The 115343-nt window shown below is 47.1% G+C and carries 99 protein-coding genes and 1 pseudogene (2 of these 100 running past the window's edge); 38 read left to right on the forward strand and 62 right to left on the reverse strand.

Translation table 11 applies throughout. From position 1 onward, the window contains the following. Positions 1–956 carry the 3' portion of a carbohydrate-binding domain-containing protein gene (locus PPA03S_RS11645; RefSeq protein ID WP_062322959.1) on the forward strand. Its footprint begins 1384 nt before the window's first position, so only the last 956 of its 2340 coding nucleotides appear in the window; its start codon lies beyond the left edge, outside the window; it ends in the stop codon at positions 954–956. Positions 957–1090: 134 nt separating this feature from the next. Here PPA03S_RS11645 and PPA03S_RS11650 read toward each other — a convergent pair whose 3' ends face one another. Further along, positions 1091–1669 carry a class I SAM-dependent methyltransferase gene (locus tag PPA03S_RS11650; RefSeq protein ID WP_062322961.1) on the reverse strand — a complete coding sequence of 193 codons (579 nt, stop codon included), beginning with the start codon at positions 1667–1669 and terminating at the stop codon, positions 1091–1093. Positions 1670–1791: 122 nt separating this feature from the next. Continuing rightward, positions 1792–2463 (reverse strand): FHA domain-containing protein, encoded by a 672-nt coding sequence (locus tag PPA03S_RS11655; protein WP_062322963.1) that lies wholly within the window; start codon positions 2461–2463, stop codon positions 1792–1794. A gap of 224 nt (positions 2464–2687) precedes the next feature. Here PPA03S_RS11655 and PPA03S_RS32810 point away from each other — a divergent pair, with 224 nt between their 5' ends. After that, positions 2688–2843, forward strand: coding sequence for a hypothetical protein (locus tag PPA03S_RS32810; RefSeq protein ID WP_157284102.1), 156 nt, complete (start codon positions 2688–2690; stop codon positions 2841–2843). Between the two features lie 184 nt (positions 2844–3027). Here PPA03S_RS32810 and PPA03S_RS33665 read toward each other — a convergent pair whose 3' ends face one another. The 3 genes from PPA03S_RS33665 to PPA03S_RS11665 all read right to left on the reverse strand — a co-directional run bounded on the left by PPA03S_RS33665 (position 3028) and on the right by PPA03S_RS11665 (position 7113). Beyond that, the gene (locus tag PPA03S_RS33665; protein WP_217998934.1) at positions 3028–3165 is read right to left on the reverse strand and encodes a hypothetical protein; all 138 of its coding nucleotides are present in this window, start codon (positions 3163–3165) and stop codon (positions 3028–3030) included. 74 nt (positions 3166–3239) lie between these two features. Further along, entirely contained in the window at positions 3240–5834 is a 2595-nt protein-coding gene (locus tag PPA03S_RS11660; protein WP_062322965.1) for a DUF2339 domain-containing protein, read from the reverse strand. A 244-nt stretch (positions 5835–6078) separates the two neighbouring features. Continuing rightward, positions 6079–7113 carry an LCP family protein gene (locus tag PPA03S_RS11665; protein WP_326099486.1) on the reverse strand — a complete coding sequence of 345 codons (1035 nt, stop codon included), beginning with the start codon at positions 7111–7113 and terminating at the stop codon, positions 6079–6081. 110 nt (positions 7114–7223) lie between these two features. Here PPA03S_RS11665 and PPA03S_RS11670 point away from each other — a divergent pair, with 110 nt between their 5' ends. After that, on the forward strand, positions 7224–8198 hold the full coding sequence (locus PPA03S_RS11670; RefSeq protein WP_062322969.1) for an aldo/keto reductase: 975 nt from the start codon (positions 7224–7226) through the stop codon (positions 8196–8198). A 190-nt stretch (positions 8199–8388) separates the two neighbouring features. Here the strand turns inward: PPA03S_RS11670 and PPA03S_RS11675 are convergent, their stop codons facing one another. The 3 genes from PPA03S_RS11675 to PPA03S_RS11685 all read right to left on the reverse strand — a co-directional run bounded on the left by PPA03S_RS11675 (position 8389) and on the right by PPA03S_RS11685 (position 10012). After that, positions 8389–8850: a MarR family winged helix-turn-helix transcriptional regulator gene (locus PPA03S_RS11675; RefSeq protein ID WP_062322971.1), complete on the reverse strand. Its 462-nt coding sequence runs from the start codon at positions 8848–8850 to the stop codon at positions 8389–8391. A 92-nt stretch (positions 8851–8942) separates the two neighbouring features. After that, positions 8943–9620, reverse strand: a complete 678-nt coding sequence (locus PPA03S_RS11680; RefSeq protein WP_062322973.1) for a TIGR00266 family protein — start codon at positions 9618–9620, stop codon at positions 8943–8945. Further along, positions 9617–10012, reverse strand: a complete 396-nt coding sequence (locus PPA03S_RS11685) for a winged helix-turn-helix transcriptional regulator (RefSeq protein ID WP_062322974.1) — start codon at positions 10010–10012, stop codon at positions 9617–9619. Before PPA03S_RS11685 ends, PPA03S_RS11680 begins: the two co-directional genes overlap by 4 nt. A gap of 164 nt (positions 10013–10176) precedes the next feature. On the opposite strand from PPA03S_RS11685, the gene PPA03S_RS11690 reads away from it, so the two are divergent. Both PPA03S_RS11690 and PPA03S_RS11695 read left to right on the forward strand, forming a co-directional pair. Next, on the forward strand, positions 10177–11403 hold the full coding sequence (locus PPA03S_RS11690; protein WP_062322976.1) for an MFS transporter: 1227 nt from the start codon (positions 10177–10179) through the stop codon (positions 11401–11403). A gap of 63 nt (positions 11404–11466) precedes the next feature. Continuing rightward, positions 11467–12312 (forward strand): aldo/keto reductase, encoded by an 846-nt coding sequence (locus tag PPA03S_RS11695; RefSeq protein WP_062322978.1) that lies wholly within the window; start codon positions 11467–11469, stop codon positions 12310–12312. Between the two features lie 18 nt (positions 12313–12330). Here PPA03S_RS11695 and PPA03S_RS33275 read toward each other — a convergent pair whose 3' ends face one another. Then, positions 12331–12573: a hypothetical protein gene (locus tag PPA03S_RS33275; protein ID WP_062322980.1), complete on the reverse strand. Its 243-nt coding sequence runs from the start codon at positions 12571–12573 to the stop codon at positions 12331–12333. Positions 12574–12806: 233 nt separating this feature from the next. Here PPA03S_RS33275 and PPA03S_RS11705 point away from each other — a divergent pair, with 233 nt between their 5' ends. From PPA03S_RS11705 to PPA03S_RS11725, 5 genes are all read left to right on the forward strand, one after another. Next, positions 12807–13517: a response regulator transcription factor gene (locus tag PPA03S_RS11705; RefSeq protein WP_062322982.1), complete on the forward strand. Its 711-nt coding sequence runs from the start codon at positions 12807–12809 to the stop codon at positions 13515–13517. Beyond that, complete coding sequence (locus tag PPA03S_RS11710) at positions 13514–14515, forward strand: sensor histidine kinase (RefSeq protein ID WP_062322983.1); 1002 nt, start codon at positions 13514–13516, stop codon at positions 14513–14515. The genes PPA03S_RS11705 and PPA03S_RS11710 overlap by 4 nt, the downstream gene beginning before the upstream one ends. A 96-nt stretch (positions 14516–14611) precedes the next feature. Next, positions 14612–15382 (forward strand): ABC transporter ATP-binding protein, encoded by a 771-nt coding sequence (locus PPA03S_RS11715; RefSeq protein WP_062322985.1) that lies wholly within the window; start codon positions 14612–14614, stop codon positions 15380–15382. Continuing rightward, a complete protein-coding gene (locus PPA03S_RS11720; protein WP_062322987.1) occupies positions 15357–17252 on the forward strand; it encodes an FtsX-like permease family protein in 1896 nt (631 codons plus the stop codon). Before PPA03S_RS11715 ends, PPA03S_RS11720 begins: the two co-directional genes overlap by 26 nt. Positions 17253–17795: 543 nt before the next feature. After that, on the forward strand, positions 17796–18368 hold the full coding sequence (locus tag PPA03S_RS11725) for an undecaprenyl-diphosphatase (RefSeq protein ID WP_062323206.1): 573 nt from the start codon (positions 17796–17798) through the stop codon (positions 18366–18368). A 488-nt stretch (positions 18369–18856) separates the two neighbouring features. Here PPA03S_RS11725 and PPA03S_RS11730 read toward each other — a convergent pair whose 3' ends face one another. The 5 genes from PPA03S_RS11730 to PPA03S_RS11750 all read right to left on the reverse strand — a co-directional run bounded on the left by PPA03S_RS11730 (position 18857) and on the right by PPA03S_RS11750 (position 25494). Further along, positions 18857–20956 carry a glycosyl hydrolase family 18 protein gene (locus PPA03S_RS11730; RefSeq protein ID WP_062322989.1) on the reverse strand — a complete coding sequence of 700 codons (2100 nt, stop codon included), beginning with the start codon at positions 20954–20956 and terminating at the stop codon, positions 18857–18859. Then, positions 20957–22528: a chitinase gene (locus PPA03S_RS11735; protein WP_062322991.1), complete on the reverse strand. Its 1572-nt coding sequence runs from the start codon at positions 22526–22528 to the stop codon at positions 20957–20959. A 380-nt stretch (positions 22529–22908) separates the two neighbouring features. After that, entirely contained in the window at positions 22909–23955 is a 1047-nt protein-coding gene (locus PPA03S_RS11740) for a pectinesterase family protein (RefSeq protein WP_082704109.1), read from the reverse strand. Further along, a complete protein-coding gene (locus PPA03S_RS11745) occupies positions 23952–24317 on the reverse strand; it encodes a glycoside hydrolase family protein (protein ID WP_062322994.1) in 366 nt (121 codons plus the stop codon). The genes PPA03S_RS11740 and PPA03S_RS11745 overlap by 4 nt, the downstream gene beginning before the upstream one ends. Positions 24318–24600: 283 nt before the next feature. Next, positions 24601–25494, reverse strand: coding sequence for a helix-turn-helix domain-containing protein (locus PPA03S_RS11750; protein ID WP_062322995.1), 894 nt, complete (start codon positions 25492–25494; stop codon positions 24601–24603). 118 nt (positions 25495–25612) lie between these two features. Here PPA03S_RS11750 and PPA03S_RS11755 point away from each other — a divergent pair, with 118 nt between their 5' ends. Together PPA03S_RS11755 and PPA03S_RS11760 are read left to right on the forward strand one after the other, a co-directional pair. Continuing rightward, entirely contained in the window at positions 25613–26839 is a 1227-nt protein-coding gene (locus PPA03S_RS11755) for an MFS transporter (protein ID WP_082704111.1), read from the forward strand. 88 nt (positions 26840–26927) lie between these two features. Beyond that, positions 26928–27707: an ABC transporter ATP-binding protein gene (locus PPA03S_RS11760; RefSeq protein ID WP_062322998.1), complete on the forward strand. Its 780-nt coding sequence runs from the start codon at positions 26928–26930 to the stop codon at positions 27705–27707. A 114-nt stretch (positions 27708–27821) separates the two neighbouring features. Here the strand turns inward: PPA03S_RS11760 and PPA03S_RS11765 are convergent, their stop codons facing one another. The 5 genes from PPA03S_RS11765 to PPA03S_RS11785 all read right to left on the reverse strand — a co-directional run bounded on the left by PPA03S_RS11765 (position 27822) and on the right by PPA03S_RS11785 (position 32811). Further along, the gene (locus PPA03S_RS11765; RefSeq protein WP_062323000.1) at positions 27822–28550 is read right to left on the reverse strand and encodes a class I SAM-dependent DNA methyltransferase; all 729 of its coding nucleotides are present in this window, start codon (positions 28548–28550) and stop codon (positions 27822–27824) included. Positions 28551–28707: 157 nt separating this feature from the next. Then, positions 28708–30003: a glycosyltransferase family 2 protein gene (locus tag PPA03S_RS11770; protein WP_062323002.1), complete on the reverse strand. Its 1296-nt coding sequence runs from the start codon at positions 30001–30003 to the stop codon at positions 28708–28710. Between the two features lie 162 nt (positions 30004–30165). Further along, positions 30166–31041 (reverse strand): diguanylate cyclase domain-containing protein, encoded by an 876-nt coding sequence (locus PPA03S_RS11775; protein ID WP_062323004.1) that lies wholly within the window; start codon positions 31039–31041, stop codon positions 30166–30168. A 112-nt stretch (positions 31042–31153) separates the two neighbouring features. Next, positions 31154–32374, reverse strand: coding sequence for a glycosyl hydrolase family 8 (locus tag PPA03S_RS11780; RefSeq protein WP_369691086.1), 1221 nt, complete (start codon positions 32372–32374; stop codon positions 31154–31156). After that, positions 32371–32811 (reverse strand): MarR family winged helix-turn-helix transcriptional regulator, encoded by a 441-nt coding sequence (locus tag PPA03S_RS11785; protein ID WP_062323213.1) that lies wholly within the window; start codon positions 32809–32811, stop codon positions 32371–32373. The genes PPA03S_RS11780 and PPA03S_RS11785 overlap by 4 nt, the downstream gene beginning before the upstream one ends. Before the next feature lie 207 nt (positions 32812–33018). Between PPA03S_RS11785 and PPA03S_RS11790 the strand changes: the two genes are divergently transcribed. Beyond that, entirely contained in the window at positions 33019–33459 is a 441-nt protein-coding gene (locus tag PPA03S_RS11790; RefSeq protein ID WP_062323006.1) for a GNAT family N-acetyltransferase, read from the forward strand. A gap of 188 nt (positions 33460–33647) precedes the next feature. On the opposite strand, the gene rlmN is transcribed toward PPA03S_RS11790, so the two are convergent. The 3 genes from rlmN to greA form a co-directional block, all read right to left on the reverse strand. Then, positions 33648–34742: a dual-specificity RNA methyltransferase RlmN gene (gene rlmN, locus PPA03S_RS11795; RefSeq protein ID WP_062323008.1), complete on the reverse strand. Its 1095-nt coding sequence runs from the start codon at positions 34740–34742 to the stop codon at positions 33648–33650. 179 nt (positions 34743–34921) lie between these two features. Further along, positions 34922–36286 (reverse strand): sodium-dependent transporter, encoded by a 1365-nt coding sequence (locus PPA03S_RS11800; RefSeq protein ID WP_062323010.1) that lies wholly within the window; start codon positions 36284–36286, stop codon positions 34922–34924. A gap of 320 nt (positions 36287–36606) precedes the next feature. Then, the gene (greA, locus tag PPA03S_RS11805; protein ID WP_062323012.1) at positions 36607–37083 is read right to left on the reverse strand and encodes a transcription elongation factor GreA; all 477 of its coding nucleotides are present in this window, start codon (positions 37081–37083) and stop codon (positions 36607–36609) included. Between the two features lie 259 nt (positions 37084–37342). Here greA and PPA03S_RS11810 point away from each other — a divergent pair, with 259 nt between their 5' ends. The 3 genes from PPA03S_RS11810 (at position 37343) to PPA03S_RS11820 (ending at position 40301) form a co-directional block, all read left to right on the forward strand. Continuing rightward, the gene (locus PPA03S_RS11810; protein WP_062323014.1) at positions 37343–38518 is read left to right on the forward strand and encodes a DUF6688 domain-containing protein; all 1176 of its coding nucleotides are present in this window, start codon (positions 37343–37345) and stop codon (positions 38516–38518) included. 132 nt (positions 38519–38650) lie between these two features. Beyond that, positions 38651–39523: an arylamine N-acetyltransferase family protein gene (locus PPA03S_RS11815; protein WP_062323016.1), complete on the forward strand. Its 873-nt coding sequence runs from the start codon at positions 38651–38653 to the stop codon at positions 39521–39523. Positions 39524–39605: 82 nt separating this feature from the next. Next, on the forward strand, positions 39606–40301 hold the full coding sequence (locus PPA03S_RS11820; protein ID WP_082704112.1) for a 4'-phosphopantetheinyl transferase family protein: 696 nt from the start codon (positions 39606–39608) through the stop codon (positions 40299–40301). A 345-nt stretch (positions 40302–40646) separates the two neighbouring features. On the opposite strand, the gene PPA03S_RS11825 is transcribed toward PPA03S_RS11820, so the two are convergent. The 11 genes from PPA03S_RS11825 to PPA03S_RS11875 all read right to left on the reverse strand — a co-directional run bounded on the left by PPA03S_RS11825 (position 40647) and on the right by PPA03S_RS11875 (position 58326). Continuing rightward, on the reverse strand, positions 40647–40883 hold the full coding sequence (locus PPA03S_RS11825; RefSeq protein ID WP_062323020.1) for an MbtH family protein: 237 nt from the start codon (positions 40881–40883) through the stop codon (positions 40647–40649). Positions 40884–40896: 13 nt separating this feature from the next. Next, entirely contained in the window at positions 40897–48135 is a 7239-nt protein-coding gene (locus PPA03S_RS11830; protein ID WP_245683578.1) for a non-ribosomal peptide synthetase, read from the reverse strand. Then, positions 48132–49190 carry an isochorismatase family protein gene (locus PPA03S_RS11835; RefSeq protein ID WP_062323022.1) on the reverse strand — a complete coding sequence of 353 codons (1059 nt, stop codon included), beginning with the start codon at positions 49188–49190 and terminating at the stop codon, positions 48132–48134. Before PPA03S_RS11835 ends, PPA03S_RS11830 begins: the two co-directional genes overlap by 4 nt. 79 nt (positions 49191–49269) lie before the next feature. Then, entirely contained in the window at positions 49270–50883 is a 1614-nt protein-coding gene (locus tag PPA03S_RS11840; protein ID WP_062323024.1) for a (2,3-dihydroxybenzoyl)adenylate synthase, read from the reverse strand. Between the two features lie 3 nt (positions 50884–50886). After that, positions 50887–52221: an isochorismate synthase DhbC gene (dhbC, locus tag PPA03S_RS11845; RefSeq protein WP_062323026.1), complete on the reverse strand. Its 1335-nt coding sequence runs from the start codon at positions 52219–52221 to the stop codon at positions 50887–50889. A gap of 23 nt (positions 52222–52244) precedes the next feature. Then, positions 52245–53030, reverse strand: a complete 786-nt coding sequence (locus PPA03S_RS11850; RefSeq protein WP_062323028.1) for a 2,3-dihydro-2,3-dihydroxybenzoate dehydrogenase — start codon at positions 53028–53030, stop codon at positions 52245–52247. A gap of 167 nt (positions 53031–53197) precedes the next feature. After that, positions 53198–54058, reverse strand: coding sequence for an alpha/beta hydrolase (locus PPA03S_RS11855; protein WP_062323030.1), 861 nt, complete (start codon positions 54056–54058; stop codon positions 53198–53200). 301 nt (positions 54059–54359) lie between these two features. Further along, on the reverse strand, positions 54360–55406 hold the full coding sequence (locus PPA03S_RS11860; protein ID WP_082704113.1) for an ABC transporter substrate-binding protein: 1047 nt from the start codon (positions 55404–55406) through the stop codon (positions 54360–54362). 49 nt (positions 55407–55455) lie between these two features. Then, positions 55456–56673 (reverse strand): ABC transporter substrate-binding protein, encoded by a 1218-nt coding sequence (locus PPA03S_RS11865; protein WP_062323032.1) that lies wholly within the window; start codon positions 56671–56673, stop codon positions 55456–55458. A gap of 267 nt (positions 56674–56940) precedes the next feature. Next, the gene (locus PPA03S_RS11870) at positions 56941–57690 is read right to left on the reverse strand and encodes a Bax inhibitor-1/YccA family protein (protein ID WP_062323034.1); all 750 of its coding nucleotides are present in this window, start codon (positions 57688–57690) and stop codon (positions 56941–56943) included. 279 nt (positions 57691–57969) lie between these two features. After that, positions 57970–58326, reverse strand: a complete 357-nt coding sequence (locus tag PPA03S_RS11875; protein WP_062323036.1) for a nucleotide excision repair endonuclease — start codon at positions 58324–58326, stop codon at positions 57970–57972. Between the two features lie 676 nt (positions 58327–59002). On the opposite strand from PPA03S_RS11875, the gene pdxR reads away from it, so the two are divergent. Genes pdxR through PPA03S_RS11890 form a run of 3 tightly spaced genes read left to right on the forward strand, consistent with a single transcriptional unit; the run spans position 59003 to position 61842 of the window. Further along, on the forward strand, positions 59003–60454 hold the full coding sequence (pdxR, locus tag PPA03S_RS11880) for a MocR-like pyridoxine biosynthesis transcription factor PdxR (RefSeq protein ID WP_062323038.1): 1452 nt from the start codon (positions 59003–59005) through the stop codon (positions 60452–60454). A gap of 12 nt (positions 60455–60466) precedes the next feature. Further along, positions 60467–61387 carry a D-alanine--D-alanine ligase gene (locus tag PPA03S_RS11885; protein WP_062323040.1) on the forward strand — a complete coding sequence of 307 codons (921 nt, stop codon included), beginning with the start codon at positions 60467–60469 and terminating at the stop codon, positions 61385–61387. After that, entirely contained in the window at positions 61384–61842 is a 459-nt protein-coding gene (locus tag PPA03S_RS11890) for a GNAT family N-acetyltransferase (RefSeq protein ID WP_068964076.1), read from the forward strand. The genes PPA03S_RS11885 and PPA03S_RS11890 overlap by 4 nt, the downstream gene beginning before the upstream one ends. Positions 61843–61966: 124 nt before the next feature. On the opposite strand, the gene PPA03S_RS11895 is transcribed toward PPA03S_RS11890, so the two are convergent. From PPA03S_RS11895 to PPA03S_RS11905, 4 genes are all read right to left on the reverse strand, one after another. Next, a complete protein-coding gene (locus PPA03S_RS11895; protein WP_062323042.1) occupies positions 61967–62893 on the reverse strand; it encodes a GNAT family N-acetyltransferase in 927 nt (308 codons plus the stop codon). A gap of 242 nt (positions 62894–63135) precedes the next feature. Continuing rightward, positions 63136–64641: a copper amine oxidase N-terminal domain-containing protein gene (locus PPA03S_RS11900; protein ID WP_245683579.1), complete on the reverse strand. Its 1506-nt coding sequence runs from the start codon at positions 64639–64641 to the stop codon at positions 63136–63138. A gap of 211 nt (positions 64642–64852) precedes the next feature. Then, on the reverse strand, positions 64853–64990 hold the full coding sequence (locus tag PPA03S_RS32815; protein WP_157284105.1) for a hypothetical protein: 138 nt from the start codon (positions 64988–64990) through the stop codon (positions 64853–64855). Positions 64991–65087: 97 nt separating this feature from the next. After that, a complete protein-coding gene (locus PPA03S_RS11905; RefSeq protein WP_062323044.1) occupies positions 65088–65555 on the reverse strand; it encodes a YfbM family protein in 468 nt (155 codons plus the stop codon). 115 nt (positions 65556–65670) lie between these two features. On the opposite strand from PPA03S_RS11905, the gene PPA03S_RS11910 reads away from it, so the two are divergent. The 4 genes from PPA03S_RS11910 to PPA03S_RS11920 all read left to right on the forward strand — a co-directional run bounded on the left by PPA03S_RS11910 (position 65671) and on the right by PPA03S_RS11920 (position 67008). Continuing rightward, complete coding sequence (locus PPA03S_RS11910) at positions 65671–66138, forward strand: DUF4385 domain-containing protein (RefSeq protein ID WP_062323046.1); 468 nt, start codon at positions 65671–65673, stop codon at positions 66136–66138. A gap of 85 nt (positions 66139–66223) precedes the next feature. Next, positions 66224–66307, forward strand: a complete 84-nt coding sequence (locus PPA03S_RS34360) for a hypothetical protein (protein ID WP_167666017.1) — start codon at positions 66224–66226, stop codon at positions 66305–66307. Between the two features lie 139 nt (positions 66308–66446). Next, the gene (locus PPA03S_RS11915; protein ID WP_062323048.1) at positions 66447–66737 is read left to right on the forward strand and encodes a TerD family protein; all 291 of its coding nucleotides are present in this window, start codon (positions 66447–66449) and stop codon (positions 66735–66737) included. Beyond that, a complete protein-coding gene (locus PPA03S_RS11920) occupies positions 66649–67008 on the forward strand; it encodes a VWA domain-containing protein (RefSeq protein WP_082704115.1) in 360 nt (119 codons plus the stop codon). Before PPA03S_RS11915 ends, PPA03S_RS11920 begins: the two co-directional genes overlap by 89 nt. Before the next feature lie 112 nt (positions 67009–67120). Here the strand turns inward: PPA03S_RS11920 and PPA03S_RS11925 are convergent, their stop codons facing one another. Beyond that, positions 67121–67930, reverse strand: a complete 810-nt coding sequence (locus PPA03S_RS11925; protein ID WP_062323052.1) for an SDR family NAD(P)-dependent oxidoreductase — start codon at positions 67928–67930, stop codon at positions 67121–67123. A 193-nt stretch (positions 67931–68123) separates the two neighbouring features. Between PPA03S_RS11925 and PPA03S_RS11930 the strand changes: the two genes are divergently transcribed. Then, positions 68124–68783 carry a TetR/AcrR family transcriptional regulator gene (locus PPA03S_RS11930; protein ID WP_062323054.1) on the forward strand — a complete coding sequence of 220 codons (660 nt, stop codon included), beginning with the start codon at positions 68124–68126 and terminating at the stop codon, positions 68781–68783. A gap of 101 nt (positions 68784–68884) precedes the next feature. On the opposite strand, the gene PPA03S_RS11935 is transcribed toward PPA03S_RS11930, so the two are convergent. The 5 genes from PPA03S_RS11935 to PPA03S_RS11955 all read right to left on the reverse strand — a co-directional run bounded on the left by PPA03S_RS11935 (position 68885) and on the right by PPA03S_RS11955 (position 74140). Next, on the reverse strand, positions 68885–69949 hold the full coding sequence (locus PPA03S_RS11935; protein WP_062323056.1) for an LLM class flavin-dependent oxidoreductase: 1065 nt from the start codon (positions 69947–69949) through the stop codon (positions 68885–68887). A gap of 174 nt (positions 69950–70123) precedes the next feature. Continuing rightward, positions 70124–70936, reverse strand: a complete 813-nt coding sequence (locus PPA03S_RS11940; RefSeq protein ID WP_062323224.1) for a class I SAM-dependent methyltransferase — start codon at positions 70934–70936, stop codon at positions 70124–70126. A gap of 492 nt (positions 70937–71428) precedes the next feature. Next, complete coding sequence (locus tag PPA03S_RS11945) at positions 71429–73090, reverse strand: DUF4179 domain-containing protein (protein ID WP_062323058.1); 1662 nt, start codon at positions 73088–73090, stop codon at positions 71429–71431. Next, complete coding sequence (locus tag PPA03S_RS11950) at positions 73047–73604, reverse strand: RNA polymerase sigma factor (RefSeq protein WP_062323060.1); 558 nt, start codon at positions 73602–73604, stop codon at positions 73047–73049. Before PPA03S_RS11950 ends, PPA03S_RS11945 begins: the two co-directional genes overlap by 44 nt. 194 nt (positions 73605–73798) lie before the next feature. After that, positions 73799–74140: a zinc ribbon domain-containing protein YjdM gene (locus PPA03S_RS11955; RefSeq protein WP_062323226.1), complete on the reverse strand. Its 342-nt coding sequence runs from the start codon at positions 74138–74140 to the stop codon at positions 73799–73801. A 249-nt stretch (positions 74141–74389) separates the two neighbouring features. On the opposite strand from PPA03S_RS11955, the gene PPA03S_RS11960 reads away from it, so the two are divergent. After that, positions 74390–75544, forward strand: coding sequence for a VanZ family protein (locus PPA03S_RS11960; protein WP_062323062.1), 1155 nt, complete (start codon positions 74390–74392; stop codon positions 75542–75544). 175 nt (positions 75545–75719) lie between these two features. Here PPA03S_RS11960 and PPA03S_RS11965 read toward each other — a convergent pair whose 3' ends face one another. The 7 genes from PPA03S_RS11965 to PPA03S_RS11995 form a co-directional block, all read right to left on the reverse strand. Next, entirely contained in the window at positions 75720–77180 is a 1461-nt protein-coding gene (locus PPA03S_RS11965) for a carboxylesterase/lipase family protein (protein WP_062323064.1), read from the reverse strand. A 421-nt stretch (positions 77181–77601) separates the two neighbouring features. Then, a complete protein-coding gene (locus PPA03S_RS11970; RefSeq protein WP_062323066.1) occupies positions 77602–78591 on the reverse strand; it encodes a metallophosphoesterase family protein in 990 nt (329 codons plus the stop codon). Then, positions 78591–78926, reverse strand: coding sequence for a DMT family transporter (locus tag PPA03S_RS11975; RefSeq protein ID WP_062323068.1), 336 nt, complete (start codon positions 78924–78926; stop codon positions 78591–78593). The genes PPA03S_RS11970 and PPA03S_RS11975 overlap by 1 nt, the downstream gene beginning before the upstream one ends. Beyond that, the gene (locus tag PPA03S_RS11980) at positions 78923–79690 is read right to left on the reverse strand and encodes an HAD family hydrolase (protein ID WP_062323070.1); all 768 of its coding nucleotides are present in this window, start codon (positions 79688–79690) and stop codon (positions 78923–78925) included. Before PPA03S_RS11980 ends, PPA03S_RS11975 begins: the two co-directional genes overlap by 4 nt. 87 nt (positions 79691–79777) lie before the next feature. Then, positions 79778–81157 (reverse strand): ABC transporter substrate-binding protein, encoded by a 1380-nt coding sequence (locus tag PPA03S_RS11985; protein WP_062323072.1) that lies wholly within the window; start codon positions 81155–81157, stop codon positions 79778–79780. 34 nt (positions 81158–81191) lie between these two features. Further along, positions 81192–82106: a carbohydrate ABC transporter permease gene (locus PPA03S_RS11990; protein WP_411835216.1), complete on the reverse strand. Its 915-nt coding sequence runs from the start codon at positions 82104–82106 to the stop codon at positions 81192–81194. Next, positions 82106–82981, reverse strand: coding sequence for a carbohydrate ABC transporter permease (locus PPA03S_RS11995; RefSeq protein WP_062323074.1), 876 nt, complete (start codon positions 82979–82981; stop codon positions 82106–82108). Before PPA03S_RS11995 ends, PPA03S_RS11990 begins: the two co-directional genes overlap by 1 nt. 200 nt (positions 82982–83181) lie before the next feature. On the opposite strand from PPA03S_RS11995, the gene PPA03S_RS12000 reads away from it, so the two are divergent. The 4 genes from PPA03S_RS12000 to PPA03S_RS12015 all read left to right on the forward strand — a co-directional run bounded on the left by PPA03S_RS12000 (position 83182) and on the right by PPA03S_RS12015 (position 93572). Next, the gene (locus tag PPA03S_RS12000) at positions 83182–83748 is read left to right on the forward strand and encodes a GbsR/MarR family transcriptional regulator (RefSeq protein ID WP_062323076.1); all 567 of its coding nucleotides are present in this window, start codon (positions 83182–83184) and stop codon (positions 83746–83748) included. A gap of 396 nt (positions 83749–84144) precedes the next feature. Further along, complete coding sequence (locus tag PPA03S_RS12005; protein ID WP_062323079.1) at positions 84145–89199, forward strand: S-layer homology domain-containing protein; 5055 nt, start codon at positions 84145–84147, stop codon at positions 89197–89199. 240 nt (positions 89200–89439) lie between these two features. Further along, positions 89440–92466, forward strand: a complete 3027-nt coding sequence (locus PPA03S_RS12010; RefSeq protein ID WP_245683580.1) for a sensor histidine kinase — start codon at positions 89440–89442, stop codon at positions 92464–92466. Then, complete coding sequence (locus PPA03S_RS12015) at positions 92463–93572, forward strand: response regulator (RefSeq protein ID WP_062323083.1); 1110 nt, start codon at positions 92463–92465, stop codon at positions 93570–93572. The genes PPA03S_RS12010 and PPA03S_RS12015 overlap by 4 nt, the downstream gene beginning before the upstream one ends. Before the next feature lie 223 nt (positions 93573–93795). Here the strand turns inward: PPA03S_RS12015 and PPA03S_RS12020 are convergent, their stop codons facing one another. The 3 genes from PPA03S_RS12020 to PPA03S_RS12030 form a co-directional block, all read right to left on the reverse strand. Further along, on the reverse strand, positions 93796–97404 hold the full coding sequence (locus PPA03S_RS12020) for an S-layer homology domain-containing protein (protein WP_062323085.1): 3609 nt from the start codon (positions 97402–97404) through the stop codon (positions 93796–93798). A gap of 374 nt (positions 97405–97778) precedes the next feature. Continuing rightward, positions 97779–98927, reverse strand: a complete 1149-nt coding sequence (locus PPA03S_RS12025; RefSeq protein ID WP_062323087.1) for a glycerate kinase family protein — start codon at positions 98925–98927, stop codon at positions 97779–97781. A 126-nt stretch (positions 98928–99053) separates the two neighbouring features. Next, complete coding sequence (locus tag PPA03S_RS12030) at positions 99054–99617, reverse strand: hypothetical protein (protein ID WP_062323089.1); 564 nt, start codon at positions 99615–99617, stop codon at positions 99054–99056. Positions 99618–99714: 97 nt separating this feature from the next. Between PPA03S_RS12030 and PPA03S_RS12035 the strand changes: the two genes are divergently transcribed. Beyond that, positions 99715–100632 carry a phosphatidate cytidylyltransferase gene (locus tag PPA03S_RS12035; RefSeq protein WP_062323091.1) on the forward strand — a complete coding sequence of 306 codons (918 nt, stop codon included), beginning with the start codon at positions 99715–99717 and terminating at the stop codon, positions 100630–100632. Positions 100633–100818: 186 nt separating this feature from the next. On the opposite strand, the gene PPA03S_RS12040 is transcribed toward PPA03S_RS12035, so the two are convergent. Beyond that, positions 100819–101397 carry a hypothetical protein gene (locus tag PPA03S_RS12040; protein ID WP_062323094.1) on the reverse strand — a complete coding sequence of 193 codons (579 nt, stop codon included), beginning with the start codon at positions 101395–101397 and terminating at the stop codon, positions 100819–100821. Between the two features lie 161 nt (positions 101398–101558). On the opposite strand from PPA03S_RS12040, the pseudogene PPA03S_RS32825 reads away from it, so the two are divergent. Together PPA03S_RS32825 and PPA03S_RS12045 are read left to right on the forward strand one after the other, a co-directional pair. Beyond that, positions 101559–101669 (forward strand): annotated as a pseudogene (locus tag PPA03S_RS32825) (IS5/IS1182 family transposase); the annotation flags it as partial. Positions 101670–101950: 281 nt separating this feature from the next. Then, positions 101951–102550 (forward strand): hypothetical protein, encoded by a 600-nt coding sequence (locus PPA03S_RS12045; RefSeq protein ID WP_062323095.1) that lies wholly within the window; start codon positions 101951–101953, stop codon positions 102548–102550. 83 nt (positions 102551–102633) lie between these two features. Here PPA03S_RS12045 and PPA03S_RS12050 read toward each other — a convergent pair whose 3' ends face one another. Then, positions 102634–103230 (reverse strand): lysozyme, encoded by a 597-nt coding sequence (locus PPA03S_RS12050; protein WP_062323097.1) that lies wholly within the window; start codon positions 103228–103230, stop codon positions 102634–102636. A 275-nt stretch (positions 103231–103505) separates the two neighbouring features. Between PPA03S_RS12050 and PPA03S_RS34365 the strand changes: the two genes are divergently transcribed. The 4 genes from PPA03S_RS34365 (at position 103506) to PPA03S_RS12065 (ending at position 106434) form a co-directional block, all read left to right on the forward strand. Further along, positions 103506–103733, forward strand: a complete 228-nt coding sequence (locus PPA03S_RS34365) for a hypothetical protein (RefSeq protein ID WP_082704116.1) — start codon at positions 103506–103508, stop codon at positions 103731–103733. A gap of 94 nt (positions 103734–103827) precedes the next feature. Then, positions 103828–104877, forward strand: coding sequence for a bifunctional transcriptional activator/DNA repair enzyme AdaA (locus tag PPA03S_RS12055; RefSeq protein ID WP_062323099.1), 1050 nt, complete (start codon positions 103828–103830; stop codon positions 104875–104877). Between the two features lie 75 nt (positions 104878–104952). Continuing rightward, positions 104953–105726 carry an isocitrate lyase/PEP mutase family protein gene (locus PPA03S_RS12060; RefSeq protein ID WP_062323101.1) on the forward strand — a complete coding sequence of 258 codons (774 nt, stop codon included), beginning with the start codon at positions 104953–104955 and terminating at the stop codon, positions 105724–105726. A gap of 192 nt (positions 105727–105918) precedes the next feature. Further along, positions 105919–106434 carry a hypothetical protein gene (locus PPA03S_RS12065; RefSeq protein WP_062323103.1) on the forward strand — a complete coding sequence of 172 codons (516 nt, stop codon included), beginning with the start codon at positions 105919–105921 and terminating at the stop codon, positions 106432–106434. Between the two features lie 124 nt (positions 106435–106558). Here the strand turns inward: PPA03S_RS12065 and PPA03S_RS12070 are convergent, their stop codons facing one another. The 7 genes from PPA03S_RS12070 to PPA03S_RS12100 all read right to left on the reverse strand — a co-directional run bounded on the left by PPA03S_RS12070 (position 106559) and on the right by PPA03S_RS12100 (position 112657). Further along, the gene (locus tag PPA03S_RS12070; protein ID WP_062323105.1) at positions 106559–107257 is read right to left on the reverse strand and encodes a hypothetical protein; all 699 of its coding nucleotides are present in this window, start codon (positions 107255–107257) and stop codon (positions 106559–106561) included. Further along, a complete protein-coding gene (locus tag PPA03S_RS12075) occupies positions 107254–108129 on the reverse strand; it encodes an ATP-binding cassette domain-containing protein (protein ID WP_062323107.1) in 876 nt (291 codons plus the stop codon). The genes PPA03S_RS12070 and PPA03S_RS12075 overlap by 4 nt, the downstream gene beginning before the upstream one ends. Next, complete coding sequence (locus PPA03S_RS12080) at positions 108126–108506, reverse strand: GntR family transcriptional regulator (RefSeq protein WP_062323109.1); 381 nt, start codon at positions 108504–108506, stop codon at positions 108126–108128. The genes PPA03S_RS12075 and PPA03S_RS12080 overlap by 4 nt, the downstream gene beginning before the upstream one ends. A gap of 98 nt (positions 108507–108604) precedes the next feature. Further along, on the reverse strand, positions 108605–108775 hold the full coding sequence (locus PPA03S_RS32280) for an aspartyl-phosphate phosphatase Spo0E family protein (protein WP_082704117.1): 171 nt from the start codon (positions 108773–108775) through the stop codon (positions 108605–108607). 241 nt (positions 108776–109016) lie between these two features. Continuing rightward, entirely contained in the window at positions 109017–110399 is a 1383-nt protein-coding gene (locus tag PPA03S_RS12085; protein WP_062323111.1) for a hypothetical protein, read from the reverse strand. 274 nt (positions 110400–110673) lie between these two features. After that, positions 110674–111591 carry an aldo/keto reductase gene (locus PPA03S_RS12090; RefSeq protein ID WP_062323114.1) on the reverse strand — a complete coding sequence of 306 codons (918 nt, stop codon included), beginning with the start codon at positions 111589–111591 and terminating at the stop codon, positions 110674–110676. A gap of 175 nt (positions 111592–111766) precedes the next feature. After that, complete coding sequence (locus PPA03S_RS12100; RefSeq protein ID WP_062323117.1) at positions 111767–112657, reverse strand: diacylglycerol/lipid kinase family protein; 891 nt, start codon at positions 112655–112657, stop codon at positions 111767–111769. Between the two features lie 424 nt (positions 112658–113081). On the opposite strand from PPA03S_RS12100, the gene PPA03S_RS12105 reads away from it, so the two are divergent. Next, positions 113082–114596, forward strand: coding sequence for a leucine-rich repeat domain-containing protein (locus tag PPA03S_RS12105; RefSeq protein ID WP_217998935.1), 1515 nt, complete (start codon positions 113082–113084; stop codon positions 114594–114596). A gap of 329 nt (positions 114597–114925) precedes the next feature. Then, on the forward strand, positions 114926–115343 hold the 5' portion of the coding sequence (locus PPA03S_RS12110; protein ID WP_062323120.1) for a glycoside hydrolase family 30 protein. It continues 920 nt past the right edge of the window; the window shows 418 of its 1338 coding nt (coding positions 1–418); it begins with the start codon at positions 114926–114928; the stop codon falls past the right edge of the window.

Genomic DNA, 115343 nt, shown 5'->3' on the forward strand with positions numbered 1-115343 from the left:
GTCTTGAAGGTGCAATCATCACCCTGAACGATGGGAATGTAGATGTGACTGCATCGGATGATGGCGTGAATGCTTCCGGTGATATAACTGCAGCTGACGCTGAAACTGATGCGGATGCAGCAACTACTGCCGATGACAGCACTCAAGCAGATACAACTGCCGTCTCCAACATTTCTGTTACAGAGACGACTGGCACCACATCAACTACGGATCAGTCCAATCAAAGTACAGATGCGAATAGCAACACTCGCCCACAAGGCGGTGCTCCAGGCGGCATGCCGGGTGAATCCGCTGGAAACAGTGAGCTTCATATCAACGGCGGTTCCCTCACTGTAAATGCTGGCGGCGATGGACTGGATTCGAACGGCTCCATCTTCATGACAGACGGAACCGTTATTGTGATCGGTCCTACTGACAATGGTAACGGAGCACTGGATTATGACGGTAACTTCGAGATCAGCGGCGGATATCTCGTTTCAGCCGGCAGCTCCGGTATGGCTCAGGCAACATCGGAAGCCTCGACTCAAAATACCATTGCCATGACGTTCCCTGAAACACAAAAAGCAGGAACACTGGTACATGTGGAAGACAGCGAAGGAAACAACATTCTGACCTTTGCTCCAGCGAAGGATTATCAAACAGTGGTTGTCAGCTCCACGGATCTGAAAAAAGACGGTTCTTATGTGATCTACTCCGGCGGAACTTCGACGGGCAAAGCAGTGGATGGACTCTATACAGACGGAACGTATAGTGGTGGGACCAAAGTGGTTGCCTTCCAATCCACAAGCACTGTAACCTGGGTAAATGAATCCGGTGTAACGACTGCCGCTTCTGGTCGCGGCAGTATGGGTGGTCCTGGCGGCGGTGGCGGTCAAGGTGGATTCGGAGGCGTAAGAAACAGAGCTCAATCCGGTACAACGACCAACACCACAGGGACCACGGATACCTCGAAATAAGTTAAGATTCAGATCATAAAAGCCAATCTAAATAAGCGATTATACAAAACAAGGGGATGTCCCATACGTCATGAAGATGACAGGGGACATCCCTTGATTATCAACCTTTTAAGATGCGGTAGGTTCGTTAGCACTCAAAACGTATATACATATACCTTGGTACGCAGCGTATCCCGGCATGTAATTGTCCGGAGCGGCACTTTTCCCGGCAGTGCAAAGCAGACGCTAATCACCTTCGCTCCCGGTGGCAGCTCCCGATTGAACTTGTCCACGAGCCGGTCCATCGCACCGGGGAACAAATAACAGATCACACAATCTGCATGTTCATAGGAACGGGTATAGATATTGCCCCGGATGAATCGCAGCCGCCCCTCCAGAGAATGCCGCTTTCCCTTCACTCGCCGGAAGCGGACGCTTAGAAAGGCGAGCCATTGTGAGGCCCATAAGGGAATGATTGAATTTTCAATCCCCGTAAGCCGTTTGCCTGGACAATGCCTGACCACAGCTAGTGCCAGCGTACCCCACCCGGAGCCTGCCTCAATGACATCGCCGTAACCGGGAATACGGTTGACCTCCTGAATGACTGTCTGTCTGACAAGGCTAGATGTCGGCATCGGTGAGATTCCATTTTTCCAACTGACCAGCACGATGGATACCACACCTATAAGTGTCACCACAGCAATCAGCCATGGGATACATTGAACGATCAACATAACCTCAACCCTTTGGATTTAATTAAGAGGCAGCATTTGCACTTTTATCATAACAAAAGGAGCCTCCCCAGGTCCAAACGACTTTGGCAGAAGCTCCTTTTGCTATAGTTTTTGGCTTAGATTCAGTCCGGTACATGAGACTTCATGTATACACCCTTTTTGTACACCGACTTGATTGTAAAATGAACCCCCAGCTTGCGATTCGTCCGGTAGATCAGCGAGTTAATCTCGTCAATCCCTACGGACTCACTCTCCAGCATACTTCGCTCCGGCCACACCTGGCCGACAATCTGCTCCCGTGTCACAAAGTGATCCAACTGGCTGTACAGCAGCTTGAACAGCTGGTACTCCTTCTTGGACAGTGGGATCTCCACTTCTCCAATCTGCACGGTTTGCAGGTGATCCTGTAATCGCACGCCCTCGCCAAGCAGATCGGATATCCGATATTCTCTCGTTTCTTCGAGATCCCCTTCTACGCGAAGCTGAATCAAGCCGTTGACCAGCGTCAGGCTGTCCCCCTCGGCAAAAGGATATTTCTCATAGGGAACGAGGCGCTGCCCGTTCAACTCCGTTCCATTTTTGCTATCCAGATCCTCAATCCACAGCTGGTGCTGGACATCATAATGAATGCGGCAATGCCGCTTCGATATCAACTGATTGTAGACAGACAAGTCCAATTCATCTCCACCCGTATAACGCCCCACTGTAATGGTGCGACCCTGGCCGACATAAGCGAAAGAACCGTCACTTTCCTGCCCTGGTGTACGAATGACGATTTTTGCCGTCTCCCGCATGTTATTCTCCCACCTTCAACATATCACTCTATCTCTATGAGCGCTTTCGTTCATAAATAATGATAAATTCATCAGATTTGTTCCATTGTTTGCATCCGTAACAATTTATATAGTGTATACAGGCATCGTTTTATGCTTTTCTCTACTATACCAGACGTTGTGCCTTTTTTCTCATAACGGTCGTATGCATGCTTTAGCCCAATCAACAAGAGAGGTACTTCACTATGAATAAAAAAAGTATTTTCATATATGTGCTGCTTGCCTTCACCCTGTCCATAACATTAAGCGTGTTATCTCGTATGAACGATGATGGCAGCGCGTCGCTAAAAGGCACATCAGCTGCCGAAACCTCGTGGTTACAAATGAAGATTCAGCCTTAATTCTACTCTATTATAACGCGATTACCGCAAAAAACGTTTCATGAATGTCATCTTATGTCGGGCCATCCGCTGCTGAATGAAGATCAGATCATCATTAGGAATCAGAATAAGACTCCCGAACGCTAGAAAGTCAGCGCTCAAGAGCCTCATTTTTAATGCAATTAGGATATAAATACCGGTCAGTTCATTCCATAACGACTTTAGTCAAAGGCGATGTTGCTGCGGAATTAACTGCCTTCAGCGCCGCTTTTTTCTGGTACCCCATTTCCGCCAACCATACACAATGAGAGCTACCGGGCCAGCAATCCATAACAGTTGCCATAACATGATACTCAGGTCTAATCCCATTTCTAGCCCTCCCCACATGAGTGTGAACGCTGCATCGGTCTTCCAGCATCATAGGCTATCTTTATCTTCGTCAGATAAATTCGGTTCATCCTTCTGAAGTAGCTCCTTGGTCTGTATTTCTTCCATCCGGCTCGACACCTTCTGATACAGATAGGAAATCCCGAGCAGCAGTACACCAAAGCTGAAATAGGCAATGATCTTGCTGCCGGATGTGAGCAGTCCCACGTCATAGAACACCATTTTCCCAGTGGAAAACAACGTTAGGCCAAGACCGAGGCGCCGAATCATCACATATTTTCTCCGGAACCCATAGGCAATGTATAGGATCGCAAGCAGCAGATAGATCAGGCTGAACAGCAGCCCCACATCACCCCACTGAAACTGAATGGTCAGGAATACCGTGATGACACCCAGCAGATAGACCCCTGCGATCACCGGATACCACTCAATGCTCTTGAACTGCCCGCGGATTGCCGCGATCAGCAGATCCCTTCCTGCAAAGAACACGCCCACGTTAAAGATAATTAATACAAGCAAGCCTACAATTTCGGCTGCGGTATGCTGCTGAACATCCGACTGAAGCGCTGGCATGGACAGCGTAACCGCCAGTGCGATACAACAGCCTACGGCATGCAGGAAGGTGATATAATACTGCACGATCCGGTCACGCAGCAGCTTCACTTTGCCCAATCCGTAGGCCAAAGCGATGGTTAGTGCAGCAAACATCAACCACTTGTAGAACAGGTATAACAAGAAAGAGTCATCAACGGCTTTCATATACAATTCATTCGACTCATACAGTCCGTATAACCACAGATTGGCGAGTGCGACATACTTGAATGCATTCAAAAAACCGAGCTCTGTCAAGCTGTAATGGTATTTCTCCCTGGATATAGAGTCCTTGCGAGTGCGATCCAAGGCGTAATATAACGTAATAAGCAGCGCGCCGAGCGTGATGCAGGTGTATTTTAGCATGAAGTACGTCCGTTCACCCATCATATACATGGCCAGCACATCATAATAGACGAAGATGAACATGCACAGAAGCACGATTCCCCAACCTGCACGCTCCACCAACTTGAACCGCTTCAGATGACCAAGTGTAACCAGGAGAACCCCTTCGATCAGCCAGCCCATGGACAGCCATTTTGCACCAAATTGGAACGGTATAATCAGAATGGCAAAGGTCAGGGAAGTCACGTAGAACAATAGAAGAGTCTGCTTTTCCTGAGGCATCCTCCGCTGGACAAACCGGGCGAGCCCGAAATAGACCAGAGCGAAAATTAAAGCAAGCAAGCCCTGTGCGTCATTCCATCCCTCTGCATCGAACAATACATACAACATCAGGCAGCTGATGCTCGTATTCATGGCCAGCAGTGCGAAGTCCCACCAGGTTAACTTCATCCGGTGTTTGAATGGATACGCCAGTGTAATGCCGAGATATAATGCAAACGTCACCATGGAGTAAAGCATGCCGATCTTCTCACTTGGCGAGAGCCATAACAGGATGAGCATCGACGGTGTATTGAACAGAAAACTGATATAATGCACAATCGGCCACCGTTTGCCAAATGAAATGAATACAATAATTCCGTTCAGCAGTAACAGATAGATCATCGCAACATATACCGCCGAACCTTCAAGCCCGAAGTAAATCAGGTAGGAAATGAACGGCAGATACCCTCCGACCAATCCGAGCGAGCAGATCGTTTTGGACTGATACCTTAAGGACAGGAGCACGGATATCGCCGACACCAATACCGACAGGCCAAGCCCCGTGTATAACCCGATAATATGCAGCAGAAAGTAACTGTAGAAGATGGAGCCAAACAAAACGGAAATGCCGCCGCCCAGCAGGCCCATCGCAAATGTCTGCCTTTTGCGGCGAAACAGATATTCCCCTCCGGCAAGCATCAGTGCACCGAGCAGGAAAAAAGCCCCGCCTTTCATCTCATCGTTGAACCAAGTAGCGTATGAGTACCGAAATGCCGCACCAACGCCAAGAATAATAAGCAGGATGGCGACCTTGTTAATCCAGCTCAGGCCAATCTTCATCTCCATCCGGTTCTGGCGAATACGCCGCTGTATGGTTTCTTCACTCAGGCCTTCCTCCGCCATATGCTCGTATCCTTGCTGCATCTGTCCGCGCAGTGCCTCTTCCCTTTCCCACAGGATCTGTCTATGTGCCTCTATTCGTTCCTGGACCTCAGCAGCCAAATAAGCAATTCGTTCCTTGATCTCATTGGCATCATCCTGAAGCTCCTCTGAAGCCCTGTTGAATATGGCATTCAAATTCACTTTGGCACGATGTTCATGCGCCGCGAGCCGATCATTATGTACACTCGTCTTTCCACGAAAATATGTCTCCATCTTCTCCTGAGATACGCGAATTAGATTCAATTTCTCATCCAGCATCTGTTCGGACAGAGCCATGCGAAGACGGGCATTCTCTTCTTCCATTTTGCGTGAGCGTACTTCAAGCTGTTGCAGCTTGAGTTGATGTGCTTCATATTGCGCTCGCAGCTGTTCATTCTGCACAATTAGATCATCGGATTGATACTCCTGGAGCAGCGCATTGTATTCCTTTACCAGCTGCTTCTGCTGTTCCTGGACCTGGTGAAGCCGTTCCTTGAACTCTTTCATGAGCTTCCTCCGTTGGTTGATGTTGAACTACCTTCCTATATTTTACTATATGTATGCTTTAAAATGGGGTTTAAGGAATGGAATCATTTCAACCGTTCTCTACCAGGTTGGAAGTCACTACGCGATTTATACAAGATACTCACATACAAAAAGCCCGGGAAGCGTCTGCTTCCCGGGCTCTAACTCATTGGTATAGTCATTCTGCACATGTACAACTTCCGGTAATCATATGAGCCTCAGATGCTTACGCAGGATCTTTCGTATCCGCCGTCTCCGGCTCCATAATCTCTGTAGCATCCGGGTCCAGCCAATTGGTGATCATGCCCCGCACATATTGCAGATCATCCTCCGACAGATCATAGTACCATGTTCCGCTGCGCGTTGCACCCTCACCCTTCAGCATGTAATTGCTGATGGCTGGCGTGGTGTCTTTCATATATAGAGACTCGGCAAACTTCACGATGAAATCCGAGTTCATGTTGGTTGTAAAATTCGATCCTGCAATCTGAATCACGTCCGGGATCTTGGTCAGATTTTTGACCTCCAGCGCACGATTCATGAAGGCACTGAGGAAAATCCGGTGACGCATCGTCCGGTTAAAATCGGAATCTTCCCGGTAACGCACATAGCCCAGTGCTTCTTCACCGCTGTAGATCGGTTTGTTCGCTTCCACAAACAGCTTCTCATGGATTTTCATTTTATTCTCAATATTCTTCTTGATTGGCAGCTCCACACCACCAACCGCATCAACAATATCCTTGAGTCCGTTAAAATTAATGGCAGCGTAGAAATCTACTTTGTTCCCCAGCAGCTTCTCTACCGTATCCATCGCCATCTTGGCTTCGCCGTGGGCATAGGCTGAATTAATCTTGGATTTCACATCCCGGCCGACAATTTCGGTATAGGAGTCACGTGGAATCGAGAGCAGCAGCACTTTATTTTCTTCCGGACGAACGACAGAATAGATGATCGTATCTGAACGGCTTGGTTCGTTATCCCGTTGGTCAATCCCCAGCAGCAACAGTGAGAATGGGTCGGTATGTTCCACGACAGGAGCATCCTTGTCGCCGACTGGCTTGAAAGATTCATCGAGCGTTTCCTTTACAGTTTCCGAAGCAAACAGGTTAAATGCAAACACGACGAGTTGCTTTTGATAGATAAATCCGAGTCCTCCCAGCACAATCAAAGTACTCAGGATGATCATCAAAGGTTTCTTCCATCTCTTCTTCGGTTTCTTGGGCTTCCGTCTGGTTAAATGTACGGCACTGTTCTCCATCATATCTCCTTTAATAACGGTCTTAGAATCATTTAACTATATTAATAACACGTTTTCAATAGATTACGTTATAATCTGCTATACAACAAATGACACTAAAGGAGCGATAAACGATGGAATATCGACGTTTGGGCAACAGCGGTCTGCGTGTGTCAGCGCTCGGACTGGGTACCAATGCATTCGGTAAACGAGCGGATGAAGCGGCTTCCACCCGCATTATTCATGCCGCACTGGATCAGGGAATCAACTTTGTGGATACCGCCAACATCTATGCCGGAACAGAATCGGAGCGGATTATCGGACAAGCCCTGAGAGGCAGACGGGAAAACGCTGTGCTTGCGACCAAAGCCGGACTCCCCCGGCATGAGGGTCCTCATGGGCGCGGTTCCTCCCGCTATCATTTGCAGCAAGAGCTTGAGCATAGCCTGCGGCGTCTGCAAACGGACTATGTGGATCTGTATCAGATCCACACCTTTGATCCGCACACACCGCTGGATGAGACGCTGCGCACTTTGGACGATATGGTTACTTCCGGCAAAGTCCGTTATATCGGGGCCTCCAACTATGCGGCCTGGGAGCTGATGAAAGCTCTAGGCACCAGCGACTTAAAAGGATATGTACGTTATATCTCGACCCAAACCAGCTATTCGCTGGCAGATCGCACAACCGAGCTTGAACTCGTACCGATGTGTCTCGACCAGGGCGTCGGCATCATTCCGTATTTCCCGCTGGCTGGCGGCATTCTAACCGGAAAGTACACGGGCGAAGCAGGCATACCATCCGGTTCCAGGGCAGATACCGATCCATCCTTCAACCGATTCCTGCTTGAGCGTAACATTAACTTAGGTGTACAAGTGAGCCAAAAAGCAGCCGAATTCGGCTGCTCCCCAAGTGTACTTTCACTCGCCTGGCTGCTGGCACAACCTGCCGTTTCAACCGTAATTGTCGGCGCTACCCGTCCCGAACAGCTGGAGCATAATCTCGCAAGTCTGGACATGAAACTAACCAATGACATGATCGCCGAGCTGGATCAACTTAGCAGTTCGTTCCGTCATGGTGAGCCATTTGCCACGTACCGTTTAGATTAATACAATCCCAAACAAGCCTCCCTACGTAAAAGTCTGAGGGAGGCTTGTTTGGGATTTTTTTGTTTGTTGGTTGATTTATATTCTTTTATATTTTCATTTTGAATGCCGCATTCACATCCACATATTATAATTAGTCCCAATTCCACTACATTCTGTAGTTTAATCGGATATAGAAAAAAATCGCTATGACTTAACGATCTGATTTATGTTTGATAAATGTCTGCATGATTTCCATGTATTCTTCCTTCCGATCACTTAGAAGGTCGAAAAATACATTGTCTGCTGCCTCAGCCAATTCGATCCCCTCAAGTGCCAATCGCGTTCCTTCCGGCGTGGTTGTAATAATGTTAGCACGCGTATCGGTCAGATGACGATTACGGACAATCAGCCCTCTTTTTTCAAGAGTACGAAGCACCTGGGAAGTCACGTTAACATCCACGTTGGCGAATTGGGCAAGTTGGACTTGGGTTACCCCTTTCCCCTCTTGATCGTGTTCATTCAGCCACACACAGGCATGTAATAAAACAAACTGGGGTTGTGTCAATCCGAGGGGCTCCAGCACCCTGCGCATTTCCTTTTGCCACATCGTTGTAACCTGCCATAACAGGTAACCTGGACTGTCTTGTGCGTTTTTATATCGTGAGATTTCCATAATATACCTCCATCGTTGATACCTTGGGCTTAATCTAAATAACGTTTGTTGAAGCGAATCCGTTTCAACGTTGTACATTTTAGAGGGAATACTTAGCGCGAAGGAATAAATTGTTTCACCCATTGTCCAAATCCCTGCGGATTACGACTCTGGATCAGGACCACTCCCTCACCCCGGAATCGGCATACCAGTCCTTCTCCACTGGTCACGCTGGATAACCACCCTTGTGATGCCTTCTCAATGCGATAGTCCATATAATTGGGCCATGCCACCAGATGGGCATTATCCACGATTACTTCTTCACCCGCAGCCAGATGGATCGCATGGATTGCACCGTAGGAGGACAAGAACACGGTTCCTCGCCCGCTGATTTCTATAATAAAGAAACCCTCTCCCGAGAAGAGGCCTTTCTTCAGGTTTTGCATTTTGGTATTTACCTGAATGCCTTCGGTTCCAGCCAGAAATCCATCTTTCTGTACGTAGAGCGAATAGGAGCCATCCAATTCAATGGCCTCAACATCTCCCATGGTGGATGGCGAGAGCAAAATTTCCGCAGCTCCTCCAGCAGCCGTCAATTCCTGAAAGAAGAATTTTTCGCCACTGATCATTCGTCCGAATCCGGCAAACATGCCACCCTCCGCAGATCCCTTCAGATCAACGGTTGGCGTCATGGATACCATAGCCCCGCTTTCTGCCTTGAACCGTTCTCCCCGTTGCAAGTGAACCTTGAGCATTGCAAATGCACCATCATATAAAATTTCATAGTTCATGGCTTCATCAGCTCCTTGTTTACAGAGTTAAAATCATTTAGTCCATTATCCTCCAACACCGTGGATTTGTCTCCGTATTCCTTGATAATATGCTGATCTCCCCAGTTGCACAGTGCATTCAGGATCGGTTCCAGACTCCGGCCATAATCGCTCAGTTCATACTCGACTTTGGGAGGTACCTGGTTATAAACGATACGATTCACAATCCCGTCATTTTCAAGCTCTCTCAGCTGCTGAGTCAACATCTTCTGCGTAATTGCGGGCATAATACGCTTGAGATCACTGGTACGTTTTTTGCCATGTGTCAGATGACACAGAATAACGCATTTCCACTTGCCTCCTATGACTTCAAGCGTCGCTTCAACTGATATATTATATTTCTTTCGAATCATGCTGAATGTCCTCCCCTTATATTCAAATGACCTAAGAAGAATGCTATATAGGCACCAAAAAGTACGTAGGGTACTAAAAAGTACGTACTATTCATTTTATATTGAATAATTCATAATAGCATTTGCCGGTACGTAAATCTACATTCTGGGGAGTTGAGCAAAAAATGATTCAAGATTCAAAACGCAGTACGTGGGCACTGCTGGCGTTGGCAATCAGTGCGTTTGCCATCGGCACCACTGAATTTATCAGCGTTGGACTGCTGCCCCTCATTGCAGATGACCTGGGCATTTCCGTAACGACAGCGGGACTGACCGTTACTTTATATGCATTAGGCGTAACCTTCGGGGCACCGATCCTGACCTCATTGACGTCAACAGTGTCACGGAAGACGCTGCTGCTTGCCATCATGGTTGTTTTTATCGCTGGCAACACCATGGCGGCGCTCTCAAGCGGAATTACCATGCTGCTCATTGCGCGAATCGTCTCCGCTCTGGCACACGGGGTATTCATGTCCATTGGTTCCACCATTGCGGCAGACTTGGTACCTGCAAACCGCCGGGCAAGCGCCATTGCCATCATGTTCTCCGGCTTGACCATTGCGACGGTGACTGGAGTGCCTCTGGGTACACTCATCGGTCAAAACTGGGGCTGGCGCGCAGCTTTCATTCTGATCGTGGTCGTAGGTGTGCTTGCTTTCATCGGCAACATGCTTCTGGTGCCATCCACCTTGCAGCGCGGTACACGGACGGCATTCCGAGAACAGCTGAAGCTGGTAACGGGCGGGCGGCTGCTGTTGGCTTTTGTCATTACTGCTGTTGGATATGGGGGTACGTTCGTCGTATTCACTTACCTGTCTCCACTATTGCATGATATCAGCGGTTATTCCGAGAAAACAGTCGCGGGAATTCTGCTGCTGTACGGAATTGCCATTGCCATCGGTAATATTATCGGAGGAAGAGCGGCTAACCGTAATCCGCTCCGAGCGCTCTTCTATATGTTTATCATTCAGACCGTTATTCTGGGCATACTTTATTTCACAGTTCCATTCAAGCTGGCCGCATTAATTACCATTCTCGGCATGGGTCTGCTTGCGTTCATGAACGTGCCAGGGCTTCAGATGTACGTCGTGACGCTTGCGGAACGTTTCGCACCGCAGGCCAAAGACGTCGCCTCTGCCTTTAACATCGCGGCCTTTAATGCAGGTATTGCCATAGGCGCATACTTGGGTGGTATAATTACCGACTCGATTGGTCTGATTCATACCACATGGGTTGGTGCTATTATGGTTCTGGCTGCCGTTCTCCTGACCGGTTGGGCAAGAGTACTCGAACGTAGAGACCCCTATTCTCCATCAGAGACGGAGACAGATTCAGTCAGAACAGCAGGCTAATATGCGGGCAAGACTGAAAAGCAATACAAATATAATGGATACCAAATTTGAGGAGGATTTCACATGACAGCACAACATTTACAATCTACAGTTACATTGAATAACGGCGTTCATATGCCTTGGTTCGGACTTGGCGTATTTAAGGTAGAAGAAGGAGCCGAACTCATCGAGGCCGTTAAACAGGCGATTGCTCACGGGTACCGCAGTATTGATACAGCCGCTATATATGGCAACGAATCCGGAGTAGGTCAAGCGATCGCTGAGGCTTTGACAGAAAATAATCTGAAACGTGAAGATCTGTTCATTACATCCAAAGTGTGGAACGCAGATCTCGGATATGAAGAGACGCTTGCGGCATATGAGACAACGCTGAACAAACTTGGACTGGAATACCTGGACCTGTATTTGATTCACTGGCCAAAAGCAGGCAAGTACAAAGGCGCATGGAAAGCGATGGAAGAGCTGTACAAAGCAGGCCGCATTAAAGCCATTGGCGTAAGTAACTTCCAGATTCATCACCTTGAAGATCTGATGCAGGATGCCGAAGTGAAACCAGTGATCAATCAGGTGGAGTACCACCCTCGTCTGACTCAGGCCCCGCTTAAAGCATTCTGTGAGAAAAACGGAATTCAATTGGAAGCTTGGTCCCCGCTGATGCAGGGTCAACTTCTGGACAACCCGGTCCTGACCGAGATTGCCACTGCGAAAGGTAAATCGGTAGCACAAATCATCCTCCGCTGGGACTTGCAGAACGGTGTTATCACGATTCCGAAGTCTACCAAGGAGAAACGTATCGTCGAGAACTCTTCCATCTTCGACTTCGAATTGACCAATGATGAGATGGAGCGTATTAGCGCGCTGAACGAAGATGTTCGCGTAGGACCTGACCCGGACAACTTTGATTTCTAATTGAAGTTTCCACATGATTCAGGGTTGATTTACAGCAAAAATAAGTAGGGCAAAACCTCCAACTCTCATTATGTACGAGAGTTGGAGGTTTTTTGACGTGACGTGGATCAGAACAATGACAACTTCATCTTCCCCATCTGCATCTAAATCAACGACCGATACTTGAGGATAAAAGGAGGGATTTGTTACATTGCCCCATTTGAAGGTTTTCGTTTCACCATTTATTACGATCTGCTGAATCTTAGCTGCCTCGCTTTCCAAATCCTTAAGGTTAACGTCAGTAAATTATATCCATTGTAGCGAATGATGTTAGTTCTCGTATCCCTTAGGTTCGATGGGCTTGTAACGATTATCAGCAATTATGTTTATGTTAATATAGAGACAGTCGCCCCATTCACTACCTCGGCTGCGAGCGGGTATGCCGCGCCAGGGGCAAGTGGAGCAAACAAGCTGCGCTTCTTATGAACACGATGACGCAGAGGAGGAGAGTTGCAATGTATCGCATATGGATTGTGGAGGACGATCCGAATTTGGCTTCGCTTTTACAGGCTTGTCTGGAAAAGTACAACTTAACAGCGCAGTATGCGGACGATTTTGAAGATATAATGGCGCAGTTTCAACATTACGAGCCCCATCTTGTACTGCTGGATGTCAATCTGCCGAGTTACGACGGGTATTACTGGTGCCGGCAGATCCGCAAAGTGTCCACCTGTCCGATCATCTTCATCAGCGCCCGATCAGGCGATATGGATCAGGTAATGGCGCTGGAGTACGGAGCTGATGACTATATGACTAAGCCGTTTCACCATGAGTTGGTCATTGCCAAGGTGCGCAGCCAGTTGCGGCGGGTGTACGGCGAATATGCGGGGGATGCGCGGGAAAAAATGGTCGAGCGAGGCGGGCTCGCCCTCTATCCGGATCGGCTGGAGCTGAAGTGGCAGGGCGCGACTGTCGCATTGGCGCGCAAGGAGGCGGATCTGCTGGACCTGCTGCTTCTGCGCTACCCGCTGGTCGTTACCCGCGAAGCGCTGCTGGATAGGCTGTGGGACGACCAGCAGTTCGTGGACGAGAACACACTGAACGTGAACATCGCGCGTGTCCGCAAGAAAATTCAGGAGATCGCAGTTGCGGGTAGCATCGAGACGGTGCGCGGGTCCGGATACAAGCTAGTGCTGGAAACGGACGAATTGGGTGAATCCAAATGAAGCTGCTGATTCGCGAGCATTGGCCCCTATTTGTCATGCATCTTGTTCAGCTGACGCTGGTTGTGGCGGTCTACTGGCTTGACGGCTATCGCAACGTGTACACCGCCCTCTATTCGATATTTCTTGGCATGGTCACCCTGCTAGCTTATACCGGATGGCGCTATATCAGCCATCGCAAGATGTACGATCGGCTTGCGGAGCCGCTAAACGAGCTGGATAAGTCGGCGGCTGGTTCCGGCAGCAGTGCCCCCATCGCGCAGGCAGTCGACCAACTGCTACAGGCGCAGTATGCACTGTACATGACTCGTATCATGGAGATGGAGCGGCGCCGCCGTGAGCATTCGACATTCATTACCCAATGGGTCCACCAGATGAAAACGCCGCTTTCGGTTATCCACCTGCTGACCGAAAACGAGAGCGACCGGCGGCAGGTCGACATCCGCGACGAAGCAGACCGAATCCAGTGGGGGCTAGAGACAGTGCTGCACGCGACCCGTCTGGAGACGTTTGAGGAAGATTTCCAAGCGGCGCATGTGCCACTTAAGCGTGTTGTGCGAAAAACGGTCAATGAACACAAGCGGCTGTTCATTGTCAATAATCTATACCCTCAAGTTCAGATAGACGACGAACTGACGGTGCCGACCGACGAGAAGTGGATCGGGTTCGTGTTGACCCAATTGCTGTCGAACGCGATCAAATACTCTGCTGGCTGCGGCCGGACCGTCGCCATTCGCGCCTGGCGGCAAGGCGCGAAGACAGTGCTGGAGGTGGCAGACGAAGGCATCGGCATTCCTCTAGCCGACTTAAAGCGGGTGACTCGGCCGTTCTACACTGGTGAGAGCGGCCGCAAGTTCAGGGAGTCGACGGGAATGGGGCTGCATCTGGCGCAAGAAGTTTGCAACCGGCTGGGCCACGAGCTGGAGATCGATTCTACCGTTGACGTTGGCACCCGGGTGCGGGTTTATTTCCTGACTGCGGTCAAGCTTACATCGATGTAAGCTAAATGTAATCTTCGTCGATTGGTTGCTCGACGAGCCCACCGTATACTTGAGGTGGAGAACAAGAAATCACCGGCTGCATGAAGGAGCGAGGATATGGAACTTCTGCGAACAACTCATCTGGGCAAGATTTACAGCGGCCAGGTCGTGCACCGGGCACTCGGCGATATATCGTTCAGCGTCGAGAAGGGCGAGTTTGTCGGCATTATGGGGCCATCGGGCAGCGGCAAGACGACGCTACTACAGTTGATCGCGACGATCGACAATCCGACTTCCGGTGAAGTGCTCATCGACGGCCAGAACCCACACCAATTGGGCCACAACGCGCTCGCCCGGTTCCGCCGACAACAGCTTGGATTTATTTTTCAAGACTACAATCTGCTTAACACACTGACAATTTTAGAAAATATCGTGCTGCCGCTGACGCTGGAAGGTGAGAAGGTGCGCACGATGGAGGAGAAGGCGCATAGAATCGCTGACAGGCTTGGGATCGCCTCCATTCTGAACAAATGGCCCTATGAAGTATCCGGCGGACAGGCGCAGAGGACGGCCATCGCCCGGGCGATCATTCACGAGCCGAAGCTGCTGCTGGCTGATGAACCGACAGGTAACCTCGACTCCAAATCATCTCGGGACGTTATGGAAACGCTGACGGCGATCAACCGGGCGGACGGGGCGACGATGCTGCTTGTCACGCATGACGCGCTGGCGGCCAGCTACTGTCACCGCGTGCTGTTCATCAAGGACGGTGAACTGTACAACGAGATTCACCGCGGGGACAGCCAGCAGGCGTTCTTCCAAAAAATCATCGATGTGCTGTCGCTGCTTGGAGGGAATGCGCATGACCTTTCGACAATTCGCGTTTAATAACGTCATGCGCAACAAACGCCTGTACATAGCGTATTTTCTCAGCAGCGCATTTGCGGTGATGGTGTTTTTCGTCTATGGCGTTTTCGCCTTTCATCCGGGACTGGCAACGAGAGAAATCGGCAGTCCGGTAACGATCGGATTACTAGTGGCGCAGATGCTCATCTACCTATTCTCATTCTTCTTTGTCCTTTATTCGATGAGCGCTTTTATCAAGTCGCGCAGCCGAGAGTTCGGATTGCTGGTCATGTTCGGCATCACCAATATGCAGCTCCGGAGGCTCGTATTTATCGAAAATATTGTGATTGGCTTCGGCGCCACGCTGACTGGCGTCGCGTCCGGGCTGGTGCTATCCAAGATATTGTTGCTTGCGGCGGAGTCGCTGATTGGGATGGAGGAAGATCTCCCCTTCTACATGCCGTACCGAGCGCTCGGTCTGACCTTTGCCGCGTTCATGCTGCTTTTTCTGGGCATCTCGCTTTTTACGGTGCTGTTCTTTCGCGGCAACAAGCTGATCGACCTGCTCAAAGGATCCACCAAGCCCCGGCCTGAGCCCCGCGCTTCCATCTGGCTGTCACTCGCGTCGCTCGCACTGATCGGTTGTGGATATGGTGTGTCGCTGGTCGTCAAAGGCTTGATGGTCGTGTATGCATTGCTGCCAGTGACAGCGGCGGTCGTCGTCGGGACGTACTTTTTGTTCACTCAATTGAGCGTATATACGATCCGCGGCTTGAAGCACAACCGGAGGCTATTCTGGCGACGAACGAACTTGTTGTTTTTCAACGATCTTGCTTATCGGATGAAGGACAATGCCCGCACTTTTTTCCTTGTGACGATCCTGTCGACTGTCTCTTTCTCAGCAATCGGTGCCCTAGTCGGGTTCAAGACGATCCTTACTGAGTCGATTGAAAAACCGTTCGCCTTTGAATATATCTCGTATGCGGGGAACTCTCCGGAACAGGCCGCCTCAGCGGTTGATGTGATCGAACATAAACTTTTCGTGGAGGGAATTCCCTTCAAGAAGCTGCAGGCCGAGCTGCGCTCTTACAAACGAGCCGAGAGCAACGAAACGGTGATGATCGTCAGCGAGTCAATGTACAACACATTTGCCGTTGTCGCCGGGGATCAGAAGTTGAAACTAGGGGCGAACGAAGCGGCTATCGTCCAGTACAACTCAATAGACGGAAGAGGCGAATCCTTCGACGAGCAGGAGCTGGCAGTGGAAGGCGGCGGGAAACCACTGTTGATCACACAGAGCGCCTCCTTCTTAATGTCGGAGTACATGTCGAAGTACAACAAGTACTATGTCTTGAATGATGACCGCTACGAGCAGCTGCCGGAGCCGCAATCGTCCGAGGGCTACTATGTGTTCGCGGTCAGTGACTGGGAGGCGACAGAAGCAGTCGGCCAGCAGCTGGAAGGTGAGATTGGCCATTCCAAGAATGATAGCTTCTTCTCACTGGCGTTCCACATCAAGCAGTTGCTTCAGAGCTATAGCGCAGTGATGTTCGTTGGGTTGTTCATTGGCGTGGTGTTCTTTGTGGCGTCCGGCAGCTTCCTCTATTTCCGACTGTACACGGATCTGGATGATGACAAGGCGAAGTACGCTTCAATCATGAAGCTCGGGCTGACCAGCCGTGAGCTGTCGAAGATCGTCACTCGCCAGATGGCTATTCTGTTCTTCCTGCCGATTGCCATCGCGCTCATTCACGGTGCAGTGGCACTGACGGCACTGCAGGGCATGTTCAATTTTTCGCTCATCAAAGAGTCGATAATCGTGTTGAGTGCATTCGCGATCATTCAAATCGTGTACTTCCTGGTTATCCGCAGCGGCTATTTGCGGCAGCTTCGGTCCGGTGGAACCGGATAATCTCGTATTAAAGAACGGTTACAAGGGGACGATTTGTACGACCTGTTCGTGCAAAGAGACAGAAGAGTATAGCAGATTGCTGATAGAGGACGTCCTGTAAACGTATTATCGTAATGCTGATGTTCCTGTTTTTCGGGATTACGTCATGGTGCGTCATCTAACAGCTAAGAATCGGCATTATGTTGGGTGAAGTTAGCTGTTTCTATTGTCGGCCCCGACGATGTTTATTACAAACATGTGCAAAAAACTAACTGCGTGTAAACCATTATTTTTACAGTTGTGTTTAAGATGGCGAATATAGTGTCGGCAAACTATGACTATAAAGCGATTTTTCCATGGTCAGTCGTGCATTTGATTGTGGAGTTCCTGCATACCCTTCGTTCTATTCCTATGTGTCGCTTTATGCTGCTGCTGTTAGGACTAGTGGCAACAATAGCCTACTTCGAAAAAAATGGATAATCACTGAGGTAGGCTGGTTGGAGTTCTCCATTGTAAGTCGGAAATTCAGATGGAGGTAGGATTTTGTTTCAATGGGATATTGATATGTTTCGGACGATTAACGATCTGGGCAAACAGTTTGCTTTTCTGAATCCCGCTGCTGTCTTTGTGGCGGAATATATGCTGTATGTACTCGCGCTAGCAATGCTTGTTTATTGGTTCACCCGCAGCAGCCGGAATCGGATGATGGTTATCCAGGCAGGGCTTGCTTTTGTTCTGGCAGAGATCATCGGTAAATTGGCAGGCAAGTTTTATGAGCATTATCAGCCGTTCGCGGTATTGCCAAATGTCAACAAACTCCTAAACCACGATATAGATAATTCTTTTCCGAGCGATCATACGATTTTGTTTTTTTCCATCTCTGTCTCCTTCTGGCTTGTCCGGAGAAAGGGAGGGTGGCTCTGGCTGGCGCTTGCTTGCTGTGGTGCTGTCTCCCGCGTTTGGGTTGGAGTTCATTATCCAGTGGATATCGCAGTGGGAGCGTTGATTAGCATCATTTCAGCTTTGTTCATCTATTGGTTGGCACCAAAGCTTGGGATTATCAGGCGGTTTCTGGCTTTATATGAAAAAGTGGAACAGCGCGTATTACCTGTCCACCGTAAGTCTGGTAGTATGTAAATTCCCGCCAGTACCAGGTTTGTTACGATATGTCGAAACAATTGCTATGTATCTGGCTTAAACAAAAATGCACAAAACGTACACTGTGTAATTAAATCCAGTAAACTCACCGATTTCCGTACACTAAGGAGCGCAGCACAAAGCCAATTATGTTGTATTTCTTCTTGTTATTCAGGCCGAACCAACTAAGGAGAAATAAGCAGATATTATCTTTAGTGGTCTGTAGCAGGTACGATAGCACAATAAAAAGCGGTAGCAGGTCTAGAATTTCTTGGTTCCTAGATCGGCTACTGCTTTTTTAACGAGTCTGTAATAAGTGGATTTATGATTTTGATCCCTATATTTTGCCGAATGATTGTTCCTTTCAGCGTAGAGTACAAACGACTTTTCTTAGTTTCATTCATATGAGCGAAAAACCACCGGGTGGACCGGTGGTTTTTCTTGTCTACTGCACGTTTCAGTTAAAAATATTGCAATTAAATTTTTAACTATTGGAGCTGCCACAATGCGGGCACGTTGGATGGTTCCCACCCTGGCAAGGAGGTGTGGGGCTGCAAGCATTTATACGTCTTGCCGTTATATGTGACCAATTGTCCCGCAGTATAAGCTGTGTTGGCCTGCCAAGCGGATACGCCCGGATTCGTCGTTTCAGCCGCCGTCTTCACGCTAACCGCGTTGCTCGCTGCAGATGCATTACCCGCCGCATCTTTTGCTTTTACCGTAAAAGTATATGAGGTATCCGCTGCAAGCCCGCTGATTGTTGCTGTCGTTCCGGTTACCGTTGTTGCCAGTGCCGTTCCGTTGTACACGTCATAACCCGTTACACCGACATTGTCAGTGGATGCCGTCCAGCTCAGCGTTATGCTGGATGTTGTTTGGGCGGTCGACGCAAGGTTCGTTGGTGCAGTTGGTGCTTGCGTATCGCCTCCCGGCTGAGCTGTTGTGCTCACGGTTACTGCATTACTGGCCGCAGACAGATTACCTGCTGCATCTTTTGCTTTTACCGTGAAGGTATATGAAGTGCCCGCTGTAAGTCCACTGATCGTTGCAGTCGTTCCGGTGACGGATGTCGCAAGATTAGCGCCATTATAGACGTTATAACCGGTAACCCCTACATTATCCGTTGAAGCATTCCAGGCCAGCGTCACTGAATTCGCCGTCACGCCTGTCGAAAGGGCATTCCCCGGTACGCTTGGTGCCGTCGTATCTACTGGAGGCACTGTACCACCGGTAGGCAGATCGGCTTTCAATTTGTTTTGGAGTGTTTTGTTACGGTCACCGCTCAGCTCCCAGAACATCGCACCACCGAGTCCTTTGCTCTTGATATAAGCCGTTTTATATCCAACGGACTCCGCATCATCATAACTGATAAAGCGCTTGTTGGACGCATTATAGAGATATGGCACTTTGGCCGTGTCATTCCAGTAACGCGTGTACCCGTTTTTGTTGATGTAGTTGGCTTCCAGATCATAGAAATCAAAGGAACCTGCTTCCCATGTTCCAACGGAAGAACCACCTGTACACGTCTGATACTGGCCATTATTCGCCTGTGCACATCCATCCCAGCCACGGCCATAGAATGGAACACCAAGCACAAGTTTAGCGGCTGGCACGCCTGCATTCAAATGCCCTTGTGCTCCGGCTGCCACATTAAAGGTATTCGCATCTGGTACACCAGCAGCTGAAGCCGCAGGATCATAGTTCAACGGCGCATTATGCGCGCTGATTTTTTGCCAAGCCCCGTTAAAATCGTATGTCATAATGTTAATCCAGTCGACGATGGCCGCAATTTTTGCCAGCTCCGTATTGGCAGCATAGGTCGCCGATGCACCACTTGCAATCGTAAGCAAATACTTCTTGCCATCCACAGCTCCCGCTGCATCCAGCTTTTCACGGATTTTGCTCAAGAGCAGGGTGTAGTTCTGCTTATCTTCTGGACGTTTGCTGTTACCATCGAGTCCGCCTGATACCGGGTACTCCCAGTCCAGATCCACCCCGTCAAAATTGTACTTCCGCAGGAAGTCGACGGCAGAGTTCGCAAAGACTTCACGAGTTGCAGCCGTCGCGGCTACATCAGAGAAGCGGTTGGACCATGTCCATCCTCCGACGGAGATAATGGTTTTCAGGTTAGGATTAATTTGTTTCAGCTTGTTAAGCTGATTGATATTGCCTGCAATGGGCTGATCCCATGTATCTCCTGCAAATGTCTTGCCGGTATCGATCCATGGATCGCCAAGTACGATCGTTCCGTTCGGTACATTGATCGTTTGGCTTTTTTCATTCTGACAGGTCCAGGTTACCGGATTGGGGCCCGAAGGGTCCGGATTTCCATGAATGCCGTTCCAGCAAATATCGGCAAAAGCATAGTTGATATGCGTCACTTTGGTCGGGTCGATATCGGTTACATTATAGTTTCTTCCGTAGGCAGCCCAGGACGGGTAGTAACCAACAATTTTATAACCATCCGCCGCTTCAGCCGTAGCAGGTTGGAGTGCAAAGGAAGGGACAATGACGGATAAGAGCAGGGACAGACCAAGGAAAAACTTTGCAGTCTTCTTAAAAGCAGTGTGTTTATTTAAATTTATCATTTAGTACACAGCCTCCTTTGTCATTTGCGTGCTAAAACCATTCAGGAATGAACGATGTGCGTTCGAAAACTGGTTGTTCGTATACGCATCCCAGTTGATCGACCAGGTCATAATCCCCTTAAGGCCTGGATAGCCTGCGGGTTGGCGGAGGGCATAGGAGCCGCCGTACGACACGCCTTTGATCAAATAATTCAATGCCTTCTGCAGCTCGGCTGGCGTCGTATAACCGCCTCCGGCAGCCTGCTGGGAAGCCGGTACGCCGATTGCAATCTGATCCGGTCGCAGCGGACTAAAGAATGGGCCAGAACTTCCACCTACATTAAAACCTTGAAGCAGCATTTCAGCCATGGCAACATGGAAATCTGCTGTCCCTTGAGCGTAGGAGCGCCCATCCAGCCCCACCATGGAACCTGTGTTATAGTGCTGCACATGAAGCAGAGTCAGGTCATTACGCAAGGCATGAATGACCGGCAGGTATGCTCCCCAAGGACCGCCATAGTTCAGATATCCGCCCTGTACGTAGGCTGTTTCCGGTGCAGCGGTCAGGACAAAATTAGCACCAAAGTGTGATTTAAGCGCTTTCACACCGTTGATCAGGTTAACGATCTTCGGAGTCGTTGGACTGCGAAAGTCGGTATCGCCCGCATTTAAAGACAGGGAGCTTCCTTCAAGATCGATGTCGAGGCCATTGAATCCGTAAGTCGAAATAATGGATTTTAGGGAATCCTCGAACTGTTGTCTCTTGGTCGCATCTGTGAGCTCAATCGTGCCATTGGCTCCTCCCATGGAAATCAGTACCTTCTTCCCTTGGCTTTGAAGGTACGCAATGTCCGACTTAAACTCTTCTACCGTAGCGTTATACGGAGTAAAAGCGAGCGTTCCGCTGCCGGGTGAAATCGGTTCGGCAAAGGAAACATTGATGACATCATAGGCTGTTGATACGTTGCGAAGTCTGATATTGGTAGAGCCGTTATCGAAGTTGTGCCAGTAGCCGATCAGCCATTTGCTGCCGCTAGGCCCAGGATTCGAAGATCCGGTGGAAGTGGTAACGCTGAGAGAGGTGCTTGCAGCGGACAGATTGCCTGCCGCATCTTTTGCTTTGACTGTAAAAACATATGTGGTGCCGGCTGTCAGTCCTGTTACTACAGCCGTAGTCGTTGAAGTGTTCGCCGCGAGAGTACCGTTCCGGTACACTTCATATCCGGTTACACCCACATTGTCCGTGGATGCGTTCCAGGTAAGATTGACCGATGTATCCGTAACGAGGGATGAGGTTAAACCTGCAGGAACGGAAGGTGGTGTCGTATCCGGAGTTGGAGTCCCCCCTCCAGTACCTTCCCCGACGTATTTCCACAACGCAGGCACATTTGAGGGCTCCCATCCGGTCAACGCCGTATGGGGCTGAATACACTCATAATCTTTATTTAAATAGGTTACTAGATCTCCTTTTTTGTATGCGGTGCCTGCCTGCCACTGGGCAGCGGCATCAGCTCTCGGTGCAAACCACGTAATAATCAGAAGAAATGCCAAAACGAATGTAATGACCGGGCGGAATCGAACAGCTTGATTCAAGCAAAATCCCTCCTGTATTCAGATTATTTTCACCTTGCAAACAAAGCTTCACTGATACACATACAAGTGATCCGCGATCTATAGAGCTTATAAAACCGTCTGACGATGAGTATCGCTTCACTCCCTTCCCTTATCAAAATGGACCTTCCCTCTCGTTTTCTTTTTTTGCAGACATCATCCAAATTTTACAGGGAATTTACAGATCCTCACCCTGTATTTAATCAGTAAAATGCAAATCAGATAAGGGATAAATTATTTCTATTGGGGGCGAAAAATGTAATATGCCGCACAAAAAAGGCTGTCTACCAAGTCCTTAGGAGACTTGAAAGACAGCCTTTTATCTTTTGTTTCGCAGAGAAGAAAGCATCTTTTACCGCCGATTAACCTGCCTCCCCTTCGAAAGGTTGCCACCCATCCTCTCCAGACAGAATCAGAGGAACAGTGTACTCGCCTGCTTCCTGCTCACTGAGTGTTCTCGCCCATGGAACTCGGCCCATCGCATTGCCAGCCCCAGGCCCGGCACTATGATATTCGGCGTACACCACCGTCGCTTCCGCATCCGTTTTGTTCCAATTATGCCAGCCTTCCTGCTTCACATGAGCCCCCATCCAGCAGTTCAGGAAGCAGACTTTCGCATGATTGCGCCATGGCCTGCCCAGATATACAGACTCGGCGGGGGCGTTGCTGGTCAGGTCACAATTGATAAACACATAGCCATAACGTGCATCCTCTGGTGTGGAAGCAGCCGTAATCCAGCCATTCACTTCTCCCTCTGCAGCAACATCGCTCAAGCGATTCTTTGCAAAGATCTCACAACCCTGAAACACCGCTGTAGCCGAGCCAAAAATAAAATCCACATCGCCCTCAATGTAACAGTCCTCATAATATTGGCGCAGCTTCCGCCGCTCCGCTCCGTCACGCGGCCCCCCGAAGAAACTCCGGTCAATTGGCTGCTCGGGCAGCGGTCCGGTAAAAATGGTGTCCTGGTGACCGATAAATCGGCAGCGGCGAAAGGCTGCCCGGTCTCCATCCACGTAAATGGCCAACGCCTGCCCCACGTCCTTGCCCGGTCCGGCAGAGTTGACAAAAGAAATCCCCTCTGCCGTGAAATCATCAGCCCCGATAAAAGCCGTATAGGAATGAAAGGTATGATATAACTCCCCGTTCGGGAATTTCTTGAGTGCATAATCGCCATACGTCACTATCGTCTGCTCTGCGCTTTCTCCGATAAGGTGAACCTTCGATCTCACGATATCCAGCTTCTCCACATAGTTTCCCGGCTTAATGCGAATCTTGAACTTATCGTTGCAGTTAAACGGAATGGCATCAATGGCCGCTTGAATGGTGGAATAATCGCCGCTTCCATCCGCAGCAACCAGGTAACCCCTCATGCCGACATCCGCACCTTGTGACATAGGCTTGTTCATGGCAATCGCTCCATCTCCAGCGCAGCCAGCAGGAGCGGTGCCACGCCCATGAAGGAATCACTCACGATCTGCTCGCCGACATAATAACTGTACGAACCATCCCGATCCAGATTGTACGCTTCCAGGGAACACGTTCCGACAGAACCGTCTTCCTGAATATACAGATCCAAATGCCTTTTCATAAAGGAAACATACTCGTCCTCGCCATAATGCTCATCGGTGCATGCCACTGCCATTAACGTCATCGCTTGAACACAAGCCCACCGTTTCAAAGAAAGCTTATGATATCTTTCTCCATCAGATTGCTGGCATATCATCTCCGCTATTCGCTGCGACCAGGATAACTGCGTTTGTACCTGCATAAAAGAACCCTCCATGGACCTTGAATGTTGTACTCAGCCTATCATTTAATGCTCAGACACCCGTTGGCGGCAAGCTGCCTTCTAATTTTGCGATGATTCAGCTTCAGCTGAATGACGACCAGATCATCCACCTGCTCATAAGCGGATGAGTGATACGATCAGCTCTGCTGCCTGTGCGGGCCCGTTCTGCCCGGCTCTTGTCCTGCCTACGCCAGCACTCTAGTGAAGCGCAGGATTGTTCTATTTTTGAAACATGTATTTGTAGCTTCAACCTCTTCGGATTCTACATCTGGTTCCGATACTCCATTGGTGTTACCCCCGTCACTCGCTGAAACGCTCTGTAGAACTGACTGACATTGGAGAACCCCAGCCCAAAGCTGATGGTGGTCACTGAATCTGTGGTATGGCGCAGGCGTCGGGTAGCTTCCTCCACGCGCAAATTCAGCACGTACTGATACGGCGTTGAACCTGTCAGCGCCTTGAAGGAACGCATAAAGTGATATCTGCTCTGGTGTGCAACCGCCGCCATCGATTCAATGTCCATTGGACTTGTATAGTCACTGTGTATATATTCCAACACGCGCCGCAGATGGGGGTCGATGGACGCGCCGCCGTTGCTGCTTGTTCGCTGATAGAGATTTTGAAGCTGCCCGCATACCAGACCAGACCCCGTACTCCCCACCACACCTATTCCTGCGGTTGCCAGCGTCAGGTTACTCTCATTTGGTTGACCAGTTAGCATCCGTCCAAGATATGTCTCTACCGCAAGCTCCGTTTCCTGTATTTGTAACGGTTCAGGCGCATCATCCAGCAAAAGGGCGTTCCAGCCTCGAAACAGTCTGCTAATTTCAGCAGGATCAAAGGTTTGTGTGGTCCGAAATTCAGTCTGTGCCCCTGGTCGATCCGAATCCTCCAAGCGGCCAACTGGCAGATTTCGAAACTTGATAACGATAACTGCGGAATTCGAACCAATCTCGAAAAAGTGCTCCATCCGGGGATGCGCAATAATGCCCAGTCCCGCTTGCAGTGGATATGCCTGCTGCTCCTGTACCAGATGACACTGCCCTTTTACAGGCAACGTAATCTGATACCAGTCATCATGCACATGGGGTTCATTGGCGAATCCGCCAGAAGCCTTCCACAATTCCAATCCATTCAGCATCATGTTTAATTCCATCGTTTCCTCACCTGCTGACATTATAGCAAATCGTGCTCACTTTCCAAGCACTTTTCACAAAGACAATTGCTGTCTGTATCTTTTATCATGGTAAAAAAATAATTCGAGGTGGTCTCCCGTGGCTCAAGCCGCTGTAAGCAAAATGCAAATCAATCACTCCGCCAATTGGGCGCTTGCCGGAGTCAGCTTCGCCCATCTGCTGAATGATGCGATGCAGACTGTTGTCCCGTCTGCTTTCCCGCTGTTCCAGCAAACCATGCAGCTCAGTTTCGCCCAAATGGGCTGGATTGCCTTCACGTTGAATATTACCGCATCGGTCCTTCAGCCGCTGGTCGGTTATATGTCGGATCGCAAGCCGATGCCGATTCTGCTGCCCGGCGGCATGTTATTCTCTCTCATCGGTGTTCTCGGCTTTGCCTTGTCTTCCGAGTTATGGATGCTGCTTGTCTCCGCAGCATTGATTGGCATAGGCTCATCCATCCTGCATCCTGAATCCTCACGCGTCGCTCATCTGGCGGCAGGTCGCGGACGCGGGATGGCACAATCCATCTTCCAGGTCGGCGGCAACACGGGGCAGGCTCTCGCCCCGCTGCTGGTTGCCTTTATCCTGCTCCCGCATGGACAGCTTAGTTTTCTGTGGCTCATGGCTTTTGCCCTGATCGGGATCGTGATCCAGTCTTCCGTCAGCCGTTGGTACAAAGACAAGCTGGCAGACAATCGCAGTCGTCAGCAACAGCCAGTACAGGCAAATGGCATTGTGCAGCCTGCTGCTCAGCCTGCAAGTCGGGGATTTATCGCTTTTACGATGGGGATCCTCATCCTGCTGCTGTTTTCCAAATTCGTATATATTGCCGGCATGACCGGATACTATGCCTTTTATTATGCCGATGCGTATAACCTGCCTCTTTCGCAGGCACAGATCTGCCTGTTCGTTCTGCAATTTGCAGGCATGGTTGGAACCTTGCTCGGCGGCCCACTGGCGGACCGTTATGGACGTAAACCGATGATCTGGTTCTCCATCGCGGGTACTGCACCATTTTCACTGCTGCTGCCTTATGCAGGACCTGCTCTATCCATGGTATTATGCGGCATCATCGGACTGATTCTCATGTCCGGCTTCAGCGTCATCATTGTGTATGCACAGGAGCTGCTGCCGCGTCATATCGGAACGGTGTCCGGATTGTTCTTCGGCCTGTCATTCGGCATGGCCGGACTTGGCTCAGTCGTGCTCGGTTCCCTGATTGATGTGACCAGCATTTCATTCGTCATCAAGCTATGTTCCTTTTTACCGCTGCTCGGGGTATGTGCTGTATTCCTGCGCCGAGATCGGCCAAGAAATGCCTAATATATTGAAACGCTTGTCATTTTGTGACTACAATAAGGTCAGGATAACCGAATCGAGACAGAGGCTGAACAGAAAGAAGGAATAACCCATGATCATTGATGTACAGCATGTTAGTTGGAAAAGGGGACCGATCACCCTGCTGAACGATGTCAGCTGGCGTGTAAACGAAGGCGAACATTGGGCACTGCTTGGCCTGAATGGTTCCGGCAAAACCACCCTCCTGAACATGATCACCGGATATCTCTGGCCTACAGAAGGTACAATAAACGTGCTCGGACACCGTTACGGGGATGTGGATTTGCGTGAGCTGCGGAAGTCGATCGGCTGGGTCAGCTCCTCCCTTCAGGAGAAATTATACGGGACCGACCGCGCCCAGTATGTCGTGATCAGCGGCAAACACGCCACCATCGGACTGTACGATAAACTTTCGGATGAAGACCTGGATCAGGCACGGGAATTGATGCATACACTCGGTTGTCAGCATCTGTGGGATCGCGAATACCGTACCTGCTCCCAGGGGGAGAAGCAGAAGCTGCTCATTGCCAGAGCCCTGATGGCTAACCCGCGTGTACTCATTCTGGACGAACCATGCAATGGGCTCGATCTGTTCTCCAGAGAGCGGCTGCTGGAGAGCATCAGCGAGCTGACGCAAAAACCGGACACACCTTCGCTCATCTATGTGACTCATCATACGGAAGAAATATTGCCTGTGTTCAGCCACAGTCTTCTGCTCCGGCGGGGCGAGATCGTAAATAGCGGATTAACCGGCGAGTTGATGAACAGAGATGTACTGAGTCACTTTTTTGAAGCGCCTGTGGATGTGGATCGACATGGAGAACGTGTCTATGTAAGAGCATCGGAAAAATAATTTTCTATATCTATTCACATCAGAACAGTCGAAGCAGCCCAAAATCTTATCCACATGTGGACAGGTTTTTGGGCTGCTGTACTATATTATGAATTATCCACAGTTTTCTGTGTACTATTTCCGGGCAGAGAGGAATAAAAACAACGGGATGCGCTGTCTGCGCAGGTACGTCTCCTCGTTTGCAAAATATTGACGCTGTGGCGTCGATTCCCGCAGATGCTGTACTTGAAATCCTGCCTGCTGTAATGCCATGTAGTAGGATTCGATGGAGCGATGCATTTTCTTCACCGTACCCCCAAGCCATTGCTGCTCCCGAAATCCCTCCACAAAATATTGATCGACGACCCAGTTGGTTCGGACTCCCGAAGGTTGCAACGTCGACGTGATCACAGGATGCTCGACCGAAAATACGAATGCACCATTCTCTTTTAACGTGTGGTATACCTTGCGGAACAGGCTGTCTACATCCTCGATATAATGAATCGCCAGTCTGGATATGACCAGATCGTATGTATTAGCGGGATAACTCCACTCCTCCATATACGCTTGCTCAATCTGTGCGTTCTGGCCCTTTATCGATGCATTGGCAGCCTGAATCATATTCGCTGAACCTTCGATCCCCGTATAACTGCCGCCGAGGTGGCCGGGGCCCAACAGTTCTGCCCCGAACCTCGCATCCCCGCAGCCGAGATCCAATATGCTCTTGCCCCCAACATCTCCGATCAGCTCCAGCATCACGGGCTTCTCCAATGTATCATTGGCATTCTCCTGCCACTGCCTGCGCTCCATATACTTCTCGAAATTAGCCTCATCTTCGTAAAAATCCGATCCCCGTTCGCTCATTGCGCAACCCTCCGTTACTGTGATGAAGTTCAGTCTCTCATATTCAGCCTGGAGAATTATACCGAATTTCGGTGTCTGTTTCTACAGCAAAAAGGCTGCCGCCGGACATAATCCAGCAAACAGCCCTTTATGATTAGAAGATGATCGTTATAATAGCTCAGCCAAAGCGCTGCGTTTTGTACCATTTGCTCTCACGTTTCTTGATCTTGTCCATGACCAAAGAGTAAAATGCCTTGATCGAGATGATAATGAACAGCTGTGCATACGTAAAATAAGATACGCAGGCGTATACGAAATTACGTATATTGCTCTGTCCAATGTCTGCCGCGAGTGCCAGGTTAATCTGCAATACATATATAAAGTACATCAATGCCCATCCAATGACGAGGAACACATAGGCATCTCCGGCAAACTGGAACGGCGAACTCACGTCCGGTTTGAATATGGCAATGATCTGGTAGACGAGATTAACCAAAAAGATAATATCCGATACAATAATGGCGAGCATAAACCAAAAATAGCTGACTGCATAATAGAGAACCAATAATTTGTTACGCCAGCTGGATCGGTTGAACAGGTTATGGATATTATCCAGAACGACCTGATAGTTCCCTTTTGCCCACCGTTCACGCTGCTTCATATACACGCTGAGCTTCTCCGGCTCCTGCTGATACGCTTCTGCCTGGGGCGCAAGGGCAACAAACTGACCACGATTCAGAATCTCAAAGGATAATGCCGTATCTTCTGTGATCGCCGTAACATCCCAGCCCCCGATCTCCCGGATCAGCTTCGTTTTAATAATATAATTGGTCCCTGGAATGGAACCGACCTGGAATAATTCCCACAGCCCTGTATGGTACACCCGCTGAGATGTGATAATCTCCAGATTAATGCATTGGGATAAGAAATTTTGTCCCCGGTTCCGTGCTTTATTCCGGCCAAACACCACGCCGTATTGTTCCGGGTTTTCCAAAGCCTTCTGTGTCAAAAACATCAGGGAATTCCGCTCAGGTGCAGCATCTGCATCAAAGATGCAAATCCATTCTCCCGTAGATATCTCCAAACCATCATTCAATGCACCGGACTTGCCTCCCGTACCCTTACGTTCCATAACGGTCACATTCCGATGTACATAACTGGTTTTACTCAAAAATGTCCGGAGCTTCTCCGCTGTATCATCGGTGCAGTTATCTGCAATAACGATAACCTGGACCTTATCCTCCGGATAATTCAGGCGCAGGATGTGCTCTACGGTAGCCACAATAACCATACCTTCATTATGCGCAGGTACCATAATGGTTACAGTCGGATAATGATCCATATTTTCAGGAAGCTGAATCCCCTTTTTATCCTGCTTTTGAATAAAACGAATGGCTCCAGCCATTATGACTATGGATTCAAATACAGCGATCCATATACTAAATATGGATAATATCAAAATAAAGTCAGCCACTTACCTTCCTCCGATCGTACTTGCGATTCACCTTGGAGCGAAAGCGAAGAGTGGCGATCGTTAATAAAATAGTAAAAACACCCAATATGCAACTGACGGCAATACAGATGGGTATGAACCAGGACATGTATTCCACAGAGCATCTCTCCTTTCCTGCTAGTTTTAGATATACTCTCCTATGAGATCTGTCTCTGTGTTCCGTTCCAGTGCAGCAATAACAGCATCAATATCTTCATACTTTTCGAACTGCTCCTTCTGGAAAACCAGTGCACCGGATCGAATAACCGTCTGTAGTTCATTTCCTTTTTTATCAATCATCTGCAGATCCATCATCGCTTTTTTGATCCGCTCTGTAAGCACGGGCAAGTACTCCACATCGGTCATCGGGCAAATGATCACAAACCGTCCCCGACCCACAAAAAACTTGTAATCCTCATACCGGATCTGCTTCTGGATCGTATTGGACAACTCCAGCAGAAACTGTGCATATCTTACGGAGCCAAGCGATTCCAGCACCAGGGGCAAAAATTCAATCTTGAACATCGCCATGCTGAACCCATAATGCTCCGAGTAACGTCTGGCGAGATTGCTTTGCTTCATGACCGTATCGGCTAGAGCTTCCTTGTTGCCCAGAGATGTATCCGGGTCAATCTCCGGATTACGTTCTTGCAGCTCCTGCAGTCGCTCCATGACCCGTGCAGTGCGCACAAGGCTTGCCTTGATAAAAGCAGCCACAGCCACATTGGCCGGAATTAATAGCCACCATGAGAACGTAAGTACATTCGCATCCGCATAGGTAGCAAGCCAGACAAAATACGAAACCAGATATACAAATCCGGCAACGACAGACACCCCGACAGGTATCACAAAACCAAGAACCAGCGCACCAAGCGATGCGATGCTGAACACCATATCCAGTGTGGTATAGCTCTGATTCATTTCAATTTTCAGATAGACAACGAGCTGCTGGATCACGGCTAATCCGATCAAAATGGCATATCCCCATGCAATACGAAGAATGGGTGCTTTGTTCCTCATGGTGACCTTCTCTCCGGTAATGGATTTGTAATATCTAAGTTACGACAAATTATGACATGAACATACAAATGTTATGCTAACACATTACCCAAAATATAAAATGACATTTTTATCACTTTTTAATCATTTTCTGTAATTCAGTCTCGCCAAGCAGAGGAAACAGATTGTCAAACATATGTGTATTCCCATCAAATACATACCCTCCAGGATAAGACTTATCCAGATTGCGCAGGGTGATCATATGGTTATACAACTGCTGGGCCCATTTTGGATCACCCGATTGAACAGCGAGCAGTATGGCGAGTCCATAAACGGATGGAGATTCGTAGGATACCGCCGGGGTTCGCCCCGAGCGTGTATATTGACCCGGCAGCCGATGACGGGTATTGAATTCTTTTTTCAGAAAGGCAATAAGCTTGTCCGGTTTCCGATCGGTTGCCGTAAGATGATTAGCCACAATCAACTGATCAATCAGGTTGACCGTGTCATCATAAGTATATTTTTTCGTTTCGACATTAAAGGTTTTAGGATAAAACAAGCCGTCATCCGGCATGCTTTTCAGCAGTGATTCGTATTTAACATAGGTTCCAGGCTCCAGCATTGCATGCTGCTCCATCGCCTGAAGAGCCCGCAGGTCAACATATACCAGACTCAATGTATCCGTATCCGGGGCGTTCCCATGAGCAAAATCGTGAAAATCAACATAATATCCCTTGTTCTGAACGGATTGCGTCAGGGTACGAACAAGATCCGACGCTGTGGCGAGCTTCTCTTCCCGACCCTGTTCCCATTGATCTGCTGCCTTCAATAAAGCATCGACAATTCGAAAGTCATCACCAAGCGCATTGGTAGTCACATGTGATGTCCCGTCCGCGTCCAGTTTCCAGGCAATGTAGTTTTGTGGCATTAGAAAATAGGTCGTTAACCGATTATACGTCTGCTCAAATAACACCTGATCGTTCTTGGCAACGGCGTATTGCATCCACAGACCAAGCGATTCAGACAACGCCTCTCGGCCTGCCACAATATTTGCATCTTCTGACGAGGCATCCTGGAGATAAGTTGCAAGTGTACCATTGGGGTTGGTCATATGCTGCTGGACAAATGAAACGGTTGGGGACAGCTCGTTCATGACAAACCGCTCCTTCATGAAAATAATCCATGCTGCCGTGATACTGACGGCCAGTATGACCAACCATGTTATTCTTTTCCGATTCATGATCTGCATGCTGTCCTCCTGCGTTGTTGCATCCCTGAAATAACGACTCTTTTCCTTGAGATTGGGCTGGTTAAGTTCTGGGATGTAAGGATCAAGGATAGAGAGATGTTTCATTCAGATTGATCCATATACGGCCGGCGGCCGCCCTTTTTGACAAATTTCCAATCCACTTCAATGTTGTGACGCATCCGGCGCAGCAGCTGAACGGCAATCTCGATCTCTTCCTCCGTTAAACCCTCCAGCGTTACCTGATCGGAATGAACACCCTCTCTGCGGATAAACTCCCAAGCTTCCAGGCCAGCTTCGGTCGGATATAAGAGCTTATTCTTTTTATTACCCATGGCCGACTGTTTGACGACAAACCCGTCCGATTCCAGTTTGCTAATGGCTCTGGCCGCCGTAGTACGATCGACTTTGATTAATTCAGCAAGCTGATTCGGAATAATGCCTGGATTTTCGCAAATGCGATAAAGATACAGGTACTGTCCACGAGACAGGTTTAAATGTTGGAATTCAACGTTACTAATCGAATCCAGACAGCGGGCAATCATGCCGATTTCACGCAGCACTTCTTTTTTTTCAGTCAATGTCTTCACTCTCCATATTTAATTGTTGCATTCGCAACATAATTGATGATATAAATGATTGGAATCGTTTAAATTTTAATTCATAACAACATATGAAATAGGTATACGCCACCCTATGTACCAGTTTACCATGTCAGGATAGGATTACTATTGACCAAAGGAGAAACATTCATGAATACAACTATTGTTGAAGCGAATAACCAGCAGTTTCTCGACGCCTGCTTCGCCATTCGTACCGCTATTTTCGTTGAAGAACAAGGCGTGTCTGCCGAGGATGAGTTTGATGCCTATGATGCACTGGGTACAGAAGCAAGACATATTCTACTTTACGTGGACGGCGTACCGGCTGCTTCTTCCCGCCTTCGTGTAGTGGAGCAAGTCGCCAAGCTGGAACGGATTTGTGTCATGCTGGATTATCGTAAACATGGACTCGGTCGTGTGCTGATTGATAAGCTGGAGCAGATGGCACTCGATCAAGGGTTGGAGAAAGCCAAGCTGCATGCACAGGTACAAGCATCAGGGTTCTACGAACGTCTCGGATATACGGCAGCCTCGGACATATTTATGGAAGACGGCATTCCTCATCTGCTGATGACCAAGAACCTGAAATAACGACAAAAGAGCATCTCAAAGGTCCGGAATTGCGTACAATGTATGCATACCTTTGGATGCTCTTTTTTTTATGTTCTAACGAACTCAGCCAGTGCTGCTATTAATCGAGATTCAACCATTCTGGGAATGTAACGAATCGTATCATGACAAAGAAGCCAGGCATTCACCTGACTTCTTCTTTTGCATGCTTACCCCAGAGCCAGACGGCCTGTCTGTGCCTCAGCAGCATTATTTTTCATCTGTTTACTGCGTAATTGTCCGCATGCCGCATCAATATCGGTACCATGCTCCATGCGTACAGTGGCATTAATTTGGTTCTTTTTCAATGTATCGTAGAAGCCCAGAATGGATTCTTCCGTACTCCGTTGATATTGACTGTGCTCATCCACCGGATTATACGGAATCAGATTGATACTGACCATACTCTTGCGACTGGACAACAGTTCAGCCAGTTCTGCAGCATGTTCCCGCTGGTCGTTGACGTCCCGAAGCAAAATATACTCAAACATAATACGCTTGTTCGTCGTAGCCAGGTAATAATCCACCGCGTCCATCAATTGTTCAATTGGGAAGGCGCGGTTGATCTTCATGATCTGTGTACGCAGCTCGTTATTCGGTGCATGCAGGGAGATCGCCAGATTGACCTGCAGATTGCTGTCTGCAAATTCCTTGATCTTGTCAGGCAGTCCGCTTGTGGATACGGTGATCCGCTTGGCTGCAAGCGCCAAACCTTTACGATCCTTGATCACTTCGATGAAGTCAGACATGTTCTGGAAATTATCGAACGGCTCGCCAATTCCCATGACGACCACGTTAGTTACCCGCTCGCCTTGACCAGCTGCATCAAGATACTGTTGTACATGCATAATCTGTTCCACAATTTCGCCACCAGTCAGATCGCGGCTCTTCTTGATCAGCCCGCTCGCGCAAAAGCTGCAGCCAATATTACATCCCACTTGAGTGGTTACACATACAGTTAGCCCATACTTTTGGCGCATTAAGACCGTTTCAATCAGATTGCCGTCCTGCATACGAAGCAGAAATTTCACCGTACCGTCAGCCGATTCCTGCTTCACATGTTCACTCAGCGAGTTCATCGTGAAATGCTCGGAAATGACATCCAGACATTCCTGACGGACGTCCGTCATCTCTGTAAAATCATTCACACGTTCCTGATATAACCACTCCCAGATGCGGGAAGCGCGGGATTTCTTCTGCCCGTGCTCCGGCAGCCAGGCACGTAATTGCTCTAATGTTAATCCATATATGGATGATTTAATCATGTTATTGTCCTCTTTTCGCAAAAAAGCATATGGCTCATCGGTTCTGTCGAAAAAACCTCTACTCTGTATTGTCCCAAAATTGACGAGGGAACACAAGGGCTTTTGCATTTCTTCCAAGAGGTTTTATTCATGGCAAATCTACACAGCCGCTTATTTCAACCAGCTGCACTCCGCAGCTTTTAGAAGTGGATAATACCGGAGGTGTGCAGCAGAACGAGAAGCACCAGAATTGGCGCTACATAACGCAGCATGAACAGCCATACCCGGAACCAGCCTGCACGCAGGCCGGATGCTTCGGCTGCCTTTTTCCAGAAGTACCCGGCAAAAATAGTAACCAGCAATCCACCAATCGGAAGCAAAATGTTGGACGCTACAAAGTCCATCCAGTCGAACACACTCTTCGATCCAATGGTCCATTCAGGGAACAATCCGAGCGACAAAACCGAAGGAAGTCCCACGATGAACACAGCGAGTGAAATGGTCCATACCGCGCGGCTTCGGCTCCATGACAATCTTTCCATGAAATATTTCACTGGAACTTCCAGCAAGGATACTGCTGACGTCAGTGCTGCAATTGCCAGCAGGACGAAGAATAGTCCTCCAAACAAGAACCCGAGAGGCATGGCCGAAAAGGCCGCTGGAAGAGCCACAAAGATTAGCGACGGCCCCTGATCAGGTGCAATTCCGAACGAGAATGTCGTTGGAAAGATGATCAAACCTGCAATGAATGCATAGAGCAGGTCACCCGCACCGACAGCGACTGTTGCTGCACCGAGCGATTGATTTTTATCGACATACGAGCCGTACGTTACTAAGATACCCATACCCAGCGATAGGGAGAAGAAGGCATGCCCCAGTGCAACCAGCGCCGATTCGGTCGTCAGCTGTGAGAAGTCCGGATTGAGGAAGAAAGAAACTCCCGCGCCAGCTCCCGGCAAAGTCACTGCACGAACCATCAGGATAATGAGCAGGACAAGCATTGCGGGGATCAGTACCTTGTTAAACTTCTCGATCCCGTTGGATACCCCTTTGGCTACAATCCAGCCTGTGATTAGAACCGAAACCAACTGCCATACAATCGGCAAATAACCACCCACGAAGTCACCGAATTGTCCGGCATAATCCGGATTGTTATACAACGTGCCACTGAAGGACGTCACTGCATAGTGCAGCGTCCAACCTGCAATGATCACATAAAAGGAAAGGATGATAAACGGCGTCAGTACTTGCAGCAAACCAGCCGCAAGCCACCCTTTTTGCCCACCTGCCTTGATAAAGGCCGTAGCCGCGCTGCCTCTGCCGCTGCGACCAATCGCAAGCTCAGCCAGCAGAACAGGCAGACCAATCAACAGGAGGCAGACGATAAAGAGCAGGAAAAACGCAGCTCCCCCGTTCTCCCCCGTAATATAGGGAAACTTCCACATGTTGCCGAGACCCACTGAACTGCCGATGGCCGCCAGAATGAATCCGGCCTGTGAGAAGCGTTCACCTTTGCCCGGTCCGTCTTGATTCAAATTGGAATTATTGGACTTACTCAAATTCATTATATCTACTCCATCTGTTCTAAGATTTTCCGTTATTATATAACAGTCATCCCCTCAGGTCATTCGAAAATCGAAATTAATCGAAATGTTATTTATTTACAGTAATGTCTGCATTAAATATGCTTGCCCTTCCTTCTTCGCTTAACAAAGAAAGCAGTATGCAATGTGCAGCCCATGTGAACCTCCTCAGAAGCAGTATGTGACAAAAAGGAGCACGCCAACCCTACTCCGTTATTCGTTAGCTTGTCCTCAAAAAAAGAGGTGTTCCACCAGCCACTTTCGTAGCTGAGGGACACCTCTATCCATAGCATAGATCCATTTTAGATTTTAATTTCAAGCAACTCATATTTGATAATGCCCATTGGCGCATTGACATGAATGACACTGCCTACCTCTTTGCCCATCAATTCTTTGCCAAGCGGGCTCTCGTACGATATTTTGTTATCGGCAACATCAGCCTCCGCTGGACCAACCAGCTTGTATTCAATCTTCTCGGCAAATTCGATATCATTAAGCAAAATGGTTGAGCCAATGCTTACTTTATTCGAATCGATATTGTCTGAAGAGATGACTCTTGCTTTGGTCAGCATTTTCTCCAGAATCAAAATGCGGGTTTCCATAAAAGCCTGATCATCTTTGGCTGAATGATACTCACTATTTTCCTTCAGGTCACCGTAACTGATTGCAAGCTTCAGACGCGCCGCCAGTTCCTTACGCTTCACCGTCTTTAAATCCCTCAGTTCGTCCTCCAGCTTTTCCAAGCCTTCCTGTGTCAAAATCACTTCATCATTAGCCATTTTTCCATCTCCTAATCCTGCTTTCTATCTATATTCTAACCTATATCCCCTCCAAACGGTTAACATACCCCAGAAAAAGAAATTACACTCCCATTCATGGAAAGATGTGTATGTGTAACTATATTGTTATTTACTATTATAGGTAATAAACCTAGAATCATCTCAATACAATGTCGCAGTTTTTCTATAATGGGCATTATTGCCATATAAAGTCTTCTAACCTACAATAGACGATACTGCTATCGAAGGAGGAAATATTTTGTATGCGACGATTCAATTTATAGGACTCTTCCTGATCCTTCCTGCTGCATCAGGGTGGATTATGTTGAATAGTTTCCTGAAGAAGGCCTCGGGAAATGGCCGAAAACTTCTCCCGGTGTTCGAATTTATTTTTCTGGCCCTCACTCTATTGCTTTTCGCAGCAGGTCTTGCAATAGACAGCATGGGTGTTCAGGGAGGAGAACCCTTATCCATGTATGAAGATTCCGGCCTAATGGCATCCAATTACGCCACGCTGGATCATCGTAGTCTTCTTGTCCTTTTGGTCATGTTATTGCTTGGCTTGCTCGCTTATTCAGTAATGTTCATACGTCCAGATAAGCTCTCACCGATCATTTACACCTTATGCAACAGTATCCTTGTATTGAATATTGTTTGGGGTATCGTCTATATCACGCATACTGGCATTGCATGGTACACCGAGACGGGCATGTTCTTGATGTTTGCTGTGCTTCTGTTGCAGAGCAGCTATCTATCACTCATCTTCCTATATATTGGTCGATTGAAACGTTCATGGGATGGCTTTACCGAGGCTACTCTGGTTGAATATCCAACGTCATTGGATATGGAGCATTTACCAAAATGGCAACGACTGCTATACCGGTCTATCATTCGCTTTCGTACCGCCCCCATGGTGTGGACCATTCTGATGTTTCCCATACAGCTTGTTATACAACTGATCCTTGTTCTGTTTGGACAACGCCCGGATAGCGCAATTCGCGTATTTCTGGATACAAGCAGCTTCAATTACTCCAGACTGCCCGCTCCACCGCCGAATATTATTCCCGGTGATGGGCACTATCTATGTACAGTTGCAGCCGATGGACATCAAAAATGGGTCAAACCTTTGCGAGCAGGCATACGACATGGCCACATCATTCACGTTAACCGGCAACTCATGATCGCCAACGCATTCGAGCATGTTATTGAGCAGTATACACCGCGGTTCCATGGCTTAGTTCGAGGTTTGTACAATCGATATGGATATCCAATCAGTAAACATATTCGTTCCAAATGGACTGCCGATATAGTCTATCTATTGATGAAACCGCTCGAATGGCTATTCCTCATCGTCCTTTATACAGCAGACGCTCACCCCGAAAACCGAATTCATATCCAGTACAGTGAGATGCGAGGAAAGTATACACGTTTCTAGAAAAACGCAATTTCAATTGTACCGGTACAATTGAAGCAAACCTGTGTATTCATTTCATCCGTTCACTTTTACAATGAATTCAGGGCAGCAGCAGTATATAACACGCCCACTACATGACTTGAGGTGATCTGGATGCATGTTATATTGACTCCATCTGAAATACACGCCTACCTGAAACGAATAGGCATTGATAAGATCAAGGACCCTACACTGGAATTCCTATCCGAAATCCAGCGGGCACATGTGCAGCATCTATCCTGGCAAACGGTCGATATTTTTGCTGGTCGGCCTGCGGGCATCGATCTTCAAGAATCGATCCAGCTTATATTACAAGGGCGCAGCGGTTACTGTTTCCATCTGAATGGTGCATTCAGCATTCTGCTTCGCTCCCTGGGATATACGGTGCATTGGCATCGTGCCGGAGTTCAGCCACATGGAGAACAGCCGCGAGTGAATTCGTTCCATCTTGGTCTGTCCGTCCATCTGCCAGATGCAGACCCGAATGTGGAGCGGTGGATTGTGGATGTCGGCCTGGGCGGCATGCCCTTTGAACCGCTTCCTCTACGTTATGGAACCTACGGCGCAGCGCCGTTTACTCATACATTGTTACCATCATCTGTTGCCTCTGGCGGATGGCGGCTTGAATATGAACCCAACGGGCCAAGTGAAGGTGTCGACTACGCTCCCGAAGAGCTTACCAGTCTGGAAGAGTTCCTTCCCAAGCATGAATTCTACAGTCAGTCCGCCGATTCACCTTGGCATAACACATTTTTGCTCCGTCAGAGGGATGCTGCCCACAGCACCGAGCTGCGAGGATGCATGCTCCGCACGCATGGAATCGAAGGCATACGCAAAACGGAGATTCAAACCTACAGCGAGTGGAAAGACATACTCGCTAAGCGATTCCACGAACCTTTAGTGAATTATACGGAAATGGAACGCAGAGAAATGTGGAATCGAGTACAGGCTGCACATGAAGAATGGAAAAAATCACAACAAGCCTGAGGCGACACGGGGACGACGCGAGAAACGGAATGAATATAAAGGAAAGTCTGCCAATGATGCCGAATACATCGTCAGGTGATAAATGATGATAACTATTTGTGTTCTGCAAGTTCCGGGAGAATTGCCTGAGGCATACTGGAACCTTTTTCTGTCGCACGTATCAGAGGAAAGACGAGGACAAGCTTCACGTTTTGTACATTTGGCGGACGCGTATCGCTCGGTTCTGGGTGAATTGTTGACCCGTGTGACGCTAAGCCAGTTGACTGGCCTGAAGCCGGTAGAGCTTTTCTTTACCCGTAACCAATACGGCAAGCCTTCCCTCAGTCTCAGTAACTATGCTGATGTTCAATTTAATGTCTCACACTCTGGTGATTGGATTGCTTTAATCTCTGGCGGTGACGCTGATCTGGGTGTGGATGTGGAAAAAATAGCGCCGATCGACATGAAGATTGCGGAACGCTTCTTCTCGCTTACGGAGAGCCAATTTCTCGCTGCGGAGCCCGCTGAGATGCAGCTGGAGACCTTCTACCGTCTATGGACGCTGAAGGAAAGCTACATCAAGGCCGTTGGCATGGGCCTATCCATGCCGCTTGACTCATTCTCCATGATCCGCAATGCTGACGGGGATTGGCACTCACCAGAAGCAGCCTCCTATCGATTCCTTAGCCTGCGACTGGATCCCGAGCATATGTTAGCAGCTTGCTCCACAGGTGAAGAATTACCTGTCCAGCCGGATTACATCACAATTGAAGAGTTGTATCAGGCATTAATAAAATGAAGGAGGGGTTACAACGCATCTGTTTCAGCTGAACAATAGCCACAGAAACGAACGTAATCAAAATAGAAGTTAAAATATTTTAGATTCCTCTTTAAATTTTTCAAACTAGCAACTACCCGAAAAATGGTAAATCCCTGGCGAACCCCGCCAGGGATTTTTGTCATTAATGCACTGCATTCACATACTCCTGATCGAATGGATATCATGTTCAACAGGGTGAATCCCGGGCTTGTCACTGATAGTTCGCCGTGTTTCGTTCAAGACCTTTCCATTTTCATGGCCCCATTCAACATCACACCAGTACGTAGACGATACGGATAATGAGCTCAGGATTCAGACCGGATTTTATCTGCTAGTCTCATGAACGGCTCCAGGCATGCCGAATTCATCACAAAGGCTTAATGGTTTCAGATCTGTCCATTGCTCGGCGATGTAATCGAGGCATACCCGACGCTTGGCTTTGCCAAGCATCATGGTCCAGCCTGCGGGTACCGTAAGGGAAGCCGGCCAAAGGGAGTATTGGCCCTCCTCATTGATTAACACCAAATAATTGCTGTCTTCATGTTCAAAAGGGTTGCTCATCGCCTTATTCCTCCTATTTATGTTGAATTTCGCGCTTGTTCAGCTTCTCCAGCTTGGCGGCCAGTGTTCGGCAGATTTCCTCCAGCGGCCCAGGCTGACAGAGGTCCTTGTGACGGCAAGCGATATCATGACGTTCCAATTGGCCTCCAATGTACGCATTCCACATTTCCGGTTCAATCGGGTCGAACCAGTCCGGAATAATGGTGGAACGGAAGAAGATCAGATCCCCCTCGAATCGGGTTGGCGTGTAGGCCCCCAAGATCCGTACGGAATTTTCATAGGTCTTCCGCAGCTTCATGATCGTTCCTTCGTCCAAACTTGCCAACGCACTGCCCTCACTTCGCAATATGCGCATAGCCGTTGCCATATCCAGCGGCCCATCCCCAATGCTGTCCGGATCATAGCCGCCCAGTGCAAGCAATGCCGTTAAGGCTTCCTCCTCATCCGGCTCTCCGCGAATCGGCAGATAGTGGCTCGGATACGCATCCAGCATAGCGAGAAACTCTACTTCTTCCCCTTCCAATTGCAGCTGTACCGCCATAGCCTGCGCAACGTTGCCTCCGAGAGACCAGCCCAGCAGGCGGTAAGGCCCCTCAGGCTGTACCGAGCGGATATGGCGGATGTAGTCTGCCGTCATATCTTCAAGTGTAGACGGAAGTTCCTCAACCTCAGCAATTCCTCTGGCCTGCAACCCATAGAGCGGATACTCCATGCCCAGATGTTTCATCAGCCCAGCGTAACACCAGCTAAGTCCTCCTGCCGGATGGACACAGAATATAGGCAGATGCTCCCCATGCGTTCTGAGCGGCAGCAGCACCTGAAGCGAGCTTTTCCCGGAATCGGAATCCATCTCCAGTCGCTCCGCCAGCCCCGCTACGGTAGCTGTTTCGAACAAAATGCCGATGCCCGGCTCCCGTCCCATCGCTTCACGAATGCGACTCATCAAGCGAACAGCCAGCAGCGAATGGCCACCCAGTTCGAAGAAACTGTCGTCGATACTCACACTCCGCATTCCCAATACTTCGGCAAACAAATCACAGAGGATCTCCTCCTGCGGGTTGCGAGGTGCTCTGCCACCTGTCGTTAATTGCATTTCCGGTGCGGGTAGCGCCTTGCGATCGAGCTTGCCATTTGGTGTAAGTGGCAGGCTCTCCATCGCTACAACCGCAGATGGGACCATATAATCCGGAAGGCTGGCGGACGCATGACGACGCAAAGCAGTCGATTCCGGTACCTTCCCTGTATCCGAAGCCGGAACGATATAAGCGACAAGACGTTTATCCCCCGGCTGGTCTTCACGGACAATTACAGCAGCCTGGGCCACGCTTGAGTGCCTTGCCAGTACCGCTTCAATCTCGCCAAGCTCAATACGGAATCCCCGTATTTTCACCTGCTGATCCGCCCGGCCCAAATAATCGAGCGAGCCATCATGCAGACGCTTCGCCAAATCTCCTGTCCGGTACATACGAGTGCCTGCCGGACCGTATGGATCAGCAACGAATCGCTCTGCTGTAAGATCAGGTCGATTCCAATAACCACGGGCCAGACCTGCTCCGGCTACATACATCTCTCCAGTTACTCCTGTCGGTACAGGCTCCAGGTGATCATCCAGAACATATACCCGAAGATCCGGTATGGCGCATCCAATCCAGCTGCTCGCGCCTTCCGTAGAACTGCCTGCATGGAGTTCCTGGTAGCTGACATGAACCGTCGTCTCGGTGATGCCATACATATTGATGAGTTTTGGCGCATCATCCGCATGGCGTTCATACCATTCATCCAAGCGGCCAAGCTCCAGCGCCTCGCCTCCAAAAATGACATAACGGAGTGCGAGCTGCTGTCCCCAGACCGGATTTTCTCGGTCAGCCTGCATGAGTTGGTAGAATGCGGATGGCGTCTGGTTCAATACGGTCACCTTTTGCTCAGCAAGCAATTGCAGGAACGCTCCCGGTGAACGGCTGATCTCATAAGGAACAACGACTAATCGCCCTCCATGCAGCAGCGGTCCCCAGATTTCCCAGACGGAGAAATCAAAGGCATAGGAATGGAACAAGGTCCAAACATCATTCCCATCAAAATGAAACCAGTGCTGCGTAGCATCCAATAAACGGATGACATTGGCATGCGGAATAACGACTCCTTTGGGCTTGCCTGTCGAACCCGATGTATAGATCATGTATGCTGGGCTCAGCTCGGTTATCCTTCCGTTACGTTCACTGTCTGCCGGATTTCGTTCATCCATGCCTCCCAATTGCCGTAGGGTATGCGGATCGTCCATATTAATACAATGAATTTCCGCTACTTGCGGAAGCAAGGCGTATACTTCTGTATTCGTTATCATCACCTTTGGTGCTGCATCTGTCAGCATATGTGTCAACCGGTCTGCTGGATAATTGGGGTCAAGCGGCAGATAAGCGGCCCCTGCTTTTAGCACAGCGAGAATGCCCACAACCATTTCAACGGAGCGAGGCAGGGCCAGCGCTACCATTTGTTCCGGTCCCACACCCTGAGCAATCAGTAATCTGGCAAGCTGATTGGCTCTCGCATTCAGTTCCCTGTAGTTCAAGGCGATATCCCCACAGGTCATGGCAGTCGCTTCCGGATGAGCTGCTGCCTGTATTTCAAAGCGCTCGGCAATGGTCAGTTGTGCATCTTTACTCAGCATAAAGGACCTTTCTTTTTCAAGCTGCGCCTGCTCTGTCGGGGTCACGACATGAAATCTGCTGATCCGTTCATCCATCTGCTGCACTGCATCTTCGAGCACCTGTACCAATCGGACCACGAGTTCGCCTGCAGTCGATTCACGGAAGAGATCCGCACTATATTCCAGCACACCTTCAATTCCGCCTGGAGATCCGTTATGCTCACGCTGCTCTGTCAGCTCAAGGGTTAGATCAAATTTGGATGAACCCACACCATGCATGCGGGTTTCCGCAGCAATACCCGGCAGATCAAGACGAATATCCGGTGTATTTTGCAGCACAAGCATCACTTGGAAGAGTGGATGTTTGGAACGGGATCGAGGTGGATTTAACACTTCAACCAACCGTTCAAAAGGCAGATCCTGATGTTCATATGCAGCCAGATCGACTTCCCGCACACGGGCCAGCAGCTCGCGGAATGTTGGATCACCTGAAGTGTCGGTGCGCAGTACAAGGGTGTTGATGAACATTCCGACGACTTCATCCAGCGCATCATCGCTCCGTCCGGCAATCGGTGTTCCTATCGCGATATCCGTTCCTGCCCCCATTCGGGTAAGCAGCAGGGACAATGCCGAGTGCAGCACCATGAACAGGCTGACTTTATTCTCACGTGCGATGACGATCAACTGCTCATGCAGACGTTGACTGATCGTAAAAGGCACCGATCCTCCGCGATAACTGGACACGACTGGTCGGGCGTAATCCGTAGGGAACGTAACCTGCTCCGGTAAATGGGCCAGCTGGTTGGTCCAGAATTCCAGCTGTCTTGCCATCAGACTGTCCTGCTGTCCCTCATCCCCCAGCAATCTCTCCTGCCATACCGCATAGTCGGCATATTGAATACGAAGCGGCTCCCAGGCAGGGGCAGACCCCCTCAAGCGTGCCGTATAAGCCTCTGACAGATCGCGGATGAGCGGGGACAATGACCATCCATCCCCGGCAATATGATGGAGCAGCAGCAGCAGCACATGTTCATCCGTACCGGTTCGGAACAACTCGGCACGAATGCCCGGTTCAGTGGAGAGCTGGAAGCTGTAGCGCGACGCTTGTGTCAGAAGCTCGGGAAGCTCCTGCTCGCAAGCAGTGTTTACATTCAATTTCACGTTGACTTCAGCGGCACTCAGAATATGCTGACTCGCAGAACCCATTTCAGGCGGATACAACGTTCGCAGTGTCTCATGACGATCTACAATATCCTGTATGGCGTTCTCCAGAGCAACCTCATCCAGCTTCCCGGCCATCCGGGCAACCAGCGGAATATTATACGTCGGATTGGCGCCTTCCAGACAATACATGAACCACAATCTCCGCTGGGCAAAGGAGAGCGGTAGCTCGCCCTGACGTGGAACAGGCTGAATAACAGGTCTCACCGATTTCGCCTGTTCCAATCGTTTGGCTAGTCCTGCCGCGGTTGGAGCTTCAAATACACTGCCAATGGTCAGATCGGCACTGAATACATCACGGATCCGTGCTGTAATTCGTCCGGCCAGCAGGGAGTGACCGCCCAGTTCAAAGAAATCATCGTCAATGCCCACACGAGCAACCCCAAGAATCTCAGCGAACAGGCTGCATAGTATTTCCTCCTGTGGCGTGCGCGCCTCCCGTCCATTGGCGTTTGACAGCAAAGCAGGCACAGGAAGCCGCCTGCGATCGATCTTTTTATTCGGTGTCAATGGCATCTCGGGCAGCAGCGTAAATGCTGAAGGCACCATGTAATCCGGCAGCGCATCAGCCACGTAAGCTCTTAGTTCTGCCAGATCCATACAGTTCTCAAGTTCGGACTCACCCACTACGTACGCTGCCAGTCGCTGGTTTCCCGGCTGGTCTTCGCGAGCCATGACCGTGACCTGAGCTACACCAGGGTACCTGGAGATTACCGATTCAATCTCGCCCAGTTCGATCCGAAAACCTCTAATTTTGATCTGGTGATCTGCACGACCCAAATAATCGATAGAGCCATCCGGCAGCCATTTCGCCAAATCTCCTGTACGGTACATGCGACTGCCTGGCTGACCGAAGGGGTTGGCTACAAAGCGTTCTGCGGTGAGATCAGGCCTGCCCAAATACCCGCGTGCAAGTCCCTCGCCTGCGATATAGAGCTCCCCTGCTGCACCCGGAGGTACGGGTTTCAAACCTTGATCCAGCACATATAGCTGCGTGTTGCGGACCGGACCTCCAATCGACGGTTTCCCCGTCGCCCCTGCCTCCAACGATGCCGCCGTGGAATAAATGGTCGTCTCGGTTGGGCCGTACTGGTTATTGACGTGACACCCCAGTTCCTGCAAAGAAAGCTTCAGTTCTTCCGTCAGTGCCTCTCCTCCGGTAATTACGGTTAACCCATCGAATCGCCCTGGCCGGCTCGTCACCAAAGACTGCCATAACGTAGGCGTAGCCTGCATGATGGTGGTTCTCCGTTCTCTCATCTTCCCAGCCAGAGCTGCCGGATCAAGAATCGTCTCTTTGTGGGCAATATCCAGCCGAGCCCCCGTCGTAAGCGGGAGGAATATCTCCAGTACGGATATGTCAAAAGCAATCGTAGTCACCGACAGCCAGTGGTCCTGCGGACCAACTTGTAATCTCGTCTTCATATCCTCAAGCAGATTCGCCAGCCCCAGATGGGTTACGGCTACGCCCTTGGGCTTACCGGTAGAACCTGAAGTGTAAATAATATACGAAGGATTGAGCAGAGAAGATTTACTTGTCAGGTCATCATCTTCGGGATTACTTCCAGGCTGGCGACTCACTGCCGCAGCAGTATTCGGTTCATCCATGACTATCACCGGTACATTGGATGTTGTCGGCAGACTGGAAACATGGCTCATTACCGTCACCACACAAGCAGGCTTTGCATCCTCCAACATGTAGATCAGACGCTCTTCGGGATAGTCAGGGTCAAGCGGCAGGTAAGCAGCTCCTGTTTTGTGAACAGCCACAATAGCAATGACCACTTCTAGCGAACGAGGCAGAGCAATGGCTACTCGCTGTTCCGGTCCTGCCTGATATCGCTGTATCAATTCATGAGCCAACTGATTCGCCCGTTCATTCAGCTCCGCATATGTCAGCGACTCCCCTTCGAATGTCAGCGCCGTCGCAGAAGGCGTGCGGCGGACCTGCTGTTCAAACCGAGCTGCCGAATTGCTTTCGACCGTCACCTCTCCCGTTCCATTCCATGTCACCAGTACTTGCTCACGCTCAGAAGGGAGCAGCCATTCCAGACGACCCACCGTTGCCGTCTCCCACCCCTCCTGCATCATCTGGTTCAGAAGCTGCATATAACGCAGCTGATGGTTCAGGAGTTCGGAATCATGGTAGATGGACGGATTTGCATCAAAATCAATGCTCAGCCCATGACCGTGCCCCTGGTCCACGACATGAATGGACAGATCGTCCACCGGGCCCGTGGACAGGTTGCGAATCATGCCCCGCTGCCCCGCAAAATTCAACTCATGGTGGAATGGCATGACATTAATCATGGGTCCGAACAGACGACGATTCTCTCCAAGCAGCTTCAGATCACGCCGCAGATCCTGGTGCCGATAACGTTGATGCTTGCGTACCGCTCGAATCTCCTGCACAACCTGGTTCAGCAGCTCTGACACGGTCAGATCCGACTTTACGTTGAGACGCAGCGGAAGCACATTCATGACCATACCCGGAACCCGCAGAGAAGCTGATCCCAATCGGCACATCACAGGCAGGGCCAGCACAACATCGGTCGCCCCTGTCATTCGGTGTACGTAAATAGCCGTTGCCGCTACAAACAAATCCGGCCAAGTCACACCCATCCTTGCAGCTGCCGCCTGCATCTGCTCGCGCTGCGATGGTGTAAGCAGACCGCTCTGTCGCAGGAAATAGGTAGATGTTCGCGGAGCCCGATCCCCCAGACTGACAACATCCGTTTCGTCTGCATAGCGGGCCATCCAGAACTGACGATCCTGCTCTTTGTCCGTTGAGGCAAGATACGCCTCGTCTTCCTGAAGAACGGCCATCAACGAGCCAAACGACGCCCCCTGCTGCACTTGATTTACAGCTTCTCCTCTTACACTTGCAGAGTAAAGGCTCGCCACCCTGCGGGTAATCAGCGAAACGCCGTATCCATCGATTGCGATATGATGAATGCGCTGGTACCAGTAATAACAATCATGGCTTACCTGGAACAATGCCTCCGTGAAAAGTGGACCTGTCGCCAGATTGACGGGATTGGCCAGATCCCTTTTCATCCAGGCCAGTGCTGCTGTGTGGGGCTCCGGTTCCTCCTTCACGTCGATGACATGAAATGTCCAATGATCCGGGTTGCTGTTCAAAGACTGCCATGGACCATGTTCATTCTCGCCATAAATCATATTCAGCGATTCTGCTTCCGAAACGGTCTGTCGCACACTTTCTTCGAATCGTCTGGCGTCTACGCTACCCTCGATGACCACACACTCGGCGGTGTTGTACATCGGATTGTCCGGATTCAACTGCTGAGCGAACCAGATGCCGGACTGGGCAGAGGACAGGGGCCAAGCCGTGTTCCGACTATGCGACGTATGCACAGCCCCGCTCAAAAGTAGTCTCCGTTCGGGAGGACTTTATTTTTGCCCTTGCCCAGCAATGCTGCCCATGCAGCCAATGTAGGCAGCTCCGCCAGATCCACGAATGTTACCTCCGCTCCTTCCACACGAAAGCACTCAGCCAGACTCATCATGCGAATAGAATCCAGTCCCCAGATCTGAATCAGATCATCGTGTTCTCCAATGTGAGCAGGCTGCTCCCGGAGCATCTCTCCGACCTGATTCCTCAATGCTTCCAATGTCACTTGGTCAGCACCATAATTTCCGTCATGAAGCCTCTCTGCTGCGGATGCTGTTTGCTGCCGAGCCTCTGAACCAGCCACATGAGCGGATGCAGTATAGGATTGCTCACCCTGCTCACCTTGCTCACCTGCATCGGACTTTACTGCTCCTCCAACTCCGTCTGCTGCAGAGTCATTTAGCGATTCAAGTAAACGCCCGGTTGTCAGTGTCACCGCACAGCGTTCTGCTGCGTAAGTTAGAGCCATTCGATGTTTTTCTGCCGAAAAATCAGCTACTGCATCTGCCACCAGGAACGCCTGAATGTCTCTCATAAAGGCTTCGCAAGAGGTCATCAGACATCCGATATGTGCATAAATGCCGCAGACGATCAGTTGATCGCGATCATCCCGCTGCATTAGTTCGAACAGTTCTGTTTTCTGGAAGGCGCTATATCGCCATTTGGTCATGAACGTATCCTGCGAAGCGGGTTTGAGTGCTTCAATAATTTCTTTTTGCACAGGTCCTCCATCAATTCCCGCTCCCCAAAAGTCCAGCTGTAACCCGCGCTGCTCCGGGGTCTGTCCGCCCGGCTGGGCAGAGTAAATCACCGGAATGCCAAGCTCATGGCACGTCGAGCGAAGTTGTGTAATATGATCGATCAGCTCCACAACAGGGGATTGCCCTGCCGTAAAGGCGTTCATAAAATATTGCTGCATATCGTGAATCAGGAGTACCGAGCGCTTCGCATCCGGCGTCCACGCTACCTTATTGTCGGGAAGCTCCGACTCTACAGGCATTGCATAGGGTTGAATCTTTGGAAGTGCCATGAATATCCCTCTTTTCAGCTGTATTTAACACAATCATGTTCATCACTTCGCTGTAATGCTATCTATCAGAAATAACAAATCAGGATATGGGCTGTTTAGCCATAATCATCTCGCGCAACGCTTTTTTGCTTACTTTGCCAACTTGGGTTTTGGGAAAAGACTGCACAAACTCAATCCGATCCGGTATTTTATAGCTAGCCAGACCCCGATCACGCAGAAAAGATTTGATTTCGGCAGCAGCCGGAGCTTCACCGCTCGGCACGATAAATGCACAGGAACGCTCACCCAAATATTCATCCGGCATGGATACCAATGCCGCATCATGTACGGCAGGATGGGCAAGCAGATGATTTTCCACTTCCTCCGCTGCCACCTTATCACCGCCACGGTTGATCTGATCCTTCGCCCGTCCTTCCACTACGAGATATCCATCAGCCGTAAGACTGGCAATATCTCCGGTACGATAGAAACCGTCCGTGGTAAACGATCTGGCGTTATGCTCCTCAGCCTTGTAATAACCACGAATCGTATAAGGACCTCGTGTCAGTAAATGCCCCGATTGTCCCTGTTCCACATCCATGTCCTCGTCATCCACAATTCGTACTTCGTCATACGGAGACATCGGCTTGCCCTGAGTGTTAACAATGACATCCAGCGGATCATCCAGACGAGTGTAGTTCACCAGCCCCTCCGCCATGCCGAATACTTGCTGCAAGGTGCAGCCCAGGACGGGTTGGACACGTGCAGCCACCTCCGCGCTGAATTTGGCTCCGCCAACCTGAAGCACCTCAAGTGAGGGAAGTTTAATCCCCCGGGTAGCCGCCGCATTCAACCATATGAGCGCAAGAGGTGGTACAAGAGCCGTTGTGGTCACCTGATGGCGCATAATGAGTGGAAAAGCTTCATCCGGGCTGGACCCGCGTGACAGTACAATGGTTCCACCTGCATACAGCGTACCCAGGAAGCCGGGTGAGCTCATGGGATAGTTATGTGCTATAGGCAGAACCGCCAGGTAGACACTCTCTGGGGTAAGTCCGCAGACTTCCACACTTCTCCGCAAACTGTAGATGTAGTCATCATGGGTGCGGGGAATCATTTTGGACAGCCCGGTACTTCCACCAGACAACTGTAGAAAAGCAACGTCCGAAGAAACCGGCTCATCCGGCAGTGTGACTGGTGCTGTATAAACATCCTTCAAGGGCGTAAACCGCCCCGCTTCTCCCGCCACGAATACATGCCGAAGCCCTGGAACCTCTGCCTGAACCTCTTCTGCCAGCGTGCGGTAATCAAACCCTCCATCCTGATCAGGTATCACGTATGCTACGGCCTCAGAGAAACGGGCAAAATACGTAACCTCGCTCTTCCGATGTAAGGGAAGTGCATATACAGGGAGTGCACCAATGCGGAATAAGGCAAAACACACCTCGATAAACGCCGCAATATTGGGCAGTTGGATAATGACTCGATCATGCTGTCGTATTCCTTTGGCATATAAGCCAGCGGCCAGACGATCCACCCGGTCGTTCAGCTCCGCATAGGTTAATTGTTGTTCACCACTGACAACTGCTACCCGATTGCCATATAGTTCAGCGCGCTGGCGGAGCATTTCTCCAAACGTAATTCCTTCCCAGCAGCCTTCCTGACGGTAACGTTCGGCAACGTCCTCAGGCCAGGCCTGAAATCCTGACAGCATCGTTCATTCCTCCTTCATACTGGACACAGATGAATCCAAACCCATCGCAAGCAGCATGGTTCCGAATTTCGCTGAGGTTTCTGCCAGTTCCGCTTCTGCTGTAGAACCTGCAACTATACCCGCGCCAGCGAACAGTTTAAGCGTTCTTCCTTCCACTTCCGCACATCGGATCGTTACAGCCCACTCGCCGTCACCTTCACTGTCACACCAGCCCACCATGCCGGTGAATAATCCCCGTTCAAACGGTTCCTGCTCTCGGATGGCTTCCCGAGCGGCCTTTACAGGCGTTCCACAGATTGCGGGTGTAGGATGTAGAGCACATGCCAGCTCCAATGACGATGTGCCCGTGTTGGCCAATTCCCCATGAATGTCGGTAGACAAGTGCCACATCGTACGTGTCTGGACCAGAGAGGGCTCCGCCGGGATCGTTAGATGCTTGCACAGCGGACGAAGTGCTTCGGCCACAGCCTCAATGACTACGGCGTGTTCATGCCGATCCTTCGCAGAGGCCAGCAGAGCTTCTGCTCGGCGGCGGTCCTCAGCCGGATCTTCACTCCGGGCAGCAGACCCGGCGAGTGGATTGGCTCTTACTTTGGACCCTTTCCGGGTCACCAGCAATTCGGGACTCGCTCCGATATAAGTCCGATAGGTTTCTTTTCCCAGCTCAATATTAGCGCGTTTATCCGTTGTTATATCGCATTTAGATGGAGAGAGTTTCGTCATCGGAACAGCAAAAGTATATCCATGTGTGTTATCCCTGAACAAATTACGGAGTAGCTGATGTGTGTCCACAAACGTCTGTGAAGTCACATGCAGTGTACGGGATAACACCACTTTGTGGAGATCACCTTGATTCAGATCCATCAAAACGTTGTTGACGCTTTGCTGAAATACGGCTCCGGCAGGTTCTTCACGCACCTCACAACCCACTGCGGCTGGACGTTTTTCCACCAATGCCCTGGAATTCGGGGATAGCGGTTCAGCCCATTGGATCTTCTCTGGCACGAATAGCTCCGCAGAAGAATGTACCAGATCGAACGGAATGGCGCCGACCACAATCGGTTTCGTTTGGCCCGAGCGTCTCGCTTTTTCCATCAGATGTTCCATCCGGTTAATGAAAAGCTGCGTGGCTTCATCACGCTTCTGTTCGGTAACACTAAACGCGCCCATGGAATCGGGTGTATTCCCTTCCGATCCCTCCATGGCAGACCATCGAATCTGTTCCCCTTGAGCTAACAGGGTATGTTGCGGTGAAGACCAGAAAAAGGACGCCCCCTCCCGATATTGCTCCAGAAGGTGTAAGGCGGAAGTTGCAGCAACCGTACCCGCTTTTGACATGATTATCATCTCCTTATCTTGATTCAGGCACCCAGCGTGGCGCCTCCGTCCACACACAAGTTATGCATCGTAATATGTCTCGCCTGATCCGATACCAAAAAAAGCACACTATCCGCTATATCCGATGGCAGCGCCAGCCTGTTCAGTGGTATGCCCAGTCGATATGCTTGCGGAGAACCTGCGATAACGGCCTGTGCTCCCTGCTCATCCGCCCACAAGGCACGCTGCATATCGGTATCCGTCGAACCTGGAGAGACAATGTTACAGCGGATATGTTCTGCGGCGTATTCAAGCGCCAAACATTTGGTGAACATAGTTGAAGCCGCTTTGGAGGCTACGTAGGCAGACATGTGCATCCGGGGCACGCCAGAAGCATTCGAACCGACAGTAACGATCGCCCCCGAATGACGTTCAGCCATGTATCGCACTACAGCACGTGACATGTAAAATACACCATGTATATTCACGTCAAAAGTTCTTGTCCATTCTTCATCGCGGAGATCACTCACAGCCCCCGTGTATAGCACACCTGCTGCATTCACCAAAATGCCAATCGGGCCAAATGTCTCCTCAATACGCTGGATTGCAATTTCGACGGCTTGACGATTAGTTATGTCCACAGGACAGGCTGCTGCCCGATGACCCCGACTATGCAGATCTGTGACCAGTTGATTCAACGGATCTTCTCGTATGTCGACAGCCGCAATAATAGCGCCCTGCTCGGCAAGCAGTCTCGCCACGGCTTCACCAATGCCTTGCGCAGCACCGGTGACTACGGCTACTTTTCCATCAATCCCTGTGTAACTCACTCTTGTTCCTCCCTTGCATTACTGCTCCCCTCTCCTGTTGGAGAGATATATTAGCCTGCTGAACCTGATTGGACCATCCGTAAATCCGTAACATTTCTGTCCGCTTGTCTTTCGCCCAATCTCCCATACCAATCCCTCTGATTGAAAAATGCTCTGTCTCTTTCCTCCTACGACTCCGGGCTGCAGGCAAAACGCATCGTACGACTAATCAGAAACGGCAATACGGATACATGGTTCTCTTCTTCAAACTCGGTATATTTAATGTCCAGACCCGGCTGATTCAGCGCAGATAACCGTTCTGTAAGACTCGAAGCTTTATCATTGTTGCGCGCTGGATGCGTCTTCTCCTGTTCCCCCATGCCAATCCACACCTTAACATTCACGGGATGATGCTCCAGCCGTGCGACAAATTCCTGTTCCTCCGCCTGCATGACGTTCTGATTCCAGTGAAGCGAAGGACTTCCCGCAATGTAATAATGAAAAGCTTCCGGTTTCTTGAACAGCGTATGCAGCACGAACAATCCACCAAGGGAATGGCCAAAAATAGCCTGTCTACTCCGGTCGATCTGGAACTGCTGTTCCATATCCGGCTTCAGCTCTTCTTCAATAAACTGCAAGAACTCATCGGCCCCGCCCTGTTCCGGCAAAGGGGTTCCATCCGACTTCTGGGTATATTCCGTTGTGGCCTGCGGGGTAAAGTCATAGTAACGGTGCGGTGAAAAGGGACCTGCTGTTGGATACCCGATGCCAACAATAATGGCTGGCAGGGCTCCAGTCTTCTCCGGTCTGCGGCCCTGTACACGAACGGCTTCCACCATCGTGCCAAACACCGAGTTGGCATCCAGCAGATAGATCACCGGATATCCCGAAGGCGGTGGCGCTTCTGCCGGTTGGAATACCATGATCTGATAGGCATGATTGCCGTTGCGTGATGTCATGGTCCATTGCTCGGCGCGTGGAATCTGTACGGTACGGCGTGCGATATGTTCAAGAGTGCCAGATGCGGGTTGCTTGGGCTGAAACGTCATTACAGATGGTTCCTCCTCGTTGTTCTGCGTATATAAGTTGAATACTGAACTACATGTTTTATTTGAGATTGATTCTCATTACCAATTATAAGAGAGTCCATCCGGCTGTCCCATGGACGATATCCAGAAATGATTTTGATTATCTCCATATTTCCACATTTCTGTAACTGACTTGGTTACTCGTGTATAAACCAAAAACTCCCCACAGATTACCGGAAACGCTGGATTCATGTCCGGTTTCTGGTGTTCCGTGAGGAGCTGTGCTTCTTCTATTAAAGTCAATACATCAGTGGAAATTGGATTATTGCGTTAACGCCTTCAATGTGTCGTCGATGACATGACCATAAGCGATCAATCCACCGCCCAGCCACGGAGCAGGCTCTACAGCGTACACATGTCCTGCCTTAACCGCAGGCATGCTATTCCATACTTTCGTATCCGTCAGTTCTTTCATGCTCCCCGGACCCTGTTCCACCGTGAAAATAAAGTCGGCATCAATCTCAGGGAGCACCTCGGTAGACACCGTTGCGCTGTTCTCCGTTTGCACTAGTGCAGGCTTACCCAGCCCCAATTGCTGATATACCACATAACCACTAAAATAGTTACCGCCCATCATGCTGATCCCGCGAGGGGCAAAACGAATGATCGCTGCTTTCTTGCCTTCGGTAACTTTGGCAAGCTCAGCCTTGGCTGCTTCAACCTTCGCATGATACGTCTCAATAGCTTTTTCGGCCTCCGCTTTTTTGCCCAGCAGATCACCAATCACCTGCAAAGACTTCTCGACATCCCCTGAAGCGTTCGTAAATACGTAAGTGGGTGCAATTTTGGAGTAACTTTCATATACTCCATTCTCCGCATATTGGGCCGTGTGCAGAATAATAAAATCCGGATTGTATGCCATCAATGCTTCAGGGGAAGGCAGTCCACTGGAGAAATCCAAGGTAGGCACCCCGCTTAACTGATCCTGAAGATAGACATGTCCTTGCGTTCCGCTCGCCCATTGCGCTACCGGTTTAACACCCAGTGTCAGCAGAGAATCCTCCAGGTACGGTGCAAAGACACGCTCTGTATGCTCAGGAACGAGTACATCATGTCCCAAGTCATCTTTTACCGTTCGTTCACCTGTAGTTTCTTCCTTTGCATCTTCTGCCACTGACGTTCCAGATGATGCCGTGGTCGATGCCTCCGTTGTTGGCTGCTCTTTCTGTGCTTCTCCCGCATTTTCTGATTTGGTACCACAGGCAGACAGCAGACCCGTAATCAATACCAGCATGAGCAGCGTCGAAAACCCCGCACGTCGAAGTGGACGACCCGAACGGTGTCCGTTACCTTTTTTCTGTTGAAACATGACATATCCCCCTTGATAAACATTCTCATTTAGATAGATGGATTATATGTCATGTTGCCCGGGAATCACCATGGACGTTATCCAGATATACATTTGGACAATATCCCGTGAAAATCAGCAGAGCTTCATCCAGCATACGCATCACGCCTACGGCGGAGTAGTCGAACCAGGGATCACCTGTAATCAGATGAATCTGATATTGCCTTACTGCCTTAAGCTGACGCCACAAAGGCGAATGTTGTAAGCTGAGCCAGTATGCCCGCGAGGCTGCCTCAGGGCACACCATAACGAGAATCCGATCCGGATTTAGCGAAGCCAGCTGTTCCAATGTTAACGGCGTGTTGGCCTGAACATCAGGGAACGTATCGAGCCGTAAACCATTATTGTACAAGACCTCTTCAATACCCGGATTACGATATAGATATAGATGCTGCCCGTACACTCGGACAACGATGACCTTCTCCCGGCCCACTTTCTGCTGTACGGAATCGCGCGCCTTCTGGACTCGTTGGTTGTATACACTGATCCATTGTTCCGCCTGTTCTTCCCTCTCCAGAAAAGCGGCAATCATGCGTAACTGTGCACGCCAATCCAAGTGATACTTCGGCACAAAACAACAAGGTGCAATCTCAGCCAGCTTGGCCTGATTCTGATCACTGATCTGATCCGTACCCACAACAGCGTCCGGCCGAATATGAACCAGTCGTTCCACGTTGGCTTCAAATCTCAAGCTGGTATACGGATCTGTCAGTCTCAAGTGTGACTGAATCTCTGTACGGTGCGCGTTATAATAATAAGCGGTCCATTTGGGATCAATCGGCGCAGCGACAGGCATGACATTAAGCGCCAGAAGCTGTCCAATGATGCTGGAGGAGCAGGTGGCGATGCGTTTTCTCGCATTTTTGGCATAATCCGAAGGAGATACGCCTACTTCCTTTTTAAATTTGCGGCTAAAATAATACTCATCGCTATAGCCTACCCTCAGCGCGATTTCACGAAGTTTGTACCCTGTTTCTTTCAGATATCGTTTGGCCCGATTGATGCGAAGATCAGTCAGATATTCCATTGCACTCTGTCCATAGGTCTTTTTGAACAGATCCACGAAATATTTCGCACTGATATTGGCTCTGTGGGCGAGATCGGCAATCGACAATGGTTCGTCGTAGTGCTCGTCCATATATGCTTTTGCCTTGGCAAGATCCGTCTTGGGACTGCGGCCGGAAACGGGCAAGTGCGCAGAGGTCTGCGAATCATTTTCCAGTAACATAAGGCCACTCCTTTCGATCTGCTTGATCGGTTTGATATGAGATGTACAGTGAATTAAAGCCATTACTATATCGCTTTAACGAAAATGATAATCATTATCAATTAAAATATCACATTCTTTTCCATTCAGTCAATTCATATATGAAAAAACGGACACAGTCCGATGTTAAGACTATCCAATAAACGCCGAAAAAGCTAACTGCATGCTTGAGCATGAGTTAGCTTTTGATGATGAATTGCATGATTGGATTTGAAAAGTTGAAGTGAATTAATCCCGGCTCCGCAGCTTGCCAAGCAGACGGATAATCTCAATATACAGCCATACCAGCGTAACCATTAATCCGAAAGCACCGTACCACTCCATATATTTCGGAGCACCGTTGTCGGCACCACTTTCAATAAAATCAAAATCAAGCACCAGATTCAACGCGGCCACAATGACGATTACGACAGAAATGCCAATTCCGATCAGGCTATTGTCATGCAGATAAGGAACGGTAATACCGAAGAAACCAAGTACAAAACTCAGGAGATACATAATCATGATGCCCCCGGTTGCAGCTACAACACCCAGCTTGAAGTTCTCCGTAGCTTTGATCAGTCTTGTCTTGTATGCCGTCAGCAGCGCGATGAATACTGCCATGGTCAGTAAAGCAGCCTGCAACGTAATGCCATTGTACAACGACTCATACGCAGCTGAGAGCGCACCCAGAAACAGCCCTTCTGCGACCGCATAGATCGGTACAAGGTAAGGCGCCGAAACAGGCTTGAACGAAATAATCAATGCGAGGATAAATCCGGCGATTGCCCCTCCGTATGCGAGAGGAAGCACTTCCTGCCCATTGAAGAACATCATCCAGGTTGCAAATGCACTGCCCAGCAGGATGATCAGCGTAATAAACGCCTTGTTTACCGTACCGTTGATCGTCATTCTAGTTTGATACCGATCATCTCCATACCCGCTGGAGTTTTCAAATGTACTATCTTTGAGTGTTGGGTTACCGCTGCGTCCGATCAAAACAATCACCTCTTCTATGTATTTGGTTCATCCTGTACTACCATCTCTACGTTCTACATTGGCCATTCTACGAATTACATATTAAATTGCATATTGAAAAATAAAAATTCTAATGCTTCTAAGCAGACGTGGGATGCAATCCGCAGATCACATCCTTGTCTGTTGACGCAAGGTATAGGCTATATGTCCCAAACGTTGCGAAGAATGCTTTTCACTTTATTCTGCACATTCTATCATCGGATTCCGGTTCTTATCGCTCTGGGGCAATATTGGAGAAACTTATTTGTACAGCACTTTGTCTACATTGTATTTCGCACGCATCGTGTTAATGATATAGGTCTCGTAAATTTCGCGATCAACCGGATCTTCAATAACACACACTTCGATGGTGGTCACTTCCTCGCGATGTGACTTCATGGGTGATACAGTATCTTCAAAATGCTTCTTGATGCGCGGTCTTAATTTTCGTGCTTTCCCGACAAATAACAATTCACCAGCGGCATTGTAAAACATAAAGATACCGCCTTTTTCCCGTGTAATCAGATGGAAATCGGTGAATCCGTAAATGTGGCTAAGCTGTGGATCAGCCTGCTTGGTGATGGTGACATCTGGTGTTGGCACAGTAATATTAATCAATAGGCTCACTTCCTCATTATCTATAGGTTTACATCCTATCATATATCCCATAAGGACACCATTTCATTCTATATGACGCACAATTCACGCTTTTTTCAACTATTACGACAAATATTTCAAAAAAAAGGTTAACTTCCCTGATTCAAAGTGGTACTATAGGGGTATGAGGAAGAATTTGGGCACTAAGACATATGTCTTTATATCTACTTCCGTCTATTGTACCCTATGATTGATGATCTTTTTCATACTGAATTCTGTTACGTGCGCACGACAGGATTACAGTTAGCAAGAACCCAGACCTGTAGCTTTACGATTCATCATCTATTCGACCCTTGCAGCAAGCAAACGTAGAAAGATCCTAGATATTTAACTGAAGTCACAGTAGAAATGGATTCACTTAGAAAGCCTGCAATTATAGCCGTACGAGAGTAAATAGACACACGTAGAAGGACAGATAGCTATCGATCCTAGAGAGACTAGTCATGCAACACTAACCTAGAACGTTATAGCAGCAGAACTATAAAAGATGGATCACGTTTCACCCCAGCCCGGCTTGATGCCAGGGCTTTTTTACGTTTGCGCAAACAACCAACCACTCCCGCAAGGAAACAGAGGTATCGTGGTTCTTTCTGCGGGGGTTATAATATGACAAGATAGCATACAAGGGAGTGATGGGATGTATTCCGATCTGCAATTGACGGAGGACCGCCCTGTATATATACAAGTCAAAGATTATATGAAGCGATTGATGCTCAAAGGCGGCCTGCAAGCCAAACAAAAGCTTCCTTCCACCCGTGAACTCAGCACACTCATGAAAGTAAGCCGCAGCACGATTCTGCTGGCCTATGCCGAACTTGAGGAGGAAGGGCTGATTTACGCGGTCAAAGGCAAAGGCAATTATGTCAGTTCCACCATTGATACACCTGAGACTTCATCCGGGTGGCAGCTGGACTGGAACGAACGTGTCAGTGATTACGCAATCCAGGCGGAACAGTATGATCTGATGAAACATGGCTCCGGCTCGGAGCGTGGTGAGATTTCTTTTACCAGCATCGCGCCGGATGAGAAGCTGTTCGACATGCACAATGTAAAAAGAGCCTTCCTCGACCGAATGTCACTTGAAGGCGAAGTGCTGCTGAATTACGGATATGCGCAAGGCTACAGGCCTCTGATGAAGTATCTGTTGCGTTATATGGAAAATAAGGGTGTCGACCTAAGCGGCAAGGATATTCTGATCACCAATGGATTTACGGAAGGTTTTGATTTGGTTCTGGGTGCACTGCGCAAAAAAAGTGGCAGGGCCCTGTGTGAAAACCCGACACATCATACCGCCGTCAAAAATCTGAGGCTTCATCAATTTCAGCTCACCGGTGTCGATATGGAGCCAGATGGCCTGAATCTGCGGCAGCTGGAACGGGAACTTGCAGCAAACCCGTATGATCTGGCCTATCTCGTGCCCTCCTATCACAATCCAACCGGGATCGTGACATCACCTGCCAAACGTGCCGAGATTATTCGGTTGATGAACCAGTACCATGTGCCGATTATTGAAGACGGCTTTAACGAGGAACTGCGGTATTCCGGTTCCCACGTCTCTCCTCTGATTGCCAGTGTGGGCAAAGGGAATGGACTCGTGTATCTGGGCAGCTTCTCCAAGGTGCTGTTTCCAGGGCTGCGGGTGGGTTGGGTCATTGCGGATGCAGCATTGATTGATTATCTGGAAAGCATGAAGCGGGCGCGCAGCATTCATACCTCGACGCTGGACCAGTCCCTGCTCTATCAATATCTGAGCAACGGCAATTTCGAGAAATATCTGAAGCGGGCCCGTACGGAATATAAGCGAAAATATGAGCTGGTCGTCCGCTGCTTGCGGCAGCATCTGCCGATGTGCCGGATCTCCGGCGAAGGCGGACTGCATCTGTTCGTACAATTTCCACCGGAATACCGAACGAGAGAACTGCTAGCGGCTTGCAAGGCGAAGGGTGTTACTTTCATGCCTGGGGATACCTTCTACCTTGAATCCGGGCAAGGAGAACATACGATGCGTCTGGGCTTCTCCCGGGTCAGCGATGAGAACATTCGCAAAGGCATTCGTATCATTGGCGAAACCATTGCTCAAATGAGATGAGGAGGATAACACATGAAGGTTGGCGTGATTATGGGTGGCACATCTTCGGAGCGGGATATTTCCCTGCTCACCGGACAGGAGATGATCAACCATCTGGATGGACAGAAGTATGAGGTTATTCCGGTCGAGATCAACAGCAAACGGGATCTTATTGAAAAAGCGGCGGGACTGGATGTCGCACTGCTCGCTCTGCATGGTAAATACGGGGAGGATGGTACCATTCAGGGCACGTTGGAGTCGCTTGGCGTTCCGTATACAGGCTGTGGCGTACTCGCAAGCAGTGTATGCATGGACAAAGATATGTCCAAAAGGCTCATTCAGCATGCGGGCGTACCTACTGGCGAATGGCTTCAGGTGAGCAGTTTGGATGAATTGTCATCAGCTGCTGTGCAGCAATTAACGTATCCTGTTGTCGTGAAGCCTAATTCGGGCGGTTCCAGCATCGGCACGCAAGTGGTACAGGAATCCTCGGCTCTTCATGCAGCTGTAGAAGCGGCTCTTGTTTGGGACGAAGTCGTCATGATTGAACAATATATTGAAGGCGAGGAGATTACCTGCGCCATTCTGGATGGTCAGATGCTCCCCGTAATCTCGATTCGTTCAAATGCCGATTTTTTCGATTACACCTCCAAATATAATGATGGCGGTGCTGAGGAGCAGGTCGTACAGCTGCCTGCGGATTTGCATAAACGTGTAGAAGCTGCGGCACTCACCTGTTACCGGGTATTAAAATGCAGCGTGTATGCCCGTGTAGACATGATGATCCGGGACGGCATGCCCTACGTGCTTGAAGTGAATACGCTGCCGGGCCTTACCCGAAACAGCCTGCTGCCCAAAAGTGCAGCCGCAGCAGGTATGTCCTTTGCCAGTCTGCTGGATTCCATCATCGATCTCTCGTTAAAAGAACGTCAAAAGGAGGCAACGCGATCATGAGTCTAAATGTATCGATCCGTAACAGTTCCCCTGAAGATCTGCAGGATATGGTCATTCTTATGGATCAACTCGGTTACCCAACCACGTATGCCGAGATGAAGGAGCGTTATTCGCACATCGCTGCGGATTCAAATTTTGCAACTTTGGTTGCCGAAGTCCGTGGCCGTGTCGTTGGATTAATTGGGTTACAGACATCTTACCTGTATGAAAAGAACGGACGACATTGCCGCATCCTGGCTCTGATCGTGCATGACCAGTTCAGAGGCACCGGCATAGGTCGTCAGCTTATTTTGGAAGCGGAGCAATGGGCAGCCACTCATGGCGTGGACTCCTTGTCCCTGAACAGCGGCAATCGCCCGGATCGTGAAGCTGCGCATAAATTTTACCAACAGATGGGCTTTATTGCGGGAAGTACCGGGTTTAGCAAAAAGCCTCAGGCTTTGCAACATAACTGACGCTGATGACATCATGACGGCTTCCCGATGGAATTCACCATTCTTTACAGGGTAACCACAAAAACGCCCGTTTCCGGCACAAAGGCCGGAAACGGGCGTTATCATCTAGTTTGCTATTGTACATTTATCTTGTGGCTTTTATGGACTCATACGCAGCGAGTAACTCCTCTATAGCCACTCCATTGATCTTCATCCCTTCCACCTGACACTGCTCCAACTGTACGCCAGATAGATCACAGTCATTGAACTGACTGCCTTTGAGATCACAATGTTCCCAACGCATGGGCACTCTGTCTGGACCGAGATGCGTGTCCTGAAAATGAACGCCATCCAAAGCACAGAATTCAATGTTACTATTCGTTAAACGCAAATCAGCCAGTAATATATCGGTCATATTCAGATTGGTGAATTTGCTTCCACTCAGGTTGCAATCGGTCATCCGGCTTTTAGCCAGATTGCTGGTACTGAAACGAACTGAATCCAGATCAGCCTGGTAAAATTCAATAGTTGACTCACCCGTATCGTTGGATAATTCCTCCGATGGGAGCTGGATTACAGACTCAGCCATTATGATCTTCTCATATCCAAATTCAGCTTCAGACTCGTAGAGACGGACATAACCCATTTTCTCATAAAAATGATGATTATCCCGCTGTCTTCCCGAGGTCTCCAGCTTCCATATCCCAATCTCCGGGAATTCGGCCTCAATAAGTCCGATGACCTGTGAGCCTATGCCCCGACCATGACAGACGGGATCAATAAAGATTTTATCCAGCCTCGCTTGCCTGCTTCCCAATACTTGAACACTGACTCCACCAATGGCGCCTCCATCCCATTCGATAACGTAATAGTCCCATTCGCGGATCACGTAACTGTGCATGCGAACAGACGAATACCCCGGTGGGCAAAGGTTGCTGTCCAGCTCTGTCTCACCCTTAGCCCATACCCTAATCGCATGATCAAAGGCGCGACGGCATATGTCTGTCAGTATAACCGCGTCATCTTGTTGAGCACGCCGCAATTGGATGTTCTTTAATTGACTTTTTTTCATCTACAACACCTCTGGGGATTATTTTGGATGACACGACAAAGAGGAGCACCTCCAATAGAGGTACCCCCCGATACGTTTCATCATTTCAGAAACGCCGAAGCTCCTCATAATGGGTCAAAAAGGACACACGTATCCCGTTAATGGTCTAACGGAAATTTTTCAGTGTTCTTTCATCATCATTACGAGAAATCTGGCATGCTCTGAAATCCCCTCTCATACTAAAGCTTAACTATAAACCTTACTTATGGCCGGTCGATGAAAATCCAGCCTGTTTCTTTTTCGTTATCCACGGATGCCCCAAGAGATTCTGCCATAAAGCGCAGCGGAACATAGGTTTTGCCGTTTTTGCCTACAAAGGCAGGTTCAACCATCGTTACTTCCTTGCCTGCAACGGTTGCCTTCTTGGAACCTACAGTCAGGACAATCTCATTGCCGGTGATATCGTCAATGACAACGATTTTCTCCGATCCTTTGGTCCATTTTACTTCAGCATCCAATTCCTCGGACAGATAGCGCAGAGGAACAAATGTTGTATTTTTAACGGTGATTGCGCCATAGGATTCGTCGTTCGGATACAGCATGACATTTTTACGCGTAATGCCCGCTTCATCTTTCAACAGCTGATACATAAGTGAATTGGAATCAAAATTACGCAGCATCTGACCTGGCGTGATATCTCCCTGCATCAGATCGATTGCACCGTCCGTTTTGTCGACGGTATCCACAGTCACCGGTCCGCCAATATTCCACAGTTCGCTGTCACCGTATACGGATACCGATTTGATCGGCAGATCTTCAGAAGCAGGCAGCGCTACTTTGAAATCATAGTTCTGTTTACGGATATTCAATGCGCTATCGAGATAAAAGTCCAATTTGAGCTTGGTCTCTGTTCCGAATACCGTCTTCAGTTCAGGCGTTTCGGTTAACAAGTTGTCTAGTTCCTTGTCGTAATTGGCAAGAATCTCATCAAGACCACCCTTAATCATTTCATACAATGAAGCAATCTCAGTATCCCGTGATTCGCTAATAGTAGAAGGCAGGGCACTGCCGTCGCCAGGATCAACCGAGTTGATTGTAACCATGATAGGATAGAACACATCATACAGATCCCCAATCAGGTCCTTGAGCCCTTGTTCATCCTGAGCAACACTGGTCAGAAACGGTTTAACCATGGCAAGAAGCTCTTCCCCACTGATCTCCACATGCAGCTTGGAGAGGCTGAGTGATTCACCGTTAACCGATTCCTGTACCGGAGTTAGAGAAATATTTTTCGGGTTGGACAGATGCTTCAGCGCAAAGTTCAGCAGTTTCGGGGAAAGCTCCTCGATCTGCTTCTCCAACGCCTTCGTATCTAGCATAGGAAGCGTGTTATCCGCCAAAGATATGTATAGAGGCTTTTGCGCTCCGTCTACATCAATGACCATTTCCGATTTATCCATCGACAGATGGAAAGGCAATTTCTTTCCTTGCATACTCAGTGTACCTTTGATAGATGCCGTGCTGGAGTCCTTCACTTTGGCATCTTCAATATCCAATGAAACGGAATTAATGAGTTCGATCATTTGAAGCGCATCCTCTTCGACGAGGTTTGCTGCAGGTTCAACTTTTATATGCATGGACTGTTTGGATTCACCGGATTTGACGGTTGTACTGTTGGCAACAGCTTTGCCAATATCTACGCCACCTACGGCCTGACATCCCGTAAGCGCAACCATCATTAAAACGAGTGGTACGGCAATCCACTTCAATAGCTTGTGATTTTTGATACGATCTCCTCCTTAGGAAAAATGTGGTTCACTCCTATTATGAGGGTTACAGGTAATTGTTGTAAACCGGATCGACAAATAAAGTCCAAAAAAAGGCCGGACAGCTGTCCGACCTCTGATTGACATTATTTTTCAACATGTATCGCCATTGGGTTCAATCGCACTATGCTTGATGCAATCATCAACAGTAGGTTTACTCTTGTTCTTTGCCCTCTGCCTCGCTGTCGCTGTTCTCATGCGCTTCTTCGCCATCGGCCCTTGCAGGGGACTCGAATTGATCCGGTTCGTCATCCTGAATGGCCTTGTTCTCTTCATTCTGGTCCTGTGTCATATCGTATTCCCTCTCTTCTACCGGATTTTAGGCAAATATGCCCTCGTTTCTATCCATAACCGGAATGATGACGAATTAAACAGACGGAGACAGGAACTTAGAAAATATAAAAGACAATCCCGTTCCCGCTTGCAGCAGTTGCCTGATATAAAGCCTGAACCTCGTCCAGTGTCTGAACGATTTCCTGGAATGTCTCCTCTGCGTCCCAATCATCCATGACAGGATAAACGCCCTCAGCCACCATTTGCTCCAGGCTAAACCGTTTCTTCAATTCCTCAGGTGTCAGCTGTTCTAACGCCATGTACGCCTCAAGGACCTGTTCGTTGGTCAGGAGGAACAGATCCATATCTGAATAATTGCCTATATATTGTTCACCTGCCATAGGGACCACATATCCCAGCGGAGGCTGCCCCTCTACCACTTCACCAGTCAACGTAAACTGAAGCATCTGCCACATTTTATCGATATCCAGCTCGACCGAACAATCATGTACACTGACTTCCCCTGATTTGATGGATTCAATTAATTCTTTGGTCACAACAAGATATCTGCCGGACATGCCCATACCCGTATCCCTCCTACGCATTTACTTCTCTTCTTTCCCATTAACCGTGCAAGTTGTACAAGAATCGGGGTAAAGAGGTGAAAAGGAACAAAACTTACAAGGAGGCACAAATTCCATGAAAAAGTTTGATTATAGCCTCAATTACGATGAGCTTGATCTGCGCAAACAGCCCGAGCTGTATACCGTTGGCCGGGGAGAGCAAGGGGTATTAATGGTGGAGCCCTACAAAAGCGAAATCTTACCGCACTGGCTGTTCAAAACACCTGAAATTGCGACAGAATCCTCGCAGAAGATCTATGAACTATTTTTGGAGTATAAGAAAAAGGATGACTTTGTCGGTATGGATATGGCGCGCAAGTTTCTGCAAATGGGCTATACGCGGGCAAGGCGGTATACGAATCATAAAGGTGGACGCAAATACTCGAAGGAGGACGGCTCCATCCTGCCTTACCAGAACGATAAAGTGAAGGCAGAGGCTGCAGCCATCTTCAAAGCCCAATGGGAGATCGCCAAAACGGATGTGGATTATGTGAAAATGAAGCAGGAACATCGGGAAAAGTACGAGTCGGAGAACAAGCCGTAACACACCCATCCAAAGGAGTCCTCATGAACCCACCTAGCCGCCGCTTTACTCTGCCTTTTGTTTACCTTACTTAGACACCTTCTCCATTCCCACCCAGTTTCAAGGAGATCAACTTGTCACGATGGAGGCTGTGTATACTTCTGGTGAGACCGCATCTGCACAAGATTGAGTGGGAGGAATTAACGTATCAGACAGATCCCATCATTCATCTAAACACAGGCCAAAATGCCAACATCAATGAAGCGGCCTAGATTCACGTAACCATTCAATGTGCTTCAGCACCCACCGCTCTGGATGCAAGCTGTTTTATGGTTAATGAAGGGGGACACGTTCCCTCGGACGATTATTTTGTTTTTTATAATCAGAATAGTGATCCCCATCAGAGCGTTGTTCTCCAACATGCAGAGGGTCTCAAGTCAACCTTCGTGCTGGATACCCGCAAATTACGCCAAGCTCCTGTAGAAAAATGTGTTTTTACCGCTACGCTTGACGCGGAGGGCACATTCGCCGATGTACAAAAATGCCAAGCTATTGATAAGAGCAGGTTCACAACAAATTACATACGAATGTGCGGATTCCCACTTATATTATTTTTTTAGCGATGGTGGAGTTAGTCAAAAGGGGAAAATTATGCGGCTTATTACCGAAAGTTCATACCAAAATTTGTTCTGGCAATTCGTTGGCCTGGGACAAGCAAATTACGGTATTCTGGAAAAGCTTGATGACATGTCTGGACGTTTCATTGATAACGCCAACTTTTTTGCTCTGGATGATATATCCAAGATCAGCGATGAAGAATTATATGATCGGCTCCTTAGCGAGTTTCCGGATTGGATCAAGGAAGCACGTTCCAAAGGTATTCTTGCCTAAACCATCCGTTTGCTTCACAACAAGTCATATATTTAATCGAAAAGTTCTCTTTGCTTTTAGAGACGCTGCCAAATTCCCACTGGCAGCGTCTTTGGATTTGGCACAGCTAAACCTATGCCTTTTGCGGCTTGGCATTTTTCGGACGAGGTCGAAGCATGCCCCCTACGATGCCCAGCATTTGTCTGCGTGGCATAAGGCGGGCTAACTGGGCCGTCCAGTAATTGGAGGCACCCGGCACAGCATAAGGTTTGCCTGACTCCAGTGCCTTCATCGCCACTTCCACAACATGCTCAGGCGTATCCCGTTTGCCTACCGAGGCCTCTTCGGCTCCTACGACATCAAAGAACGAGGTTTCGGTCGAACCGGGACATAGAGCCAGAAACTGCACGCCCCGTTTCCGATTCTCTTCATACAACGCCTCTGTAAACGAAAGCACGAAAGATTTCGTGGCCCCATATACAGCCATGTATGGATCAGGTTGAAAAGCAGCCGTAGAAGAGACGTTAATGATGGTACCGCTCCGCTTTTGCAGCATGCCTGGCAGGAAAAGATGGGTCATGTTCATGACTGCGAGTACATTCAGCATAATCTCTTCCTGCTGCCTCAAACCATCCACCTGCTCAAACATTCCATGCGTCGCAAATCCCGCATTGTTGATTAATACATTGACCTGTATGCCCCGATTCATACACTCCTCATAAACGTGTTGTGGTGCATCCGATTGGGATAGATCCGCTACAATCACTTCTGTCTTGACTTGATACGTTCTTTCAATACGTTCTGCCAGTTGACGCAATTTGGACTCCGATCGGGCCACCAAGACCACATGTTTTCCTTTTGACGCCATTTCCAAGGCAAAGGTTTGCCCAATTCCTGAAGAAGCCCCCGTAATGAGTACCCATTGATTTTGAACCTGCTTCATATCTCATCCATCCTTTTTTGAACAATTGTTTTTTATCAGAAACACTGTTTCCTAATGGAATCATCGTACTCTTTTACCTTCTTCCTGTCAACTGCTTTAGAGAATTTGACGATTTCCTGCTTAAAACAGTAGAATGACCATAAGAAACAAGGTTTCCGTTAAACAACAATATGGATGTAAGAGGATGAGATAGATGAAAGATCACAATTCGGGTTCCAAAGAACCCGCACACACGGTCACTACCTTTCAGGAAGCCAGACTCCAGCACTCCGAAAACCTGCGCCAAAATATTGTGCATGCTGCTGCAGCCTTGTTGCAGGAGCACGGTCCCGAAGCCGTCACAGTTCGAAGAGTGGCAGAACGAATGGAATGCTCGACCAAAATTATATATAACCTCTTCGGCAAGAAAGAAGGGTTAGCCAAATACTTGTACCTGGAGGGATGCACCCTCCTGTCCCAATCGTTTGAATCTGTACCTCACCAAGCCTCATTCGAGGATTATTTTCGCGATCTCGCTTATGCCTACTGGGATTTCGGGATTACACAATCCAGCTTCTATCAGCTCATGTTTGGCGGTTCATTTGCAGAATTCAAACCGGATGCAGAGAGTCTGCAAGGAACAGCGACAGCTCTTAAACAAATTACGGCTCTGGTTGTGGCTGCGATTGAGCAGAAAATGCTTCAGGAGAATGACCCCCTACTTGCTGTCCGTATGATCTGGGCGCCCTTGCATGGTGTCATTCATCTATACCTGGGAGGCCATATTGAGAGCGAAGAAGCCGCCAAAAGGCTATATGATCATACGTTGTCCATGGTCATTCTCTCCCTTGTTGGGGTATCTTCGAATGGCTAAGCCCTAACTGACAAGGAAACGAAAGAAGAAGCAGGCACTTCATCTCCATTGGATGAAGGACCTGCTCCTTCTTTAATTAGATATATAAGGGGTTACCAGTGTCAATTAACGTGCGGCTCGTTCTCAGCTTCCCAACGCGAGATTTCAGCGCGGACTTTCGGGGCCACCTCTTTGCCGAGCAGTTCAATCGCTCTCATCACTTCTTCATGCGGCATCGTACCGAGGGGAGTGTGTAACATGAAGCGTGTGATACCGACTTCTTTGCGCAGGTAGATAATCTTCTGCGCCACGGTATCCACATCACCCACATACAGTGCGCCTTCCAGACTGCGTGCCGCGTCAAAGGTTGCACGGCTATAGTGTCCCCAGCCGCGTTCACGGCCCAACATATTCATTACAGCCTGAGCTGGAGGGAAGAATTTCTCTACCGCTTCATCGGTTGTATCCGCAATGAACCCATGCGAGTGGGAAGCCACAGTCAGCTTGGAAGCATCATGCCCCGCGTGTGCGGCTGCTTTTTTGTACAACTCCACCAGTGGTGCGAATTGAACAGGGCGACCACCAATAATGGCGAGCACAAGCGGTAATCCAAGCAGACCTGCGCGGACAACCGATTCCTGGTTACCACCACTGCCGATCCATACGGGCAGCTTCTCCTGTACCGGACGTGGGTAAATGCCCAGATTGTTAAAGGAAGGACGGTGCTTGCCTTCCCAGGTTACTTTTTCCGAATCGCGCAGTTTGAGCAGCAAATCCAGTTTCTCATCGAATAGTTCATCGTAGTCGTTCAGATCGTAGCCGAACAAAGGGAAGGATTCAATAAATGAACCCCGTCCTGCCATAATTTCTGCACGCCCATTCGAAATACCATCCAGTGTTGCAAAATCCTGAAATACCCGTACCGGGTCAGCCGAAGATAGCACCGTTACAGCGCTGGTTAGGCGAATGCGTTGGGTCTGTGAAGCTGCTGCGGCCAGAATGACAGCTGGTGATGAAGCGGCATAGTCGGCACGATGATGTTCTCCCACACCATATACATCCAGCCCCACCTGATCTGCCAAAACAATCTCTTCAACGACGTCGCGAATACGTTGCGCATGACTTATAAGTTCTCCTGTATTTACATCTGGGTTCGTCTCCACAAAAGTACTGATTCCGATTTCCATTCTCTGTTCCTCCCTGTTATAAAGCGATCCGATCTGCATCTAACCAATTGTAAGTAGATCACCTTTTGTTATTTATCTTAATATTGAACTATTTTGAGGAAAAATACAAGTGCCCCCTGTTTCCCAGAGGGCACTTTCGTGATATATTCTTCTCAAAATACAATAATTTCATGATTATTTCTTTCTACCAATGTACAGCAGATGAGACGAAATTCCCAATATCGACGGGTCTTTGGCCGACTCAATCATATACTGGATCAACTCATCGTATTCCCCGCGTTCTTTCCAATACTGCTGCTGCTCTTCTGTGAGCATAGCTCTCAGACTGGAAGATCCAATCAGGTCTACCGTTTCGAATCCGTGCCGCTCCATAAATGGGTTAATATCCTGAATGTTGAAATAGTACGCTCCTGTAAACCGTCCTTGATCCGGATGGTCGAATGTCCCCTTTTCCACAAAAGACCGGATAGCTTCCATGTGGTCATGCGGCTTCCATTGCTGTGGGAATTGCAAAGAATTAATGCCCATTCGCATCCGGCTCTGCATCGCTACAAACACAGTTCCTCCCGGCTTGGTGACCCGATGCAGCTCCCGCACCGCAGCTACTCGCTCTTCTTCGTTCTGCAAATGATATAACGGTCCCAACATCAGTGAAGCATCATATGTCTCATCTGCAATGCCGTTCAGATGGGTCGCATCCAATACATGAAATCCATCAAACTGCCGCGTTAAGTCCAATTCCTCTGCCTTCTGTCGAGCCATATCCACAGATGCCGGAGTCAGGTCTGACAGCGTGACACGGTATCCGAGCCTGGCAAGCTCCATCGCATACTTGCCTGGTCCTGCGCCATTGTCCAGCACAAGTCCGGTTGCCGGGAGTGACTCTCGGATATAATGCATGTTAATGATGAACTCCAGCGGTTCCCGGTCCAACCTCCCCCACTCGTCAAATCTGGAATAATACTCAATTACACGTGATCTTTCCATCATTCTGCACCTGCCTTTTCTCAACATTAGGGCCATATAAAAAAACAAAAACCTGCCACCTCAACTAAGAGGCGACAGGTCTGACCTTCGCGGTACCACTCTTCTTGATCCATGAACAGGATTGGATACAACTTGCGTTCCAACCTGTCCTGCCATGGCATCTCAGGACCTGATGACGGAGGTTAACCGTCAGGATCTACATGAAGTCAGCGTATAGCATCATTATCAACATCCAGCCCTTTCGTGCGCTGAACAATGGCGATACTCACGTAACTACAGTTCGATTCTGCTGCTCACAGGTGAGTTGGGGGAAGGTTGGACTGCCTTGCACCATAGCGACAGTTCTCTGGACCAAACCTTGATCCTTACTGCTCCTGATCATTGCGTTTAAACTGTTAAATTTTAATCAGTATAGTACTCCTAAATATTTCCTGTCAATTCTTATTTTCCAATAAGTTACTGGGCTTTTCTCCCCAATTACATTAAAGAGCTCTACTTCTGTTTCTCTTCCAGTTGCACAGCTACTTCACGCTCCGGTTCTTCTGTGCTGTACATCCAAGGATATATGGTTGCCGTATCCGATGTGTAATCATTATACCGATCAATGCCCAGGTTTTTTCCGTCACCGGCAAATTGAGTTTTGGCTGGAGTACCATAGCTTCGTTTTCCCTTCTGGATCGTATAGGTCTGATTAATTCCACCAAAACGCAGATCGTCACTATATCTCTCCACGTACAAATCACCGTCCTTGCGGTAGTATGTCCAATGGATGATAGAACCGCCCAGATTTGAATCAAGGTACTGTGGTTTCTCACTAATCGCGGATAACGTAACTGGCTCAAATTCACCCTCAAAATAATTGACTTTGTGCTGGGCATAAAGGGTCATTGGTGTATCTGGATTGATTTCCAGACCAGCGCTCACTTCAAAACGTAGTTCCGCTTCATGCTTCGAATCCTCTGACAGCCACACTCCTCCATCTAGCTGAGCGCCATTCACACCAAGTGTGTATCTCAAATAGGGTAGTTGCCAGAACGGTTCATCATGAGCAAGGGTCACCCTGATTTGGGTAGGTGTAATGATGGCTTCCTTAACGATCACTTCATCCGATTGCTGATCCAGAGGGATATTCAGCACTCTTTTACTCGTACCACTAAGCATCTCTGTTTTATCCAGACGTATACCAATATCCAGTGATTGGTCCATTTTGCCTTCTTCTTTACTGTAAGCCAGTACATAACTTGCTGCTTGTTGCTTCAACTTCTCCAGGTTATAGAACTGTTCCGATATATATTCACCATGTTCTCCTGGCTTTCCATTTATGCTCGGTGCATTCTCCTCCAAAATCTGTCCTTTCTGATCGTATACCTTTAAATACGGAAAAGCATAATCACGAACCTCCGGCTGATCAAAGGTTAATGATGTAGACAACATCATCTTATTTTCCTTCTCGTTAAATGCGCTAACTACAAGTTTACCCAAACCATCCTTGTTGATATTGAACACCTGTGATTGCTGCTGAGAAAGATCTAGGGTGATTTCTTTTTCTTCCGGAGCCAATATTTGGATTCCGCCTACCGTGAAGTCAACATTCGCTTCTTTTCCTGATGTCGTCCACTCTGTCTCAAAATACCCTTTAAACTTGCCATCAGTCTGATCAGGAACATGGTAGTATCTCCCTTCAATTAGCTTGCCGCTCTCATCCCGCAGGCCAATAGAAGGGAATCTTACGGTATCACCTTTATACTTACCAGGGTCCAGCGTATACAAAATAACCGTGCGATTATCATCGGAAAAGGCTGTATCCAGAGTTAATGTTACCCCTTTTACTGTCACGGACTGATTCAGTTTCTGTCCAAGCTCCTTTTGTATGGCATTCTGGATACCACTGCGGTGATTTAAAAGATCACCCCAATTATAGTGGACTGCTGCATATACCGGCGTCGCCATGAGAATAACTGCAGCGGTTCCGATCAGTGCAGTCTTTTTCCATTTGAAGTGTTGTGGCACATATGCTTTATTCTCTGATACATGAAGTTCAGGGCAGCGCTCCTGATCCTGTCGAATCTGATCCCACATGGCATCGAAATCGGGATAGCGAATATCTGCATCATTTTTCAGATGACGAGACAACAGATTTTCCGTATGTTTCACTATACATTTCCCCTTTCTGATGTTGCTTTTTGGCTTGATCCCATTTTTTCCTAAGCAATCGAATTCCCTTATATACTCTTGATTTCACCGTGCCCAGTGGCACTTCCAGAATCTCTGCAGCTTCGGATAAACTTAATTCATTCATATAACGCAGCAGAATCGCTGAACGTATCTTCTCAGGCAGCTCATGAACCCATTGTGCCCAGACCTCGGACTCCTCCACATGCTCGATCAACGTATCAACCGGATCAACGTTTCGTTGAGGAGTGAGAATAAACTGCTTTTTCTCCCGCTGCTTGGCTGTGCGTTCCTTCTTCAGAAAGTTAAGACAATGATTCACCGTAATTCTCATCAGCCAAGTCTTCATGTATTCAACCTTCTGCCAATCCTGACGAAACACCGTAATAAAAACATCGTGGCATACATCTTCTGCATCCTGAGCATGATGGAGCATGTAATAACAAGTTCGGTACACATCCTTGTTGTACATCTCAAACAATTCCTTTTCGTTCAAAAGCTTTCCCTCCTTTCTCTGCATCAGCCTTTTCAAATCTATAGACAAAGCCGATCCTTCAAAGGTTCATTCTTACCCTTTCTTCACACAACAAAAAAGAACCTTCACTTCCACAGCATTGCAGAAATGAACGTTCTTTACGGTTTAAGACAAGGCCAGTTAGTATGGCAATCAGCGTGCTTAATGAAAGATGGCTAGATTTTTTTTACAAACTCGGACTTCAGCTTCATTGCTCCGAGGCTGTCGATTTTGCAGTCGATGTCATGGTCACCTTCAATCAGACGGATGTTTTTGACTTTGGTACCCTGCTTTACCACCAGTGAACTGCCTTTCACCTTCAAATCCTTAATGACCGTAACGGTATCGCCATCATTCAGGACATTACCGTTCGAATCGCGTACGACTTTCGTATCTTCCGCACTCTCTTGTTCAGATGCTAGCGCCCATTCGTGCGCACACTCTGGACACACCAACAAGTTACCGTCCTCGTATGTGTATTCGGAATTACATTTGGGGCAGTTAGGCAAATTAGACATATGTATTAAACTCTCCATTCATTTTGTGGCTTCCTCGCAAGTATACGGGAATACAGTGCATTCTTCCACATAGCAAGAGGTTAATTGATTTTAAACTAAATTTAAGATTGCTCCGCCCCCTGATTTAAGGAAGGCTCCTTATACTAAGTTCCAGAAGAAACATTGTGAAGCAGCACAACGAAATACTATTCTTATAAAGCGTGTCTCACACGAAATGTTGATATACATCCGATAAAAGGAGTTCTGCTCATGTCACCCTATGTCTTTCCTGTCCAAACGGCTTTCTTTATCTTTGTCATCACCGCCATGTTTTTGCTGGTGCCTTGGTTAATCTATGGATATCGAAAAGACGGATTTTTTAGCTGGTCCCGATTTGGCATCAGCTTTTCATTTATTTTTTACCTGCTGGCTGCGTACTGTCTGGTCATTCTTCCTTTTCCGACCACACGTAATACATGTGCCCAGCAAGCAGCAGATACCGTATACTACAATCTGGCTCCATTCACCTTTGTGAAAGATATTATGAAAGAAACACCGATCGTCTGGTCTCAGCCTTCCAGCTATATCGGAATGATTCAAGGCAGAGCTTTTCTGCAAGTTCTGTTTAACGTAATGCTTCTCATGCCACTTGGTGTATACATTCGGTATTTTTGGCAAAAGAGATCGCACTGGAAGCAGGCTTTGTTAAGCGGATTCGGCTTATCCCTGTTCTTTGAGATTACCCAGATCACCGGCTTCTACGGTTTCTATGATTGCCCGTATCGGTTGTTTGATGTGGATGACCTGCTGCTGAATAGTTCAGGAACGGTACTCGGATTTCTCACAGCACCCATCGTGCTTGCTTTATTCCCCTCTCGTGCAAGCATTGAGGCGAAGAGCGAACAAATCATGGAACAAAACAAGGTCTACCCTGTAGCCCAACTGCTCGCGCTCATTATCGACAGTGTCGTTGTTGTGTTTGCAACCAATTTGATGTCCATTTTCAATCTGAACCATACCAATGCTATGACTAATATGCTAAATACCATGATCGCAATGCTGTTTGTATTTTTCTTTATCCCATCCCTGAAAGAAGGCAAGACACCAGGTTCAGCCCTGATGCGATTCAGATATACGGACCGAAAGACCGGCGAGCCTTCCAGTACTTCCCTGTTCAAAAGATTGCTTGCGCTCTACGCTCCTTGGCTCTTTGTGTCTATTGCTCAAATGATAAACGAGTATGCTTTGATAAACGAAAATGCCATGCTCCAGCCCTTCAAAATATGGCTCTCTGTCGGCATTGTTGGTTTGAATGTGCTGATTCTCTTGGTGTTATTCATTCATGTCATGGTAGTGCTGTTCTCCAGAGGTAAACGTGCATTCTATTGTGATATGGTATCCAATACAAAAGCCTCCCGGAAGTAGATTGGCTCAACACAACCATAACCACAACTCACAGGTACAGGTTGAAAATAAACTTACCTAGCGTACCACCTAAGTCATCACCTCGAATAACCATTCACAAAAAGGTGTGTTTCGTCACTAATGACGAGACACACCTTTGGATGATGTTGTTATGAGTTTCCAGATAGGATCTTTTTTAAAGCCCCAGCAGCTCACGTTTGGAAGCATCCGGGTCATGAATCAGCTCTACCTCATGATTGAAAATCAGCGTAGCACGATCGTCTTTGTAGGCAGGCCAGTTCACGCCCGCCGTCTCAGGCTTGCCCTGCTTGGCAAATGAAATCCATGCATCCTGCACTTTACCCGCGAGTTTTGCTGCGGCGGCATCCGGTTCGGCATTCATGAATTTCAGTACGGGCAGCGTATTAAAAGCAAAGAAAATATCGATGCTATGGATTGATTTTTGCAGCAGTGGATGCTCCGGCATGACCCAATCAAATCGATACATCCATACAGGTGCATGCTTCTGCTGCGCAGCCGCATATTGCACAGCCGAGCGCCAGAAGAACAGATCCGTCATCACTTGGGCCTGGCCATCTGCAGTCTTGGGATAACTTTCGGCAATGGCAGCCCGATTCTCAAGATCAGGTGTCATGAAATCAACAGCCTTCACCATGTTGATCTCTTCGGAGTAAGGCACCTGAGGTTGAATGAACAACGATCCTTCATGCAAAGTGGTTCCAATCAGTACAGGGATATCATGAGCCACTCCCTCTTCTACCGCCTGAAGAGGTGACTTCGGAAGTGTATCTCCATCGACTACGGGCTGGAACAACAAGGCCATGCCTGCTCCGCTTTGTTGTTTGACCGTCTCGCCAGCAGCGATGATCTGCTCCACCGGAATGGATTTGAGTTGTTGCAGATTGTCTGCTGCTACACCCAGAACCTTCAGCATGCCCTCACGAATGGCTGATGCCTGCTCTGCTGGCATGACCTGTGAGGCTCCACTTTGCATAATGGCTCGATGGAACAACCCTTTGGCCGCTGGCATCGCCATCAAAGCTGCAATACTCATGCTGCCCGCAGATTCCCCGAATACAGTGACGTTACGCGAGTCGCCGCCAAAAGCCTCAATGTTGTCCTGTACCCATTGCAGTGCAGCAACCTGATCCAGTAAACCCACATTGGATGCAAAACCTTCTCCCAGCGGGGCCATATGCAGGAATCCAAGCGGCCCCAGGCGGTAATTGATCGTCACGACAATAACGCCTCCACGGAGGACGAGTTGTGTTCCATCGTACATGGGCTGGCTGCCCGCACCGGAAACGAATGATCCACCATGAATCCATACCAATACAGGAAGTGGATTAAGGCTCTCTTTTTCAGGTGTCCAGATATTCAGGTACAGGCTATCCTCCGATTCTACCGGAGGCTGTCCAGATATACCCTCAGTTTGAGGATTTCTTGGTTGTATATTTTCAGGACCGAATTGCTTTGTCTCTCTGATTCCATCCCAAGATTCGGGGTGAACCGTAGCCTGGAAGCGTAACTCACCTACAGGTGGTTTAGCATAAGGAATGCCTTTCCATACACTCACTCCATGCAGAACCTCTCCCAGAACCTTGCCATATCGTGTGTTTACTTGAAGTTCTCTCATACGCTATATACATCCTCTCTACTGATCGATAGTTCCAGCTTGCGACTGGTGTTGCTCAGATCCGAGTGTAACTTTGGGCTGACATGAAACCCTGACTATGTGTTTACGAAAACATACAGGAAGAATAACTTGCATGGCTTCAACGTCCTCACATCTGCACGGATAGGCGCGTTTCCACTTATTTGAGTATAGATCCCAGCAAGACCCATTTACAAGTTTGTCCAAATCTACCTTACCCCTACGTTTCACGTGGAACTTTTACAGCAATAATAAAGACCCCGCTGCAATTAACGAGCGAAGTCTTCTATTTCTGCCCTGCTTATGGATGTCACGCACTAAAAAGAAAGAACGTTGGTGTACATGGCTCCTTATCCTGCCTTTATCAAATGTATTGTTATGTTCAATGGGTACCTAATTGCTTTTAACCATAATGAACCGTATATTCCGCCCCCTCAATCCAGCTGCCCGTCACATGATTACGCCCTTTAACGACAACCCGGTCACGATATACAGCCACATGTAAACTCTCACTTCCCTCCAGGTGCTCATCCTCATCCGTCCAGAGATAAGCTACGGAGGAAGCATTAAACATCGTTGGCATCTGTCCGCTACCTTCGTACATGGTGCGCTGAGCCTCCAATTGCCAATGGGTGTGTCCGGAGAAGAGGATGACCTGCGGATAGCGACTTAGAACAGCCTTTAATGCTGCGTCCTGATTCACGCCATACCAACCCTGTTCCTTCATGGAACCCGCGACTGTATCCATCAGTGGTTGATGGAGGAAGACAAAAATCGGCTGCTCAGGCAATGCTTGTTCCGACAGTTTCGTTTCCAACCAATCCAGTTGTTCGGCAGACATATCACAATCTTTCGGATGAGGCTGCTCCGTACCCAGGAAGATATAATGATACCCGTCGATCCAGTGGTCGTGATACGATCCGTTCATACCTGTGATTGCTGTAAAATCATTCAACCGCTTCTGCCATAACGCCTCAATTGAAATGGAATTCTGGGGTGTCTCAATGCCTTGAGCCTCTATTTGCCCTATATCCCTTGAATGCCCCAGTACCTCACCCACCTCTTGCTCGGTCATTGTGGTCAAGTTCAGCGGCGGATCTCCCCATAGAATGGCTCCAATATCATGATTGCCTACGGTGTAACGTATTTGAGGCAGTGAATCGTCTTGAGCCTCCAATATACGCTGCAACTCCTTGTATTCTTGCGGCAATCCACGATCGGTCACATCGCCCACATGCATAATTCCGCTGCTGCCATGGCTGTACGTTGCAATGTCTTCCAGCGCTTTCTCCAGATGACGATTATGGATATGATCATCCTGCTCTCTGACATGAGTGTCAGTGATGACCTGGAAGCTGACTATCGGCTGTTCGTAATTATTTTCATTATCCATCAGGAATCACTCCATTTCAGTCCAATAATGCCAATCAGAATGAAGCCCATCCAGACGATCGACATCGCCTTCAGACGTTCTCCCAGAAAATAATGTCCCACGACCCCAATCAATGTAATGCCTACGCCCGACCAGATGGCATAAGCAACACCCAGCGGCATATACTTCACCGCAAAATTCAACAGGGTAAAGCTCGCTCCATAACAGACAAACATAAGAATGGAAGGCCATAAGCGGGTAAAACCATCCGAGACCCTCATCAGAATGGTACCGCTGAGCTCCAATCCGATCGCCAGGGCAAGCAGTAACCATCCGGTATACGAATGACTCGTCATCGGTTAACCTCGACTTCCAGCAATTCATCAAACGAACGAACCGTACGATCCGCGAGCTTGATATGAGCAGGTTCACCGACAGCAATCTTCCAGGCAGCCCCCGCAGCACGGGCCATCTCCATATCCCCATCCGTATCGCCGATCACGGCAACTCTTGCAGCAGGTACACCCAGACGCTCACACGCCAACAGCAGCATGTCAGGAAACGGCTTTCCCCGTCCTACCTGATCCGTTCCTACAACTACGGAGAAAAAGGAGTCAATGCCCATCCACTTGAGATGACTTAAAGCATTTTCTGTCTCATCCGCTGTGACGACGCCCATTTTCAGTCCCCTGCTGCGACATTGTTCAAGAAAAGCAAGGACGCCCGGAAGGGGCTGAGCAGGGCGTTCCTTATTCATCGCGTATTCTGCCTGCAGCAAACATTCCCTCACGATTATTTTCGCTTCCGCCCAGCTCAATCCTGCACGATAGCCATGCCAAGTTAACACGGCGTAGACTTCCTCCATCGTTCCCATGGCGAGGGGTCCTCGCACATCATAACCGTTCATTCGTCCCTTCTCATCATGGAATGTTCCCCATATATGAGGAATCTCTGCTGTATTAAACGGAAGGCCACGGGCAGCAAGTTCTTCCTGGAAGTTCTCCATCATACGATCGGTCCAGTAGCCCCACATGACTGTAAAATCAAGCAATGTCCCATCCTTGTCAAATAAAATAGCTTCAATTGGGGTAGAAAGGCCCCCCAGCGTTAATTCGGGCATTGGTTACGCTCCTTGTCTTCTGAATTACGAAGTCAGAAAAGCGGCACATGACTGCACCGCTCCCCCAAGTTAAGCTTCTTTCCCTTGTTATTTCACGCGATCCAATTCTTTTTGAGCCTTTTCTTTGGCTTCTTTCAGCGCTTGTGCCGCTGGAATGTTATTAATCTGTACCTGATCTGCCGCATCCTTCAGTGCATCATTGATTTTGCCTCCGGTCGGGTCCTGGAACGGAGCCGAAGCATGAGAAGCCTGTTGAAGTGGAACCTTGATTTGCGGGTTCTCTTCACTGAACGTTTTGAAAGCAGGATCTTCCTGAGCAGATTGGCGAACCGCAATGTAACCTGTGTTCATGGACCAAGCTGCTGTATTGGCTGTTTCCGAGAAATACGTCAGCCACTTATAGGCTGCTTGCTGCTGTTCCGGACTTGCTTCAGCCGGGATACCTGCCATGATCGCACTCGCTACAGGTTTGCCTTGGCCTACACCTTCCCAGCCCGGTTGTTCCATGGCTGCCACGATGCTGAAATCGAGATCTCCCTGGTCACCGCTGGAACCGGTGTATCCGGCTGCTTTATTTTTCATGACATCATCAATGGTTTTGTACCAGTACTCCCAGCCTTGGCCGCCAAAATGAATACCCATGATCTTGTCCTCATTAATCCACTTGCGGAACAGCTCCCACGTCTCCACCCATTCCGGTGAATCAATCGTTACAGTCTTGCCATCATCACTCAGAATCTTCCCGCCTTTACCAAGCACGGCGTCGATCATGTTATCACTACCCCACATTGGCTCCCAGCCATAGAAGGTTGTCTTGCCATTCTCCTGCTTGCTCATCTTCGCTGCCGCTTCAGCAAGCGCCTCCCAGGTCGTCAGAGTAGCAGGATCGATATTATTTTCTTTCAGCGCATCCATACGGTAATACATGATCTGAGTTGTTCCGTACATGGGTAAGAAATACTGCTTGCCATCTACTTTTCCCTGCTCCAGGAAGGTCTGTACGTAATCTTCCTTGTTAAAACTCTGATCGGCGGCGATCAGCTCATCCAGAGGTGTATAGTATCCTTTGCGCGCCCAGTCGATATTAGAGCTCAGTACAGCGGCCGGTACTTTTTTCGAGGCAATGGCAGCCTGCAGCTTCTGTTCCGTCTCTGTATAATCTGCTTGTACAATCCCTTTCACAACAACTTCGCTCTGGGATGCATTGAAGGCATCAATCGTTTTCTTCATGTTATCTCCCAGGTTACCTCCAAGACCATACCAGAACTCAATCTCGACCGGACTACTTGATGCAGAATCAGCTTCTTTCGCAGAAGCTGCATCTGAACCCGTGCCTGAGCCGCTATCGGCAGAGGAGCCACATGCAGTGATCAGGGCAAAACTCGCAGCCAGTACCAGGGACATGCCCCCTCTCCACCTGAGCTTTAATTTGTTCCGCCATTTCATACTCGCTTGACCCAATTTCATTTTGATTCCTCCTATATAAAGTATGTTGTGAAAATCAGTTCTTGTTCACGCCGGCAGTGATGTTCACACTCTGCATGATCGTTTTCTGGGTAAACAGGAAAAGGATTAGCAGCGGTGCAATGGTAAAGGCACTGGCAGCCATGATCTGCGGCCATGCCAGACCGTAAGCTCCGCCTTCCACGAAAAAGCTGCGCAAACCTGCGGATACCAGCTGCAGATTCGGATCTTTGGTAATGAGCATCGGCCAGAAATAGTTGTTGTACTGGTCAATGAATGTAATCAGCACCATCACGGCAAACGACGAACGAACCAGCGGCGTCATAATGGTCCACAGAATGCGGAAGTGTGACGCTCCATCCAACTGCCCGGCTTCCACCAATTCATGAGACACCTGCATGAACGCCTGACGGATCAGGAAGATGGAGAACACACTGACACAGTTGGACACAATCAGTCCGGTGTAGGAATCCAGCAATTTAAGTTCGCTGAGCACCAAATAACTAGGCAAATAAACGGCGGTGCTCGGAATCATGTAGCCTACCAGAATCAACCCGGTGAGCACCCCTTTTATACGAAAACGCATATGGGTGAGTGCATAGGCCATCATGCTGGAGTTAATGACCTGGATCAGACAGATCGCTGCCGCTACACCTGTACTGTTCAGAATGTAACGGGCAAACGGAGCAGCTTGCCACGCATCCACATAATTGTTCCAACGGAACGTTTCGGGCCAGAAGGTTGGCGGGAACTGCCAGATCTCGTCATTCGTCTTGAAACCGCTAATGACCATCCAGTAGAACGGAAATGCCATCGTGAGACTCACCAGAGCAAGCAGCAGATAGCGAAGTGCGGTAGCAAATCTTTTTCCGGCACGAGGGATCTTCCGTTTCTGCACCTCCTCACGACTATTATCTTTTCTGGTTTGTTTGGTTAAAGTGGTCATATTCATCAGTAGTGCACCAGGCGTCGACCGAGCAGGAAGGATACTCCTGACAGCAGCACGCAGATCAGAATAATAACGACGGCGATGGAAGAAGCCTCGCCTACATTGAAGGATTCAAATGCCGATTGATAATACATATAGAGCAAAGTCCTGGTAGATCCCGCCGGTCCCCCTTGCGTCATCACGTTGATCTGGTCATAAGCCTGAAGCGACTGGATCGTCAGGATGATGGACAGGAAGAACGTGGTTGGTGAAATTAACGGCAGTGTAATGCTTCTGAACTTGTCCCAGCTGCCTGCCCCATCAATCGATGCCGCTTCAAGCAAATCGGATGGCAGGTTACGCAATGCGACCAGGTAGAATACCATGGACCAGCCAATCGATTTCCACAGCGTAACGATGAGCACCGCTACCAATGCCCAGTTCTGATCTTTCAGCCAGCCGATCGGGGATATGCCGACCCAGTCAAGCAGCAGGTTGGCCAGTCCCACTTCAGGTTCGAAAATCCAGGACCACGCAATGGAGACTGCGACAGTCGGGGTGACCCAGGGGGAAAACAGCAGCGTCCGGAACAGGCCTGAGGACTTAATCTTGCTGTTCATGAGCATGGCCAGCGCCAATCCACCCACAATCGTAGGCACTACACTTCCAAGGCCGAACAACAGCGTAACCTTCAATGAACGGTAGAATTCAGAATTGGTTAGCAGATAACTGTAGTTATCCAAACCGACGAATAATTTGTCAGGACTCATGAAGTCCCAATCCGTAAAACTCAGATATACAATGTATCCCAATGGCCCCAGCCAAAAAATGAGTAATGGGATAAGGGCAGGAAGGGTGAATAGAACCGCTTCTGTCTCCCTCCATAGTTTCACACGCAATTTGCACACTCCTAATCGTCCAAATTTTATTTAATTTCTCTAAAAATCAATCCTTCAAACACCCTTTAATCTCTTCTGTACAAAAATGATTGTATAATACATTTGAAAAATGCATTTCCGGGTTATGTTAAAATAACGGGGTGTCATGTAAAATATGAAAAGAAAACAGGGAGTCCCATCCATATACTAGAGGTGAGATTGTGGGAAAAGAAGCTGCCGAGGACCAGAACCATTCGTCATTGTCCTATCGGCCTGAGCTGAGGGAGAAAGTTATTGGCGCCATTGCCAATACGATGGATTTGTACGGAGTCAATCATTCATTTGGTCAACTGTATGGCATTATGTATTTTGAGGATCGCCCGATGACGCTGGAAGAGATGAAAACGTCCATGAACATGAGCAAAAGTAATATGAGTTATGCTGTACGTTCTCTTACCGAATCTCAGATGATCTATAAATTGGAGGAAAAGCGGGAACGTCAGGATCAGTATGTGGCCGAAACCAACTTTTTCCGTACGTTTCAGAACTTCTTCGGGGCCAAGCTTCAACGGGAAATCGACGTGATGCAGGAAAGCCTTCGCGAGGTCATTCCGGAGTTATCGGAGATTATTCTCGCCAAAGCAACGCTGCCGGAGGAGCGGGAAGACGCTTTGCGGGATTTGCACAAACTTCAGCATGCCGAGCAGTATTATGAGTGGTTGCAGGGATTTGTAGACCAACTGCGGGATGGTGTTTTTTACAAAGATACTCCCCATGAAAGTGATTAATACAGCGTTGCGAAGAGATCTCCCGTTTAACGATCTTAATGAAACGAGCTTCTTACGAAAAAACCAGCAAAAGGCCAACCCCAGGGATGGCCTCTTCTTTGTTACCACTCGTGGATTCTCAGGTGTTTCAGTTAGAACAAAATGTATTTCGTGCCATCTCGATCGCCCCCGTTGTGCCGTCGCCAAGAATGCCATACAGTGCGGTGACGGACTAACCAAGGGTACCTCTCACTTCTTTACGATGAACGCCCCCCAAAGCATCCACAGGCGATGTACCGCTCCTCTGCCTCCCCGCCATCGCGTCTTAATTTTGTTCAGATTTTGTTCAGATGAACTTCGTTAAATTAAGGACATATCTATCAAACTGAAATTAAATCACGAGGAGGAAGTAGTAGGATGAATAAAAGCACCGTAGTATATGACAAACTTTTCAAAATAGCACTTGCTACAACGATAGCAACAAGCGCACTTACCGTTGTGGCACCGGACTATACAAAAGCGAGTGAGAATGGGGAAACGTTTACAGATATCAAAGTTGCTTCGGATTACTATGAATATGTGAATGAACTATTTGAGCGTGGTTTTGTTAGTGGTTATAAAGATGGTTCCTTCAAGCCAGGAGGGCTGTTAACACGAGCAGAAGCTTCAAAAATTCTAGCACTCAATCTAGGATTAAATGTTACTAAATCTTTTAATCCTACGTTTAAGGATGTTCCAACGAGTGACTGGGCATACCCATACATAGAAGCATTAAAAGAAGCAGGTATTATCGATGGCTTTCAGGATGGGACATTTAAGCCGAACACACCTATTACACGAAATCAAATGGCAAAAATTATTGTCAATGGCTATGGTCTAGAACCTGCCAAAGAAATTAATTTACCATTTACGGATACACAATTAAAAAATAATTGGGCTGCTCCATATATTCAAACCTTATATGATCTAGGTATTACAACCGGACAATCCGCCCTAAAATACGGTGGAATTTCGACAGTAACACGTGGGGAAATGGCAGCATTTACAATAAGATCCGAGAAAACAACTGATTATCGTGATAACCGCCAACCAGATGAGAAAATTATTTCTGATATTAGCGGCAATAAAATGACTATGGGTGGTCAGGTATATTACATCAAAAAAGAGCTTCAGCCATTACTTCATTCAAAAAATTTGGCAGCGTTAAATGAGGCAAATTTAGACTTTATCAAAATTGGCACGAAAATCATCGGTATTCGCAACCTGGAATTGATCCATGGAGGAACGGCGGATAACCCGCTAACATTAGATTTGGCAGGTGGTACTGTCGAAGCAAATATAACCATTGCGGGCGATTATATTAAGCTGGCAAATGCTAATATTACTGGTGATATTACGATTAAAAAAGGTGACCAAAAGCAAATTGAATTAAATGGGCTTGCATTAAACGGAAACTTGATCATTGAAGGGGATACAAAACGTGAGCAAAAATCAGTTATTAAGCTTACGAACACAACAGTAGATGAAATTGTTGTGAATCGGGACAACACTGAAATTGTCACGAATAATGCTACACCATCTATTAAGGTTGGTAATAATGTATCGAGTATCGAAGTTGCCGGTAAAATGAATTCAATCCATTTTAATGGGAATCAGAATGTAGTCGTCAAGGGACAGCTTGAAACAAACCATTTAACAATTGACACACCAATAAAAGTAACGCTTGAAAACAAAGCCCAACTGTCGACAGTAGAAACGAAACAATACGGAAGTCAACTGATTGTGCCAAAAGACACTACAATTGATACTCTAATTAAGCCAGTAAATATAAATCCTGAAGAAGCTGTAAAATACCCGGGAGGTATATCGTCAGCAATTAAAAATGTGACGAATATCGCGCAGGTAGAACGCTCTACCCCCCCGATCATTCCAACAACACCGACAGCACCTTCGAGTGGAGGCGGATTTACTGGTGGTGGATCTAATGGTGGCGGATCAACAGACGGTGGAAACAACGGAGGCATACCGAATCCATTTGTTTCTCAAACTTTAAAAGCCAATAATATTGAAGATACAGACAACGAAGACCCACTTGCTGTAGGGATGATTGGTACAACAGTTACATCAAATAATGAAACAGTCGCGACCGCTACCTTAAAGGATGGAGAAATCATCATCACATCAAAAGGTCCGGGTACAGCTACTATTTCGATTAAAGAAGATGCACCTTCCTTAAAAGAGTCACAAATTATCGTAACAGTGGATGCGAATGGTAAAATGACACATACGATTAAACGCCCCATAGAGGTAATGCAAGATAAAATCAATGCAACACCAGCACCGGCTGCAGAGGTTTTGATAAAACTGTTCGAAGGTATGGGTGTTACGGGTGTTACGCCGGAAAATATCACAGATGTAACTACAGCAGTGAAAAAAGCGATTGCTGAAAAAGGCAAACCGTTAACAGAGAATGAATTAAAGTTAGTCGTTGATACAGCATTGCTCCCTTCACTTATTAAAAAAGGCAACCCAAGCTTAGAGCAGGTATCTACTCCACTTGATTTAGTTACAATGGGACCGAATGGTACAAGCTTTAAATGGGATTCAGCTACAAAAGTGGGCGACCATAACGCAAGCATTGATCTTTCAACAGGAAACGTAACGCAGGATGATGCGGATAATGAAAATGACCAAGTGACTTTAAAGGTTACGGCAACGAATGGAAATGCAACCAAGGAGGCTTCCATCGGAACGACAGTGTTAGAATCGAAAAAGCCATACCTTGTAAGTGCAATTTTAAATGATATCGATAAAGACGGAAATACTTCAGCAGGAGATACAATTACATTCAAATTTAGTGAACCCGTTCGATATAGTGGGAACACAGAGGATCATAATATTGATGAGCATCTTTTTGGGAAAGATTTTGTCTTTGGGATGGGTGATGATATAAAAGCTGTTTGGTCTGAAGATGGGACAAGTCTCACAATGACAATCGGTGGAGACACTACTAGCCCTAATGTTTTCAAAGTTGGCTCTGAAATTTCCCTAGTCGCAGGCTCAGTAAAAGATGCAAATGGTGGGCAAAGTATAACCAATTCGGTCAAATTACAGCATGTTCCATTTGCTTATGAAATTGCTCAAAATGATTTAACAGGCGACTTTATTTGGGAGAATAACGTAGTTGTCAGTGAAGCAGCTGGGAAAATACAAGATTCGATTACTTTCTCACAGAATGGGGAACCAGTTGAAGGCTTGGAGATCTCATACACAGATGAAGATCTCGCTCAAGGTTCCATCGCATCGGGTTCATTTTCACTCAAGTCTGTAAATGTTACAAAAAACGGTAATTTGCAAAAAATCACTTTTGCAGACGGGGAAACGCTTAAGGTTACCACTTCAACTGTTTTACGTGTAAAAGACAGTACGGAAGTAGTAAATAGTGTTAATCATAACTATGTGAAAAATGGTTTGGTAAAAATAATTCGAGTAGATGATTCCGTAACAGACTCTATTTCAGTTCCTAAAGTTGACCTAGCTAACCCCATTATTATTGAAGGTCAGAATAAATTGGTATTTATGGCTGGAGTAGGGTTTAAAGCAAATCAGAATGAAGTTTTATTGAAAAGTCTAAAGGTAACAGGTGGTTATTCAACCGCACAAAATGGAGATCGTGGACCCGTTTATATTAGTGGATCAGCAAAAGTTACATTTGATGATGTAACAGTTGATGCCCAAGCGGGTACTGGTGGTTATGGATATTCAGCAATTCTATTAAAAAATACTAATGCAAAACTAGTAATCAAAGATTCAAAGATTCAAATTAAGTTTGATAACAACCAGAATCCTACTTATTACGCATATGGAATACGAGCTGATGCAGAAGGTGCTTCGATAGATATTATTAATTCTACAATCTCATCAAATGGTGCAAATGGAGGTTCCAGGGTTATTCAAACGGCCAGAGGTGCTAATGTAAATATCACTGATAGTAAAATAAATGCGGAAGCAGATTCTTCTTACACGGGTACAGTATATGGTATTAACTTGGGAGATGGCTCTAGTTTAAAAACGAGTGGCGCAAGTGAAATTGTAGTCAAAGCTCCAGCCGCAGATGGATTTGGGATTGGAAATAATGTTAACTATACCAATTTGAATGTTTCGGATACCACTGTATTTGATATAGACGATGCTGCATCTGGAAAGAGAAAAGCTCCATATGAGTATGATCTTGAAGCTTTAGCAGCACTTAATAACGCATGGGCAAAAATGGATGAAAGCCTAGTTAAGGCCAATAATCCAACCTTACAGGAAGTAACAGAGGCTTTAAATTTACCAACGGATGTGGATGGCGTTTCAGTCTCATGGGCTGCAGATACCGTAGATGGAGCAACAGTCAATGCTGACGGAACGGTTACTAGAAGCAGCAATGATGATGCAGATGATGTGGTGACATTAACAGCCACACTTACACACAATGGGATGACGAAAACGAAAGATTTCCAAGTCACAATCAAGGAAAATAGAGTCCCGACAATCAATTTAGCAGCATTAGTAGATGGTAATACCGATGGAAAAGCTAATATGGGTGAACGTGTTGAGCTGACATTTAGCGAACCCGTAACTTTCAGTCAATTATCCATTGGTGACCAAGAAATCGATCCGGAATCGGGAGTTTGGTCAGAAGATAAGAAGACATTGACTGTAACCTTAGCAGCTGATATTACAGTTGCTGGTACAGTAACTGTAAAGGTTACTAACTTAGAAGATGCGGTCCATAATACTAAGGATGAAAGTGTAGTGGAATTAACAGTTCCAAGTGCTATCGAGGCATTTAAAATGTCTTATGTAAGTAATTCACAAAATGGTGCTGAGCCTATAACAGAAACAAAACAAGGTATTTATAAATTTTCAGTTGATATAAACCTCAGTACTGATGGAGAAGGATTTGCTGTAGGTGGTGTATATGTTGCTCAAGTAAGCGGAACTGTTTTACAGGAAATTGAAACTCCAGCTGTAACTGATAAATATGATGTTGATGTTTCCGTAGATGATGGAAGAAATCCAAAAACAATTGTAACGGTGACCGAAAAGGTAGCAAATGGAACAGACCAAGCACTTACAAAAAACATCCGCTATCCGGGAATTACGTATAAAGCTGAGATAATTCAGCCAAGTTTAGTTCCATCACCAGGATCGCAACAAATTGCATCATTTACAATTTCAGATGTGATTGCGTTGGAAGGAACAACTACACGTAATCAAACCATAGCAATTACTATTGATGGAACGCCAGTTAAAAAAGTAATTACATTATCAAGTGAAGCAACGGATTCAACACTTGCTGCAGCCATTGCTGAGGCATTTACAAATGCATTTCCGAATTACGCTATTACAGCTGAAAATAATAATGTAATTATTACTGCCAATGCAGAAGCTCAAAATGTACTCATTTCAGCAGAATTAAAGTAATATCTGAATATATGAAATGAGCTAAGTAAAACATCCCGTCCAGGATCTTAACCTCGACGGTTTTTTTTGATATGAATACATATGTTGAAATAGGATCCATTGTTCAGATTTTGTTCAAGCGCAGTATGATAACATTCCAAAAGGAGTTGATTGAAAAAAACATTAACAATATGATGAGAACATCATAATAATTCACTCGTATATGGAGGCATGATAATGAAAAGGAATATCCTAATCATTGTGAGTATTATCATGCTGTTTGTTAGTGTATTTTCACTGGGCAATTGGCATTATCTTACCAGTAACCATCCCAAAATTGTACATGATGGAATTGTAAAGATAGATACTGAGCAATTACAAAGGCCGGTTAAGCTGGAAGGCGATTGGGACTTTTACCCAAATGTTCTAATTGCGACTTCGGAAAAACTGGATAGCTATCAGAATAAACGAATCACACTTGATGTACCATTTCATTGGAGGGAGTACGTAGAGCCCAATAAAGAGGGAATTTCCGTTGGGACCTATCATATCAGGGTTCATGTAACGACGGAGGGATTTTACGGTTTGTTTATACGGACTATTCGTCAAGCAAATCGTGTGTTTATAAATGATGTTGAAGTAGGAGCGCGGGGGAAAACAAGCACAGTTTTAAGAGAATTTGGATCCGAAAATGATGATAAATATACCGTATTTGCTCGTAGCGAACATAAAGAACTGGATATTATTATCCAAGTAACCAACTATAATTCCCCACAGGCAGGTATTGTCTATCCTATTGAATTTGGGACGATGGGAGCCATTCAGCAACAATATCGTTGGAAGGTATTTTTTGATGCATTAGTATGTATTGGGCATGTGGTATTCGGAATCATCTATATCTTTACATTTTTACAGAATCGGAAACGCAAGGAAGAACTGTTCTTTGGTCTTTTTACCATCTCATTAGGACTTTATATGTCATTTATTAACCAAAAAGTGTTCTTCCTATTGTTCCCTGACATTTTACCTGCCAATCAATTGCGTTTACAGCTCAGTATTATTCCGATCGCACTAATAGCTTTAACACTGTTTATTCATTCGATGTACCCGCAAGTACAAAAAAGAAGAACGATATATTTGCTTATGATTTTACTAGGGATTGTAATTGTTTTTTATGGTATTTATAACCCCATTACCCAAAATCACAGGGCTTCTTCAGATTTGGAATTGTTTCTGAGAAAAATAGCCTATATCTGTGTTACGGCTCCAGTCATATTCTATAATCTATGGACTCTTATTAAAGTAACACTACAACGTCTAGAAGGCGTTCGTTATGTTCTAATTGTGATTTCAGCGATTTGTTGTTATACCATTTTGCTCATTTTTAACTTTATCATGGGTATTCCCATAGATTACACAGAATTCGCATTATTTTTACTTATATTATTCGGGTTTGCTTCGTTATTAAATTTCCGTGCGAACCAGGCTATTTTGAAAATCCAGGCACTATCAGAGGAATTGCTTGCACATAATCAAATGAAGGATGTATTTTTACTGAACACTTCGCATGAATTACGCACACCTCTTAACGGTATTTTAAATTTATCGAAATCGTTAATGGAAGGAGCACAGGGACCCTTAAAACGAGCTCAACAGGAGCAAGTCATTTTAATTCATAGCGTCACTCAGCGTTTAGGACATTTAGTAGAGGATTTGTTGTTCTCTTCTAATCAAATGACCGGAGAAGTAAGGGTTGCCCCACGTAGTGTTCCACCCTCTGTTATTACTGAAGTCGTGTTGGAAATTCGCAGTGTGATGCCAAAGAATCATCAAGTAAGTGTTACTGCAGAAGTTGATTCGGAATTACCGAATATATACACAGATGAATTACGTTTTAAGCAGGTTCTATACAACTTGCTGCACAACGCTATTAAATATACAGAAGTTGGGGAAATTGCTGTGACAGCCTATGCCCATCAACATCAGATGGTCATCCAAGTAAGAGATACAGGCTGTGGTATTCCGGCACAAATTATTGATCGTATCTTTGATGCCTTTTACCAAGGAAATAATCATCATACAAAAGAAGGGCTCGGTTTGGGATTAAGTATTACTAAAAATATTGTCGAAAAGTTAAAAGGTGAGATTTATGTTTCAAGTACCGTAGGAGAAGGTACTACATTTACATTTACAATGCCACTGGCCACTGACGAACAGATAAGCATTGAGCAATCATCTACAATTACCGGGCATAGAGCTAGAGAATTACAGCTTCAATTGCCTCTCATCTATAAAGGAAATAATAAAAAAATACTTGTGGTAGACGATAACCATGTCAATATAAAGGCTTTAGCTGAGGCACTAAGACTTAAGGGATATACTGTAATTGCAGTAGACAATGGTTTCGATGCAGTAGATTATATTAAAACCAATCAGGTAGATTGTATGTTAATCGATTTAATGATGAATGGAATGTCAGGTTATGAGCTATGTAAGCGAGTACGAAAACAATTTGATATGCTGGAATTACCGATTATTATCTTAACAGCGATCATGAAGCATTCTGATTTAGTGTTATCTTTAAAAGTTGGTGCAAATGATTACTTACAAAAACCTATTTTAATGGATGAACTATTTATTCGTATTGAATCTCTGTTAGCCGTCCGTCAATCTTCAATTGACGCAATTGAAGTAGAAATGAATTATTTGTATTCACAGGTCACACCGCATTTTGTCTACAACACGCTGAATACAATTATTGGGTTAAGCTATACGGATATGGACAACACCCGTGAAGCGCTCTACTGTCTGGCGACCTACTTCCGTGCCAAACTTAATGTTCATTACCGAAATAGCTTTGTCTCTGTTGAAGAAGAGATGGAGCTTGTCAAGGCATACTTATATATTGAAAAGATGCGTTATGCTGATCGTTTAAATATTAAATATGATATTGATGAATCCATTCAATTAATGATTCCAGCACTATCCATTCAGCCATTAGTTGAAAATGCTGTTTTCCATGGTATCTCTAAGAAACAATCAGGCGGTACAATTGAGGTAAGTATTCAACGGGAAGGGCAATTTGTCCGAATTAAAATCTATGATAATGGTGTAGGTATTCCCGAGGAAAAACTTCAGAAGCTGATAAATGAAGAAAGCACACGTATTGGGTTTATGAACCCATTAAAAAAATTCAAATTAATGAAAAATGCAAGTTTACGTTTATACAGCGAGGAAGGAAAGGGAACAACTATTGTCATTTTATTACCAGAGGGTGGTGGAGCATGAACATAATTATTGTTGATGATGAAAAAATGGCAATCGATGTATTAAGCATTATGATTAAACGGCTGACACAATTCCAGGTTTCAATCAAGGGGGCATTTACAAATGCAGTAGATGCCCTTCGTTTTCTGGAGAAAGAGGCCATTGAACTTGTCTTTTTAGATATCGAAATGATCGATATGCACGGTATGCAAATAGCTAGACAACTGTTACAAAAATACCCATCCTTACAAATCATTTTTGTGACAGCACATGCGCAATTCGCAGTGGATGCTTTTGAAGTAGAGGCAACCGATTATTTATTAAAGCCTGTACATGAAAAACGGTTGATTACAGCGCTAACAAAAGCACAGAAAAAGTCGCAATTCCAAGTTAAAGCGCCCCCTAATAATAAAAAAAACCTTTTATACGCTCATACTCTAGGCAGTTTCTACCTGCTTGATACTCAGCAAGAGGTAGTAAAATGGCGTACAAGGAAAGTACGCGAACTTTTTTTATTCTTATTATTTAATCAAAAAAGACCAATGTCCAATGCCATCATCTCAGAAGAGTTATGGATAAATTTGGACTTCGAAAAGGCCTCAAGTAATTTACATACCTCCATTTATCAATTGAGAAAGCTTTTAAAAGAAAAGGGAATACAAGACCCGATTCAATTAGTAAATAATCACTACCAACTAAATGCTGAAATTGAAAGTGATTATGAGGAGCTCAATCAATTGCTCGAACGGGAAAAACATGATGAAAAATCTATTCAACAGTTAATTAATTGCTATGAGGGAGATTATTTAGTGGAGGAAGATTACTTATGGGCTATTCAAATAAGACTCCGGTTAAAGCAGGGTGTACTGCATGCACTTGAACAATATGTCACTAGCACAAACTCAGTTAATTCCTTACTCAAATTCAATTGTTTACAAATGATGCTACAATTGGATGAATTCAATGATCAATATATGTTTTTATTATTAGAATTCTTAATTGAACAAAACAAAAAACAAGATTGTTTAAAATTCTTTGAAACTATACAAGCCAAATTAGCTGAAATTGGTCTCTCTGTTCCCGAAAGGATTCATAGAAGATATAACGAATATTTGGTCAATGTATAAATTAAAGTGGCACTCTTTGGAAGCATACTGAGCTCCACGATCCAAATGGTGAGTGAGTCCAGATTTACATCTTCTCCACTCGAAAGTTCGTCAAACTAAAAAAAGCAGCTCAGTGAGCAATGATGTATCCACAAGACTTGTTCTGGCTATAGACGAGTAAGAGGGGCGTCCCGCCATGTTTACATGGTTTGGACACCCCTTTTTAAGTTATATATGCTGATTTTTATTTCTGCGCCGCAGCCTCAATGTCTGCATAAGCCCAGTGTGCTGCTGGTACGTCTGTAAAAGATGGCGTAGTTACGCCTGTTGCCGGCATCCGTTTGAACAGTACATTTAATACTTTCACGGCTTCAGCACGTGTCAGTTTGCTGTCCGGTTTAAATGTATCATCGTTATACCCGGTCATCAGGCCAGCGGATTGCACATAGGCAATCGCATCGGAAGCCCAAAGGTCGGCGGACACATCTGTGAATCGAGCACCTTCCGCTGCTTGTGATATGCTGCTTGTCACGTCTGTGCTTTGTTGCTGCATCCAGCGATACGCAATGGTCGCCATTTGTGCGCGGGTAATCGTACCTTCCGGTGCAAATTGAGTCGCGCTCATACCGTTCATAATGCCTGCGGATTGCGCCTTTTGAATATCACTGGCTGCCCAATGAGCTGCCGATACATCGGTATAGTTTACAGCGTTCGCAGATGTGATTTTCGCTTCATCAGACAGATTACGAGCCAGCATCGCTGCCATTTGCGCACGGGTTACGAATGCATCCGGACGGAAATCAGCACCAAAGCCGTTGATATACGGGTTGTGCAAGCCTTGGGAAGCTTTCAGTCCGTCCACCACAACGAGCGTGAATGTGCTGAATTTGTTAACTGTAAATTCAATGCCTTCACTGGAGTCGCTGAGCTTCACCAGTTTGCCTTGAATCAACTCTTTTGTACCGTCACTGTGTTCAATGTACACAGCCAGGTTGTCCAGCGCCTGCTGACGAGCAGTAGGATCCGTGGGAAGACTGTCACGCAGCGGCAAGGTCAGTGTTACTTCATGGCTTAGCATATTGGTTTCAATTTCAACCGGACGAGCCAGTACTTTTACGTTTGAATTCGGAGTGATCTGTTGGATCAACTGCTCTTTCTTCGCACGCTCTTCCACTTCCTTGCGCTCCGATTCCTGTTTCATGGGAACGACACGGAAGTACAGATCCTGGTCAAATCCGGCAATCGACTTCGTTGGAACCGAGATGATTGTATTCTCTGTGGAAATTTCCAGGTTAAGCTCTCCATCATTCAGCTGTTTCACTGCTGCTTTTGGCAGTTCAATGCGTGTCTCGGAAACAGCATCTTTGGCGTCAGGGATGATAATGCGTGCCGTATTCATGTTCAATTGCTTCGCTTTTTCCACCGATTCCTTGGCAATTGCCTCAGACATCTTCACGAGATCTTTAATTGTACCGTTGGCCTCGGTTGTACGTGTAATTGGCGTCTTGGTCAGGTTAGTTCCATTAACCCCGTTCACATCCACGACGATCTGTTCCTGCTTGGTTGTTAGCGTCGGTGTGGAGGTTACTGGTACTGTTGTGGACGATCCACCGCCTGTGCTTCCACCCGGGTTAGGTGTTGAACCATTACCATTACCATTTCCGTTACTGCTATCGCCATTTGCCGTGAAGACAATCTTCACCGCACGTCCTGGCAATTCATCACTAATCGCTTTATAACGAACCCATACGGTTTTGTCACCGCTAAAATCAAATTTCTGAATGGAGGCAACATCAATCCAATTCAGTTTGCCATTAAAGGACATCTCCATCCTGTCATCCAAGCCAGTTATGGTGTTGTTGATATCATTTCCGGTTACATTCGGGGCCGTAAAGAATCGGTTGATTACATATTGTAGATTTCCAACGTCCTCGTAGCTGTCTTGTTCATTAAGCACCCATTCTGCCAGTTCTTTTTTGCCTTCAGGGTTGAGTTCAGCTCTCTTGGATAAATCAAGTTCACCTGAAAGATTGAATTTGTATTGGTCAAAGAAATTATGTCCATTAAACTGTTCACTCATGGTTGTCTCAAGCCATTGATTCATCTGGTCTATAGTCGTGGCATTCTCGATAGGTTCGAATGGTATGGATAAGAGTCCAAGGACAAAGCGCGGATCGGCGATCTCCACTTCAGCCTGTTTTGAATTTCGTTCCACTCCCAATAAATGCAGGTACTTAAAAGCAAATATAGGCTTGTTCACCTTGCTTCGTTCCAGATGATGCAGCCCAACTTGGCGAAGCATATCGGTCTCAGGGTCATCAAAATAGTCCCGTCCTTCAGACAGTTTCTGTGCAAATCGGTCCAACTTACCCTGAAGTACGCCTAATTCCGTCTGCTCCCAGATCAACTGAGCCTGGACAGCAAGCTCAATCATATATTGAACTTGTTGCTTATTATCATAGCTCCTTTTGATATTATCGATCAGGAACCCAGCCACATAGTCTTTGACCTGCTTAGATAAAGAACCGTATTCATTTGGTAAAGTAATATCCAAATCAGGATTCTCCATAGCCAGGCGCATAGCGTCTATATTTTTGTTAACTCTTGCCGCATTTACGGCAGCCAACGCTTCACTTTCATTGTCAGGAAAAAATTGATTAAAAGCGGTCTGAACGGCCTCATAGGTTGCATATCCACCACTCGGTCTTAAACTTATCATGTGGTCAGCCAGTTGCCCCTGCTCCTCTGGCGTCAGGTTATCCATTTTGTTTATATCCAGAGACAAGCTCTCCATCGGGTTTTCCGGGTTATTTGTATTGTATGACTGGATGTCCCACTGAAGCTCGAGCAGCTTCTGCAACGATGACAACATATCTTCTGCCGTCTCCGCCTTATTATTAATTAAAGGTGTGTCCATTACTGCTGTATCCGTATAAGACAGAACACGTGAAATAGAAGGGCTTCTTTTGAGCCTGAACTCATATAAATACGCCGTCATACGTTTTTCAATTGCTGATGATTCAAGATACATGTCAACCAAATGATAGAATTGACTTCCCGCGGCAGGATACTCGAAATACTGTTTTCGCTCTGTTTGCTTAGCATATAAGTCATCTAGCGCAGCTACTGCATTCGGCCCCCCGATTTGGCGAGTCACTTCAAGGGCTTTCAGAGCTAATTGCACCAAAAACTGAACTTGCTCCTTGTTTTCGTATCCATCGTTAGTCGGTGAATCAATACCCAGCAAGAATGCTGCGATGTCCGACTGATCATCTTCAGACAACGATTTGAAATCAGGCGCAGCTATGAATTGTTCATTACTCAGCAACTCAATTACTGCTGGTATGAAATTGGCGTTCTCACGCTCATTTCTTTTTTTAATATCATTGAACTGATCCAACTCACTCAGCTGCACAGTGAATTCGATAGATTGCATTTGATATGCAGTTTCCAAATTTCGATCTTTAACAACGACATTGAAATAGTACGTATCGCCTTCTACTAAATTCGTGATTATTTTCGTAAACGTACCATCTGGAGAAGCTGAACCATTAATCCAATCATTATCGTAGGGATGACCTGATGTTGTCCTGATTTCTTCCATATTTTCAAGATCAGAATCGTTGGATATGTAAACCTGGTAATTTACATCAGGTGGGGTAGAAGATCCGGATTCTGCATACTTCCATTGCAATTCAATTGAGTTCTCGTTCACATACTTTATCGTTAATAGACCATTATTTCCTGGTGCTAGATACGATGCTTCTGCACTTACCTTTCCTGCTGGTGCTGCCAACCATGGAGCTACCAACACTAAAATGAGCAGCATGCTAATTATTTTCCTGTACTGCATATACGCTTTCCTCCCTCATCTCGCTTATCGAAATATAGGCCTATTGTATTACGCAACTCTGAACGGATTCTGAACATTCGCTCCAATAAACGGAAAAAGATCCGGCATGTAGGTGAAAAACAGGCCGGATCTCAAATATTTTTCGTCATTATTCATCATTTTTATTTCTTTGAGTAATTATAGAGACCTACATTTCACAAAATTTAAGACTCTGCTGGACACGCTTCGCAGTTTCATTTATCCCAATGGTAGCATGTCAACGACTGCGGAGGCTCTCAACATCAGCGCAGTACACTGTAATGCTCCTATCCATGTAGACATCCACCGTTCAGTCTCTTACACGCTTAACACCCTCATAACCTCATCACAGGATTTTAAGAGATCAGACCCAATTTCAGCACTCTCGCAATATTCTCGGTTGTACGCTCCACATTCTCCGGGCCTTCGCGCAGAAGTCGTTTCAGATCAGCCGCACCCGGCACAATACCGAACACCGCGTCAATGCCTTCAGAGTACAACGTATCTATCCCTTCACCAACGTAACCTGCGATGGCGATAACCGGCTTGCCTGCTTCCTTGGCTGCCCGCGCCACGCCGTATGGTGTCTTGCCAAATTTCGTTTGAAAATCAATGCCGCCTTCGCCCGTAAATACTACATCCGCATGTACCAGCTTGTCACGTAATCCAGTGTATTCAATGACAATTTCAACGCCTTTGCGCAGCACAGCCTGTGTAAAAATCAAAAGCCCTGCGCCCAAACCACCCGCGGCACCTGCACCCGGCACATCACGTATATCCTTGGTCAGCTGCTGCTTCACTATATCTGCATAATGGGACAAATTCGCATCCAGCGCCTGTACCATCTCCGGTGTAGCTCCCTTCTGCGGCCCAAACACCCGCGAAGCGCCATGCTCCCCGCATAACGGATTCGTTACGTCACAGGCGACAATGAACTCCACGTCCCGTAAACGCTCATCCAGGCCGGACACATCGATATGCGCCAACTGATCAAGTGCGCCGCCTCCGCGTGCAAGCGGCTGTCCGTGTGCATCCAGAAACGTTGCACCAAGCGCTTCGGCCATGCCCGTTCCCCCATCGTTGGTCGCACTGCCACCAATACCAATAATGATTTTGCGAATACCTTGATCCAGACACACCCGAATCAGCTCTCCCGTGCCATAGGTTGACGTGCGAAGCGGGTTCCGGGTTTCCTTGTTCACCAGATGAATGCCGCTCGCCGATGCCATCTCAATCGCCGCCGTTAACCCATCGCCCAGAATGCCATACTGCGCAAGTACAGGCTGCCCCAGTGGCCCGCTCACCTCTCTCTGGTGGATTACGCCGCCAGAAGCATCTACCAGTGACTGCACGGTGCCTTCGCCTCCGTCAGCCATCGGTACATGAATATAACTCGCGGTTGGGTAGACTTTACGCAAACCTTTTTCCATGGCCACACATACTTCTTTCGCTGTCATGCTCTCTTTAAATGAATCCGGTGCCAGTACAAATGTCGTCTCTCTCATCTTCTTCCGCCCCCTCGAAGTTGATTTTGACCGTTCATTCACACCATCGATCTAACGTTACACAAACCGAACAGCCTGTTGCGCGGACATCCGTGGCGGCAGGCTGCTTCATGGGTTTACTCCTTACTATTCCTTGGAACCCGAATCTTCGTTTCCCGGCCTGTATTCCTTTAACTTACCTTCATATATCAGCTGCAGTTGTTCACTTTGGCGAAAATCATCCGGAGTCACCAGCGCAGGCAGCTTGTTCCACAACTTGATGCCGGAACGCTGCAGAATCTCGGCAACAAATTGCGAGCAAAAGTAGGAGTTGCTGAACTCCACCGGCTCCTTCAACGTAATGCCGATTACACCCAGCAGATTGTACATATATTTCTGGCGACTGCGGATGAAGATATGCAGCACGCGTTTCATCTTTTCCACTTCACGCTCCGTCACCTGAAGCTCATAGATCACACATGTTGTGTTGGGATACTTGCTGTATGTACCTGTCTGAATATCTTCCTTCACAAACCCGCCGTTTAGCGGATTGCTAGGATGCTTGCGACCGAAACTGTACAGCTCGGATAATTCCTTGTCAAATGAGATCGATGCGTGATTGTATGGTGCTCTGGTGTAACTCTGAATCACCTTGGTAAACAATGTTCCCGTATTGGTAAGCAGGATATAGATCGAGCGTTTATCTGTCATAACGAAAATTTCCCCTTATCAAGTTCGCACTATTCCTTCATAATAACATAGGTACCCTATATTGGAATCTTACTTCTGGACAAGCAGGTGATTGTACGTGAGCAGTTCACTCTTTACCCTAACACTTATTTTTATAGCATTATTGGTCATACACATCGTATACAAAATCATTACGAAGCTTCAGCCGGACAAGGATTATTCAGGTATTGGCAATAAGATCAAAACCTGGTGGGGCATGTTGGTCATCTTCTGTCTCGCCACCCTCTTCAATCCGATTGTCTCCTTGATCTCTCTCATGGTACTCACCTTTTTCGCGCTGAAAGAGTACTTCTCCATGATTCGCAGCACCCGCAAAGCGGATCGCAGGCTGTTTCTGTGGGCCTACTTGGCGATCCCAGTTCAGTTCTACTGGATCTATATTGGATGGTATGGGATGTTTATTGTGTTTATTCCGCTCTATGTCTTCCTGGTGCTGCCCCTGCCCCGTCTCATCAATAAGGGAACGGTTGGTTTCCTGCGCAGTGTCAGCTCGACGCAATGGGGATTAATGCTGATGGTATTTGGACTTAGTCATCTGGCGTACTTTCCATTTGCATCACCGGAATATGGATCAAAACTGGTCCTGTTCCTGGTCGTGTTAACCCAGTTGAATGATGTCGTGCATTATCTGGTCTCACTCTATCTGGGCAAACGCAAAGTGGTGCCCACCGCCAATCCTTTTTTAACGTGGGAAGGGTTCGCCTGTGCATTCATTGTAACCACCGCTGCTTCTTATTTCATTCATCCTTACCTGACTCCGTTTGATGCACGTTTCGCGCTTTTCATCGGTGTGTTAATTGCTCTGGCTGGGTTCTTCGGCAGTCTGACGGTTTCTGTTCTGAAGCGGGATTTGTTAATCGGGGATGACAATAAGCTCGATGCATTGAAAAAAAGCTACCTGAGCCGGGTCGACAGCCTGACGTACACCTCTCCAGTCATGTTCCACGTGGTGCGTTATTTCTTTGACTTCATGTAGGAGAGGTGCGGACACACTCAGTCGATAGACCAAAGTATGAGCTTGCGCCATCATCCATAAAAAGCAGCCTTGACGGCTGCTTTTACTCATTTATCGAAAGAGTGTAGACACAACCACAGCGCGTCTATTTTATGCTTTCTCCATTGGAATCACCGGAAGACACAGCATAAGGCTTAATCTGTCTGACTATTTTAATTTAATTTCCTTCTCCGAGGTGACTTCGTTCCCCTCTTCATTGGTAAAGACAAATGTGGCTTTGCCCCGTTCACCCTTCATCTCATCCGAATAGATAAATCCGGAGAATTGTCCGTCACCACTGATATAAAATCCTTCTTTTCCATTCGCGCCATGCTCAACCGCTTCCTGGTAGGAATTCACAATCGTTACCGTGTTGGACGTCCAGCGCATCTCAGATAAAGCGTACCCCTCCGGAATTTGTTTTATCGCAAAATCAAAACGGTTGCCTTCCGACGGCTTATCCGTCTGGTCAATTACGATCATGACCTGTCCTTCCGCATCAGCGGAAGATTCCGATTGGGCCGTAGGCTTGCCTTCATTCCCAATCTCGTTCGCCTGGTTATTGTTATTCTTCGCCTCAATATTGGGAACGGAACTCTTTCCCGCTTCCTCTATGGGCTGCTTCGATTGCGGATAGGCATGTTCCTGTACGGACTCATTGTTGTTTTTCGCTCCACATGCACTGGTCAACAGCAGGATACATAGAGCAGACACCCAGAGTATAGATTTATTTGTATTGATATTCATCGTTGGAACTCCCTCCATATTCCTCTAAAGTAACAAGCATTATGCAATCATCCAAAGAGTACTTTCGAATCAGCACCTTCTTATAGTAATTACTACACCATATCGTCTCACATTAAGCTCCATATTATGTAAATGAGTTATAAGATAACTCGATTATTTTATCGATTGTGCGTGTTCACCAGCATGGATCAGGCGCAAAAGGGGCAAAGCAAGCGATCGGACGTTCCCGCGGAGGACTAAGCACCAAAATTCATGCCGTAGTTGATGCGCTCTGAAACCCACTTCAATTCGAATTAACGGGGGATGAAGCTCATGACTCTGTCCAGGGCTTTATTGGAAATGGCTGATTGTGATTTAGATAACATAAAGTTAACCTTATTCATAAATAATGTTAATTTTATGTCATTCATCACTTAAATTGCTCTGATATAATTTTTAGCACATGGTGATATAAAAAACGATGGAACAGGAGATTTTAATCCATACGGGGATTAACTCAGTTATCAAGCGAGTAAACATTCGAAAACATAATTTTATAGTAGGAGTGTGAGATATGAAAAAAACAATATTGGCTTGTATGATGATCATGTTGATGCTAGCATCGGCTTGTGGAAATGTTGAAAAGACATCACATCCAAATACTTCTAGTGAGCCTAAACCTGAAACTCAGGAGGCTATTATTCAAAAAAACACATCCGATGATTGTACTGTAGACCGTATAAGCTTGGATAGTGAAACTGAAAAATATTTCTATGGAAATTGGAAAGTTGAGAAGCTTCTAGGATTTGCAAATTCATATAATGATGCTTCCGAATATCCAACAGGGCAAAAATTTATTGGAGATGAAATTGTAATCGATAAAGACTTTTTTTCATCAAAAGGACTAAAAAACTATAAGAAATATCAATATGAACTAAAAAATCCATTATATCAGAATATAGCGACATGCTATAACTCTACCTCTTTTTATAGATTGTATAAAATTCAAATTCCAGACTTAAATATAAATGATAAGGTAAAGGCAATAGATATAAGTGACCCTTCTACAAAAATGAGCATACCTGTAGGTTTAAGCTTTTTAGCTGTTAATAACGATAGGCTTATCTTGTTATCAGAGGCAACTATTTTTGAGCTCAAAAAAATTACTGATTAAATGAATTAAGGTTATATTCTTAAAACAAGAAAGGTCAGCCTCTTTAGGCTGACCTTTCTTGTTTATGCCGTAAACCGATTAAACTATAGTGTATAGACTGGGTATTTGTGAGTATAACCCATGCCTTTACAAAATAAAGTTGCTTCTTCATTTCTTCGTCTTTGTAAATTTCTATCATATGAAAATGCCTTGCTGACTAATTTTGAACAATTATCGTTTTCTTCTTTTGAACGTGGGCCTTGAAAAGATGAATATATTAGCTTGTATGCAAGCAGATTTTTTACATCTGGGGTTGTTAGCACCCCAGGACCTCCATTAAAAGTGAGTGAAACAAGTGCATCAAACTGAGATTGTGTAAAAGACATACCTGTAGGAAGTACCAATTTATTTACTGCCGTTACAGCCTTTGCAGTATCATTAGTAAAAAATGTATTTGCCTGAGATTGAGAAATTGGTGAAGTATAACCTAGATTTAAAGAGCTTGATAGAGCATTAGCTTGTGCTTGGGTTAGAAGAGAATCATTTGGATTACCTGTTGTATTTTTGGTATATGTTTTAGTATCTGTTATCAGATGTCCCCATCCAACGGTTGGATACCCATAAGGATCTCCATAAAATTTCAAGGAAAATCCCTCATGGGATTTGATAAGGTCTGCTCCACCAGTGCCTAGATTTGCCATAATAAATCACTCCTAAATTTATTTTTATTAGTTATGAGAGCAATAAGGAGGAATCATAGCCAGAACAACCATTCCCAAGTTTTCTGTAATGCCGTATTGCCTTCACATATATATAAAGAGAAATGAGTCTCTTTTTTTACAACCACGCTCCAAATTTTATTTCAATTCGCTGGTATCGTGCCTCCTGAGCGTGGTGTTGCTGTGCTTGTACTAAAAGTTCGGCCAACATAAAATCACCGCTTTACGTTTTTTGTATTTCATTCTTCAAGGCATTAATGGCATCGCTTAGATCAGATATTTTTTTCGCCCTGTCAAATAGTGAACATTATCCTTTAAAAAGTTGTTTTGCCGCAGGTGGGGCAATCGGTGTCTTATCCGGCTGGCTGCTTCTGGGCGAAGTCATTCGGGATTACGTCTATATGGGCGGGCTATGCATATTCCTGGGGATCTTTCTGGTAAACTGGACTGGACGAACCAATAATAAGGAAGCATGGTTTAAATAAAAATATTCATGCCTGATTTTCGGCGATGCCCTGTGCATCGTTTTTTTATAATATCAACAAGGATCAATTCTACTGAAATAAGGACGTGCGCCCAATGATTTCTGCCGAACGGAAAGAACAATATTACCATGCTCTGGTTGCCAAGGATTCGGAATACGAAGGTTTATTCTATGTCGGGGTCAAGACGACAGGTGTATTCTGCCGGCCTACATGTCCCGCCCGGAAGCCAAAATTCGAAAACTGTGAATTCTACGAGACGGCACAGCAGGCATTGCTTGCTTCATACCGCCCTTGCCAGCGCTGCCGCCCGTTATCTCATCCCAATCAGGTATCTGATGTGGTACGCGTATTGGTGGAGGCCGTGGAGAACAATCCGGAGAAACGTTGGAAGGGCCAGGATTTCAAGGCGTTATCCATCGACGAATCCACCGCCAGACGTCAATTCAAGAAGCGATTCGGCATGACCTTTGTTGAGTATGCTCGTGCCCGTCGCATGGGACTGGCCCTGAAGAATATTCGCTCTGGTCGCAAGGTCATTGATGCCCAGCTATCCACCGGTTACGAATCCGGCAGCGGATTCCGGGATGCCTTCTCGCGAATCATGGGCGCAGCGCCTACACAAGTGGATGAAGAACATGTATTGAAGGCGTCCTGGATCGACACCCGTCTTGGACCCATGATGGCTGTGGCTGATGAGAAAGCATTGTATCTGCTCGAATTTGTGGATCGCAGAGGTCTGGAGCGTGAGGTGGAACGATTGCGTAAACGGACGAAGTCGGCCATTGTACCTGGGATTACAGAGCCGATTCGTTCAATTGAACGGGAACTTGCCCAGTATTTCGAAGGGACATTAACTTCCTTTCGCACCCCGTTGTTCTGTTTAGGAACACCATTTCAGAAAAGCGTCTGGGAGCAGCTGATTGCGATCCCGCCGGGGGAGACGGGGTCGTATCAGGATGTTGCGAATGCACTGGGTAAACCAACGGCATGTCGAGCGGTAGCACAGGCCAACGGAGCCAATCAGCTGGCCATTGTCATCCCCTGTCATCGTGTGATCAATGCCAGTGGTGAACTGGGTGGATACGGGGGAGGCCTGACACGCAAAAATTGGCTTTTAACTCACGAGAAGCAAGGTGGCAGCTGAATAACCCAAGAGGTAAAAAACACCAAGCAAGTATTGCAAAGCAAATGGCATGATATAACGGAGGAGATCAACCTTATGAGTACCTTACAAGAAAAAGCAGCGAGTTTTCACCAATCCCATATGAAAGGGAAACCATTGGTGCTGGTCAATGTATGGGATGCCGGGAGTGCACTCGCCATCCAATCTGCTGGAGCCACAGCGATCGCTACCGGAAGTTGGTCTGTAGCAGCCGCTCATGGTGAACAGGATGGCGAAGCGATGCCATTCCAGCTGGTTCTGGACAATCTGGCCCGGATTACAGCGAGCGTGGATTTGCCTGTAACGATCGATATTGAGGGAGGGTATGGCAGGTTTGCGTCAGAAGTGAAGGGAAATGTGAGCCAAGTAATCCATCACGGTGCGGTAGGAATCAATATCGAGGATCAGCTTCCCGCTGGTGTGGGACTGTATTCTATGGATGAGCAATGTCTGAGACTGTCGGCTGCCCGGGAAGCTGCGGAACAGGCAGGCATTCCACTGTTCATTAACGCCCGCACAGATATCTTTTTGCAAAATGCACCTGAACGACACAATCATGCTCTCCTGGAAGAAGCGCTGATTCGTTCCAAGGCTTATGCAGAAGCTGGTGCCAGTGGCCTGTTCGTTCCAGGCCTACAGAATCAACAACTGATTCAGGAATTGTGTGAACGTTCATTGCTTCCGGTTAACGTGATGGTTACATCCCCTGAGCTTTCACCGAAACAATTAGCCTTGCTGGGTGTTGCACGCGTAAGCTACGGGCCTTATCCTTATCTGCAAGCTATGGAACACTTGAAAGAGCTCGGGCGAAGTATTCTATCTGGAAAATAACAGAAAGGCTCGCTTCTCATTTCCCCCAGTGGGAGGCGTGATTTCTCACGATTTTCAATAAAAGCTTCTATTATAAAGCGATCATCTATGATATGAATCCTCAAACAGGTGCTAGACTGCGCCTGTTTTTTGATACTTATTCCTTTCACCTATGTTATAATCACCACTACCCAACACTAACAGGAGGCAAATATGCTTAACGTGGAACAAAAGCTTGAAGTACTGCAATCCTATCCCCAACTGCAACGCAAAGATGTTTCTCTCGGACGTGTTAATTTCCACTACGAAGACAGTGCGTATGAGAAAAAAATTGTTGCTTTCCATATTCACCCTAACGGTAACGGTTATATCTATGCAGGGCTGCTGCCCCACTATGAGACCAATGATAAAGGATTCGTCAATATTCGTGATTACTCTGAAGCAGACCTTCGCACATTGTTAGATGAAACAATTAAAGCGATGTCAACCAATCCCAACGCAGTAGAATCAAAAGAACCAGAACCAGCAAAAACGGCTCCTACATTAGCTACAACCTCTACTGGTGGCGGAACATGGATCGATGAGGATGGACATACACTTACTTTAAAATATGAAGATGACATGTGGTATGTGTATTCCGGTCTTCATCTGGATATGGCTTTCGAAACTCGCAGCGAAGCTGGCGAGTATCTCAAAGATGAAGGATTCAAGCCACAGGCCCAGGCTTAACTCAACCCAATTCATTTTGGATGTACAAAGATTCACCAAGGGTGATGTAAAAAACACGAGGCGTATTCGCACTCGTGTTTTTTGTTCTTACTGAATCGTTGTTCGGCTTCCTAACCGTTTCCCGTCAGTCTTTTCTACCTTTCATAGTAAGCGGTGCATTCTTCATCATGGGGTAGGTGCTTAGGAGCAGAGCACCTCCGATGGCTCCCAACGCGGTGAACAATACGATGAGATTGACATTCGTGAACCACTGTACCCACATACTCAGATCGGATAGAACAATTACCAGCGTGATGATCAGGCTAACCCCAAAGAACAGGACGAAAAAATTGCGCATCCCCAATCGAATCCAACATACGGTTGAAAAGGCGGATAATCCCATCACCAGAAAACCAATCATCAGATCTAGCCATAGGTAGGAAATAAAATGATATTCGCTTGAATACAGCATGCCTGGTTGATAAAAGATTACACTGAGTGATCCATATTTATGGAGAAGATGCATAATGAGATAGATGACATTCAGTATCGCAATTGTTCCTACGACCATCCATACCGACATGATATAGAATGATTTCATGAACTGAATCCGTGTACTTCCCAGACCAATTGCAACCGGAAACAATGTGATGATCCCCGCGATTGCATAAGCACAGATGCCTCCGTACATTGGGCCAAATAGTTGAGTAGTATACGTCACATCAAATATGAATCCAATGGCCAAATAGACAACGGTAAGCATGATTGTAATCGATGAAAAAATAATCAAATACCAGCGCATATCATCCAAAATTAGCCGATTCGTGCCTTTCGTTGCGTTCATCGCTTAACCCCCTCTTGATTACGGGTCCTGTTAATCAAATAATCTTGTAATGTCGCCTTCTCAATAGAAAGCCCTTGCGCATGAGCGATGTCCTTCCACATTTTCGAGTAAGGCTCATCAATCATCACCTTCACAGTCGATCCCATTTGGGAAGACTCGATGACCTTAACATCTGCTGTGACACGATTAACATCGTCAATTCTCCCTGTTAGAAGAACTCCTTTTTCGCGCATCTCTTCCATCGACTGATTAAACAACACTTTCCCTGCTTGGAGAACAATAAGGGATTCACATAAAGGCTGAATCTCCTCAATATGATGGCTTGAGATTAGAATCAGACGCGGGTTATCTTCATAAGTCTCCAATAAAGCATTGTAGAAATATTTGCGCTTCTCGGCATCAAGTCCATTGGTGGGCTCATCCAGAATCGTTACCCTTGCATTACTGGCAAGACCCAGTACCATCTGGGCGGCGGTCTTCATGCCTTTTGAGAATTTGATGATCTTCTTCTTCTCTGGTAACTCGAACATATCGATTAATTGCTCCGCGAAGGTCTGATTCCACTGAGGGTGGAAGTATTGGCCGAATCGAACCATGTCGGTGATCGTCCAATTTCTACCCAGGGGATGATTCTCCTGGATATAACACAGGTTCTCCTGCGCAGCCAAATTGTTGTAGGGGTTCTGGCCCATCACCTGGATGGTACCAGCATCTGGCCGATTATGGCCTGCGAGCAGACTCATCAGGGTTGTTTTACCAGCACCATTCCTTCCCCACAGTGCACTAATAATTGGCTCGCTCTCATGCAAAGTCACGTTGTTCAAAACGGGTGTTTCTTGATAGCTATAGTTAACTTGCTCGATCTGAATCATAATTCACTCTCCTTATCCTTCTTGCCTCGGATCAAATCAACAATCATGTCCTCATTCATGTGAATGCGTCTGGCCTCTTCAAGTAAAGGTTTAATAAACTCTTCGTAAAAATGCTGCTTTCGTTCAACAAGCAATGCTTCCCTCGCTCCCTTCGCAACAAACATTCCAACACCCCGCTGTTTGTATATAATGCCTTTGTCTACGAGCGATTGAAGTCCTTTTCGCGCCGTGGCTGGATTGATATTGTAAAAGCGAGACAGTTCATTGGTTGAGGGGACCTGTTCCTCCACCTTTAATCTGCCGTCCACAATGTCATCCATAATCATCATCGCGATCTGATGAAAAATGGGCTGAGATTCATCCAAAGTCGATTTCATGCGATTCCAACTTTCATTCTTGGTTAATTAGTTAGTCGGTTAGTTACTCATGTGACTAACTATAGTATACAGAAACGAAATTGTAAATAGGTGATGCATTAATTGATCAAATTTTGTATTTTGGCTCGATTGTATTGATTAATAAGGCCGTCTAGCACTACAGATTGCTGGATCACTTCAGGATGAAGCAGACTGTCGTATTCTGACTGCAAGCGATGAAGCTGTTGTCTGGCCTCTTCGATCTGTGACATCAACTCCAGGCAATCCATAATACCCCTCCTTTTTGTCATATTTTAGTTTATTATGCCAATCGATAGGACGCAAGGGGTACGACATACTTTTTCTTCCACCAGACGCAAAAAAGACGCCTCTGAATGAATATTCAGAGGCGTCCCTTACCAATTCTTTTAAGTTCCGAATCCGTGATCAGCAGTTCTCATAATTGCGGGGTCTGGAACTTCCTTGCTTGAGACAGGTTCCGTAGCAGGAGCTACAATGTAAATAACAATACTACATGTAGCTATCAGCAAAGCCAACTTTCTCTTCATTGAGTTTCTGCACCTCACTAATGATCATTTTGTATTGCTGTTTCGCCGTCTCAGTTGCAAACTCCCTATACTGCTCAAACAGTCCGACACCTCTAAGCATACCTCGTCCACTGCTAATTTCAATAGAGAATCTTAAACTATCCAGAACAAATCTTATTCCTGTGGAATACTCGTCTTTCTTTAGATAATATGCACCCAAATCCGCTAAAAGACGTAGATATCGATCATCAGTAACCTGCCTGCTGACCTTTCCAATCCGGTTACTTTGTTCTTGGTACGTAAAGTAGGATCCATATTGTTCGAGAACATCATCAATATTCTCATCATAACGAATCGCGGCAGTCACAATATCACAAAGTGCGGGAAATATCTCATTTTCCTTGGTTGAGATGTAATTCAGATACTCGGGCAGAACTTCAAACTGTCCGCCCATTAATTGATATATATAGCGGTTGCCCTCAGCCCATTCCTGAAACTGATTCATGACAACTATTTCATCTTTATCGGGATTCTTGACCCAACTGTTGTCCGTATACAAAGAAACATATTTAAGCGCGCCTTGATAATCTTTAAGTTGATAACACGCACTTCCTGAAGCTAAATAGGAATACAAAATGTAGAAAACAATTGGTCTTTTTGTTTCTTCCTGTTTTCTTCTCCCATTCAACTCATAATGGATGGTCGCTTTCACTTTTAACTTCTCGGACAGCTCCTGAACTTTATTCCATCTGTGCAGTGCACCAAAGGCATTAATCAATTCGTTCAGAGCATCCAGCTGGTAACGTTCATCCAGACGGTCCACATAGTATTCGAATTGAGCGGCAATAATCAGGTTTCTTTGCTGATCATTGGTCAGCCCCAGCCGGAAAAGTCGATACTGACACAGGGCAAGCCGTTCGGAGTGCTGCATTTTCTCACTTTCGGCTATCGTTTCATATAGTAGAACGGCTGGTTCGAATTTACCTGCATGGTAGAATTCTTCAGCCAGATCAAACAACAAAGGAATATAAGAAAGATTATCCATCATTAACCGAATAACTTCTTCAATACAGTTCAATTTATTCAACTCAGCACAACGATGAAGGAATGGACCCAGTCTTCGCCAGTCAGGGGTAGCATGGACAAAACACTCATCTATGTACAATTCATAGAAGTAACCTTCTTCAAGTCTCATAGCTGAAGTGATTCGATCTAGCTGCTGCATTGCAATCGGACGATTCTTGTTCAAAATATTACTCAGTGTACCTGAGTTAATTCCTGACGTTTCCGAAAAAAGACTAATGGACATCTGCTCACGCTTCAGATAACTCTCTAAATGATCGCGTATCGTGGTTGTCGGCTCCAAACTAACACCACCCTCCAAAATAAAAACCATAAACAGGATTAACGGTATGCAAAAGTAATTATATGTAATAATTAAGCAAGGGTCAATAAGATAAATTCAACTAATTTGTATTAATTACAAAAAAATCCTTTTTGTTAAAACAGAGTCCCTATCCTTATTTTATACCGGGAACGAATAAGCATCAAATAAAGGATAAAATAAAAACACGAGCGGCATATGCGCTCGTGTTTTACATGCAATATAGCAGAGCTAACTGCTATATATCGATTTCGGTTTAAGGCAGCACATTACCAGCCGCACGGTAAATTTCGTACCATTCCTGGCGTGTAAGGTGAACCTCGCCCGCTTTGATGCAATCCTGCAAACGCTGAATATTCATCGTACCTGTCACTGGCTGCATATGTGCAGGGTGACGCAGCAACCAGGCAATGGCGATGGTCGTGTTGCTTACTTCATATTTAGCCGCAATCTCATCGATCTTTGCATTCAGTTCCGGGAATTTATCGCTGCCCAGGAATACACCTTCGAAGAATCCGTATTGGAACGGGGACCATGGTTGAATCGTGATATCGTGCAGGCGGCAATAATCGAGTATGCTGCCGTCACGGTTCACCGCAGCATCATTCTCCATATTTACGTTGATTCCGCTGTCAATCATTGTGGTATTGGTAATGCTCAACTGCAACTGGTTGGCTACCAGTGGCTGTTTAACGTATTTTTTCAACAGTTCGATCTGGTTCGGATTCTGGTTGGATACCCCGAAGTGACGCACTTTGCCTTCGCGTTCCAGCTGGTCAAAGGCTTCAGCCACTTCTTCCGGTTCAACCAATGTATCCGGGCGATGCAGCAGCAGAACATCCAGGTAATCGGTTTTCAAGCGCTGCAGAATGCCATCCACCGAATTCAAGATATGCTCTTTGGAGAAATCAAACATACCTTTGCGGATACCGCATTTGGACTGAAGAATCATATTTTCACGAACCTGGGGATTCATCTGCACTGCGTCTGCGAAGATCTCCTCACATGATCCGTTTCCGTAAATATCTGCATGATCGAAGAAGTTCGCGCCTGCTTCCATCGCGGAATGAACAAAATGTTCAGCTTCTTTGCTGCTTAATGAATTAATTCGCATGCAGCCAACGGCTACAACGGGTACTTCAAGTTCGCTGCTACCAAGTTTTATTGTTCTCAAGATGCTTTCCCTCCATATTCGGATAGTATTGTTGTATACCTGTGCCCAACATCATTACCTGCCGGTATATACTTGTCTTCCAACTATGATTGTGACACATAACTGCAATCGTTTTCAATGGAATTATAGAACTCTTATATGGAATAATGAAGGTTTTTTTATTCCGCTCCCCCACTTATATTTCTTCCGGGACAATCACTTCAATATGCCGAGGCAATACACGGATTCGAATGGGCAGGGAAGGCCCTTCCTCCCCATCTACATTCGTACGGATGGCTTCCGTGGAGCGGACATGAACTTCTTTTGCTGTAAAATAATCCACATCCTTATGGTTCTTCAGATTGCCGAACAGCAAGGACGTTCCGAGTGTAACCGTATTGAACACGTTCATGCTGCGGATCACAAAACAATGAATTAATCCATCATCCACCGCTGCTTCCGGGGACAATTTCTCAAATCCTCCAACCGAATTGGTCAGCGCTGCGAGAAAAAGGGGAGATTTCCCCTCCCAGGACTGCCCGTCATATTCAATAGCTAGTGGCTTGGCGGGTGTATTCATCAGGTCTTTCAGGCCTTCTTTCAGATAAGCGAATGAACCCAGCCTTGACTTTTCTTCCGACGATACCGAGAACAACGCCTCTGCCAATGAACCGGCTGCCACCACATTGGCAAACAGACGATCATTAATTTCGCCCAAATCCACTCTATGGGTCTGCTCCGAACACAACTGCCGAATGGCTACCTCCGGATCAAGCGAGATATTCAGCGCACGCGCAAAATCATTCACCGTACCCAGCGGCACCACCCCCAGTCTGGGACGATGTTCCTGATCCATCATACCGTTAATCGTCTCATGCAAGGTCCCGTCCCCTCCGATGGAAATCACGAGGTCACAACCCTCTTTGCAGGCACTCAGACAGAAGTTTGTCGCATCACCTTCTCCGGTCGTCTCGTTGACCACTACTTCATACTGCTGTGATTCAAGAATTTCTTGAACTTGCGACATATATTGCTTAGCCTCTTCCTTGCCTGACGATGGATTGCTAATGATCATGGCTTGACGCATACCTGCATCTTCTCCTCCAAATGGCATTCTTTACTTCATCTATACCCTAACTGCCCTCATGTTGAATAGTTTACGGGAAAGTTGTACCATATTTTTTGAAAAGGATGGCTGGAAAAGTGCAGTGTAAGGTTTATATCATATAGAATAGAGATAGATGTTTATGTACTCGTTATGAACTTCTTGTTCCTTTTGCCCATTGATGGGTTAATAACTATAGATGTGTTTTTATTCTTTGATTCCTTTTTACCAAAGGGAGAAATCCGGTGATAAAGGCGACCGCTTCGCTTCTTCAGGTTTTTTCTGCTCTCTCCGTTATCGTGTAAATCTTGTACTTACCTTATATATCATCGAAAGAAAACCAATCTGTTCGGAGTATTTTATAATCTCAAAATCGGAATCGGAGGGAAAGCATGCAATGAGAAGAATGACTCTACTAGTTCTAGTCTTCATTCTGAGTCTCGGGGCGGCCGGGCAAGCGATGGCCTATACCACGACAGACCTGGGTGAAGGAATTATTGAAGATCCTGCACTGGAGAACGGACTGAAGCTGATTCTGAACAAACCGTTAGATGCCCCTCTAACCCCCTCCGACCTGGAGCAGCTGAACGTCGTGGATCTGAGCAATGCAGGCATTCAAAGCCTGTCTGGTCTGGAATACGCCACGAATCTGACACACCTCCGGTTATATGGTAATGAGATTGACGATCTGACACCGCTGGAGCATCTGACTCAGCTTCGCGAGGTTGACGTTCGCAATAATTACATTACATCCATTGATGCATTGGTTGAACTGAAAGACCTGGGACGGCTGTATATCAGCAACAATTCCATTTCTTCCATAGACGTTGTACGTGGATTCACCAGACTACATACGTTTCACGCCAGCGGGAACCAGATTACCAGTCTCTCCGCACTGGCTGATGCAGATGATCTGCAATGGCTCGAAATCTCTAACAATGCGCTAACGGACCTGACACCGCTGGGAGATAAAAGGAAGCTTTACCAGCTCAACGTGGCTAACAATCACATTCGCACACTGGATGCACTGGCTGATCTGCCAAATACACTTCTGAAGCTGAATGTGGCAGGCAATCAGATTTCCGATCTGATGCCTCTGGAGCATATGACGCGTCTGCGGACACTGGACTTCTCCGGGAATCAGGTTCAGCACCTGGCACCTCTGGAAGGCCTGGTAAGGTTGAAAGAACTGAATGCGGAGTCCAATCAGATCTACGATCTGAAACCATTACGACAGCTATCCAAGCTGGAAGTACTGAAACTGTCTAATAACCGGGTGTGGGATCTGACCCCAATTGCGGGTTTTACTTTTACAAGAAATAGCTCTGCAACTACAAATACCATAACGGACATCTCGGCTTCCACCTCCTTATCCTCCGGCACCCAGACTTCGATCTCGGAACCAGAACCTGCCGGACTTACGGTGCAAAATAATTATCTGGATGTTGCGAACGGCAGTGACACGATGCGGCTCCTAAACCAAATGAATGTGCGGGAGCAGAAACGTACTCCACAGGGCCATTTCCAGCGGCTTATTGAAGGGTCCACAACGGCCTACGTCGGGGATCGTGCTTATGCGCTGGAGGCTGCGCCTTTTATCGATGAGGGACGGACCTATGTACCGCTCCGATTTGTCTCCGAGCAGTTGAACGCCACCGTGAACTGGAATCCCGATACACAGGAGGTTCAGATTGCGCAGAAGGATACATTGATTCGGTGGACGGTGGGCAACAACCATGTGGTTGTAAACGATACGCTTGCAATGAACGATGCCCCCCTGTTGTTGAAGGATGGTAAGGCGTTTGTTCCGGTACGTTTTATTTCGGAGCAATTCAATACAACGGTTGGTTATATCGGAAGCAGCAAAACCATTTTGATCTTCGAAAATAAAGCGCAAGACGACAGTGTGCAACAACCTTAATTGTTCAATTGCAACTAGCATGATCAAGCACCAGCACTTATCTCATGTACCATTCAATTCATAAACCATCCCTGTAGATGATTGCACACACAGCGAAGTCCCCGTCTGAACATCAGCGGGGATTTTTGGTGAGCTTTCAACCGGATACGAGCACGCACGCATGCGATTTAATCGAAGAAACAGATGCTGCCCATCGTCTACCTGTATTCACTGGGACTCCACCTTGGATTAGGGCAAATTTTACACGGTTCAGCCTATCTCCTATTGCGGCGGGAATTGATATACTGACTGTACATCATACCTGAGATTCAAGCGAGGAGGAAATTCCAATGTCCCTGACGTTACATGGTTATTCCACTACATCAGATCATTCGTGGAAAGAGATTTCTTATACACTTACAAATGAAAACGCTAACCTCAAGCTCACAGGTGAACAGTATCAGCTTGTAGAAGGATTTGGCGGTTGCTTCAATGAGCTTGGTTATATGGCCCTGTCCCACTTGAATGAAGAACAGCGCCATGACGTATTTCATTCCCTCTTCCATCCGGAGGGAGATCATAAATTCAACATTTGCCGCCTGCCCATTGGCGCGAGTGATTATGCAGAGCAATGGTACAGCCACAATGAGGTGGACGGCGACGTGGCCATGGAACATTTTTCGATAGAGCGTGACTTCAAATATCTGATTCCATACATCAAAGAGGCCCTGACCTACAATCCGAATCTGCAATTCTTCGCCTCGCCGT

The sequence above is a fragment of the Paenibacillus pabuli NBRC 13638 genome (assembly GCF_001514495.1).
GTDB lineage: Bacteria > Bacillota > Bacilli > Paenibacillales > Paenibacillaceae > Paenibacillus > Paenibacillus pabuli.

What these genes read in the sequence shown, in the direction of transcription:
- PPA03S_RS11650 (WP_062322961.1), bottom strand. Translation starts at nt 1,669, where the DNA reads ATGTTGATCGTTCAATGTATCCCATGGCTGATTGCTGTGGTGACACTT.
- PPA03S_RS11655 (WP_062322963.1), bottom strand. Translation starts at nt 2,463, where the DNA reads ATGCGGGAGACGGCAAAAATCGTCATTCGTACACCAGGGCAGGAAAGT.
- PPA03S_RS32810 (WP_157284102.1), top strand. Translation starts at nt 2,688, where the DNA reads ATGAATAAAAAAAGTATTTTCATATATGTGCTGCTTGCCTTCACCCTG.
- PPA03S_RS33665 (WP_217998934.1), bottom strand. Translation starts at nt 3,165, where the DNA reads ATGGCAACTGTTATGGATTGCTGGCCCGGTAGCTCTCATTGTGTATGG.
- PPA03S_RS11660 (WP_062322965.1), bottom strand. Translation starts at nt 5,834, where the DNA reads ATGAAAGAGTTCAAGGAACGGCTTCACCAGGTCCAGGAACAGCAGAAG.
- PPA03S_RS11665 (WP_326099486.1), bottom strand. Translation starts at nt 7,113, where the DNA reads ATGATGGAGAACAGTGCCGTACATTTAACCAGACGGAAGCCCAAGAAA.
- PPA03S_RS11670 (WP_062322969.1), top strand. Translation starts at nt 7,224, where the DNA reads ATGGAATATCGACGTTTGGGCAACAGCGGTCTGCGTGTGTCAGCGCTC.
- PPA03S_RS11675 (WP_062322971.1), bottom strand. Translation starts at nt 8,850, where the DNA reads ATGGAAATCTCACGATATAAAAACGCACAAGACAGTCCAGGTTACCTG.
- PPA03S_RS11680 (WP_062322973.1), bottom strand. Translation starts at nt 9,620, where the DNA reads ATGAACTATGAAATTTTATATGATGGTGCATTTGCAATGCTCAAGGTT.
- PPA03S_RS11685 (WP_062322974.1), bottom strand. Translation starts at nt 10,012, where the DNA reads ATGATTCGAAAGAAATATAATATATCAGTTGAAGCGACGCTTGAAGTC.
- PPA03S_RS11690 (WP_062322976.1), top strand. Translation starts at nt 10,177, where the DNA reads ATGATTCAAGATTCAAAACGCAGTACGTGGGCACTGCTGGCGTTGGCA.
- PPA03S_RS11695 (WP_062322978.1), top strand. Translation starts at nt 11,467, where the DNA reads ATGACAGCACAACATTTACAATCTACAGTTACATTGAATAACGGCGTT.
- PPA03S_RS11705 (WP_062322982.1), top strand. Translation starts at nt 12,807, where the DNA reads ATGTATCGCATATGGATTGTGGAGGACGATCCGAATTTGGCTTCGCTT.
- PPA03S_RS11710 (WP_062322983.1), top strand. Translation starts at nt 13,514, where the DNA reads ATGAAGCTGCTGATTCGCGAGCATTGGCCCCTATTTGTCATGCATCTT.
- PPA03S_RS11715 (WP_062322985.1), top strand. Translation starts at nt 14,612, where the DNA reads ATGGAACTTCTGCGAACAACTCATCTGGGCAAGATTTACAGCGGCCAG.
- PPA03S_RS11720 (WP_062322987.1), top strand. Translation starts at nt 15,357, where the DNA reads ATGACCTTTCGACAATTCGCGTTTAATAACGTCATGCGCAACAAACGC.
- PPA03S_RS11725 (WP_062323206.1), top strand. Translation starts at nt 17,796, where the DNA reads ATGTTTCGGACGATTAACGATCTGGGCAAACAGTTTGCTTTTCTGAAT.
- PPA03S_RS11730 (WP_062322989.1), bottom strand. Translation starts at nt 20,956, where the DNA reads ATGATAAATTTAAATAAACACACTGCTTTTAAGAAGACTGCAAAGTTT.
- PPA03S_RS11740 (WP_082704109.1), bottom strand. Translation starts at nt 23,955, where the DNA reads ATGAACAAGCCTATGTCACAAGGTGCGGATGTCGGCATGAGGGGTTAC.
- PPA03S_RS11745 (WP_062322994.1), bottom strand. Translation starts at nt 24,317, where the DNA reads ATGCAGGTACAAACGCAGTTATCCTGGTCGCAGCGAATAGCGGAGATG.
- PPA03S_RS11750 (WP_062322995.1), bottom strand. Translation starts at nt 25,494, where the DNA reads ATGGAATTAAACATGATGCTGAATGGATTGGAATTGTGGAAGGCTTCT.
- PPA03S_RS11760 (WP_062322998.1), top strand. Translation starts at nt 26,928, where the DNA reads ATGATCATTGATGTACAGCATGTTAGTTGGAAAAGGGGACCGATCACC.
- PPA03S_RS11765 (WP_062323000.1), bottom strand. Translation starts at nt 28,550, where the DNA reads ATGAGCGAACGGGGATCGGATTTTTACGAAGATGAGGCTAATTTCGAG.
- PPA03S_RS11775 (WP_062323004.1), bottom strand. Translation starts at nt 31,041, where the DNA reads ATGAGGAACAAAGCACCCATTCTTCGTATTGCATGGGGATATGCCATT.
- PPA03S_RS11780 (WP_369691086.1), bottom strand. Translation starts at nt 32,374, where the DNA reads ATGAAACATCTCTCTATCCTTGATCCTTACATCCCAGAACTTAACCAG.
- PPA03S_RS11785 (WP_062323213.1), bottom strand. Translation starts at nt 32,811, where the DNA reads ATGATTGCCCGCTGTCTGGATTCGATTAGTAACGTTGAATTCCAACAT.
- PPA03S_RS11790 (WP_062323006.1), top strand. Translation starts at nt 33,019, where the DNA reads ATGAATACAACTATTGTTGAAGCGAATAACCAGCAGTTTCTCGACGCC.
- rlmN (WP_062323008.1), bottom strand. Translation starts at nt 34,742, where the DNA reads ATGATTAAATCATCCATATATGGATTAACATTAGAGCAATTACGTGCC.
- PPA03S_RS11800 (WP_062323010.1), bottom strand. Translation starts at nt 36,286, where the DNA reads ATGAATTTGAGTAAGTCCAATAATTCCAATTTGAATCAAGACGGACCG.
- greA (WP_062323012.1), bottom strand. Translation starts at nt 37,083, where the DNA reads ATGGCTAATGATGAAGTGATTTTGACACAGGAAGGCTTGGAAAAGCTG.
- PPA03S_RS11815 (WP_062323016.1), top strand. Translation starts at nt 38,651, where the DNA reads ATGCATGTTATATTGACTCCATCTGAAATACACGCCTACCTGAAACGA.
- PPA03S_RS11820 (WP_082704112.1), top strand. Translation starts at nt 39,606, where the DNA reads ATGATGATAACTATTTGTGTTCTGCAAGTTCCGGGAGAATTGCCTGAG.
- PPA03S_RS11825 (WP_062323020.1), bottom strand. Translation starts at nt 40,883, where the DNA reads ATGAGCAACCCTTTTGAACATGAAGACAGCAATTATTTGGTGTTAATC.
- PPA03S_RS11835 (WP_062323022.1), bottom strand. Translation starts at nt 49,190, where the DNA reads ATGGCACTTCCAAAGATTCAACCCTATGCAATGCCTGTAGAGTCGGAG.
- PPA03S_RS11840 (WP_062323024.1), bottom strand. Translation starts at nt 50,883, where the DNA reads ATGCTGTCAGGATTTCAGGCCTGGCCTGAGGACGTTGCCGAACGTTAC.
- dhbC (WP_062323026.1), bottom strand. Translation starts at nt 52,221, where the DNA reads ATGTCAAAAGCGGGTACGGTTGCTGCAACTTCCGCCTTACACCTTCTG.
- PPA03S_RS11855 (WP_062323030.1), bottom strand. Translation starts at nt 54,058, where the DNA reads ATGACGTTTCAGCCCAAGCAACCCGCATCTGGCACTCTTGAACATATC.
- PPA03S_RS11860 (WP_082704113.1), bottom strand. Translation starts at nt 55,406, where the DNA reads ATGTTTCAACAGAAAAAAGGTAACGGACACCGTTCGGGTCGTCCACTT.
- PPA03S_RS11865 (WP_062323032.1), bottom strand. Translation starts at nt 56,673, where the DNA reads ATGTTACTGGAAAATGATTCGCAGACCTCTGCGCACTTGCCCGTTTCC.
- pdxR (WP_062323038.1), top strand. Translation starts at nt 59,003, where the DNA reads ATGTATTCCGATCTGCAATTGACGGAGGACCGCCCTGTATATATACAA.
- PPA03S_RS11885 (WP_062323040.1), top strand. Translation starts at nt 60,467, where the DNA reads ATGAAGGTTGGCGTGATTATGGGTGGCACATCTTCGGAGCGGGATATT.
- PPA03S_RS11890 (WP_068964076.1), top strand. Translation starts at nt 61,384, where the DNA reads ATGAGTCTAAATGTATCGATCCGTAACAGTTCCCCTGAAGATCTGCAG.
- PPA03S_RS11895 (WP_062323042.1), bottom strand. Translation starts at nt 62,893, where the DNA reads ATGAAAAAAAGTCAATTAAAGAACATCCAATTGCGGCGTGCTCAACAA.
- PPA03S_RS32815 (WP_157284105.1), bottom strand. Translation starts at nt 64,990, where the DNA reads ATGACACAGGACCAGAATGAAGAGAACAAGGCCATTCAGGATGACGAA.
- PPA03S_RS11905 (WP_062323044.1), bottom strand. Translation starts at nt 65,555, where the DNA reads ATGGGCATGTCCGGCAGATATCTTGTTGTGACCAAAGAATTAATTGAA.
- PPA03S_RS11910 (WP_062323046.1), top strand. Translation starts at nt 65,671, where the DNA reads ATGAAAAAGTTTGATTATAGCCTCAATTACGATGAGCTTGATCTGCGC.
- PPA03S_RS11915 (WP_062323048.1), top strand. Translation starts at nt 66,447, where the DNA reads ATGGTTAATGAAGGGGGACACGTTCCCTCGGACGATTATTTTGTTTTT.
- PPA03S_RS11920 (WP_082704115.1), top strand. Translation starts at nt 66,649, where the DNA reads ATGTACAAAAATGCCAAGCTATTGATAAGAGCAGGTTCACAACAAATT.
- PPA03S_RS11925 (WP_062323052.1), bottom strand. Translation starts at nt 67,930, where the DNA reads ATGAAGCAGGTTCAAAATCAATGGGTACTCATTACGGGGGCTTCTTCA.
- PPA03S_RS11930 (WP_062323054.1), top strand. Translation starts at nt 68,124, where the DNA reads ATGAAAGATCACAATTCGGGTTCCAAAGAACCCGCACACACGGTCACT.
- PPA03S_RS11935 (WP_062323056.1), bottom strand. Translation starts at nt 69,949, where the DNA reads ATGGAAATCGGAATCAGTACTTTTGTGGAGACGAACCCAGATGTAAAT.
- PPA03S_RS11940 (WP_062323224.1), bottom strand. Translation starts at nt 70,936, where the DNA reads ATGGAAAGATCACGTGTAATTGAGTATTATTCCAGATTTGACGAGTGG.
- PPA03S_RS11955 (WP_062323226.1), bottom strand. Translation starts at nt 74,140, where the DNA reads ATGTCTAATTTGCCTAACTGCCCCAAATGTAATTCCGAATACACATAC.
- PPA03S_RS11960 (WP_062323062.1), top strand. Translation starts at nt 74,390, where the DNA reads ATGTCACCCTATGTCTTTCCTGTCCAAACGGCTTTCTTTATCTTTGTC.
- PPA03S_RS11965 (WP_062323064.1), bottom strand. Translation starts at nt 77,180, where the DNA reads ATGAGAGAACTTCAAGTAAACACACGATATGGCAAGGTTCTGGGAGAG.
- PPA03S_RS11970 (WP_062323066.1), bottom strand. Translation starts at nt 78,591, where the DNA reads ATGGATAATGAAAATAATTACGAACAGCCGATAGTCAGCTTCCAGGTC.
- PPA03S_RS11975 (WP_062323068.1), bottom strand. Translation starts at nt 78,926, where the DNA reads ATGACGAGTCATTCGTATACCGGATGGTTACTGCTTGCCCTGGCGATC.
- PPA03S_RS11980 (WP_062323070.1), bottom strand. Translation starts at nt 79,690, where the DNA reads ATGCCCGAATTAACGCTGGGGGGCCTTTCTACCCCAATTGAAGCTATT.
- PPA03S_RS11985 (WP_062323072.1), bottom strand. Translation starts at nt 81,157, where the DNA reads ATGAAATTGGGTCAAGCGAGTATGAAATGGCGGAACAAATTAAAGCTC.
- PPA03S_RS11990 (WP_411835216.1), bottom strand. Translation starts at nt 82,106, where the DNA reads ATGAATATGACCACTTTAACCAAACAAACCAGAAAAGATAATAGTCGT.
- PPA03S_RS12005 (WP_062323079.1), top strand. Translation starts at nt 84,145, where the DNA reads ATGAATAAAAGCACCGTAGTATATGACAAACTTTTCAAAATAGCACTT.
- PPA03S_RS12015 (WP_062323083.1), top strand. Translation starts at nt 92,463, where the DNA reads ATGAACATAATTATTGTTGATGATGAAAAAATGGCAATCGATGTATTA.
- PPA03S_RS12020 (WP_062323085.1), bottom strand. Translation starts at nt 97,404, where the DNA reads ATGCAGTACAGGAAAATAATTAGCATGCTGCTCATTTTAGTGTTGGTA.
- PPA03S_RS12025 (WP_062323087.1), bottom strand. Translation starts at nt 98,927, where the DNA reads ATGAGAGAGACGACATTTGTACTGGCACCGGATTCATTTAAAGAGAGC.
- PPA03S_RS12030 (WP_062323089.1), bottom strand. Translation starts at nt 99,617, where the DNA reads ATGACAGATAAACGCTCGATCTATATCCTGCTTACCAATACGGGAACA.
- PPA03S_RS12040 (WP_062323094.1), bottom strand. Translation starts at nt 101,397, where the DNA reads ATGAATATCAATACAAATAAATCTATACTCTGGGTGTCTGCTCTATGT.
- PPA03S_RS12045 (WP_062323095.1), top strand. Translation starts at nt 101,951, where the DNA reads ATGAAAAAAACAATATTGGCTTGTATGATGATCATGTTGATGCTAGCA.
- PPA03S_RS12050 (WP_062323097.1), bottom strand. Translation starts at nt 103,230, where the DNA reads ATGGCAAATCTAGGCACTGGTGGAGCAGACCTTATCAAATCCCATGAG.
- PPA03S_RS34365 (WP_082704116.1), top strand. Translation starts at nt 103,506, where the DNA reads ATGGCATCGCTTAGATCAGATATTTTTTTCGCCCTGTCAAATAGTGAA.
- PPA03S_RS12055 (WP_062323099.1), top strand. Translation starts at nt 103,828, where the DNA reads ATGATTTCTGCCGAACGGAAAGAACAATATTACCATGCTCTGGTTGCC.
- PPA03S_RS12060 (WP_062323101.1), top strand. Translation starts at nt 104,953, where the DNA reads ATGAGTACCTTACAAGAAAAAGCAGCGAGTTTTCACCAATCCCATATG.
- PPA03S_RS12065 (WP_062323103.1), top strand. Translation starts at nt 105,919, where the DNA reads ATGCTTAACGTGGAACAAAAGCTTGAAGTACTGCAATCCTATCCCCAA.
- PPA03S_RS12070 (WP_062323105.1), bottom strand. Translation starts at nt 107,257, where the DNA reads ATGAACGCAACGAAAGGCACGAATCGGCTAATTTTGGATGATATGCGC.
- PPA03S_RS12075 (WP_062323107.1), bottom strand. Translation starts at nt 108,129, where the DNA reads ATGATTCAGATCGAGCAAGTTAACTATAGCTATCAAGAAACACCCGTT.
- PPA03S_RS12080 (WP_062323109.1), bottom strand. Translation starts at nt 108,506, where the DNA reads ATGAAATCGACTTTGGATGAATCTCAGCCCATTTTTCATCAGATCGCG.
- PPA03S_RS32280 (WP_082704117.1), bottom strand. Translation starts at nt 108,775, where the DNA reads ATGGATTGCCTGGAGTTGATGTCACAGATCGAAGAGGCCAGACAACAG.
- PPA03S_RS12100 (WP_062323117.1), bottom strand. Translation starts at nt 112,657, where the DNA reads ATGCGTCAAGCCATGATCATTAGCAATCCATCGTCAGGCAAGGAAGAG.
- PPA03S_RS12105 (WP_217998935.1), top strand. Translation starts at nt 113,082, where the DNA reads ATGACTCTACTAGTTCTAGTCTTCATTCTGAGTCTCGGGGCGGCCGGG.